Consider the following 103,093-nt stretch of genomic DNA (forward strand, 5'->3'; position numbering starts at 1 on the left):
CGACGGCGCGTTGCCCTTGCAAAGTCTTGACGTTCGCGAACCGCTCCATCAGCTCTGACAGCTCCGCTTCGATTGCTTGTTGAATCACTTGCCGCGCCCCGTGACGAACCAATTCGTCCAAACCAAGCCCGACTCCCGATAGACCGACGACTGCTTTTTCCGTATCCTTGCTCATGGTGGATGGTTTGATTTTTTGCTGGTTTCCGACTTCGACAATCAGATTCTCAGCTGAAACCTCCACCGCTTTCAACTTCCCGCATCAACTCCCCCGTACACCAGATTCGACTTTAGCTCCCGCGAGGAAGGCTGTTAGCGCTGCGGGTATAGGAGTGCGGAGAAAGCGAATGCCGTCCTGTAATCGGGCGGATAGGGATTGCGTCGCGAGGCAACATCATCCCACGCGAAAGCGTGCAGACTTCCGCGTGGTCTTTCGTCACGAGAGAGCTTGAGTAACCTTCAAAGGAGGAGAAGCAGATGACTGCGCAGACATTCGGCACGGGTGCGTCCTCCGACCGCACGATGCATTGGCACGGTATCAATTGGGCACAATGTTATCGCGAAGTCAGACGGCTGCAGGCACGTATCGTGAAGGCCACACAGGCTGGCAACCATGGGAAGGTGAAAGCCCTGCAGTGGTTGCTGACCCACTCGTTCAGCGGCAAAGCACTCGCCGTCAAGCGAGTGACTGAGAATCAGGGCAGGCGGACACCGGGCGTGGACGGCATCACCTGGTCCACTCCAAAGTCCAAACTCGCAGCAGTGTTGTCGCTCAAACGGCGTGGCTATCGGCCGCGCCCGCTGAGGCGGATATATATCCCGAAGGCCAACGGGACAAAAACTCGCCCTCTGGGAATTCCTTGCATGGTCGACAGGGCACAGCAGGCGCTGTATTTGCTGGCCCTCGAACCCGTTGCGGAAACAACGGCTGATCCGAATTCATATGGGTTCAGGTCTGCGCGTTCAACCGCCGATGCAATCGAGCAATGCTTTCGGGCATTGGCAAGAGACAGTTCTGCATCGTGGATTCTGGAGGCGGATATCCGAAGCTGCTTTGATGAAATTTCGCATGACTGGCTGATCGCCCACATCCCGATGGACAAAGCGATACTGCGAGGATGGTTGAAGGCTGGCTACCTTCATAACCAGATTCTTCACTCAACTGAAGCGGGTACACCACAGGGTGGAATCATCTCGCCCACGTTGATGAACATGACGCTAGACGGACTGGAGCGCATGCTGCGTGCGAAGTATTGCAGCGGCCGCACGCATCCGTTAAAGGTCAACATCGTTCGTTATGCAGATGACTTTGTCATCACTGGCGTAACGCGTGAAGCTCTGACGGATGTTGTGCGGCCAATGGTCGAGCGGTTCCTGGCGGAACGGGGATTGTCGTTATCGCCGGAAAAGACCCGGATCACACACATCGACGATGGGTTCGAGTTCCTTGGCATGAACGTGCGCAAATATGGCGGCAAGTTGTTGATCAAGCCTGCCCGAGCGAACGTCCAGCGCTTTCTGCGCAAGCTGAGGCAAACTGTGAAGGTGAGTGCGTCGGTGCGACAGGATCAATTGATACGCAAGCTCAATCCACTGCTGCGCGGATGGGCAAACTATTATCGGCATGTCGTCTCGAAGCACATCTTCCAGGCAGTCGGTCATGCGGTCTGGCAGTGTCTGTGGAACTGGGCGAGGCGCCGGCATCCGAACAAAGGTGCGGGGTGGGTCCGGCGGAAGTACTTCCGAACCGTCGGCGCCCAACACTGGGTCTTTGGTACGGAGACTGGTACAACGCTCAGTTCAGGAGAGCCTGAACTTCTGAAGCTCTACGACATTGCAGGCACGCCGATTCGACGACACCGGAAACTCAAGGCGACTGCAAACCCATTCGATCCACAGTGGGAACGGTACTTCGAGGATCGGTTAGGCCTCGCCATGCTCGACTCACTCAAAGGTCGAAAGCAGTTGATCCGGTTGTGGCTCGATCAGGCTCGTTCGTGTCCGGTCTGTCAGCAGATGATCACGAAATCCAGTGGCTGGAGTCTATGCCACGTGATTCGGAAAATCGATGGCGGCAAAGATACGCCGGGAAATCTGGTCATGCTGCACTCGGAATGTCGCCGGAACGTGCGTGCTCTCGGACTCTCAGTGGTGAAACCGGCTCGGTCAGACGGGCTTTGCAAGGCTCGAGCGGAGTGCGGGGAAACTCGCATGCTCCGTTCCAAGGGGGCGGCGGCGCCGTAATGCGTTGCTGCTACCCGACCCCGCGTTGACGGCTGGTCGATCGCGAGTCAACAGTAGCCGACGCCTTCCGCGTCTGACCAGGCTACCCGCACGATTAAAACCCTCACCATCCATTATCGCGAATCAAGATATCGCTTATTCGCGTCATCGCGTTGCCCGATAAAAGGTTGGCCGGCACACTTTGATCCAAATCAAACACGCATTCAGGAGACACACACATGCGTACTCAAGTCGGCATCGTCGGCGCTGGTCCTGCTGGACTGCTTCTCTCCCATCTTCTCCACTTACAGGGCATCGATTCGATCGTGCTCGAATCGCGCAGCCGCGAGCAGATCGAATCGACGATACGTGCAGGCGTGCTCGAACAGGGAACGATGGATCTGCTCACGGAAACAGGCGTCGGCGAGCGCATGAAAGCGGAGGGCGCGCTACATCATGGCTTCGAACTCGCTTTCGAAGGCAAGCGCCGCCGCGTGGATCTCACGGACCTGACAGGCAAGTCGATTACCGTCTACGCACAGCACGAAATCATCAAGGATCTGGTTGCGGCGCGGGTAGCCGCGCATGCCGCACTGCATTTCGAAGTGTCGGACGTGTCGCTGCACGATATTGAAAGCGGCACGCCGAGCATTCGTTATCGGCATCAAGGCGAAGCACGCGAACTGCAATGCGATTTCATCATCGGATGCGACGGCTCGCAGGGCATTTCGCGCAACGCCATTCCTGAAACGCTGCGCCGCGATTATCAGCGTGTGTACCCGTTCGGCTGGTTCGGCATTCTCGTCGAAGCGCCGCCTTCAGCAGATGAACTGATCTATGCGCGCCATGAACGCGGCTTTGCACTGGTCAGCACGCGGTCGCCGAACGTGCAGCGCATGTACTTTCAATGCGATCCGAAAGACACGGTCGACAACTGGTCCGACGACCGCATCTGGGCCGAAATGCACGCACGCGTCGATTCGGACGATGGGCACAAGGTGGTGGAAGGCAAGATCTTTCAGAAGAACATCGTCGGCATGCGCAGTTTCGTATCGACGACGATGCAGCACGGCCGCCTGTTCCTTGCCGGCGACGCCGCCCACATCGTGCCGCCGACGGGCGCAAAGGGCCTGAACCTGGCAGTCTCCGACGTGCGTGTTCTATCGGACGCGCTGCGCGCCTTCTATCAGGAAGATCGCTCGGATCTGCTCGACAACTATAGCGAAACGGCGCTCAAGCGTATCTGGCGTGCAGAGCATTTCTCGTACTGGATGACGCGCATGATGCACCGTCTCGACGATGCATCGCCATTCGAGCAGCAATTGCAAGTCGCGGAACTCGAACATGTGACGACGTCACGCAGCGCGGCGATTTCGATGGCGGAGAACTATGTGGGCGCCGTCGCGGTATAAAAGCGGTACGTGGTTCAGTTCAATGACAGATCGGCGTGCGCCGCAGCCTGGAATTCCTTGGGCGTCGCGCCCGTCTGCTTGCGAAAATAGCGGCTGAAATGCGCCGCATCTTCGAAGCCGAGCGCGTGCGCGATCTGTTTGTTCGCCAATCCTGAATAGGACCAGATCGCGCTGTGCGTCGCGTATCAGATGTTCGTTGACGAGCGACATCGGCGAATGGCCGAGTTCGTCTCGGCAAATGCGGCTCAATTGCGCGGCCGTGATGCCAAGTTTTTTCGGCATGGAACTCGACAGGCCGATGCTCGCGGAAATGCGCGGCGACCAGTTCGCGAAAACGCCTGACCTGGCCGCTGCGGCGATCGGCGACAGCGCTCGTTGCCGGCATCGCCGCCGCATCGCCCAACCTTGCTACTTGCACGAAAAGTGCAATCATCAGCGACATGCCGGCCGCAATATGACCGCGCGCATTGCCGCGGTATTCCTGTTCGAGCAGCGTGAAGAGCCGCAACAGCGTGTCGTTGCCCGCTGACGTCTTCACGGAGATTACGGCGGGGCGCTGAATCACGGGCAGCAGCCCATGCGATAGCACTTTCGAAATCGACTCCAGGGCGCGTTGCGCGGCCGTAATAAAGGGGTGAGGTCTTAATGCAACCCTGCTACGTAGCCGCGCTCGCTACGATCAGCCTTCTTCGACATCCCCCCGGCAAGGTTGGGTTCGCGCCGGCGGACCTGCTGAGCATACCCTCTGCGCTGCTCGTGACCGCCGCTGGCATGACGCTCTACAAGCGCCTATCGCACAAGCATTTCGCTCGCGACCGTGAACGCGCTGTCGATCGTCTCGGGGATCAGCTAGTTCGGGTAGTCGAGTCGAGAGCGGGCGTGTTGCATCGGCGATGCCGCCCGGGGCAGCGAGTTGCCGGGTTCAATTCACGTTTGCGTCTCGCCATCGATCAGCGCACCTTCTAAATGCATCACGCTGTGACGTAGCCCGGATCGGCCACCAGGCACCCGCTGCGAACAGGGCAGTGGCGACCAACCCGGATTTGATGTGGTCAACGTGTATTTTCTGGACGCGGAAGGCGGGCGAGGTCCAGATTACTCCGGTCATCCGGCATCCATCACGATGCACGTTTTGTCCGGGTTAACGTCGCCTCTGTCCATTGAGGGGAACGAGGTTCAGGCTCTAAATTGGCGTCATTAAACCCACCCGGCGCTTGCGAGTAACAAGGTTGTTACCTCGCACGCCACCTGTCCGAGCATACCGCCAGCGCAGCGGTATGTTCGGGCGGTTCTAGAGGAGACATCGCCATGGCCCATCAGATAACCCTCCGTTTTGAAGACGGAGTGACCCGCTTCATCGAGTGCGAGGAGAGCGAGCGCATCACCGATGCCGCCATTCGCGCCAAGCTCAACATTCCACTCGATTGCCGTGATGGTGTATGTGGCACCTGCAAGGCGGTCTGCGAGTCCGGCGAGTACGTTCTGGGCGATTGCGTGGAGGATGCGCTTAGCCCGGAGGAGGCCGGCGCCCGCAAGGTTCTCACCTGCCAGATGAGCCCGCGTTCCGACTGCGTGATCCATATCGCCACGAATTCCGATGTCGCGGGTACCGGCCCGTCCTCCCACAGCGGACGGATCGTCGCCTGCCAACGAGCGTCAGACACCACGATCGCCTTCTCGGTCGAACTCGAGGACCGCGCAGGTCTCAGCTTCCTTCCTGGGCAGTATGTCAACATCCGCGTGCCCGGCACCGATCAGACACGGTCATACTCGTTTAGCTCGGGTCCGTCCGAGCCGCACTTGTCCTTCCTTGTGCGCAATGTGCGTCAAGGGGTGATGTCGACCTGGCTCTGCGAAACTGCCAAAGCAGGGGACCCGATCGAGTTTCGCGGTCCGATGGGAAGCTTCTACCTGCGACCCATCGAGCGGCCGGTGCTGTTTCTGGCGGGCGGCACAGGCCTCGCGCCGTTCCTCTCGATGCTGGACAAGATCGTCGAGGACGGCGGTAGCCCATATCCGATCCACATGATCCTGGGTGTGAACGGCGATGAGGATCTGGTTGGCATCGACCGGCTCGAAACCTATGCGCAGCGCCTGCCGAACTTCACGTATGCCTGCACCGTCTCCAGCCCCAACAGTGCCTATCCCAACAAGGGCTATGTGACTCACCACATCATCGCCTCCCAGCTCAACGATGGCGATGCGGATGTCTACCTCTGCGGCCCTCCGCCGATGGTTGATGCGGTGCGCGATTTTCTCTCGTCCGAAGGGCTGACGCCGCGCAATTTCTATTACGAGAAGTTCGCCGACACCGGACTGGTGGTTCAGACCGGCGAGGAGCACATCGCTCCTGCTGATGTCGATGAAGCCTTCGACCTGCGCATGGCTCTCGAACTGGGGGCGGCTCAGCTGACCATGGGCCGGCTGTCGAGCGAGCAATTGATCCTCTTCCGCCAGCTCGCCGAGGCGACCGCGCAGTTCGTGTCCGGGAGGCGTTTTACCGATGTTGCACGCTATGTCGAGGCAAATCACGCCTTCCACATGTTTACGATCGAAGCTTCCGGGAACGCCCAGCTGATCGCGCTGTACCGGCAACTGGCCGTGCAGGACTACATCGCTCGCGCGCTGACCGGCCAGATCGAGATCGTCGGCGATCTCGTCCAGCAGCACCGGGATATTGTCAGCGCCTTTGAACTGGGCGACCTGAACCGGGCTCGAGATGTGATTGCGCTGCATGCGCTCCATTCCAAGGCCACGATGAGCCGGGCGCTGGAGCGTATGGCGATGGGCAAAACCGCACCCATTGCCGCAGTGCCCCCCTCTCTTCCGTCTGCTGTGCCGGAGAGCGCGCCGCAGATCTGCCCATTCACGGCCAGGACCCTTCCGCCTTATTCGCACGAACTGGACTGGCCCGAGGGGCTGGAGCCATTCAAGGTGGTCGATGACGGCTCGCAAGGCGACCCTTACGAGCACTACCGCTGGATGCGGGAGCATGCGCCGGTGCTGCGTTGCCAGTCGGCGACTTCGGACGTGTGGTTCCTCTCGCGCTATGACGATGTCTACCAGGCGATTCGCAATCCGAAGCTGTTTTCCTCCGAGGTCGTCAGCCCGCCACCGCTGACGTTCCTGACGCTCTTCGATGCGCCCGACCATTCGCGGTTACGCAAGGTCGTCCAGCCGTCCTTCCTGCCGCTCGCTCTCGATCCCTTTATCGGGCAGATCGCGCAAAGGGCGGAGGACCTGCTCGACGCGATGATTGCCAAAGGCGGCGGTGATGTCGTCAACGATTTCGCCATCCCGCTCAGCATCTCGACCATCTCGACGATGATCGACGTGCCGAACGAGGATGAGGAGAAGATGAAGTTCTGGTCGGACGAGACCTTTAGCTACTTCGGGCGCCTTGCCCGCAACGCGCCGGGGACGGGCACCGACGAGCAGAGCGCGCAGGCTTTCTTCGCTTACCTGAAGCAAGCGCTGGAGCGGCTCGCTCTCACGGACAGCCAGTCGATCGGCGGCCACATCGCGCGCATGTGGAAGGACGGGCTGCTGTCGGAAAAGGAAGCGAAGGAGTTGTGTGCATTCGTCTTCATCGCCGGGCACGACACGACGACTATCCTCGTCGCCAACGCGTTTCGCATGTTCGCCGAACAGCCGGATCTGCTGGGACGTATCCGCGAAAATCCCGCCGACGCTGACCGTTTCGTCGAGGAGGTGGCGCGCTATCGCGGTACCGTCCAGCGCGTGAGCCGCATCACCACCGAGGCGACCACTGTCGCGGGCGTTGATCTGCCCAAGGGCGCGGTGGTGCGATTGCTGCTGTCGGCTGCGAACCGCGACAGCCGTAAGTTTGCCGAAGGCGAGACGTTCGACATCGACCGCGATTCCAGCGGCCACCTGGGTTTCGGCAACGGCATGCACAAATGCCTTGGCGCGCCGCTTGCCAAGCTGGAGACGCTGATCGCGACGAAAGCGCTGGCCCGCAAGATCGGCGACATTGCGCTCGATCCGGCAAGGCCGATCAAGTATGTGCGTGGCAACAATCTGACCAACTCCGGGCCGGAGCACCTGTTCGTGAAACTGGGTGGGTTATCGGCCTGAACCGGATGAGGGGGCGAGGTCGAGTCAGTCCGCTGCTCCCTTTTCACTCGGCAGGGATCGATCGTAGGCTGCGGAGCGGTATTCGGTTGGCCGGAGTCCCGTCTGCTTGCGGAAGAAGCGACCAAAATAGGCCTCGTCCTGAAAGCCCAGTTCACTGGCGATCTGCTTCACGCTGAGCGTCGAATAGCCGAGCAGCCGCTTGGCCTCATGGATCGCGCGTGCATCGATCGCCTCGATTGCCGAGACGCCAAAAGTGGCACGGCAGATGCGGGAGAGCTGGCCGGTGGTGACGCCCATCTCGTCGGCATAGCTGGCGACCGGCCGCCGCTCACGGCAATGGCGGTCGAGCAGGGCACGGAACCGCTCGATCCGCGCGGCCATTGTCCGCTGCTCGGAACTGGCTGAAAGCCGGGCACTCTCGCTGAGGCGCCCGATCTTGACGAACAGGGTGATCGTCAGCGCTGCGCCTGCGGTGAACTGCCAGCGCTCGTGGCTCTGCGCCTCGTTCCCGATCGACTGAAACAGGGTCTCCAGAGGTGTACCGCGCTCGACGTCGGGGTCGATCGACAGCACCGTCGGCGTGCGCATGAATTCCAGCAGCTCGGGCGCGGCCGTCATCGCCAGCGATTCCAGTGCAGGCTGCGCGGCCGTGATGACGTGACCATCGATATCGCTGCGAAAGTGAAAGCCGTGGACCGCGCGCGCGGGCACGACGATCAGGCACGGCGCTTCGACTGCCCAGGTCTTGCCGTCGATGAAGGTCTCGCCGCCCCCGCTGGTGACGTAGAGCACCTGGATCAACGCATCGTGGACGTGCGGCTTGATGTCGAAGTCGAAACGGCCGGCACGCAGGGAAATGGGTTCGTAATGCACCATGTCGACCCAGGATTGGTCGGCTTCCGCGCCATAGAGCGCGAAATGAAGAACGGTCCGGCGGCGCTGTTGGTCATTGGCCATGATGCACGTTATGTCCTGCTATATGTGATCTCTGTCCATTGTTCCACAGGCGCTTGCGGCGTTCAATGGCATGCAGATTTCAGGAAGCGTAATCGCATGAACAGCTTTAGGAGAGTTAACTACATGGGACAGGAACTTGAAAATCGCGCAACTGCCTCGACACCATACCGGCTGAACCTGAGCGAAAAGGTCTGCGTGGTCACGGGTGCGGGCAGTGGCATTGGTGCCGGCATTGCGCGCGCCTTCGCCGATATCGGAGCACATGTGGCGCTCGTGGATCGGAATCTTGCCGGCGCTGAAGCTGTCGCTGCCGAACTTCGGAAGGCCGGTGCGGTGGCGCAGGCGATCGGCTGTGACGTATCGGACGAAGCCTCGGTTGCCGCCGCTGCGAGCGAGGTTCGCGCAGCGCTCGGGCCCGCCAGCGTGCTCGTCAACAATGCAGGACTTCTGCGCGCCGGACCTCTCGAGACGGTCTCAATCGAGGACTGGAACCAGGCCATCGCAGTGAACCTGACCGGCTATCTTCTGTGTGCTCGAGCTTTCGGACGCGACATGCTGGCGGCGGGCAAGGGCAGTATCGTCCACGTGGCCTCGATTGCGGCGCTCAGTCCGCAGACCAATAGCGGTTCCTATAGCCCGAGCAAGGCGGGCGTGCTGCTGCTCTCGCGGCAGTTGGCGGCGGAGTGGGGCCCACGCGGGGTGCGCAGCAACTGTGTGTTGCCCGGCATGATCCGCACCGCGCTGTCCGCGAAGTTCTATGAGGAGCCCGGCTTCGAGGCTCGCCGCGCCGCCGCCACCGCGAGCCGCCGCATCGGCGAGCCGGAGGACCTCGCCGGCCCTGCACTGTTCCTCGCCTCTGACCTGGCTGCCTACGTCAATGGCGCGGAGGTGCTTGTCGACGGCGGCCTCGATTGCATGCTGATGGACATGGTCCCGCGCCCCGGTTTCAACGCCACCCCGGCCGCGTGAACACCATCACACCATAACGACAAGGAGACTGGATATGGCCAATGAAATCACTTGTGATCTGGTCGTGGTCGGATCGGGTGCTGCGGGTCTCGCCACCGCGATCACTGCGCGCAAGCGCGGCCTCGATGTCATCGTGCTCGAAAAGGAGCCCGTGTTCGGCGGTACCACCGCGCTGTCGGGCGGAGTCTTGTGGATTCCGCTGAGCAAATATGGCCGACAGCAGAACCCGGCTGACACCGTCGAGCGCGTGCGCGAATACATGATGAGCGAGACGGGCAACAACTACGATGCCGCCGCGGTCCAATGCTTTATCGATAACGGGCCGAGAATGGTCGAGTTCTTCGAGCGAGAGACCGAGATGAAGTTCGTGCCCACGCTCTATCCGGACTATCACCCGGACGCGCCCGGCGGCGTCGATATCGGCCGCTCGATTCTCGCCGCGCCCTATGACATTCGCGGGCTGGGCAAGGACATGCGCCGCCTCAAGCCGCCGCTCGAAACGATCACCTTCATGGGGATGATGTTCAATTCCTCGAACGCGGACCTCAAGCACTTCTTCCGCGCGACCAAGTCCATTGTTTCGTTCTTCTACGTGGTCCGGCGTCTGGCTACGCACATCAAGGAACTGGCGCTTTACCGGCGGGGGATCAACGTAACGAGCGGCAACGCGCTCGCCGCGAGGCTCGCGAAGTCGGCGCTGGCGATCGACATTCCGATGGTCACTTCGACGCCCGTGAAGGAACTGCTGAGCGAAGACGACAAGGTGGTCGGTGTGCGTGCCGTCGCAGCGGACGGTGAGCTTCGGATCACCGCCCGGCACGGCGTCGTGCTGGCTTGCGGCGGCTTCCCACATGATCTCAAGCGCATCGCGCGGGTCTATCCGCATGTGAAGCGTGGGGGTGAGCATCTCTCGCCCACGCCCGTTGGCAATACGGGCGACGGGCTGACCATGGCGGAGAAGGTGGGTGGTGCCGTGAAGCTCGGCTTCCCCGATGCGTCGGCCTGGATGCCTGTCTCGAAGGTGCCCTTCGGCAAGGGCCGCACGGGCGTATTCCCGCACCTGCTCGACCGCTATAAGCCCGGCGTGATCGGCGTGCTGCGGAGCGGTCAGCGCTTCACCAATGAATCGAACTCCTACCACGATGTTGGTTCGGCGCTGATCCGCGCCTGCGAGGGTGAGCGGGAGACGGCGATGTGGCTCATCTGCGATAAGGTGGCGCTGGGCAAGTATGGCTTGGGCTATGCCAAGCCCGCGCCGATGCCGGTGGGGCCGTTGCTGCGCAAAGGCTATCTCATCAAGGGCGAGACGATCGGCGAGCTGGCGCGCAATTGCGGGATTGCTCCTGATGCGCTCGAGATGACGGTCCATGCCTACAACCTCGATGCGGGGCGCGGAGAAGACCCGGCGTTCCATCGCGGTCGCACATCGTTCAACCGTTATCTCGCCGATCCGGACAACAAGCCCAATCCTTGCGTTGCGCCGATCATGACCGGCCCCTTCTACGCGGTGAAGGTGGTGATGGGCGATCTGGGCACGTTCGACGGCCTCAGTACCAGCGTCACCGGCGAGGTGCTGCGCGCCGACGGCAGCCAGATTGAGGGCCTTTACGCGGTCGGCAATGACCGGCGCAGCGTGATGGGCGGCAACTATCCGGGCGCCGGCATCACCCATGGGCCCAACATGACGTTCGGCTATGTCACGGGTAATGCCATCGCCACCAAAGCCATGACCTGCAAGGAGAAGGTAGACGCATGAGCATCCACCCAATGTATCTGGCAAAGCCCCTCGTGGATTTCCGGGTCTACACCATCGCGCTGCGCAAGATGCCCGAGTTTCTCGAGGTGTTTGACAGGCTCGCCATGCCAATCCTGCTCGAGACACTTGGACATCCGCTCGGCTTTTGGACAAGTCTCGTCGGGCCGCAGAACCAGTTCACCCATCTGTGGGGGTATGACGATCTTGCAGACTACGAACGACGCTGCGTTGCACGCGATACGCATCCGGATTTCCCGGCCTATCTCAAGGCATCGGGCCATCTGATCACGGCACAGGAGACACGGCTCATTCGTGCAGCCGCGCTGGCTAGTGTCGCAGAGTTAGGTGGCTGTCTATAGCGAGGCGCCTCCGGTGAACTGTACGAATGACTCGCACTGAATTGGTTTTTCCTCTAACTGCTACCTTGTCATTGCACAGCTGGTCGCGCGTGCGAAAACAGACGACTGGCTTCGGACCGATCACCTTGTCGAGTCAAGGAGAATGTGGTCGCAGGCCAATGGCGTTTTCCCTGACTGGTTCGAAAGCGTTCGACTGGCTCACGCGTCCATGCAGTTTGCAGAATCCGTACGGGCTATTGAGCTACTGCAGGACGTTGAGGTGCTTTCAAAACTGCTTACCGACGCGAGGCGACTGGATTACCGGTCTCCAATAGTTCGCGGCATATTGGACGTTTGCGCAGCCCGGCTCAAGACGTGGCGGTACCAGATGTAGCAGCCAGTTTTGGTCGGCGCCTGGCTTTTCGCAAGTCAGGCCCCGCGCATGTTGTTCTGGTCGCCGCATGCGCGGAAATCAATGCAGCGGGGCATCTACCACCGAAATGGCCGGAACCAGCGCGCGGCAGGACGTTCAGCCAGTCGCACCAGCACCGAAGCAAGTCGTCGTCCTCTTCCGCGTCTGGATCGGCGCGAGACGAGCGTATGCAGTCGTCGATAAATTCCATGATGACCGCTTCGTATTCGATGGTTGGCGTCCTCGACGTTACTGTCCGCACATGGCCTTGTGATGGAAGTATGCAAGCTGCAGGTATTGAAGTCGGCGAAGACGAAGAGAAGCGAGAGAAGCGATCGCATGTCGCCGCACCGCGATGCTCGTCAGGCGTGTACAGTTTAGCCGTTCAGGAGGATCGATGGATCGCCGCCACTTCCTCAAGTCTTCGGCCTTTTTCACGATTGCGGCCGCCACCAGCGCGCTTGGCGCTCCACGGCCGGTCGCTCCGGCCGGTGCTTTGCGCAAAGGCCGCTATCAGTTTCCACAGGGCGTCGCCAGCGGTGATCCGCGCGATCACTCCATCGTCTTCTGGACGCGGTGCGTGCCAGTACACGGGGACGCAAGGCAACACGCAAAAAGCGTTGCGCGCGCAGTGCCGTTACGCCTCGAGGTATCGACGCGGCCTGATTTCCCGGCTCTCGTCGCCAGCGTACCGCTGAGGGCACTGGCCACCTATGACTTCACCGTGCGCACGAAGGTGACGGGTTTATCACCGAAGACCACGTACCACTATCGGTTCGTCGCCGGCGACGACATGAGCGTCACGGGTATCGCGCGCACGGCTTCCGATGCACACGAGGCCAATAATCAGATTCGCTTCGCGTGGCTCACCTGTCAGGACTGGAGCGTCAATCACTGGCAAGCAATGAGCCTGCTGGCAGCGGAAAGCGATCTCGATTTCGTCGTGCATGTGGGCGATTACATCTATGAAACGGTCGGGGCCGCGAGGCCCGGCGCGGTCGAGGCAGCGCATCCTTCGCTGCGGCTGCCTGACGGAAAGCCGCTCGCCGACGGCCGCGCATATGCCAATACGCTCGAAGACTATCGGATGCTCTATCGCACCTATCGTAGCGACCCGCGCTTGCAGACGCTACACCAGCGCCTGCCGATGATCGCGATATGGGACGACCACGAATTTTCCGACGACTGTTGGCAGGATCACCAGGTCTACACGAATGCGGAAACGCAGGAGACACAGCGCCGCCGCAATGCCAGCCGCGCGTGGGCGGAGTATATGCCGGTGGACTGGGGCGACGTGCGCTTCGAGCCGGGCAATCCGTCGTACACCAACATTCGAATCTACCGCGAATTTCGCTTTGGCATGCTGATGCATCTCGTGATGACGGACGAGCGGCTGTATCGCGACGACCATGTCGTGAGCGAGGCGGCTGTCGCACGCGCGCACGGGCACGACCCGGTACATGGCGACGACGCGGCCGGCTCGCGCTACTTCGTCAAGCAGGACGTGCTGCAGCGCTTCGAGGCGTGGGATACTGCGCAGCTCGGCCGCGCGCCGTCGATGCTCGGCCCGGAGCAGACGCAATGGTGGAAGAGCACGATGAAGAGCTCGCCTGCGACCTGGAAGGTGTGGGGCAACGAGGTTATGCTAAACCGTCTGTGGGCATTGATGCCGGGCGCGCCAGGGACACCGGCAGCACGCCTCGTGATCGATTGCGATGCATGGGACGGCTATCCGGCACACAAGCATGAACTTCTCTCATACCTGAAGGAGCAGGGAATCCGTAACGTTGTCGCCATCAGCGGGGACCTGCATGCATTTCAGTGCGGCGTGGTGCGGGACGACCCGGACCCCGCATCGGGTACGCCCGTGATCGTCGATTTCGTCTGCGCCGGCATCAGCAGCACGTCCTTCTATTCCTACATGAAAGCCGCATGGGGCGGCACACCGCTCGCGTCGCTGGTGGCTGCTCCGGCCAGATTCGACACCTTCCTGTTGACGAATAACCCCGATCTGCGCCACGCCGATCACGACGCGCAGGGCTATGCGTCAGCCACCGTCACGCCGGAGAGCTTTTCCGTGGTGTTCAACAAAGTGAGGCCGTTGAACCCGGACGGCACCACGCCCGCGGACGCCTTGCTCGAGCGCACACGGCTGATTGTGCCCAGGGACTCGGTCGAGGTACGCGTCGAGCGCTTCTAGCTTCCACCGAGGCAGGCATGATGTCGGCGATCGCATCGCCTCGTCGCGACAGTACCGCGGACAAAGATATCGGGCGGTCTGCGGATGCGATCATGGGTGCCTGCGCCGCACAGGGCGCGGCCTGAAGACGGGCAGGCGCGATGCCGCAGGCAAGCGCCTGGTGCGCCCATTTGACTGCGGTGTGGAGTCTCACTCTCGCATCAATGCGGCTGTGTAGCCTTGGCGCAGGAGCGCAGTGGCTTCAGCAGCGCCTACTGGCTTGCTGAAGTGGAACCCCTGCGCCTTGGTCGCCCGATTCGTATCCGCGAGAAACATGCGCTGCTGTTCGGTCTCCACGCCCTGGGCAATCACCCCGATCCCCGCCTCGTGCGCGAGGGCCACCATGGCGCGGATCGTCGCCGCGCCTTCGGGATCGCCAGTGAGCCGCTGGATGACCGGGCGGGCGATCTTCACATGACTCACAGGCAAACTCCGGATGTAGTCGAACGACGCGTATTCGTTGCCGAAATCATCGATGGCGATCTTCGTACCGAGTTTGCGCAACCCATGCAGCACATCGTTTTGCGCCCAGGCGAGGCGGGTCAGCGTCGCCTCCGTGACGTCGAACTCCAGATCGGATGGGGCCAGCCGCCACCGCTCGATCGTCTCGCCGACATCGCGAACAAATGTCTGTCCGCTCACGAGTTCGCACGAGGACAGATTGACTGCGATCATCAGCGGAGCGACTCCCTCGTCGCGCCATGCCCGCATCTGCCGGCATGCCTGATCCAGTACCCAGTGTCCAATGCCCGACATGGTTCCAGCCTGCTCGGCGATCGGCATGAAAACGTCCGGAATGAGCAGGCCGCGCGTCCGGTGATGCCAGCGAACCAATGCTTCCATCCCGACAATGTTCCCGGACGATAGCTCGACCTCGGGCTGGTACTGAAGCTCCAGCTCGCTGAGATCGATGGCGCGTGCCAGATCGTCTGCGAGTGTCATGCGTTCGCAGACAGCGCGATCGAACGCGTCGGCATGAAAGCGATACCGGTTGCCGCCCTCCTGCTGCGCGCGGCGCAGCGCGAGGTCGGCATGGGCGAGCAAGGCGTGCACGTCAGCATCGCCATGGAGGTAGGGGCGCACACCGATGCTGGCGGTGATATGGACATCGTTTCCGTCGAGGCGGCAGGCTGCCGCCAGCGCGTGCTGGAACTTCACCGCCAGGCAGGCTGCAGTGGTCGGCTCGCCCGCTTCCGTCTGCAGTACAGCAAATTCGCCGCCGCCAAGCCGGGCGACGAGATCGAACTCGCCCGTACAGGCCGTCAGACGCATCGCGGTCTCCCGAAGCAACATATCGCCGACCGCATGACCCAGCGTGTCCCCGACCGAGTCGAAATGGTCGATGTCGAGGAGGAGAACGGCAAACGGCATGGCGCCGCGCCGGGCAGCCGCCAACGTGTGGCGTAGCCGGTGCACGAATGTCGCGCGATTCGCGAGGCCGGTCGGCGCATCCGTGCCCGCGAGCCGCGCGAGGTGCTCCTCCGCGGCCTCCTTCCCCACCATGCCGAGCAGCATCCCCTCGACTTCGATGAGCCGTCCGTCCCTGTCGCGCACCGGAATGAGCCGGTTCTCGACCCAGCCGCAGGTGCCGTCGCCAGCCTGCATGCGGCATTCGACGGATGCGCCGTTGCAGTTGCGCGCCAGCACGCGAGCCATGGCCGCGTCGACCCTCGTCCGGTCGCGCGGATCGACCAGGTTCGTGATGCGCGCCTGCGACGCGAGCAACGCGTCACGGTCGTGCCCGAACCGTGCGATCTCGTGGGATAGGTATACGAGCGGAAGCGCCGGCTCGCCGCGCAGACGGTAAAGGACGACGGGCCTGTTCTCCACGCTGACGCTCGCCTCGTCGAGCGCCTCGATTCTTGCCTCGACTGCCTGCGCGAAGCTACCCATTGCCGGAGCGGAAGCGCACGGGCCTGTCGTTTTGGATCTCTGGTCCTCGGCGCGATGGCTGTGCCCCGGTAGAACCTTTGCGCTCCCCGGGGCGGCCGATGCCAGCTTCGCGCGATGCGCCCCGCCCCGTGATGGCCAATGCTGCGCCGCTTGTGCCGAAACCATGATTGCCTCCGAGGACGATGAGCCGGCATGACGGTGTGCGGACCCGCCGAAGCTCTGCGCCGCGCAGGATTGACGTTCCCGCGTGCCCGTCTGGTCAGACGATTAAAAGTATAGCTGCCCGTGTTCGTCTCACAAGCTCGGCTGCTTGTCCGCAACCGGGAAATCTGCGGTCATCCTGCATGGCCAGTCGAACGCCCCGTTAAGCGTCGGCAGCGCCTGCTGCGTACGGATTAGCTCTTCCTCCACACGCATGCGCGGCGAGGTCTCCTGGACCAGCCATCCCCCGAAAGGCTCACCGTCGCCATACGCAGCGCGAGACCGGCCGCATGCCCTGCGTATCGCGCCACCCTTCGGCGAGGATCTCTTTTCGGAAAGGCACCGCCGCTACAATGACCGGACAGTGCTTCAGGCGGCGAAAACTGCCGAGCCGGACTACTCGGTCCTGAGAAGAATGAAAGTTACCGCGCCCGGACTGACAGAAAGGAGGATGTCGGGACATGGAAGGGTTAGCGCGGGAACTGGAGCCGCATTCGGTCCGGTCTCGTGTCGCCTCGATGCGGGTAACTTCGAAACTGCCCGCTCGCTCGCGGCAAGGAGTGCATTCTGTATGAATCAACGGCATGCAATGCGTTGCCTTGAGCGCCAGCGACTTGCCGGACCTTATGCCGCCCAGGTAGTCGAGCTGCGGAGCTGGCGATTGCCTGCAGCTTGCGACTTTATTACCGTGATATCGATTCCATTTTTAATGCGTTTTGATGCGAGTGGGCAGAAATTACTAAATCCAGGTTTTCATCGCGAGCATACCGTTAGATTTCACGGCAATACGATTGCATTGAGTCTCTCAATTGTGTACGTTTTAAGCAAGAAGGCGCCAAGCGTCCCGTGGGAACAAGTATTAAGAGATTCCGAGGGCAAAGATGAATCCAATTGTCGAGCGTGACATCATGCATATCGGCCGGGTTATGCGTGCGACCGTTGTCCAGTGTGCTCCGGAGATTATGCTTGTTGACTATTGGCGCAATCGGCTGAGCACCCGCATTGAAACGTCTCGTCTGACGGAATATCAACTCAATACGTTGACAAGAACTGATGCACGAGCTCGATGAAATTGAGCGACGAATAAATAGGAAAAGCCCGCAGCCGATTAGACTTCACGTGTCGCATGATGCAGTCGAATCGTTATAGACCAACTCTGCAAGCGCATCTTAACAAATCACTTGAGTGGTCGCCTGAAGACAGGTTTTTGTTCGTGTTATTGCGGTGAGGTTTCCTTATATTTAAGGAGTGCAGATAAAACCATGGACCAACCTCTGAAATTGGACCTTCGGGCGAGAGCCGAATTGCTTGCCTTTCTGGTTGAGTCTCAACTTCTGGCAAGGTTCGTTAGTGGCGATTGGCTCACTATCGGGAACGTCGTCGAATTGGAACGAATCTGGCTCGCCGCAAATGGAGGCGACGCAGACTGGCTTCAGCGGGTGTCAATCTCAAGCTGGTCGCAGACGCTTGCTGAACGCGCCGAGGTGAATTTGCCGGTGGTGCTCGGCGACGAGTCGGCCGCGGCTTCTGAAAATCCCCGACTCGACTTCCGCGCTACGTTCGTGCGAGCGGTCTATGACATGTGTCTGGACCATCTCGTGGAGATGGGCTGGTTCATGAATGGCACACTGCGCTCACACGACGGCGAAGCACCGTGAGGAAGGTCATCTCATGCTTGCTTGCCGGGGCGCCGGAGGAGGAAGAGGGGTAGATGTCCTCTTCTGCGTCGGGCATCCACTATCCGGCGAGCTACGAGCGCCGCAGCGGTCTGCATCAAGGCATCCAGGTTTGCCAGTTTGCTGAAAATTGCGCTTTACGTGAGTGATTTTCGCGCAGTGGTTCGCGCCACATACCGATAGGTCTGCGTGGGGCAGCGGCGTTAGCCGGTACTCGCTCCGGCCGAGGTGGTTGTCGATGGAGCAAATCTTCGTTTCCCGGGCCAGCGCGATTCAACGACTTCTCGAGAGACGGCGGGATCTCATGTCCGAGATCGAATGCAACCCGTCCCGTGCGCACGCTATTGCGGATGTCGAGCAGCTTCTGCTTGACGTCAGAGCCGGCCGACTGAATGTGTTCCAGTTCACCGACGGCATGGGGCAGATATGCCGCCTTTTCATTCTGTAGATGCGGCGCGCGAGTAGAGGCTCCGATTCGCTCTCGCAAGAGAGCAGCCGAGGATACCGCTCGTAGGCGACGCATCGCATTGGTCATTGATGCCAGGCGGCCAAATGCTCTAAAGTCATCTCCGGGAACACCGGAGCGGGGGGAACACCCTCCTGCAGCCGTCGCCGTGGCGAAAGAAGAAGTGTGTGAATTGCTCACCGTCGTGCGTAGTCTCAACGCACACATAGCGCTTTCCGCCCGAGACCGTACGGCCAAACGCGTGGAGCGGCCCCCTGAATCGCCGGACAGAATCCCCGGAAGCTCGAACCGAAGGCGCTTGCAGTCAGGATGGCAGCGACAGCCACATGCGAGCAATGCAGTTCCGTTCAACTGCACCTGAAAAAATTTCACTATGCGCATCCCACCACTAAAGGCGATCATCGCCTTCGAATGCATCGCCAGAACCAGGAGCGTCAACCGGGCAGCAGAGGAGCTTGGCCTCACCGCGTCAGCAGTGAGCCATCAGTTGAGCAATCTCGAGTCGATCATCGGTCAACCGTTGTTTCAACGAACCGGGCGCGGCCTCGTCCTCACGCCCACAGGCGAGCGCTACCTGTCTGATGTAACGGGTTCGCTGGCAGATCTCAGCCGCGCGACGGAGCGGGCGTCGAGCCGCAAGGAGGTCGACATCCTGCGAGTGCATTCAAGCCCGAGCTTTGGCCTCATGTGGCTGATGCCGCGACTGGCTTCATTCCAGGAGGCGAATGGCGACATCCAGTTGAACCTCGCGTGCTCTTACGAGAACGTCTCGTTTTCGAACGGCTACTACGACATCGATATTCGTCACGGATACGGCGAGTGGAGCAATGTCGAAGTGAAAACTGTCAGGGGCGAGTTCATCGCGCCGTTGGCCTCGCCGAAGTACCTGGAACAACACCCGGTAAAGACACCCGAAGACCTTCTTGCGCACCGGCTCATTTATTCCGAGGCGCCGCTAGTCCAGTGGCGTCAATGGTTTGGACGCCTCGGCGTGACGGGCGCACAAAAGACCTTTGATTTCTCATTCGACCGTTCATATATGTCTATCGAGACGGCGGCGCTGGGACTCGGCATCGCACTGGAGAGCTTGATGCTGGCGTCGGTCAAGGTCCGGGAAGGCGCGCTGGTTCCAGTCTTCGACGATGCGCATTCAGTCGAGGTCGGTGCTCATCATCTTGTTTACCCGAGCCAGAACGCGGACTTGCCAAGGGTCGCCAGGTTCCTTGCATGGATTGAGCAAGAGATTGAACGCAGCACGCCCCGCGTGTCAGGGAAATCCCGGGCTAGCTGAAATTTTCTCAGCACGAGTTGAGGAAAACTGCGTTGATGGACAGGTCGCTGACGGAGAAACTTCCGCCTACACCTAGTTCATCAACGGAGACATCAGCATGTTGCTCGAGAATCAAGTGGTCATCATCACGGGCGCGGCATCGGCGCGCGGCATCGGCAAAGCGACGGCAAAAGCGATGGCCGCGCAGGGCGCCCGCGTCGCCATCCTGGACCTGAAACAAGCCGACGCGGAAAGCGCGGCGCGCGATCTGGGTGACGGACACCTTGGTCTGGCGTGCGATGTCACCGACAAGGAAGCATGCGTGAACGCCGCGAATGCCGTCGTGCAGAAATACGGCCGCATCGATGCGCTCGTGAACAATGCAGGCATCACCCAGCCCATCAAGACACTCGAAATTGGCCGCGATAACTTCGACGCGGTGATGGGTGTCAGTTTGCTCGGCACGCTGTACATGTCGCAAGCGGTGATTCCGCAAATGAAGAAGCAGCGAAACGGGAGTATTGTGTGCATGTCGTCTGTCTCCGCGCAACGCGGCGGCGGCATCTTCGGCGGCCCGCACTACAGCGCGGCTAAAGCGGGCGTACTCGGGCTTGCCAAGGCAATGGCGCGCGAGTTCGGCGCCGATCATATCCGCGTGAACTCAATCACGCCGGGTCTCATTCAGACGGACATCACGGGCGACAAGCTGACGCCGGAAATGCGCGCCGACATCATCAAGGGCATTCCGCTTGGACGCCTGGGTGAAGCCAACGATATCGCCAACGCGTGCCTGTTCCTGGCAAGCAGTCTGTCGACCTACCTCACGGGCATCACGCTCGATATCAACGGCGGCATGCTGATTCATTGACGTTGAAGTCGCGTGCGCTTCGCAACGACGCGCACGCTCCCGGCGCACCCGAAACACGCAGGGCGTCGCGCCGCTGAGAAGGTCCACAAGCTTGCGGTCAGGCGAACCAGCGATGACATGCGTCTGACCAACAGGAGACAACCCATGAAACCCAAAATGACCTCGCCCATGATCGGCGCAGACCTGTCCGTGACCGACGACGTCGTCAGCTTCGAAGCAAGAACCTATGCCAAAGTGGCGCGCCGTCTGATTCCTTTTCTGATGCTGTGCTACCTCGGGGCGTATCTCGACCGCGTCAACGTAGGTTTCGCGAAGCTTCAGATGCTCAATGATCTGCGCTTCTCGGAAACGGTGTACGGCATCGGCGCGGGCATCTTCTTTCTCGGCTATTTCCTCTTCGAAGTGCCGAGTAATGTCATCCTTCACAAGGTCGGCGCGCGCAACTGGCTCGCGCGCATCATGCTGACCTGGGCGCTGATTTCGGCGAGCTTCGTGTTCGTCAAATCACCAACCTTGTTCTATATCTTGCGTTTCCTCCTTGGCGTCGCGGAAGCGGGCTTCGCTCCCGGCGTGATTCTGTATCTCACGTACTGGTTTCCCGCGGCACGACGCGCCAAGGCGCTCTCGATGTTCTTCATGGCGATTCCGCTTGCGGGCATCGTAGGCGGGCCGCTTTCGGGCTGGATCATGCATTCGTTCTAGGGTTTGCACGGTCTCGCAGGATGGAAATGGCTCTTCATGCTCGAAGCGCTGCCGTCGCTTGTCCTTGGCTTTGCCATCATTCTCTATCTCGACAACGGCATTGCGGGCGCGAAGTGGCTTGCCGACGACGAGAAGTCCTTGCTCAAGCGCAACGTTGAGAGGGACCGCACGCAGACCACTGAGCACATGTCGATTCGTGCGTTCGTCGCCGACCGCCGCCTGTGGCTGATGGCTGCAATCTACTTCTGCGTCGTGCTGGGCCAATACGGACTCACATTCTGGTTGCCGACCATCATTCGGCGCACGGGTGTGGCAGACCCCCTTTGGGTGGGCATCTTGACCGCGATTCCGTACATCTGCGCCATCATCGCGCTGCCACTGCTTGGAAGCAGCGCCGACAAACGCCGCGAACGCCGACTGCACCTCGCCATTCCGTTGCTCGTCTCTGCCGCCGGCTTCGCTACCTTGCCGATGCTTGGCAGCGTGGGCGCGTCGATTGTCTGCGTGAGCGTTGCGGCTGCGGGCATTCTTGCATCGTCATCGCTCTTCTGGGCGCTGCCTACTGCAGTCCTTGGCGGCATGTCGGCCGCGGCGGGCATCGCCGCCGTCAACTGCTTCGCCAATCTTGCGGGGTTCTTCTCGCCTGCGATCGTGGGCTGGTTGAACGACTTCACAGGCAAGTCCACTGCGGGCCTCATCTTTATCTCAGCGTCTGTGGTGCTTGGCGCGGTGCTGGTGTTTTTCGTTCCCGCCAAGACCGTCAATCGCTGAACCAAGTTCTTTTCTGGAGACACGCAAATGAGTACTCCCGTCATCGAGGATGTGACGCTCGCCGAGCGCGCGTATCGCATCCGACGCAATGCCCTTCTGATGGGCGAAGTGCAAGGTCAAGGCTATATCGGGCAAGCGCTCGACATCGCGGACGTGCTGGCCGTCTCGTACTTCGGCGCAATGAACTACCGTCCCGCCGATCCCGATTGGGAAGGCCGCGACCGCTTCCTGCTGTCGAACGGCCACTACGCGATCGCGCTCTACGCAGCGTTGTTCGAAGCCGGCATTCTTCCTCAGGAAGAACTCGAGACCTATGGCAGCGACGACAGCCGCCTGCCAATGTCCGGCATGGCGAGCTACACGCCCGGCATGGAGATGTCCGGCGGCTCTCTTGGCCAGGGATTGACGATCGCGGTGGGCCGTTGCCTGGGCCTGAAGCGAAAGGGCTCGAAGTCATTCGTCTACACGCTGTTCTCCGATGGCGAACTCGACGAAGGGGCAATCTGGGAAGGCCTGATGTCGGCGGCCCACTGGAAGCTCGACAACCTCATTGCAATGATCGACGTGAACAATCAGCAAGCCGATGGCCCGTCGACGCAAATCATGGCCTTCGAGCCATTGGTGCCGAAGCTCGAAGCATTCGGCTGGTATGTGCAGCGGGTGAACGGCAATGATATCGACGCGGTGAAGCAGGCGTTCGACAACGCACGAAACCTGAAGGACGCGAAGCCGCGCATCATCGTCTTCGACACGAAGATGGGATGTGGCGTGCCGTTCCTCGAGGAGCGCGAGAGGAATCACTTTATTCGCGTCGACCCACACGAGTGGAAGCTGGCGCTCGAAGCACTTGATGAGACTTTCGCAGGGAGAAAAGCATGAGCTCGGTCATCGATAAAAAACCTCGCCTGAAGACATCGGCGATGATTGCGTCCATCGCCGGTGAAGGGCAGGTTACCCGGTCCGCACCATTCGGCCATGCACTGGTTGAGCTGGCTCGCACGAAAGCGAACGTCGTCGGCATGACGGCCGACCTCGGCAAGTACACCGACCTTCACATCTTCGCGAAAGAGTTTCCGGAGCGCTACTATCAGATGGGAATGGCCGAGCAGCTGCTGATGGGCGCGGCCGCTGGCTTCGCTCACGAAGGCGCGCAGCCGTTTGTCACCACCTATGCGGTGTTCGCGACGCGCCGTGCTTACGACTTCATTCACCAGACCATCGCTGAAGACGATCTGGATGTCAAAATCGTCTGTGCGCTGCCTGGGCTGACGACTGGTTACGGCCCAAGCCATCAGGCTGCCGAAGATCTGGCGCTGATGCGCGCGATGCCGAACATGACTGTCATCGACCCGTGCGATGCGCTGGACATCGAGCAGATGGTCCCCGCCATCGCTGCCCACAAGGGCCCGGTTTATGCGCGGTTGTTGCGCGGTAACGTACCTGCCGTGCTAGACGAGTACAACTATCGATTCGAACTCGGCAAGGCCAGGATGCTCCGCGACGGCACCGACGTCCTCATCATTTCGTCCGGAATTATGACGATGCGCGCGCTCGAAACCGCGAAGGTACTCGAAGCGGATATGGTCGACGTCGCCGTGCTGCACGTACCGACCATCAAGCCGCTGGACACGGAGACAATCATTCGCGAAGCGAAGCGAACGGGTCGGATGGTCGTTGTCGCAGAGAATCATACGGTCATTGGCGGGCTTGGCGAGGCTGTGGCGACGACCTTGTTGAGCGAAGGCGCCGCTTGCGCATACAGGCAAATAGCACTGCCCGACGCGTTCCTCGATGCGGGTGCGCTGCCGACGCTGCATGACCGCTATGGCATTTCCACAAACGTGATGGCTAGCAACATCAAGAAGTGGCTGGCATAGCAGGCGCAGGTTGCGCGCGAGAAGGCCCCCGGTTGCCACATAGCCGGGGTTCTTTCAGACTGCGACTCGATTTGCCCTGTTCCCGGCTGGGTCCATGATCCGTTTGCTGACGGCGGCAGCCGCCATGCCGTCTGCTCATTGACCCGCGATACGGGTCGACCCGCTTTTTTCGCCGTCTTTGGCTTACTGCCTCGCTGCGATCCGCACGCGCGCGCCTGATCCGCTGCGCGCCGACGCGATAGACATGCCCAAGCCGAGCAAGGTCAGGCAGACGACGGGCACCAGCATCGGGGCGCTCGCGTTGCCCGCGATCTTACCGACGTAAGGCATCAGGTTCTGCCCGAAGAAGCCGCCGAGATTGCCGATCGAATTGATCGCCGCGATACTCGCCGCAGCGCGGGCACCTGTGAAGTAACGCGGAGGCAGCGACCAGAAGCACGGATACAGCAGCGGAATGCATGCGCCGCCCAGTACAAGCGCGGCGAACCGCAGCGGCAGGCCCGGCAGCACGAGACTTAGCGCGAAGCCGATTACGCCGACGCCCGCCACCATCGCCATCGCCTTGAGCACCATGCCCTCGCGTTTCAGTTTCGCTGGCAGCCACAGCAGAAGCAGCGCGGAGAGCATCCACGGAATCATGTTGAGCAGGCCGTTGAGCGACGAATGCGAGACGCCGCCGCTTTTAAGCAGCGTCGGCAGCCAGTACGTCACGCCATAGAGCGACGTGGACATCAGCATATAGCCGCACGCGAACATCAGCACGCGCCTGTCGACCAGCGCCCGCCACGGATGCTCCGCGATGGCTTGCGTCGGCGCCTCGCGACGCAGCGCTGTGATTATCAGGTCTTTCTCCTCGTCGGACAGGAACGGCGCGCGTTCGACTGACTCAGGCAGGAAACGCAACGCCACCAGTGCAACGACGATCGCGGGCGCTCCCGTCGCCATGAATACCCACTGCCAGCCGGCGAGGCCAAGGCTGCCGTCGAGTGACAGCAGCAAGCCGCCGGCGAGCGATCCGAGCATGTTGGCGAGCGCACTGCCCAGTGTGAAGAAGCCGAGCATGCGGGTGCGATGACTCTGCGGAAACCATAGCGTCAGATAGAAAATCACGCCCGGATAGAAGCCGGCTTCCGCGACACCCAGCGCGAACCGGAAAACATAGAACAGTTCCATCGAACGTGTGAATGCCATCGCTACCGTGATGGCGCCCCACGTCACCATGATGCGCGCGAGCCACAGGCGCGCGCCGAAGCGATGCAGCGCGAGCGTGCTCGGCACTTCGAACAGCAGATAGCCGATGAAGAAAAGCGACGCGCCCAGGCCATACGACGCTTCCGACATTCCCAGTGCATGCACCATCTGCAACTTGGCGAATCCGACGTTCTGCCTGTCGATGAAGGCGATAAGGAACATCACGATCAACAGCGGCATGAGCCGCCAGGCGATTTTCTTCACGACATCCTGCTCAGCGGTCTGGATTTGGCTCACAACAGATCTCCGATATCAATTCATATATATGTTTAGTTGAATATGATCTGGCAACAATCGGTAGAAACCCGTCGCTGTAGCAAACACAAGCTTTCAAGGGTTATCCCCGATCTGACCAAAACGTGATTCATGAAATCATATAGATGAATGTGATGGAGAAAACGATGCATGCCGATGACCGGTTGCCGCGCTACCAGCGTTTGCGCGATGAAATGGTTGCCCTGATCGCGGCACGCCACTGGAAGCCCGGCGAAGCGATTCCCACCGAGCAGGCGCTCGCCAGAAGCTATGACGTGGCCGTCGGCACGGTCCGCAAAGCCGTGGACCTGCTCGTCGCGGAAGGCCTGCTCGAGCGTTTCCAGGGAAGAGGGACGTTCGTGCGTCGCGCGAGCTTCGACAGTTCGCTGTTTCGCTTCTTCCGCTTCCAGACGCGGCAGGGCGAACGGCGCATTCCGGAGAGCCGCATCTTGCGTCGCGAGGTTGTCGATGCGCCCTCCGCGGTCGCCGCAACATTGCAGATATCGAGTAGCGCGCGCGTGATCCAGATGTCGCGCCTGCGTCTGATCGACGATGTGCCGATGCTGGCCGAAGAAATCTGGCTGCCCTACGTCCGTTTTGCCGCGTTTGCGCAGATGGATCTCAACGATGTCGGTGACCTGCTGTATCCCGTGTACGAGGCACAGTGCAATCAGGTCGTGGCCTCCGCCACGGAAACACTGACCGTCGAAGCGATCGACCCGCTGCATGCACGGCTGTTGCGCATCGAACCGGGTACGCCCGCTGTCGTGATCGAGCGACTCGCGTATGGCTACGACAGGCAGCCGCTGGAATGGCGCCGCTCGCGCGGGCCCGCCAGCGAATTCATCTACCAGGCCGAGATCCGATAACTGTCGGCGGCCATCAGGAACACGTCGTTTCCCCTGCAGGAGCGGCGACCCAGGGAGACGGCAATGTTCAAGTGGTTCAGCGAGATTTCAGGCAACGAACGCCGGACGTTTTGGGCGTGTTTCGGCGGATGGGCGCTTGATTCGCTCGACGTGCAGATGTTCAGCCTCGTGATTCCGGCGATCGTCGCCGAATGGTCGATCAGTCGCACGCAAGCGGGACTCGTCAGCGGCGTCACGCTGGTCGCGTCAGCGCTGGGCGGCTGGATCGCGGGCATGCTGTCGGACCGGCTGGGTCGCGTAAAGACGCTGCAATGGACGGTCGCATTCTTTTCCGCGTTTACATTCCTGTGCGCGTTCGCGCAAAACTATCCGCAGTTCCTCGTGCTCAAGACGCTGCAGGGGTTCGGCTTCGGCGGGGAATGGGCGGCCGGCGCAGTGCTGATGGCGGAGACGATCCGCAACGAGCATCGCGGCAAGGCAATGGGCAGCGTGCAGAGCGCATGGGCCGTGGGCTGGGGCGCAGCGGTGCTGCTCTATGCGGTGATGTTCTCGCTGCTGCCCGGGGAAACCGCGTGGCGCGCGATGTTCGGAATCGGTATCGTTCCGGCGCTGCTGATCCTTTACGTTCGACGCGGCGTGCACGAACCCGCCGTGCCGGGTCGCACGGCGCGCGATGCGCGAGTGCGCCAGGACAAACCGGCGCCCGGTGCGATCGTCGGCATCTTTTCTCCGCAAGTGCTGCGTATGACGCTGATCGGCGCTCTGCTCGGCGTCGGCGCGCATGGCGGCTACTATGCGCTGATGACCTGGCTGCCCACGTTTCTGAAGAGCGAGCGCCACCTGTCGGTGCTGGGCACGGGAGGCTACCTCGCTGTCGTGATCGTCGCGTTCTTTTGCGGGTGCATCGCGAGCGCGCAACTGCTGGACCGCATCGGGCGCCGCAAAACCATTCTCACGTTTGCAATCTGCTGCGTGATAACGGTGATCGCCTATCTGTTTCTTCCGCTCGGCAATACCGCAATGCTGTTCTTCGGCTTTCCACTAGGCTTTTTTGCAGCGGGTATTCCCGCGAGCATGGGCGCGCTGTTCAACGAACTGTATCCGCGTGGGATGCGCGGCACGGGTGTCGGGTTCTGCTACAACTTCGGCCGTGTGGCATCGGCGGGCTTTCCGGTGCTTGTCGGACAGATGTCCGCGAATATGTCGCTCGGAACGGCGATCGGCATCGATGCAGGACTCGCCTACGCAATCGTGGTGCTGTCCGTGCTGATGCTGCCGGAGACGCGCGGCCACGCACTAGGCGATGCCGCTCTCGATACGCAACATCCGGGCGCGCTCTCTCACGCGCAAAGGCGTTGAGGCGCGGCGCATTCGCGCGTAGCCGTGCAAGACTGGTAATGAAGGAATGTTCACGATGGAGAAGTTGGAGACAGACGCGAGCCGTCGGCGGGATGCACATCGTCCCGCCCGCATTCGATCTGTCGATACGCATGCGCATGTATTCGAGCGCGGCCTGCCGCTCACCCGGCAGCGGCGCTATGCGCCCGACTACGATGCGCCGCTCGACGCGTACCTGGCACAGCTGGACGCACACGACATATCGCACGGCGTGCTCGTACAGCCCAGCTTTCTTGGCGCGGATTGCAGCTATCTGCTCGATGCGTTGCGCCGCGCGCCTGAAAGACTACGCGGCGTCGCGGTGATCGGGCGCGACTGCGCAAAAGACACACTGACGGAGATGGCGGCCACGGGCGTCGCTGGAATTCGCCTGAACCTGATCGGTCACGCCGACCAGCCACTCGACAACTGGGTGGGCGGGCAAACGCTCGCGCATGTTCGAGAACTGGGATGGCATGTCGAGGTGCATGCGGAAGCGGCGCGGCTGCAGGGCATCGTCGAGCCGCTTCTTGACGCGGGCCTGAACGTGGTCGTCGATCATTTCGGCAGGCCCGATCCTGATCTCGGTGTCCGTGACCCGGGTTTTCGCCGTCTTCTCGAACTGGCTCATACGCAGCGCGTGTGGGTGAAGATATCAGCGGCGTACCGGAACTGGCGCGGCTTTCGCATGGATGACGATGACATGCACGAAGCGGTCCGTCTTTTGAAGGCGGCGTTCGGCCTGGGTCGCCTGATGTGGGGCAGCGACTGGCCGCATACACAGTACGAAGCCCAAGAGCATTTCGCCCACACGCTCGAGTTACTTTGCGCGCTGCTTTCGGATGGTGAAGAGCGCAATGCGGTCCTCGCGGACACGGCCGCGAGACTTTACATGTTCGACGATGCGTGATCCTGTCTCTGTCACTTCGTTATCGCACAGTAGCCCTCCGCCTCGATGCACCAGCAAGGTCTAGTCTCGCAGCAGCATGCTAACGGCTGTGATGAACTGTACGGCACGCGTCGCCTGAAGGCGGAGCACAGCCGGTTAGTATCGCCAGCCGGTTACCGTTTTACGCAGCGACATCTCGAGGCGCGAGCACTGCGCCAATCGATCTTCGATGGGTGTGCCTGTGCTCTTCAAATGCGAGTTGCTTTCCTGTCGCGTGGGCTCTCAAGCAAGGTAGCGCCCGTGCGGACGCGGGCCGTTTCGTGGCAATGCCGTACGGCCGCCCTCCCGTCTTTGCCGTGCATGGTGGTGTCGGAGGAAGTTCTATCGACTTGCCTGTTCGCCCCGCGTGGCCTGTCCGCCTTCCCAAAACGTGGCGGGAAAGGCAACGCGAATCCTGGCAAGCAGGTCCGGCTTGACCCCGTATTTCACCGCTGTGCGGCAAACCCGACATCTGTATTTAACCGGACCCTCGACATTTCAATCTGGCTTTGACATTGCTTATAGCGGATCACAATGGCCTGGGACAAACCGCCGGGAACGTGAGGGCGGCAGGGGGGAAACTCGTTTTCGCCGTCGCAGTTGCTGTACCTGGTGTGCCGGCAGCACTTGCTGAACAACGCGATGGCGAATTCAACCGGCACAGTGAGGGCACGTGGAGTGTCGCGCCGCCCGAAGCGCGACACCCGGCGTTCATCAACTTCATCGATGCGCGGAGCTCGAAGCTGCGTGGGTTGAAGGGTAGTCCGTCGGGGCGCGTCATGGGTTATCGCTTCGCGGAGGTCGCGTGGCTGGAAAAGGCGTAATCATTGATCCCGTCGATGTTCACGCGCAAATCACCACAACGCCTGGCTCGTCAGCGCGAACTGCGTGAGTGTGTCGTCAGTGGATGGCGTGCCGTTCAACGCCATCTGCTCGATGGTATCGACGAGCGGCAGACCGAGCCCTTCGAGCCACGAAGAGAGACCATAGCGCAGCGGCGTATCCACGCGCACGAACATGCCCGCGTTCAATGCGAGCCAATAGCTGATCAACGCCTTGGCGCGGCTCTGGTCCGGCGATTCGGGCGCGATCACCGGACCGATCACATGTCCGTCGCCGAAGCGCCGGAAGAGCGCGAAGCCGGTCAGCTCGCCATCGCGATCGAGTGCAATGCCGCTCGCCACGTCGAGCAATTGCGGCAGCAGTTCGGTGCGATCCATGCCGGTCGCGCGCGAGGCGAGTTCCGCGAGACGCGGCGTGTCCTTCGCGCCGATGGGACGAAGCCGTTCACCCGGCGGCAGCGAAACGAGCGGTGGCTGAAACGCCGCGCCCTGATGCTGACGAATTGTGTCGATGCGCGTGAAGCCGCGTTCCTCGCACAACGGCTTGCCTTCGTTCGATGCATGAATCAGCAGCATGCGCGAGGGAAGCTCCGCCATCAACCGGTCGAGCAGTCCGCGCCCGATGCCGCGCCGCTGATGTTCCGGCGACACGATGAACATGCCGAGCGTCGCGGCACTTGCGCCGAACCGCCACGCGAGCGCAGTGCCGACGAGCGCGGCTTGCTCATCGACGGCGGCGAAGCCGCTGCCGAGACGTGCCGCGAAGCGCCAGTCGTCCGCGCGATGCCGCCATTTGACGGACATCGACAGCGCATGCGCGGCGGGAATGTCGTCGAGCGTGAAAGCCCGGTATTGGACCACATCGTTATTGCTTGAGTCGGGCACGCCGGCCTCCTCGCGTGAAGACATTTACCGTCACTGTGACACCGCGCAGCGCGCATGGCTAGGACGATCTTCCTGTCCTGCGCCGAACAAGGGGCGGCGCGCGTGGTGCAACGCAAAACCGCGAGTTATCGCGGCAAGAACGCGCGCGCCGTGCTGAATCGGCAATTTTGTCGGCGAAAAAATGCCGGGGCTCTGGTCCTACGATGAAGTCATGCCAACGCAGCAGCCCGAAAGAGGACCCACGCACATGGACGGTTTCGATCCCGCCAGCATCGGCATCAGGAGCGGGCACTTCATTGGCGGCGAACTGATCGATGCGGGCGCCTCGCGCATCGACGTGTCGCGGCCGTCGGACGGCGTCACGTATGCATCGGTGCCTCTCGCCGATGACGCGATGATCGACTATGCCGTGCAGAACGCATGGAGCGCATTCAAGAAGAGCGACTGGGCTCGCCGCGCGCCGCGCGAGCGTGCACGCGTGCTGCGCAAGTTCGCCGATCTCGTCGCCGCCGATGCGGTGAGCCTCGCGCCACTCGAAGCGCTCGGCTCGACGCGTCCCGTGCGCGATGCCTGCAACTGGGACGTGCCGTTCACCGCCGAGAGCATCCGCTTTTATGCGGAGCTTGCGGACAAGATCGGCGGTGATGTCGCGGCGACGGATCATCGTCATCTCGGCATGACCATCGCCGAGCCGTATGGCGTGATCGGCGCGATCGCACCGTGGAATTTTCCGCTCGTGATGGGCATATGGAAGACCGCGCCTGCGCTGGCGGCGGGCAATGCGGTCGTGCTGAAGCCTTCGGAGATGACGCCGTTTTCCGCATTGCGTCTCGCCGAACTCGCGCTCGAAGCGGGCGTGCCGCCTGGCATCTTCAACGTCGTCCAGGGCGACGGCCGCACGACGGGCGATGCGCTCGTGCGTCATCCGCGCATCGGCAAGGTCACCTTCACGGGATCGACGCGCACCGGCGCCGCGATCATGGCCGCGTGCGCGGAGACGGGCACGAAGCCCGTCACGCTCGAACTCGGCGGCAAGAGCCCGCAGATCGTGTTCGCGGATGCCCCGCGCATCGACGAAGTGGCGCGGCGAATTGCCGGCTCGATCGCGGCAAACGCGGGACAAGTGTGCGTCGCGGGATCGCGCCTGCTCGTGCAGCGCGCCATCGCCGATGAACTGATCGAGCGCATCGTGCAGGCATTCAGCGAACTCAAGGCCGGTCCGACATGGGCAGCGGGCACGACCTTGCCGCCGATCATCTCCGAGCCGCAGGCGCAGCGTATCGACGCGATCGTCCAGCGCAGCATCGCAAGCGGCGCGACCTTGCGTTGCGGCGGCAAGCGCGCGGACGCGGCGACGCCCGGCGCGTTCTATTCACCGACCTTGCTGTGCGATGTCACACAGGAAAGCGACGCAGTGCGCAACGAAATCTTTGGCCCGGTGCTCACCGTGCAGTCCTTCGACAGCGAGGAAGAAGCGCTTGAACTCGCCGCGCATCCCGAATACGGACTCGCGGCGGGCGTGCATACCGCGGATATCGGCCGCGCGTTGCGCATGGCGCGCGGCATCGAGGCGGGCACGGTCTGGGTCAATCGCTATGGGCGCACGAGCGACTTCGTGATCCCGACGGGCGGCTACAAGCGTTCGGGTATCGGCAAGGATCTCGGGCGGCAGGCGTATGAGGCGAATCTGCGCTTCAAGAGCGTGCTCATCGATATCGAAGGCTGATGCGTACGATCGTGCGAAACAGGCGCCGCATTTTCTGCTGTAGCGGAGCCTCAAAACGCATGACTTATGTCGTCGCGGGGCACACATTCAACGCCATCAGTCATTTTTGCCTTGTTTAAATTTTCTCAGCAGTTCGCTGTTCCTTGTTTTCACCACTGAACTCCGGACGGGTTCATCACACGACAGGACTGAAAACCATGATCGATTTCGAGCCGAAGTACATCACGTTCGACTGCTACGGCACGCTGACGAAATTCCGCATGGCCGATATGGCTCGCGAGATGTACACCGACCGCCTGCAAGGCGACGCACTGGAGCAGTTCGTGAAGTTCTTCGCGGGCTATCGTCGCGACGAAGTGCTCGGCGCATGGAAGCCGTATCGCGACGTGATCGTCAATTCGGTGCGCCGCGCGTGCGAGCGTATGAACGTCGAATTCAACGAAGCGGAAGCCGAAAAGTTCTACCTCGCCGTGCCGACCTGGGGCCCGCATCCGGACGTGCCGGAAGGGCTCTCGCGTCTCGCGAAGAAATACAGGCTCGTGATTCTGTCGAATGCATCGAACGATCAGATTCAAAGCAATGTCGACAAGCTCGGCGCGCCGTTCCATCGCGTGTTCACCGCGCAGCAGGCGCAGTCGTACAAGCCGCGCATGCAAGGCTTCGAGTACATGTTCGACCAGCTCAACTGCAACCCGGAAGACGTGCTGCACGTGTCGTCGAGCCTGCGCTATGACCTCATGACCGCGCACGACATGGGCATCAGGCACAAGGCGTTCGTCAAGCGCGGCCACGAGCCGGGCACGCCGTACTACGAGTATTACGAAGTGGACACGATCGGCGATCTGGCCACGCAACTCGGTCTTTGACACACGTTAGACACGCCACTTCACGCGAGCAATGCCGATGAAACTCGACTCCTACTGGCTCGATACCGCGCCCGCGCTGACCTCGACGCGCGAAGGCCCGGCCGATGGTCAGGTCGATGTCGCCGTGATCGGCGGCGGGTTCACGGGTTTGTCGGCGGCGCTCGCGTTGGGCAAGCGCGGGGCGTCCGTCGCGGTGCTCGATGCCGGGCGCGTGGGCGGCGGCGCGTCGGGCCGCAATGGCGGTCAGTGCAATACGGGTGTCGCGCAAGACTACGCGGCGCTGCGTTCACAACTCGGCGTCGAGCGCGCGCAGCGTTGTTATCGCGCATATGCGGATGCCGTGAACACTGTCGAGCGTTTGATTCGCGACGAGAACATCGATTGCGACTATCTCGCGTCCGGCAAGCTGAAGCTCGCCGCGAAGCCGCATCATCTGGAACATATCGCGAAGACCGCCGAACTGATCCGGCGGGAAGTCGATCCGGACATCGATCTGTTCGATCGCGAGCAGATCCGCACCGAAGTGCAATCTGATGCCTTTCACGGCGGCTTGCTGCAGCATCGCGGCGGGCAGATGCATATGGGCAAGTTCGCCGTGGGTCTTGCGCAAGCCGCGGTGAGGCAGGGCGCGCGCCTCTATGAACATGCCGAAGTCACGAACATCGTGAAGGACGGCGGCACATATCGCGTCGATTCGAAGCGCGGTTCGTTGCACGCGAAACAGGTTCTGATTGCAACGGGCCCTTCGAAGCACGGTCCGTTCTCGTGGTATCGGCGCAGGATGGCGCCTGTCGGTTCGTTCATCATCGTGACCGAGCCGTTGCCCACGGAGCAACTGCAGCAACTGTTGCCGAACCGGCGCTCGTACACGACGAGCCGCCTCATGCATAACTACTTTCGTCTGACGCACGACTCGCGCCTGCTGCTGGGCGGCCGTGCGCGTTTCACGGCATCGGAGCGACCTTCGGATTCGAAGAGCGGGCGCATCCTGCAAGCCAATCTCGCATCGATTTTCCCGAGCCTCGCCGACGTGCGCATCGACTATTGCTGGGGCGGTCTCGTCGATATCACCGCTGACCGCCTGCCGCGCGCGGGCCAGCACGACGGCATCTATTTCTCGATGGGCTACAGCGGCCACGGTACGCAGATGTCGACGCACATGGGCCAGGTCATGGCCGACGTGATGAACGGCAACCCGGAAGCGAACCCGTGGCGCGATTTCGACTGGCCCGCAATTCCGGGGCATACGGGCAAGCCCTGGTTTCTGCCGCTGGTCGGCGCGTATTACTCGATCAAAGACGTTTTCTACTGAAGCACCGAAGCATCGGAAGCAAGGACAGGCGGCCCACATACAACGATCAAGCCGTCGAACATTTATAGCCCCTATCGCGGAGAAGTTCATGAGCATCGACAAATCGCCTGAAGCACTCGCCCATGCTGATGCCGGCACACGGCTCGAAGAACTGACGCGCCGTGGCGCGTCGCGGCGCAACGTCCTGCGCGCGATGGCCGCGGGCGGATTGCTGTCGGTGACGGGCGCGGGGCTCCTCACCGCGAGCGGGGCCGCCTTCGCGCAGGACAAGCCGAAGCAGGGCGGTCGCATCCGCGTGGCGACGCAATCATCGTCCGCTGCCGATACGCTCGATCCAGCCAAAGGCGCCCTGGGCACCGACTACGCGCGCGCATTCATGTTCTACAGCGGGCTGACCGAGCTGGATAGTCATCTCGGCGCGAAGATGGCGCTGGCGGAATCGCTCGAAACGAAAGACGCGACCGTGTGGGTCGTCAAGCTCCGTAGCGGCGTGCAGTTCCACGATGGCAAGTCGCTCGCGCCGCAGGACGTGATCTATTCCCTGATGCGCCATAAGGACCCCGCTGTCGGCTCGAAGGCGAAGACGCTCGCCGACCAGTTCAAGGAAATCAAGGCGACCGGCCCGAACGAACTGACCATCACGTTGACGGGCGCGAACGCCGACCTGCCGGTGATTCTCGCGGATTCGCACTTCCTCATCATCAAGGACGGCACGACGGACTTCAAGACGGCTGTCGGCACGGGCCCGTTCAAGCTGAAGGAGTTCTCGCCGGGCGTGCGCACCGTGGGTGTGCGCAACGAGAGGTACTGGAAGCCGGGCATGCCGCATCTGGATGAAGTGGAGCTGATCGGCATCGCCGACGAGCCGGCGCGCGTGAACGCGCTCATATCGGGCGACGTGCAACTCATCAACGCAGTGAGCGCGCGCTCGACAGAACGCATCAGGGGTACGCCGGGCTTCGCGGTGCTGGAAACGAAGACGGGCCAGTACACCGATCTCATCATGCGCGACGATGGCGGCATCACCGGCAACGCGGATTTCCGCCGCGGCATGATGTACCTGATGGACCGCGATCAGATGCGCAAGACCATCTTCCGCGGCTATGGCGCGATCGGCAACGATCAGCCGATCGATCCGAGCAACAAGTATTTTATGTCGGGCCTGCCGCAGCGCGGCTTCGATCCGGACAAGGCGAAGTTCCACTTCCAGAAGGCGAAGGTCGGCAACACGCCGCTTCAGCTCTATGCATCGCCGGCGGCGGAAGGCTCCGTCGAAATGGCCGTGCTGATGCAGCAGGTCGCGCCGCAGGCAGGCATCAATCTCCAGGTCGTGCGCGTGCCGTCCGATGGCTATTGGTCGAATCACTGGATGAAGCATCCGCTCGGCTTCGGCAACATCAATGCGCGTCCGAGCGCGGACGTGATTTTCACGCAGTTCTTCAAGTCCGACGCGCCGTGGAACGAAGCGAACTGGAAGAGCCCGCAGTTCGACCAGATGCTCGTCTCGGCGCGCGGCGAACCGGATGAAGCGAAGCGCAAGAAGATTTACGGCGACATGCAGGAGCTCGTGCATAAGGACGGCGGCATCGGCATTCCGATGTTCCAGAGCTCGCTCGATGCGCATACGTCGAAGCTGAAGGGCCTGGGCGGCATTCCGCTCGCGGGCCTGATGGGCTGGATGTTCGCGGAGAACGTATGGCTTGAGGCATGAGCGTGCTTTGACAGCGTACGTGCGTCGTCGTTTGCAGGAGCGTCGGCGCGCGATCAACCCTTCAAGACGGGAGGCGATATCCGATGAAAGTTCACGTGCAACGACTCGTCGCCGCGCGCCTCGGTCTCGCGCTGTTCACGCTGTGGATCGTGTCGATGGTCGTGTTCGGCATCACCGGCCTTTTACCGGGCGATGCCGCGCAGCAGGCGCTCGGCCAGGCCGCCACGCCCGAGCAGGTGGCGGCGCTGCGGCATCAGTTCGGTCTCGATCAACCCGCGATCACGCGCTATGTGCAATGGCTCGCGCATGTGGGGACGGGCAACTTCGGCACGTCGCTGTCCAACAATCTGCCCGTCAGTGAATTGATCTCCACGCGTCTGCCGAACTCGCTCGTGCTCGCGGGATTGACGGCGCTCGTGTCCGTGCCGCTCGCGCTCGTGATCGGCATTCTTTCGGCGATGTATCGCGGCTCGCTCCTCGATCGCGTGCTCAACGTGCTCACGCTTTCGACTGTCGCCGTGCCGGAGTTTCTCGTCGCGACCATCGCCGTGCTGATCTTCGCGGTGAAGCTGCGCTGGCTGCCGGCGCTATCGTATCTGTCGGATGTGTCGTCGTTCGGCGCGCTCGTGCGCACGTACGCGATGCCGGTGATGACGCTTTGCTGCGTGATCGTCGCGCAGATGGCGCGCATGACGCGCGCGGCAGTGCTCGATCAGCTGAACGCGTCGTATGTCGAGATGGCCGTGCTGAAGGGCGCTTCGCCAATGCGCGTCGTGTTACGGCACGTGTTGCCGAACACCATCGGTCCGATCGCCAACGCGGTTGCACTTTCGCTGTCGTATCTGTTCGGCGGCGTGGTGATCGTCGAATCGATCTTCAACTATCCCGGTCTCGCGAGCCTGATGGTCGATGCCGTCACCAACCGCGACATGCCGCTCGTGCAGGGCTGCGTGATGGTGTTTTGCGCGGCGTATCTCGCGCTCGTGCTCATCGCGGACCTGTGTCAGATCGTATCCAACCCGAGGCTGCGTCAACGATGAACCGACACGCTCCTTCTCATGCCACGACTGTGCTCTACGAGCAACCTTCCGCCCAACCTTGTGCCGATATGCATCAAGAACCAGCGTCCGTCGTCAGGCGTGGCGTGTTGAGCCGCTTCGTCGGCCGCTTCTCGGTGCTCGGGCTGATCGGTCTGCTCATCGTCGTGTTCTGGCTCGCGGTGGCGTTCATCGGGCCGGTCGTCGCGCCGTACAAGGGCGGCGCGTTCACGTCGACGGAAATCTTCGGCTCGTTCAGCGCGGCGCATCTGTTGGGCACCGACTATCTCGGCCGCGACATGCTGAGCCGCATTCTGTACGGCACGCAATACACGGTCGGGCTCGCGCTCGCGTCGACGGTGGCGGCGAGCGTCATCGGCACGTTCTTCGGTCTCGTTGCCGCGGTGTCGGGCCGCTGGGTCGATGAAGTGCTGAGCCGACTCTTCGATGCGCTCATCTCGATCCCGAGCAAGATTCTCGCGCTCGTCGTGATCGCGGCATTCGGCTCGTCCATTCCGATGCTCATGATGGTCGCCGCGCTCGCGTATATCCCCGGCGCATTTCGCATCTCGCGCTCACTCGCGGTGAACATCATGACGCTCGAATACGTGCAGGTCGCGAAGGCGCGCGGCGAGAAGCTGTTCTATGTCGCGCGCGTTGAAGTGCTGCCCAACATGATTCATCCGATGCTCGCGGACTTTGGCCTGCGCTTCGTGTTCATAGTGCTGCTGCTTTCGGGTCTGAGCTTTCTGGGCCTCGGCGTGCAGCCGCCGAACGCGGACTGGGGCTCGCTCGTGCGCGAGAACATCGGCGGTCTCGCGGAAGGCGCGCCCGCTGTGCTGATGCCCGCCGTCGCGATTGCGACGCTCACAGTCGGGGTGAATCTGCTCATCGACAGCCTGCGCCGTCATGGCGCGCGTTCGCACGGAGGCGGAAAGTGAACATGACAACGAGCGCGAACATGATCGAAGTAAAGGGCTTGCGCGTTGTCGCGGGCGTAGCGCCCGATCCCGTCGTCGAGATCGTGAAGGGCGTCGATTTCACCGTGAAGAAAGGCGAAGTGCTCGCGTTGATCGGCGAGTCGGGCTCGGGCAAGACGACCATTGCGTTGTCGCTGCTCGGGCATGCGCGCGGCGGGTGTTCGATTGCGGGCGGGTCCGTGAAAATCGGCGATATCGATGTGCTCGCACTCGATGAAAAAGGCCGCCGCGCATTGCGCGCGCGCACGGTCGCGTATGTCGCGCAGAGCGCATCGGCGGGCTTCAATCCGGCGCGCACGATCATGGATCAGGTGACTGAGCCCGCGCTGCTGCACAAGTTGATGACGCCCGCTGTCGCCCGTCAGAAAGCGATCGGTCTGTTCCGTTCGCTTGCGTTGCCGAATCCGGACACCATTGGCGATCGCTATCCGCATCAGGTATCGGGCGGTCAGTTGCAGCGCCTGATGGCAGCGATGGCGTTGATCACCGATCCTGCAGTCGTCGTGTTCGATGAGCCGACTACCGCGCTCGACGTGACCACGCAGATCGAAGTGCTCGCGGCGTTCAAGGGTGTGGTGCGGGAGCTGGGCACGACGGCGGTGTACGTATCGCACGATCTGGCCGTGGTCGCGCAGATGGCGGACCGCATCGTCGTGTTGAACGGCGGACGTGTGCGCGAGAACGGCACGACCGCGCAGGTGCTCGATGCGCCCGCTGACGAATACACGCGTCAGCTGCTCGCGGCGACACGCCGTCCGGAAATCGAACTCAACGCGGCCGATGACGCAAAGGAAACGCCGCTGCTCGAGATTCGCAATTTGAGCGCGGGTTATGGCCGCATCGATGCGAACGGCGTGCCCGCCGTGCGCGTGCTCGATGACGTGAGCCTCAAGATTCCGCGCGGCACCACGCTCGGCGTGATCGGCGAATCGGGCTCGGGCAAGACGACGCTCGCGCGCGTGATTGCCGGTCTCGTCGATCGCGCGCGCGGCGAAGTGCTGCTTGACGGCAAACCCTTGCTGGCGAAGCTGTCGGAGCGCACGCTGGATCAGTATCGCCGCGTGCAGATCGTGTTCCAGAGCGCCGATACCGCGTTGAACCCGAGCCGCACCATCGCCGATATCCTCGCCAGGCCGATGAACTTCTATCACGGCTTGCGCGGCGCGCCCGCGCAAAAGCGCATGCTCGAACTGCTCGATCTCGTGAAGCTGCCCGCATCGATCGCGAAGCGCCAGCCGGGCGGCTTGTCAGGCGGACAGAAGCAGCGCGTGAATCTCGCGCGCGCGCTCGCGGCGAATCCCGAACTCATTCTCTGCGATGAAGTGACGTCCGCACTCGACACGGTCGTCGGTGCCGCGATCCTCGATCTGCTCGCGGAACTGCGCCGCGAGCTGAACGTGTCGTACATGTTCATCAGCCATGACATTTCGACGGTGCGCGCCATCTGCGATGAAGTCATCGTGCTGTATGCGGGCCAGTGCGTCGAAGCCGGCCAGCGCGATGCGCTTTCGCATCCGCCGTATCACCCTTACACGGGCTTGCTCGTCGATTCGGTGCCTGCGCTGCGTCCGGGCTGGCTCGACTCGCGGCGCGCGATGGCGCTCGCCGCACTGCCCGCGCTCGGCCCTGAAAGCGATGCGCCCGAGCTGTGCTGCTTCCGCTCGCGCTGCGCGGCGCGCATCGACGGCAAGTGCAACGTCACCCCGCCTGCGAAGAAAACCTTGCCTTCGGGTGCGCAGATTGTCTGTCATCACAGCGCCGATGATCTCGCGCGCATGCAGTCGATGGAAACGGTGACGGCATGAGCGGACGCTTTGTCAGAGTCGCGGAGAAGGGCCGCAGGACGTTCGAGATCGTCATCGACGGCAGGCGCGCGCGCGCTGCCGAAGGCGACACGTTGATGGTCGCGCTGCTGACTTCACAGGAAGACCTGCGCGACTCAGAGTTCGGCGATGGCCGGCGCGCGGGCTTCTGCGTGATGGGTGCGTGCCAGGACTGCTGGGTATGGACCGCGGACGGCGACCGTGTGCGCGCGTGCACGACGCAGGCGGTCGAAGGCATGTCGATTGTCACGCGGCTCGCGGTTTCCGGGGAGGGCGTATGGCCGCGACTGTGATCGTGATCGGCGCGGGACCGGCCGGTGTGCGCGCGGCGCAGGCACTCGTCGAGGCGGGCTTGCGTCCTGTGGTCATCGACGAGGGCCGGCGCGATGGCGGGCAGATTTATCGTCGTCAGCCGGAAGGCTTCACGCGCACGTATGAGACGTTGTACGGCACCGAGGCGCAACGTGCGCATGCATTGCATCGCGATTTCGATGCGTTGCGCGCAAAGATCGACTATGTGCCCGAGACGCTCGTGTGGAACGTCGAGCCTGGCGCGGTCCATGTGGTGAGCGGCACGCGTCATCGCAAGATCGCATTCGATGCCCTCATCATCTGCAGCGGCGCGACGGATCGCCTGATGCCCGTTCCCGGCTGGCATCTCGCGGGCACGTATAGCCTCGGCGGCGCACAGGTCGCACTGAAATCGCAGGGCTGCGCGATCGGCGCGCGCGTCGCGATGATGGGCACAGGACCGCTGCTGTATCTGGTTGCCGCGCAATATGTGAAGGCGGGCGCGACAGTGAGCGTGGTGCTGGATACCTCGACATTCTCACAGCGCTTGCGCGCATTGCCCCAATTGCTCGCGATTCCATCGGCGCTCAAGAAGGGCATCGCGTTGATGGGCGTGCTCAAGGATGCGCGCGTTCCGATTCATCGCGGCATTACGCCGGTTGCGATCGAAGGCACGCCGCAGGGTGGTGTGCAAGGCGTGCGCGTGAAGCAGGCCAACGGCGCGATGCTGCAAGTTGAATGCGATGCCGTCGCGCTCGGCTATCACTTGCGCTCCGAAACGCAACTGGCCGATCTCGCGGGCTGCGAATTCCGTTTCGACCGGGCATTGCAGCAATGGCTTCCCGTCGCGGATGAGGACGGCCGCAGCAATGTGAAAGGCGTCTATCTCGCAGGCGATGGCGTGCGCGTGCGCGGCGCGGATGCGGCTGAGCGCGCCGGACGGCTCGCGGCATTGGCTGCATTGAAGGACTTCGGCCTGAGGCACGACGACACCGAGGCCGACACGTTACGCATGCAGCTAGCACGCTTCACGCGCTTTGCCGCGGGCTTGCGCACGGTGTTTCCGTGGCCCGCGCGATTCGCCGCGGCGTTGCCGGATGAAACCATCGTTTGCCGATGCGAAGCGATCACGGCAGGCGAGCTGCGACGCGTCGTGAATGAGATGGGCGCCAATGAAGCGAATCGCGCGAAGGCATTCTCACGCGTCGGCATGGGCCGATGCCAGGGCCGCTTCTGCGCGCATGCGGGCGCGGAAGTCATCGCTGCGCAAGCGCGCGTGCCGCTCGAAGCGGTCGGCCGCCTGCGTGGTCAGGCACCCGTCAAACCTTTGCCAATGGCGCTCGCGCCGCACCAGGACATGGAGACGAGCAAATGAACGAGCGCGCCGATGTGATCGTGATCGGCGGCGGCATCGTCGGCACGACGACTGCGTTTTTTCTGCGCCGCCGCCGGCGCTCGGTGATTCTGCTCGAACGCGGTTTGACGGGGCAGCAGGCGAGCGGCGTGAATTTCGGCGGCGTGCGCCGGCAAGGACGCGCGCTCGAACAACTCGCCATGTCGAACCGCGCATTGGAAACATGGCGGCGTTCACGCGAATTGCTCGGCGAGGATATCGAGTTCCTGCCATCGGGTCATACGCGCGTGTGCTATCACGCGCGTGACGCCGAATACTTTCATCGCTATGCCGCCGATGCGCGCGCCTATGGCCTCGATCTCGAAGTGCTCGATGGCGCGGCAATGTTCAGGCGCTTTCCGTTTCTCGGCCGCGATGTACTCGCCGCATCCGTCTCGCCGCTCGATGGTCACGCGAACCCACGGCTTGCCGCGCCCGCATTCGGACGCGCGGCGGCGCGGCTCGGCGCGCGCATCGTCGAGAACACAGAGGTGGTGCGCGTAGAAAAGGACGCGGGCGGCTTTCGTGTGGAAAGCGCAACGGGCGATGTATATAGCGCGGAGCAAGTACTCATCTGCGCGGGCGCATGGGCCAACGCGCTGTCGACGCAATTCGGCGAACCCGTGCCGCTCGTCGCGCGTGGCCCGCAAATGGCGGTGACGGAACCCGTGCCTTACGTGTTCAGATTCTCGATGGGCGTGTACACGTCGATCAAGGAAGAGAGCGTGTATTTCCGGCAGGTAGCACGCGGAAATATCGTACTGGGCGGCGGCCCGTCCGTCCCGGTGGATGCAATGACCCGCCGCGCGGGCGTGGTTCCTGACAACACCGTTGCGCAGATGGCGCAGTTCCTCCGCATGGTCCCCGCGATGCGTCCGCTGCATGTGATTCGCGTGTGGAGTGGCGTGGAAAGTTATCTGCCGGATTCGGAGCCTGTGATCGGTCCGAGCTCGAAAGCAGATGGTTTGTTCTATGCATTCGGCTTTTCCGGTGCCGGTTTTCAGATTGGCCCCGGTGTCGGCGAAACGCTCGCCGAGTTGCTCGATACGGGTAGTACCCCCATCGACCTCGCTTCGTTTTCCATCAGACGATTTCAGCGCGCTTCGTCGACGCACGCCGAATCGGTTACTTCTCAGACTTCACTATGAGCCAAGCCAATCTGATCGACGCGCTCGCCTATATCGAAGCCAATTTCGACAAGACCGTGAGCCTCGCGCAACTCGCGGATCTCTCGGCGCTGAGCGTATCGCGCTTCGCGACGGTGTTTCGCAAGCAATTCGGGCTGTCGCCGTACAAGTATCTGTGCGAGTTGCGCGTGCGCCGCGCACAGACCTTATTGCTTGCGGGCGTGCCCGGATCGGTCGTCGCGACGGAAGTGGGCTTTTTCGATCAAAGCCATCTCGCGCGGCATTTCAAGCGCTTGTGTGGCATGACGCCGAGTGCCTTTGTGGAGCGCACGCGCCAGAAGTCGCGGTCAGCCGAGTTCGATGCCTGTTTGAAGAAGCGCGTTGCGCGAGCCGAGACACGGGTATTTGCTCTCGACGACGCGCATGTCGTCTAGCGCTTCCCGCATGGTCCATTCGCGCACGCATGAGCGCACTTCAGAAGATGACATAGACCTTGCGAAGGGTTTCATCGACTTCCCATGTGCCTTCGGTGTTCGCCGCGAAGAAGGGCGTATCGCCGCCTATGAAGTGGATCGTGTCTTCGCCATCGGGTGTGAAGCGGCCGCTGCCCGCCAGAAAATGCATCACTTCCGCCTGCTTGACCGCGCGGCGATAGGTGCCGGGCGTGCATTCGAATACGCCCGTATCGATCGCCTCGCAGCCCGGAATGACCTTCTGCACGCCGGATACCCTGATTTCCTGCGTACCCGGCAATCCGGCCGTGCCCCAGTCTTCGAGTCCTTTTAGCGCGATGCTCTGCCTGATCTGCTGAACTTTCACGGCCTCGCCCTTAGATGGATTGAATGCGCCGTTCGATCTTGCCGAGCCGCACAACCGTTACGCCCGGCCGCAACTGACGCAGCGAGGGCATGACGAGCATGCAGTCGTCGTAGGGTGTCTTCACGGGATCGCCATTGGTCCAGCCGATCACGCTGCCGGCTTCGGGAAATACTTCGAGGCCGGTGTAGTCGCCCGCGAAGCGGAAGTCCATTCTCTTCGCGACGACGGGCTCCGTCACGCGCACGACGAGCATTTCCTGCGGCGATGCCTGAATCCAGCCAGCAAGCACGTCCTCCCTGGCGACCACACCGGACAGAACGAGAAAGCGCGCCGTCACGTCGCGCGCGACCGTAACGGCGCTCGCTTCCCAATGCTGTCCGCATTCGATGAGCAACGCGTTCTTCCTGCTCGATGGATCACCGAAGCCTTCGTAGTCGCGCATGCGCCGGCCTTCGGGATGTCCTTCATCGCAAATGACGGTCTCGGGCGTGCCGAGCTTCGCCGATAACTCGATGCCTTTGTCGAGCGGCCCCGCGACGATCAACGGCTTGCTCTTCTCATGCATTGAATGCAAGTCGAGCAGCAGATCGACGGTGTCGATGACAGGCCGCATCGCGCGGGCACGGCGCAACTCGCTCGAATCGGCCGAGGCGTCGTCGAGCGTGTGCGCGGTCCATACGCGGTTGAAGTCCTGATCGACAAAGCGCGATGTATCGGGCTTCTCCGCATCGAAGCGCGCGTAGGCATCGACGTTGGCGAACGCGAGCGTGAGCTTGCCGCGACGCGGCCGCAGCTTCGCGCGCAGCAGTTCGTCGACGACGATCGCGCCGCACACTTCGTTGCCGTGCGTGAGCGCGTTGATCATCACATGAGGGCCGTCGATGCCCGAATCGAACGTATGCACATATGGCACGCCCGCGTTGCCCGACGCATGCACACTGATATCGGGAAACGTGATCTCGATCGGATAAGCGTTCATTCGAGGCCACCCTGGCAGAGATACTTGATCGAGAGGTAATCGTCGAGACCGTACTTCGAGCCTTCGCGTCCATAGCCCGATTCCTTGACGCCCCCGAACGGCGCGGCCTCGCTCGAAATCGCGCCTTCGTTGATGCCTACGAGACCTGCTTCGAGCAGACGCGACACGCGGTCGATGCGTCGCAGATCCTGGCTGTAGAAATACGATGCGAGGCCGAAGGGCGTATTGTTCGCGGCGCGGATGGCTTCGGCTTCATCGTCGAAACGAAACAACGGCACGACCGGGCCGAAGGTTTCCTCGCAGCTGAGCTGCATTTCGGGGGTGGCGTCGGCGAGGACGGTGGGCGCGTAATAGTTCGCACCGAGTTCGGAGCGGCGCTTGCCGCCGGTGAGCACGCGCGCACCGCGTTTCACCGCGTCGTTCACATGACGCTCGATCTTTTCAACCGCGCGCGCGTTGATCATCGGGCCGATTTGCGCGTCCGGGTCCGTCGCGGGCGCGACCTTCAATGCGCAGACGCGCTTCGCCAGCAAGTCCGCGAACTTGTCATAGACCGACGACTGCACGTACACGCGATTCGGGCACACGCACGTCTGTCCGCCGTTGCGGAACTTCGATGCCATGAGGCCGGCGACGGCGGCATCGAGATCGGCGTCGTCGAACACGATGAAGGGCGCGTTGCCGCCGAGTTCCAGCGACAGCTTCTTCAACGTGCCCGCGGATTCGCGCGCGAGATACTTGCCGACGGGTGTCGAGCCCGTGAAGGTGATCTTGCGTACGCGGCCGTCTTCGAGCCAGTCGGCGACGGCTTCCTGCGCGTTGTCGCGCGATGCGCTGATGAGATTCAACGCGCCCGCCGGAACGCCTGCATCATGCGCGAGCATCACCAGCGCGAGCGCGGTGAGCGGCGTATCTTCCGCCGGCTTGCCGATGACGGTGCAGCCCGCTGCGAGCGCGGGGGCGATCTTGCGCGCGATCATCGCGAGAGGGAAATTCCACGGCGTGATCGCCGCGACGATGCCCACCGGCTCCTTCACGGCGCTCATGCGCTTGCCGCGTTGCTGCAGCGGAATGATGTCGCCGTAGATGCGCGTGGCTTCATCCGCGAACCATGCGATATACGATGCCCCGTACATCACTTCGCCACGGCCTTCGGCGAACGGCTTGCCTTGTTCGAGCGAGATGAGACGCCCGAGCGCGTCCGCGTTTTCGACGATCGACGCATGCCAGCGATGCAGCACGGCTGCGCGATCCTTCGGCAGCGTATCGCGCCAGGCGGGGAAGGCGCGGGCGGCGGCGTCGGTAGCGGCGCGTGCATCGGCGGGGCCGCTGTCGGCGACTCGCGCGATGACTTCGCCCGTCGCGGGATCGGTGACGGCGAAGCGCTTGCCACTCGCGGCGGGCACCCATTTGCCGTCGATGAAGTTGTCGGCGCGAATCAGGTCGCTCAACTCATATCGTTGCGTCATGATGGTCTCCAGAGAGATCAGGCGAGCAGTTGCGCAATCGCTGCCCCGACTTCCGTTGTCTTTGCCGTGCCGCCCAGATCGCCCGTGCGCGGGCCTTCCTTCAATACCGCCGAGATCGCGGTAAGCATCGCATCGTGGGCGTCACGCTCGCCGAGGAAATCGAGCATCATCGCAGCGCACCAGATCATCGCGATCGGATTGGCAATGCCCTTTCCCGCGATATCCGGCGCGGACCCATGTACTGGCTCGAACAGCGACGGGAAAGTGCGCTCCGGATTCATGTTCGCCGATGGCGCGATGCCGATCGTGCCCGTGCATGCCGGGCCGAGGTCCGAGAGAATGTCGCCGAAGAGGTTCGTAGCGACGACCACATCGAAGCGATCCGGATTCAGGACGAAGCGCGCGCACAGGATGTCGATGTGCTGCTTGTCCCATGCGACGTCCGGATATTGGGCGGCGATTTCAGCGGCGCGTGAATCCCACCACGGCATGCTGATCGAAATGCCGTTGCTCTTCGTCGCCACGGTGATTTTCTTCTCGCGCTTCTGCGCCAGATCGAACGCGAACTTCAATACACGCTCCGCGCCTTTGCGCGTGAAGATGGAAGTCTGCGACACGAATTCGCGTTCGGTGCCTTCGAACGATACGCCGCCGACCGACGAGTACTCGCCTTCGGTGTTCTCGCGCACGATCATGAAATCGATATCGCCCCCCTTGCGGTTCGCGAGCGGCGAGGGCACGCCATCGAACAAACGCGCGGGCCGCAGATTGATGTACTGGTCGAACTCGCGGCGGAACTTGAGCAGCGAGCCCCACAGCGAAATATGGTCCGGCACCGTCTGCGGCCAGCCCACCGCGCCGAACAGAATCGCATCGGCGTCTTGCAGCTGGGCTTTCCAGTCGTCGGGCATCATCTGGCCGTGCTGCGCGTAGTAGTCGCAGCTCGCCCACTCGATGTGCCGGTATTCGAGCGCGATGTTGAACCGCTTGCTCACGGTATCGAGCGCGCGCAAAGCTTCGGGCATCACTTCCTTGCCGATGCCGTCGCCCGGAATCACGGCAATGCGATAGATGCTGGACATGAATTACTCCGCGTGAAGTTGATAGACGAGGAAAAGCACGCGCGTGCATAAAGCGCGTGCGTGCTTTCGAAAAGGAAAGTAAGAGGCGCGCGCCTCAGTGATGGTGCGGCGAAAAGAGCGTTTCGAGCGGGTAATGCGACTTCACGAACGACGTCTTGATGATGACGTAGCTGAAGTACTTTTCGATGCCGATGCCGCGCTCCAGCAGCCCCTCGATGATGCTTTGATAGTGGCTCACGCTGCGCGTGACGAACTTGAGCAGGTAGTCGTAACCGCCGCTCGCGAGATGACATTCGACGATCTCGTCGACATCCCTCACCGCATTGACGAAGTTGATGAAGTCCTCGCGGCGATGATCGGCGAGCGTGACTTCGGTGAAGACCACCTGCACGTCGCCGAGCTTCTCCAGTTGAATCTGCGCACCATAGCCGACGATATAACCCGCCTTCTCCAGCCGCTTCACGCGAATCAGGCAAGGGCTGGGCGACAGACCGACCGCGTCGGCGAGCTCCACGTTCGTGATGCGCCCGCGTTTCTGCAATTGCGAAAGGATACGCAGATCGATTCGGTCCAGCTTGCTGTCGTTGCTCATCGTGACGGGTTCGGTCTTGCATGTCGGCGGTCGGTCGATGTTATCACGCGGCCGCGCGAGAACCACATCCGGAATCGCCCTTCAATGCGGCGCGCACGTCGCTTTGTGCGAGCACGTCGTCGAGCGTTTTGCAGACGCGCTCGAACATCATGTCGAAGTTCGCTTCGGTATAGCACAGCGCCGGCGCGAAGCCGAGAATGTTGTCGCCGAACGCGCGGAACACGAGGCCATTGCGATATGCCGCCGCGGCGACGCGATCCGGAAGCTTCAGTGATGCATCGAAGCCACGCTTGCTATCCTTGTCGGCGACCAGTTCGAGCGCGCCGAGCAGGCCGCGATGACGCGCATCGCCCACGAGCGGATGGTCGAGCAGCGCATCGAGTCCCTGCGCGAAACGCGGTGCCCGCGCCTGGGCGTTCGCGAGCAGGCCGCCTTCGTGATAGAGCCGCATGACTTCAAGACCGATGGCCGCGCTCACCGGATGCGCGGAGTACGTGTGGCCGTGACCGATCGCGGCCGATACATCGCCGCCATCGGCAATGCCCTGATAGACCGCATCGGACATGAGCACCGCGCCCATGGGCGCGTAGCCCGCAGTGAGGCCCTTCGCGACCGTCATCAGATCGGGCTCGACGCCTTCGCCTTCGCATGCGAAGAGCGGGCCGGTGCGACCGAAGCCGGTGATGACTTCATCGGCGACAAAGAGGATCTCGAGCTTGCGGCACGCTTCGCGCATCGCCCTCAGCCAGCCGGCGGGCGGCACGATCACGCCGCCAGAGCCTTGAATCGGCTCGCAGAAGAATGCGGCGACGTTGTCCTCGCCGAGCTCCGCGACCTTCGCTTCGAGCGCTTTCACCGATGCATCGATGAGTGCGGCGTCATCGGCGTAATCATTGCGATACGCATACGCCGACGGAATGTGATGCTGCGTCGCAAGCGGCAGATCAAAGTTGCGATGAAACGCAGGCAACGCGGTCAGGCCCGCACCGATAGACGACGACCCGTGATAACCGCGTTGCAGCGCGATGCAGTGCTTCTTCGACGGACGGCCCGTCGCGTTGTAGTAGTGCGTGATGAAGCGCAGGGCGGAATCGACCGCATCCGAGCCGCCGAGCGTGAAGTACACGTGTTGCAGCGATGGGGGCGCGAGTTCCACGAGCTTCGCGGCCAGTTCGATCGCGGGCTCGGAGCCGAAGTGGAAGTAGCCGGTCGCGTAAGGCAGCTTCGTCATCTGCTTCGCGGCGGCCTCGACGATGCTCGCGTGCCCATAGCCCGTGTTCACGCACCACAGGCCGGAGAACGCGTCCAGTAGCTGATTGCCTTCCATATCGCGCAGGAACACGCCATCGGCGGAATCGAGCACGGTGACGCCGCGCGCTTCATGCGCACGGTAGCTGACGACGGGATGAATCAGATGCTTACGGTCGGACTCGACAAGCGACTTGATCGACATGATGCGGCTCTCTCTTTGTGCGGACAGTGTTCGAAATGGCTCGTGACTGTTTCATACTATCGGCAGAGCCGCATCGCGCGTGTCGCCAAAAAAATCACCAAAAAGCGAGAATGCGGCGTTTTTCGGGGGGCTTGCAGCATTTTGTGCTGCGCGCTTCGCACAGCGGTTTCAGTAGCCGCGCGTGCGGTCGATCTCGCCGATCATGCGCTCTCCCGCGCGATGGCGGCGCAGATTTTCCAGCACCACGTCAACGGCAGTCTCGGGACGCGTCGCGCTCGCGATATGCGGCGTCAGGCGCACGCGCGGATGCGTCCAGAACGGATGCGTCGGCGGCAACGGTTCGGGCTCGGTTACGTCGAGAATTGCGGCGTGAAGATGGCCGCTGTCGAGCGCATCGAGCAAGTCCTGCTGAATCACGTGCGGGCCGCGCCCCGCGTTGATGAAAGACGCGCCTTCGGGCAGCGCCCCGAACACGCGCTTGCCGATGAGACCGCGCGTGGCATCCGTGAGCGGCAGCAGGCACACGAGGATATCGGTGCGCGCGAGGAAGGCATCGAGCGATTCGATGCCCGCATAACATTCGATGCCTTCTATTTCATGCGGCGAACGGCTCCAGCCCGCGCAAGGAAAGCCGAAAAGACGCAGCGTGCTCAGCACCGCCGTGCCGAGCATGCCGAGTCCCAACACGCCGATGCGCCGCGTCGACGCCGCGCGCACGGGCCTTTCACGCCATACGCGCTCGCGCTGCTGCATGGCGTAATCGAAGAGGTCGCGATGAATCGTGAGTACCGCCTGCGTCACATATTCCACCATGCCTTCGGCGATGCCCGGCTCGGTCATGCGCACAACCGCGACGTGCGGCGGCACGCTCGACAGATCGAACTGATCGATGCCCGCGCCCACCGAGAAGATCACTTTGAGATTGGGCAAGGTCTGCATGATATCGGCGGGCGGCTGCCACGCGGCGAGATAGCGCACGGCAGCGGGATCGCCAATATCCGGCCACAAACGGAACGGCAGGTCCGGCGCTTTTTGCGCGAAGCGTTGCGCCCATTGCCTGCCGCGTTCGGGATCGGCCTTATAGAGAATGGTCATGAATCAGCCCAGCGCCTGGTTGATGATCGCGAATTGCGCGACGGATGCATCGTGCTGCAGCGTGCCGTTGCGCGCCATCTTGATGACCGTATCGACGCGCTTGAGACCGGCGCCTTCGAGCCAGTCCGACAGACCGCTTTCGTCCGGCGTGTCGATGCGGGTGAACTTGCCTTCGTAATGCGCGAGCCAGTGCGCGATGAGCGCCTGCGCGCGGCGCACGTGTTGCTGGTCGGCGGTGAGGGAAACGACTGGGCCGATCGCGTGGCCGCGCCCGAACTCGCGAATGAGTGCAAAGCCCACTGTTTCGCCATCCCGTTCGAGCAGAACGCCTTGGGCGACGTTCAAGAGCGAAGGCAGCAGCGCGCTTCGGTCAAGCCCGCTCGCGCGCGATGCGAACGCGACGAGCGCTGCCGTATCGCGCGGCTCGAACGCGCGCACGCTTTCGCCTGTCTGCAACTCGACGCGAGGCGCAGTGAAATCGGCGGATTGATGCTGATGAATCGCGCCGATGCGCCTGAACCCGAGCTTTGCATAAAGCGGCTCGCCTGCGGGCGTCGCGTGCAAAACGGTGATGCGATTGCCGAGCGCTTCGAGCAGCAGGTCCATCAGCTTGCGGCCTATGCCTTTGCCCTGTTGATCGGGCGCGACGATCACCATGCCGAGCGAGCCGCCGTCACCGCCATACTTCCAGCACAGCGCGGTGCCGACCACACGCTCGCCATCCTGCGCGACGAAACCCGCGCCGGCATCCAGCACGAAGCGCCAGTCATCGGCGCGATGCGGCCATTTGACGTCGAGTGACAGCGCATGTGCGGCGGCGATGTCATCGACGGTGAAGGGGCGGTAGAGAAGGGTGGATGCTTCGGTGGCGGACATGGGATGCTCCACGATAGGGATTCCTCGCTACTCTGACATGCCACGGAGGCGGCAGCATAGGATGATCCTGTTGTCTTCGATTGCGTGGATGCGCCGCCGGACTTGGCGCTGGCACGTTGAGTTGTTCGCGACGCAATGACCGAGAGGGAGCCCGTGCTCTCAGAAAGCGGACGAACCTTGGGTGAGCTCAGTGAAGTGACGCCATGCGACAAAGTGCGCGGCGAGCGGGTTGCGATAAAGGGAGGCGCGTAGCAAATGTCTCTTGAGCGCGAAGTGCTGCCGAATCGGGCCGAAGCTCGACAGGAACGCCTGGGTGCGTTGAGGGACTCGGAAACCACGCATCCGACGCTCGCGTTCGATCACCACCATGGCCACACACGCCGCGCCTGTTGCGTCACGAGCCTGCGGGGCGCAAGATGGGATCGCCAGCCGCTTACGAAGCTGCTCTCCGCCCGCGGACTACAGCGTCGGAATTACACCCGGAAGCTCAAGGTGGTATTCCACGCGCTTGACGCCGGGCACACCCTCGGCCGCAATGCGGATCGCGCGCTTTTCCTCCTCGGACTCGATCACGCCCCATAGATGTGCGACACCGTCCCTGACAAGCACCCCCTGTTTCGGCAGCCCCCAAGGTTTCCCATGCATTTCGAGAACGATCGCGTCGCGCAGGCTCGCATCGTCGTGTGAAGCTGAATTAACGGCTGGCGCGGCGCTCGCCAGTGCGCGGATCAGGTTCGAACGGCTCACGATTCCGACCAGCTTGCCGTCTTTGAGCACCGGCACGCGTTTGAGATGCCGGCGCTCCATGAGGTCGGCAATCTTGTCGAGCGGGAAGTCCTCTGAAATGGAAATCACCTGGTCGCACATCACGTCGCCGACGACATGACCGTGCTCCTTCACGTACCTCGCGGCCTGCTCGCGCGGCGACGATGACCTTTCCGTCCGCGTCGACGACGGGCATCCCGCTGATGCCGTTGTCGACGAACAGTCTCGCGGCGTCGTGGATCGTCATGTCTGGTGTGGCGGTAACGACGGACGTAGTCATGATGTCGAGTGCGCGCATGATCGTTCCTTCAGCGTGTCGCGACGGGTCCCCATCTGCTGCACCCGTCGCACAGTTTCGGCAGACGCACCGACGTCGGATCGCCGGTGCTGAGGCGCCTTGGTTCAATAGGCAAATGTGATATCGGGTTGAGGGCGCTATCTTTTGTGAAAGGCTCACTGTGGCCGGGATCTTCGTACTGTTCTTCCAATGATGCGTGGCCACAAATGGTCGGGGCTACTCACGCCCCCAGCCGGCCCAGCATGGCGATGAGCGCAGGAAGCACAAACGGCAACACGACTGCCGATACGATCCCATTCATGGCCATGCCGAGACCCGCGAATGCACCAGCCTCCTCACTGATCTGGAACGCCCGTGCCGTGCCTATGCCGTGCGAGGCCACGCCGATCGCGAAGCCTCGCGCGTCGTCGCGCCGTACGCCTACCAGTCCGAGCATGAGTGTGGATATCACGGCGCCCGTAATGCCAGTGACGATCACAATCGCCGCAGTCAACGAGGGAATACCGCCGACCTTGGCCGATATCAGCATTGCGATGGCTGCCGTGACCGATTTGGGTGCAAGCGAGACGACCGTCGTTGCCTGGCAGTGAAACAGCAATGCGATTGCGACCGCCGACAACACGGCCACGGATGATCCCGCCAGCAGCCCGCACAGCAGCGGGAAACACGCACTTCGCAGTTTGTGAATCTGACGGTATAGCGGAACCGCCAGCGCGACAATCGCCGGACCCAGCAGGAAATGAATGAACTGCGCCTGTACGAAATAGACGCGATAGTCGGTGTGCGTCAGCTTCAGGACGGCGATCAACATCATCACCGCAATAGCGACGGGATTCGCGAACGGATGATTCCGGCACCGGGCATGAAGCCAGCGCGCGAACAGATACGCTCCGATCGTCAGGGCGAGCGCCGGTACGGGGGAATCGCTCAGGTACGCGCGGGCGAGCGTGGTGATCTCCGGCGTGGACATGGTTGCCCCCTTTGCGGATGAGATGCCGTGCCCTGTCTGCTAACGCTGCGCCTCGACGGAGGGGACCGTGGAGCGTTCGCCACTGTTGCGTCTTTGCAAAAGCGCACACGTCACGATTCCGGTAACCGCGACCGAGAGGGCCGTGCTAACGACGATCGCCAGCAGGATGGCGATCAGTTGACCGTTCAACGCCCCTGACAGCCCGACGACACCCGCACCGGCTGGAATGAACAGAAGCGACAGGTGATTCAGAAGTCCGAGCGCCGGCTTTTCGAGCCGGTGTCCGACGGACGGCGCGGTCGCCAGTAGGGCAGTGAGCAGGACCATGCCGATGACAGGTCCCGGAATCGGCACGCGCATGATGCGCGCGAGCAGTTCGCCGATGCCCTGGAATGCAATCAATGTCGCGAAGGTGCACACGACGGCGACGTCGCCGCTTACAACTGCGTTGGGTCGTGTGCTGCGCAATGAAAGGTGCATGTCAGCGCTTCGCATGGTGCGCCTGCCGGACGCACCGCAGAGCGCTTTCATTGAAGAACGATCAACGCAGAGATCAATTTCAGTGTGGCTGCATGTGGTTGTGAATTTAGCGGGCGCCGGACATGCCGGGGCACGCCGGGAAGCGCCGGCTCAAGGCGCGCGCCGTGCAGTTCTTGCAATCAGGCGTCGATAACAGCTTTCTCGCTTTCTGACCAGAGTTCGAGAACATCGAATCGACTCATGTCTGTATCGACGCTGGCCTGAACATCAAGGAACCAGCGTTGTGAGGGCGCGCGCACTTCTGGCACAGATTGACAGGACGTCTTTCCGATCAGGCGTCAGTTTCCACCGCCATAAAATTCGTTCATCCGATTCAGTGTCCCATCCTTCTCGGCGCGGATCAGTTCCTGATAGACCTGGGCGCGCGTCTTGCCGACTCCCGCTCCGCTGGTGCTGCCTGCCGTCGTTCCGCCGACGGAGTCGGTCGTCATCGCGGCATTGCTGTCGGAACCCGTATTCGACGGAGTAGCGTCATCGGCATGGACCTGCATCGCATACAGTGACAAGGCTGCGACGGGAATCAAAATCATGGCTTTCATCGCATTCTCCAGCATGGTGCATTGACATTGCCGACGCGGCGCGCCGGCAGTGACGACTGTATTCGCTGGTCAGATGCGCATGAATAAGGCGCCCGTCCTAAAAGAGACTCGGGGGTTGCCCTATTCAGTTTGCTGGCTCCATTCTATTAGCTTTCGATTCACTTGATGTTTTGGAATCCAGAATATAGTCAATTATGCACTTCATGTACATGATGATGCGTTCATATTAGCTACACGTTCCTCAGCATCGGAAAAAGTGGCGAAGTGATCACTTCAGTGACAATCGCCCACTCCCAGTGGCTTGGGTCGAATTTCGAATACGGAGTGGGCTGGGCAGGAAATGCGTGTCCGGCTTTGCCGGGTTGCGGCCCGACGTGCGGCTGAAGGTGATTCGACGCTCCTATCAGCTTCGTCAATTCTTGGCTACACCATCAAAAAGAGGTAACTGTGAAATTCATCAGCCGCATCGCCGCGTCTACAACGCTCGTGGTAGTCGCTTTCGGTCTCGGAACGTTCGCCCAGATCAAGTTCTTTCCGAAGACCACCGACGACAACCCGGTCGCGCGTATCGTCCTCAACATCGAGTCCTGGACCAGCTAGTGAAAATGAATAACCCGGAAGAATCAATGGAAGGTCTTGCACCGCGCTCATGAAGCGAATCGGCGGCGGTCGTCCGGACAAGGACGGCCTATACATCGCACGTTCGGAGGCCCGCAGTTTGATTCGGGGAGCGGCCGCGGAATGACCGGGTGATGCCGATGGTGAACGGCTACAGATGGCCGCAAGCACCAGTTCGGCGAACGCGACCGCTTCACCGATCGCACGCCCGCCACCGTCGACGAGCTGTACGAACGCATCCGCGGAACGGCCGCGCAGGGGTATGCGGTTAGCGAGTGGTTCAACTTCAAACGATCGTTCATTAGAACGAGTGGTGAATGCCCGTCAGCACGATCGCCTGATTGCGTCCGCTCGAAACGCCCGCCGTGAAGAACGCAGCATTCGCGCTGTCGTTCGCGTGCTCGTACAGCACGTCCACGTAAACCTGCGTGCGCTTCGACAACGCATAGATATCGCCGATTTCGAACTGCGTCCAACGACGGCCCGAGAGCGTCGTCGTCGCGGCGCCGCCCGCGAGCGTATTGGCGGGCGTGAACTGGTAGTTCGTGCCCGCGTCCCAGCTCTGATAGGTGTCCGAGAAGCCGTTCGACTGCAGCTTCACGCGCGTGTACAGCCCGTGCACGAGCAGCTTGCCGAACTGATACGAGAGGCCCGTACCCATGTTCTCGACCTTGTCGGCGGAATAGGTCGCAGCAGGCATCCCCTGGAATGTGTTGATGCCCATCGTGACGATCGACGGCGTGCGGTTGTGCTCGTTCGAGTACACGGCGGCCGCCTTGAACGGGCCCGTTCGCGTAGCTCAAGCCGAAGCTTAGGGTCTTCCCCGTCGAGAAGTTCGTCGTGTTGCCGAGGCCCATCATCGCGCCGATCGTAAAGCCCGCGTAATGTGCATCGTAATGTGCCGCGCTTGATTCGACGCAAGTGATTCGATGCAATGGCCTCGCCGGTGGCGAGGCCATTCGTTTTGGCTGCATCAAACGATCACGAAGTCGTCGCGAGCGACACAAGTGATTTGATGCAATGGCCTCGCCGGTGGCGAGGCCATTCGTTTTGGCGGCATCAAACGATCACGAAGTCGTCGCGAGCCGCATCGCCATCTCGCGGCGTGCGATTCAGCTTTTCACGCGCGCCGAAGCGGGATCGTATGGTGCTTTCAGATGCAGCGTGGCAGGCAGCAGATCGCCGGCGACATCGATCTGATAGCGGCCACTCGTGAGCCACGCTTGGTCGAGCGCGCCATCGTCGTCGCGCTTCACGTAACCCATCGCGACCGGGCAGCCGAGCGTATGCCCGAACGCCGCCGACGTGACGAAGCCCGCCACCTTGCCATCGCGCAGGATCGCCTCGCCGCCCCATAGCATGCGATCGCTTGCGCCGTCCGCGGTGAGCACGATGAGACGCTTGCGCAGCGGCTCGCCGCGCAGCTTGACGAGCGCATCGCGCCCGACGAACGGAATGTCCTTGTCGAGCTTGCACGCGAACGCGAGCCCCGCTTCGAACGGGTTCGTATCCGGCGACAGCTCGCGTCCCCATGCGCGATAGCCTTTCTCGATGCGCAGCGACTCCAATGCGTAATAGCCCGCGTTTTTCACGCCGAAACGCGCGCCCGCCTGATGCAGCGTTTCATAGACGCCCACCGCGAATTCGACGGGCACATACAGCTCCCAGCCGAGTTCGCCGACGTAGGTGATACGCGTCGCGCGCACCGTCGCATAGCCGATATCGACTTCGCGGCTCTGCCCGAACGCGAATGCCTCGTTGCTCCAGTCGGCCTTTGAGACGCTCGCGAGCAGATCGCGAGCGCACGGTCCCATCACCGCGAGCACCGCGTATTGACCGGTCACGTCGACCAGCATGCAGTGGCTGTCGTGCGGAATGCGTTTGGCGATCGTGTCGAAGTCGCGCGTGGTTTGCGCGGAGCCCGTGACGAGCAGATATTCGTCGGCGGCGAGACGCGTGAGCGTGAAATCCGATTCGTAGCCGCCGCGCGCGTTGAGCATGCCCGTATAGACGGCCGTGCCGGGCGGCACCGAGACATCGTTCGCGACGATCTGTTGCAATACGGCTTCGGCATCGCGTCCCTTGACGAGAAATTTGGAGAACGACGTCATGTCGAAAAGGGCAACGCGTTCGCGGCATGCGCGATGTTCGTCGCCGCTCCAGGGCAGCCAGTTCTGCTGGCCGAACGCGTAGTCGATGCGCGCCTGCTCGCGCGTCGGCGCGAAGAAGTTCGCGCGTTCCCAGCCCATCTTGCTGCCGAAGCATGCGCCTTCGTCCCGCAGCAACGCATGAAGGGGCGAGCACCGGAAGGGCCGTGCGCTATCGAGTTCGCGATTCGGCCACGGCATCGCGTAGTGCAGGCCGAGCGTTTCCTTCACGCGGTCGTGCAGCCATGTGTCGTTGCCGTTGAAGCGCGCGAAGCGTCGAATGTCGACGGGCCATAGGTCCATCGTCGGCTCGCCCGCGACGATCCACTCGGCGAGCGCCATGCCCGCGCCACCCGCCGACGCAATCCCCATCGAGTTGAATCCCGCGCCGACATAGAAGTTGCGCAGCTCGGGCGCTTCTCCAAGGATGAAGCTGTTGTCGGGCGTGAACGACTCCGGGCCGTTGTAGAACTGGCGCACCTGGGCCGTCTCCAGCGCGGGCACGCGCTGCAGCGCGTTCTCCATCAGGATCTGGAATTGATCCCAGTCGTCGGGCAGCAACTGGAACTCGAAGTTCTCGGGAATGCCGTTCATGGCCCACGGCTTCGCATCCGGTTCGAAGCCGCCCATCACGAGGCCGCCCACTTCTTCCTTGAAGTAGATGTAGCCATCGGGGTCGCGCATTACTGGCAGATCGGGATGCACGCCCGCAATCCTCTCAGTGACGATGTAGTAGTGCTCGGCCGAATGCAGCGGCACGGTGACGCCGCACAGGCGTCCCACGGCCTTCGCCCACTGGCCCGCGCAATTGACGACGATCTCCGCCGCGATCGCGCCTTCATTGCCCGCCTTGTCGCGCCACGCGACGCCGCTCGCCTCGCGGCCCTTGCGTGTCTGCCGCGTGTGGATCGCGGTGACGCGCGTGTTCTCGGCGATACGCGCGCCGCGCCGTCGTGCGCCGCGCGCGAGCGCCTGCGTCAGATCGGTCGGGTTCGCCTTGCCGTCGCCGGGCAGCCAGACGGCACCGAGCAGGTCGTCGGTGCGCATCGGCGGCCACAGTTCGCCTGCTTCCTTCGGGCCGATCACGTCGCACGTCACGCCATACGCGCGCGCGACGGCGGCCGTGCGCTTCAGCTGCGTCATCCGCTCGGCCGTGCGCGCCACCGACAGCGAGCCGCATTGCTTCCAGCCCGTCGCGAGACCCGTGTCCGCTTCGAGCTCGGCGTAGAGCGCCGTCGAATAGCGGATCAGCTTCGTCATGCTTTCCTGCGCGCGCAACTGGCCGACGAGCCCCGCCGCATGCCACGTCGTGCCGCACGACAACTGGCCCTGTTCGAGCAGCACGACATCCGTCCAGCCGAGCTTCGTGAGATGCCAGGCGAGCGAGCATCCGATGATGCCGCCGCCCACGATGACGACGCGCGCCTGCGTCGGAAGATTGGTTGACATGTGTTGGATCTCGCCGGGATGTGTGGAAATGAGTTGAAATATGTGGAAATGATTTACTGGGTACTGTGCCGCAAAAATACGCACAATGCAACGTTTACGGGCACATTCAAGCAAGCGCGCAGAGCGAGCTTTGTGTGGAATTGCTTGGATTTATGTTGGCCTCGGGCAGGCGCGTCTGATAGACTCGCGCCAAATTCCAACCGCCGCCGCCGATGTTCGCCACCCACCGACAGAACGAGATCCTGCGACTCGTCCGCGCGCAACAGACCTGCACGATCACCGATCTGGCGAACACGTTCGCCGTGTCCGATGAAACGATTCGTCGCGACCTGAAGCCGCTCGTCGCCGAAGGGCTGCTCGTCAAGGTGCATGGCGGCATCATGTTGCCCGCGCAACTTGACGAGCCGCCGTTCCGCCGCCGCATGGTCGAGCAGCGCGACGCCAAGCGCGCGATCGCGGCGCGCATCGCGCAAATGATCGGCGACGGCGATTCGCTGCTGCTCGACGGCGGCACGACCTGCGTGCATATCGCTCACGCGCTCGAATCGCATTCGCGCCTGACGGTCGTCACCAATTCCGCTGAGATCGCGCGCCTGCTCGCGCCGCGCAACGGCAACCGCGTGCTGATGGCGGGCGGCGAACTGCGCGCCGACGATGCCTCTGCTGTTGGCGAGAGCGCGCTCGCTTTCGTCCGGCAATTCCATGTGCGTTATGCGATCGTGTCGGTGACGGCCATCGACGCGAAGGGGCGCTTCATGGATGCGCAGCCCGCCGATGCCGCGCTTGCGCTCGCGGCGTTCTCGCAAGCGGAGCGGCGCGTCGTCGCCGCCGATCACACGAAGTTCGGCCACAGCGCGCTCGCTCATGTATTCGGCCCGGACGGTCTCGACATCCTCGTCACCGATGTCGCGCCGGCTGCGGCGCTGTCGAAGGTTCTGGCGGCGGCTGGCGTCGAAACGATCTGCGCGGCGTCCGCGCCGGGTGAGGCAGGCGGGGCCGGCATCTGATCGAGTGCGGCAGGCCGCATCAGCCGCGGACCTAAAGTGCAGCGCCGCAAGAGCCGCTAACCGGATCGATGGGACCGTCCTGGGCTCGCGCATTGGCCTGTGAGGCCGATAAGCCGCTTATCGCCGGGATCGGCCGATTTAACGAAATGGTTCACCGGCTGCCCAAAAATGAGAGGTTAATTGACTGATTGAATTCGTTCTAATAATCTTCACCCCGATTTAAATCGAAAGCGTCAACGGCGACGCTCGAATTGTTAAATCTTTCCGGTTACTGGCACGGACTCTTTTATTGCGTGAATGTTAAATCCGCAAAAGGACGTTTGTGATGCAGTGCCACATGTGCCGGCGGGTTTGTCCGGCGGCCGGTTGTCAGTTGCCTGCCAGTCATTTCCAGCTGCGAAAGGCTGTGACACTCTCGCGTAAAGCGGGCAGCGGCGCTCGTTTCAGGGCGGCGGCACGATTAGCCTGTGAAGTACCGCAGAAAGCAAAATGCAAGAAAAATCCGCTCGCACCAGGCGGTCAAAAGAAGTCGATTTCGCGCCTCTTATAAACCGGCATTTCGATGAGCCGTAATAGGGTGCGAAGGCATTAAAGCAATATCGGGCTATCAAGGCATTGTCGGGCAATGTGAAGGAATTGGCCCGCAATCGATGCAGGGCTTGAAGAACCGGGTCAATGTGGAATTCCAGTTTCATATTGCCGTTTGTGGTCCTTCATCAACGATTTCCCGGTCGGACGGAAACAACGATTGAGCGTTGCGGGGTTTTATGAGAATTGCAGTTCTGGAGGAGACACAGGCGCAAGCCGATTTCGTGTGCGGGACGCTGTCGGCCGCGGGGCACAGCTGCCATGCATTCGACAATGGACATGCGCTGATCGGGCAACTGCGTAGCCAGCCGTTCGATCTGCTCGTGCTCGATCGCGATGCGCCGGGCCTGCCGGCTGACGACGTGCTGCACTGGGTCCGCGAGAATCTCACCGAGCGTCTGCCCGTCCTCCTGATAACGGGCACAGACGATACGTCCGACCAGATAGCGGACGTCGACGATTGTCTCGTCAAGCCCATCAGTGCGGCGACGCTGCTCGCGCGCGTCGGCATGCTGCTGCGCGGCACCGGCCAGGAGCTGATAGCGGGGAAGGAAGTGTTCGGCGAATACGAATTCGAGCCGGGCTCGAAGCGCGTCCATGTGCGCGGCCATTCCGTCACGCTCACGCACAAGGAATTCGAACTCGCGCTGCTGCTGTTCAAGCACTTGAGCCGGCCGCTGTCGCGCTCGCATATTCTCGATGCGATCTGGAAACAGGCGGCGTCCATTCCGTCGCGGACGATGGACACGCATGTGTCGATGCTGCGCACGAAACTCGGCTTGCGTCCCGAGAACGGCTATCGGCTGATGCCGATCTACGGCTACGGCTACCGGCTCGAACGCATCGAAAAGGGCGAAACGTAAGCAGCGCGCGAAAAGCCGTTTGAGCGGCCCTTACCGCGCATTATCGTGCCGATGCTGCTGCATCGACCGCGCTTCTTCGCAAGCGGATGTCTGATCGCGCCACGTGTTCTCGAAGAGGCACGCATCGATCGGCATGCGCTTCGCCCAGCCTTCCGATTCGAGCATCGGCTCGGGATAGAAACGCTCCACATGCCCGAGACACAGAATGGCGACAGGCCGTGCGCCCTCCGGCATGCCGAGCATCGCGCGCACTTCGTCGGCATCGAACAGCGAAACCCAGCCCATTCCAAGCCCTTCCGCGCGCGCCGCGAGCCACATGTTCTGGACCGCGCACGCCACCGAAGCCAGATCCATTTCCGGCAGCGTGCGCCTTCCGAAGATGTGCTTCTCGCGGCCGTCCATCAGCGCCATCACCAGCAGTTCGCCGCACTCGAGCATGCCTTCGACCTTGAGCTTCATGAACTCGTCGCGCCGCTTGCCGAGCGCATCCGCCGTCAGCACACGCTCGCGTTCGACGGCGGCATGCAGCTTTTGCCGAAGCGCGGGATCGGTGATGCGGCCGATCCGCCACGGCTGCATGTAGCCGACGCTCGGCGCATGATGCGCGGCGTCGACAAGGCGCGCGAGCACGGCGGGATCGACGGGCGTGGGCACGAAGTGGCGCATGTCGCGCCGCTCGTAGATCGCGCGGTAGACCGCCGCGCGTTCGGCGTCGTCAAAAGGCTCGGCCATCGAAGAGGGCAGCCGCGAAGGCTGGGTTGGACGGCCAGTAGCCGTGCATGTAAGTGGCGACGATCGAACCCTGACGATAGACGGCTTCGCCGGGTGCGTCGGACTGTGCGCGCGTCGCGTGACGCACGGGCGCGAGCGGCGTGCTCACGCGCGAGTAGTGAAACGTGTGGCCCGTCAGCGTGCCGTGCACGCTGTCGTCGATCTGCTGCATGCCGAGCGCGGTGAAACGCGTCTGCATCGCGGCATGGCCGGGCAGCAGGCCGAGCATTGGCGTCGTGACCCCTTGCGTGTCGGTGACGCTGTCGAGCAGATACAGCATCCCGCCGCATTCGGCGACGATGGTTTTGTTGGCAGCCACATGCGCGCGGACGGATGCCGCGCTGCGCGCGTTGGCCGCGAGCGCAGGCGCATGCAGTTCCGGATAGCCGCCCGGCAGATAGAGTGCGTTCGCATCGACGGGAACGGGCTCGTCGGCGAGCGGCGAGAACCAGGTGATGCGCGCGCCCAGCGCTTCGAGCAACTGCACGTTCGCCGGGTAGATAAACGCGAACGCGGCATCGCGCGCGACGGCGATATGCATGCCGTCGAGCAGTCGCGGCAACGGTGCTTCGTGCGCGGGTTCGTCGAACGTCACGACAGGCGGAAGTTGCGCGAGCGCGGTCGATGCGAGCGCATCGGCCGCGCGGTCGAGCCGTGCGTCGAGGTCATCGATCTCCGCGGCTTGAAGCAAGCCCAGATGTCGATCGGGCAACTCGATTGCCTCGGTGCTCGACAGATAGCCGAGCATCTGCAGATCGGCGGGCAGCGACTCTTCGAGCATCTGCGCATGACGCGCGGAGCCGACCCGGTTCGCGAACACGCCATGAAACGGCACGTCCGGCCGAAAACGCGCGAGGCCGAACGCGACCGCGCCGAAGGTCTGCGCCATCGCTTTCGCCGAAATCACGGCGACGACGGGTACGTTGAATTTCGCGGCGAGATCGGCGCTGCTCGGCGTGCCGTCGAAAAGGCCCATTACGCCTTCGATCAGGATCAGATCGGCGTCGCGCGCCGCTTCGGCGAGCAGCGAACGACATGCGCGTTCGCCGACCATCCACAAATCCAGCGACAGCACGCTCGCGCCGCTCGCGCGCGCGAGGATCATCGGGTCAAGGAAATCCGGGCCCGTCTTGAACACGCGCACGTCGCGCCCCATCCGCCGATGATGCCGCGCGAGCGCAGCCGTGATCGTCGTCTTGCCCTGGCCCGACGCCGGCGCGCTGATGAAGAGAGCGGGGCACGCGGGCATCGTTCAGAACTCCACGCCGCGCTGCGCCTTCACGTGCTGCTCGCGATACGGATGCTTGACGAGGCGCATTTCGGTGACGAGATCGGCGGCGTCGATCAGCGCGTCGGGCGCGTGGCGTCCCGTGATGACGACGTGCAGCATCTCGGGCCGCGCGTTGACGACGCTCAACACTTCATCGAGCGGGAGATATTCGTACTTCAGCACGGTGTTCAGCTCGTCGAGGATCACCATCTGATACTCGCCGCTTTCGATCATGCGGCGCGCTTCGTTCCAGCCTTTGCGCGCGGTCGCGATGTCGGCTTCGCGGTCCTGCGTGTTCCACGTGTAGCCGTCGCCCATCGTGACGAAATCGCAGTTAGCCTGCGCGCCGAGAAAGTCGCGCTCCGACGTATGCAGCGCGCCCTTGATGAACTGCACGACACCAAGCTTCAGGCCGTGGCCGAGCACGCGCACGGCCATGCCGAACGCCGCGGTGGACTTGCCCTTGCCCGTGCCCGTGTAGACGATCAGCAGGCCTTTTTCGATGGTCGCCTGCGCCTGCTTCTTCTCGTGGCCTTCGCGGCGGCGCTGCGTCATGCGTGCGTGCGATTCGGGATCGGTCTTCATCGATTGTCCTTCGTTCGGTGTGTGTCGTTTGAGTGTTGATGTATGGCGCTGATGTCATCGGCGGAGCACGCGATCGCGACCGTGACGCCATCGCGCGCGCGTTTGTGCACGAGCAGCCGTCCATTTTGCGCCGCGAGCAGCGCGCACGGTTCGCAGACGCCATCGACGCCCATATGCTCGCGCACGGCTTGCGATGCATTCGTATGCGCGTCGAGCGCGGCGATCTGTTCGCGCGTGAAGGTGCGCAACGGCAATGCGTGGCGTGCGCAGAACGCGACGAGGCCGGCTTCGCCGGCTTTCACATCGATGGTTGCGACGGCGCTGAGCGCTTCGAACGGCAACATATCGCCGAGTGCATCGCGCACGGCCGCTTCGATCTGTTCGGCCGACACGTCGCGCCGGCAACCGATGCCCACGATGCCCCCCGTCATGACGATGCGTGCTGAAGGAATGCATCGACGGGCGCAGCCAGCGACGCGACGCCGCCGATCACGACGATCGAAGGCGAGCCCAGCCCCGCATCCGCGACCCGCATGGTGAGATCGCGCAACGCCGCGCATACGTGACGCTGCTCGGGCCGCGTCGCCGATTCGATTGCGGCGCACGGCGTATCCGGCGACATGTCGGCGCGCAACAGCGCGTCGACGATCTCGTTCAGGCGGCGCATCCCCATGTAGATCACGAGCGTCATCCGAGTGGCGGCAAGCGCGGACCAGTCGGCTTCGCGCTCGCCCGCGCCGTGGCCCGTGACGAAGATCACGCCCTGCGCGTAATCGCGATGCGTGACGGGAATGCCGATTGCCGCGGGCGCGGCGATGCCTGCCGTGATTCCGCTGACGATCTCGACGTGCACGCCCGCCGCCTGCAACGCCTGCTGCTCTTCGCCGCCGCGTCCGAACACGAACGGATCGCCGCCCTTCAGACGCGCGACGCTGCGGCCCGCGCGCAAATGATCGAGCATCGTCGCGACGATTGCGGATTGTGGCGTCGATGCGTGGCCGCCGCGTTTGCCGACGTGGACGATCAGCGCATCGTCGCGCGCGAATTGCAGGACTTCGGGATTCACGAGATCGTCGACGAGCACGACGTCGGCCTGCGCGAGCGCGCGGACGGCCTTGAGCGTCAGCAGTTCGACGTCGCCGGGGCCGGCGCCGATCAGCCAGGCGCGGTTCATTGCGAATGGAGCGCCGCTGCGTGGGCGGGCCTTGAAGAAATGTGGGTCATGCGATGCTGCATTTGATGCGCGGCGCCATTGCCCGAAACCCGCTTGTAAACGGTCGTGCAAGCAGCGTGTCGCGCGTGGGCGCTGGCGTCCGTTTCCCGCGGCTCCAGCGAATGGCGAACGGTTTCGTCCGTCTCGTCGCCCCCTTGCATCTGGCCGGTATCCGGGCTGACGGCTCATCGCGTTCGCCTTCCCACTTGCATGATGCAGGCAGTGGCCTTGAACGCACTGCGCGGAAATTGTTCTTTCCGCTCGCCGCGTGACCGTTGCGGGGACAGCACAGGCTGAGCACTTCATTCGCCGCACGACATGTGCCGTACAAAAGAGGCGCTTCCCTGTTTCCCGTTTAACCGTGCAAGCGAACGCAGGCACGGCACCAGACGCGCGCATACGATAGCACAGCCGACCTTGCGCGTCGCTGCGGAATTTCCTCGATGGGCACGCTGCAACGGGGACGAAGAAAGCATGCCGGCTCTATTCTTGACGCTCTTCGCGTGCGAGCCTAAACTCGCACGCACTCTGGTGCTCGCGCGCGCTTTCTGCTCGCGCAGTTAAACGGGAAATAGCAGGCCCTTCGTGTCGCTCATATCGACACAGGGCCAAACTATGCTGCTCCCCGCAACGGTAGGTGAAGGCATCGCGAAGTCGATGCGGAGCCGTCTCGCTGCATGTGCGTCCAACAGTGGCCCATGCAGATCATCCACTGCGCGAAAACGCTCGCGCGGGAAGGAGAGGCGGCGCTTTCATCAGCCCGGATACCGGCCCGAGAAAACGACGCAATGCTGCGGGGATGCGGTGCTGCGTTCACGATTCCGCACGCGCCGCGTGCCCGATTCGCGTTTGCCTATTTCGGCCGCGAAGCGTTTGCGGCGCCGTTTTCCGTCCCCGTGCATCACGCTGACTCGCATCGCTCGCGGCGTTGCGATTTCAAAGTCCAGAGTCGCCCGAAAACAGATCGGGCAACGGAGCCATCATGCAGACACAGATGCGCAAGATTCCCGTGACGATCGTCACAGGCTTTCTCGGCAGCGGCAAGACGACGTTGATGCGTCACATTCTTCAGCACGCGGGCGGCCTGCGCATCGCGGTCATCGTCAACGAGTTCGGCGAGCTCGGCATCGACGGGGAAATCCTCAAGGGTTGCGGCATCGGTTGCGACGAGAACGGCGACGAGACAGAAGGCCAACTGTACGAGCTTGCCAATGGATGCCTGTGCTGCACCGTGCAGGAAGAGTTCTTTCCCGTGATGGAGCAGCTCGTCGAGCGGCGCGGCCGGATCGATCACGTGCTGATCGAAACGTCGGGCCTTGCGTTGCCGAAGCCGCTCGTGCAGGCATTCAACTGGCCGTCGATCAAGAACAGCTTCACCGTCGATGCCGTCGTCACCGTGGTCGACGGTCCCGCCGTCGCGAGCGGTCAGTTTGCGGACGATCCCGCCGCCGTCGACCGGTTGCGCAAGGCCGATCCCAATCTCGATCACGAATCGCCGCTGCACGAATTGTTCGAAGACCAGCTGTCGGCGGCCGATCTCGTGATCCTCAACAAGACCGATCTGCTCGACGAAGCGCAGCAGGCCGCCGTCGAATCGACGCTGCGCGAAGAGATACCGCCTCAGGTGAAAGTGGTGCGCGCACACATGGGACAGCTCGATCTTCACGCGCTGCTCGGGCTCGAATCCGCATCGGAAGAAACGATTCATCTGCGGCACGATCATCACGGTTCCGCCGACGATCCCGATCACGATCACCATCACGACGAGTTCGATTCCGTCGTCGTGACGGCGCAGGCGCCGTCGCGCGACACGATGATCGCGGCGCTCAGGCAGGTGGTCGAAGGACACACGATCTATCGCGTGAAGGGTTTTGCGGCCTTGCCGGGCGCGGCGATGCGTCTCGTCATTCAAGGCGTGGGGCGGCGCTTCGACAGCTATTTCGACCGGCGCTGGCAGGCGGGCGAAATCGACGCTTCTCGTGGCTCTGCGCTCAGCCGCTTCGTGCTGATCGGCGCAGATCTCGATCAACGGGCGCTGCAGCGCGCGCTCGACGAAGCGTTGAACGACGTCGCGAACGCACAAGCGCAACAGGCCTGAAGGCGGCGCGATGCATCTGCTGCGCACCGTTCCCGGCGGTTTCGTCGACGATACGAAGGGCGTCATCCGTATCGACCAGAAGCCCGCGGATATCGTGATCCTCAGTTCCGCGGACACGACGCTGTCGCTGCTCGCGAGCGTCGTGCCGCGGCTTGGCGAAGGCTTTCCGAGCGTGCGGCTCGCGAATGTCACGTATCTGCGGCAGCCCGCTTCCGTCGATTTCTATATCGACGATGTGTTGCAGCACGCGCGCGTCGTCGTCGTCGATCATCTGGGCGGCGAGTCGTACTGGCCGTATGGGATCGAGCAGGTCGTCGCGCTCGCGCAGCGCAACAGGCAGACGCTCGCGATGTTTTCCGGCGACTTGCAGGAAGACCCGAATCTGCTCGCGCGCAGCACGGCGGATGCGGATCTGTGTCATCAGTTGTGGCGCTATCTGCGCGAAGGCGGCGCGCGCAATGCCGAGTCGTTCATGCGCTGCATCGCGTGGCGCGCGCTCGGCTGGGGCGACGAGCCTGCACCGCCGGGCCCGTTGCCCGCGGCCGCGCTCTATCACCCCGCGCGCGACGCCGCGACCATCGAAGACTGGCAGGCGCGCTGGACCCAGGGCGCGCCTGTCGTCGCGGTCCTGTTCTACAAGGCGCATTTGCAGGCGGCGAACACGGCCGTGTTCGATGCGCTGATCGATGCGCTCGAAGCGCGTGGCATGAATCCGTTGCCCGTGGCGATCACGTCGCTGAAGGATGCAATCAGCCGCGACGTCGTGCAACGACTCGCCGCGCAGCAGGACATCACGCTCGTGCTGAATACGACGGCGTTTGCCGCTTCCGCGATCGACGATACCGAGCCGCTCGCGCTGGCGGGCGACGCGCCCGTGATGCAGGTGATCCTGAGCGGCGGCAACCGCGAAGACTGGGTGAACGACAATCACGGCCTCAACTCGCGCGATATCGCGATGCACGTCGCGCTGCCCGAAGTGGATGGCCGCATCATCACGCGCGCGATCAGCTTCAAGGGCCTTGCGTATCGCTGTCCGCATACGCAAGTGGACGTGGTTCGCTATCAGCCGGATCACGAGCGCGTTGCGTTCGTCGCCGAATTGAGCGAGCGCTGGTGCAAGCTGCGCCGCACGCCCAACGCCGACAAAAGGCTCGCGCTGATACTCGCGAACTATCCGATGAGCGAGGGGCGCATCGGCAATGGCGTGGGACTCGATACGCCTGCGTCAGTCGTCAACATCCTGAAGATGCTGCGCGACGAGGGCTATCGCATCGACGATTTGCCTATGAACGGCGACGCGTTGATGGACACGCTGACGCAAGGCGTAACGAACGATCCCGTCGTGCGCGATCTGCGGCCCGCGCTGCAAAGCCTCGCGCTCAGCGATTACATCACGTACTTCACGCGCCTGCCTCAATCGCTGCGCAATGCGCTGAACGCGAAGTGGGGCCCGCCCGAACACGATCCGACCTTGCGGCGTGGACGCTTCACGATTGCGGGTTGGCGCTGCGGGCATGTGTTCATCGGCATCCAGCCGCCGCGCTCGCGCGAGCAGAACGACTACGCGAGCTATCACGATGCCGAGCTCGTGCCGCCGCATGCCTATCTCGCGTTCTATTTCTGGCTGCGTCATCAGTTCGGTATCGATGCTGTCGTGCATGTCGGCAAGCATGGCAATCTCGAATGGCTGCCGGGCAAGAGCGTCGCGCTGAGCGATGCGTGCTGGCCCGATGCGATTCTCGGGCCGTTGCCGCATCTGTATCCGTTCATCGTCAACGATCCCGGCGAAGGCAGCCAGGCGAAGCGCCGCGCGCAGGCCGTGATCGTCGATCATCTGATGCCGCCTCTCACGCGCGCCGAAAACTACGGGCCGCTGCAAGACCTCGAGCGCCAGGTCGACGAATACTATGACGCGCTGATGGTCGATCCGCGTCGCGCGAAGCTGTTGCGCAAGACCATTCTCGACACGATCGTCACGCATCGGCTGCATGAAGAGCTGAGCCTCGACGCGCCGAACGATGCGAACGCGGAAGACGCATTGCTCACGCGTGTCGATGCATGGCTGTGCGAGCTGAAGGAAGCGCAGATACGCGACGGCTTGCATACGTTCGGCGAGTCGCCTCAGGACGTGCAGCGGCGCGATACGTTGCTTGCGCTCGGACGCTTTCCCGTCGGCGACGGACAGGGCGCGAAGGCGGGGCTCATCGATGCGCTCGCTCGCGATCTGCACGTCGATCGCATGTTCGATCCGCTGTCGGCGGACTGGTCGGCCGCGTGGGAGGGGCCGCGTCCTGCGCTGCTGGAACAGGTCAGCGATGCGCCATGGCGCCACAACGGCGACACGCGCGAACGACTCGAACTGCTCGCGTCGTGTTTGCTCGACGATATGTGCGGACTGCCTTGCGATTCGCGCACTCAACTCGATGCCGATGCATTGCCGCACGCGGCTCGCGTGCTGGGACGCTTGCGCGACGACATCCTGCCGCGTCTCGACGCATGCGGCGCGCACGAACTGATGCATCTGAAGCGCGGGCTCGAAGGGCGTTTCGTGCCGCCCGGCCCGAGCGGCTCGCCGTCGCGCGGACGGCCGGATGTGCTGCCGACGGGCCGCAACTTTTATTCCGTCGACACGCGCGCGATTCCGACGCAAGCCGCGTGGTCGCTGGGACTGAAGTCGGCGCAGACGCTGATCGAGCGTCACTTGCAGGAGCACGGCGACTATCCGGGCGCAATCGGCCTGTCCGTGTGGGGCACGGCGACGATGCGCACGGGCGGCGACGATATCGCGCAAGCGCTCGCGCTGCTCGGCGTGCGGCCGAAGTGGGCGCCGGGCAGTCATCGTGTGACCGACTTCGAGATCATGCCGATCGCCGCGTTCGATCGTCCACGCATCGATGTGACGTTGCGCGTGTCGGGTTTCTTTCGCGATGCGTTCGCGAACGTGATGCATCTGTTCGATGCAGCCGTGCAGGCTGTCGCCGAGCTCGACGAGCCCGAGGACATCAATCCCATTCGCGCGCGCGTGATGCGCGAGCGCGATGCTTGGATCGCGCGCGGCGTCGCGCCCGACGAAGCACGCAGGCGCGCGGGCTTTCGCGTGTTCAGCGCGCGGCCCGGCGCGTATGGCGCGGGCCTGCAGGAGATCATCGACACGCAACGATGGCAGACGGACGCCGATCTCGCGAATGCATATCTGTCGTGGGGCGGCTACGCGTACACGCAGAAGAGCGCGGGCGAAGAAGCGCGGCACGCATTCGGCACGCGGCTCGCCGCAATGGATGTCGTGTTGCAGAATCAGGACAACCGCGAGCACGACGTGCTCGATTCGAACGACTACTACCAGTTCCAGGGCGGCATGACGGCGGCCGTGCGGCATTTTGCGGGCAATCAGCCGCACGTCTATCACGCGGATCACAGCAACCCTGATGCGCCTCGCGTTCGCACGCTGCATGAAGAGATCGCGCGTGTGATCCGTTCGCGTGTGGTGAATCCGAAGTGGCTCGACGGCGTGAAGCGTCACGGCTACAAGGGCGCGGCCGAAATCGCCGCGACGGTGGATTATCTCTACGGCTACGATGCGACGGCGCGCGTGGTCGCCGATCATCAATATGCGCTCGTCGCCGATGCGTATCTGAACGACGCCGATACCCGCGAGTTCATGCGCCGGCACAATCCGCATGCGCTGCATGCCGTCTGCGAGCGGCTCGTCGAAGCGATGCAGCGTGGACTCTGGCAGCAACCCGGCGGCTATCGCGCGCAAATCGAACAACATCTGCTGGATAGCGAACAGCATATCGAAGGATCACGATCATGAGCGAGACCCGTGCGACGCCTGCCGTGTTTCCGTTTTCCGCGTTGATCGGCCAGGCGCCGTTGCGACAGGCCTTGTTGCTCGCCGCCGTCGATCCGGGCATCGGCGGCGTGCTGGTCAGCGGGCCGCGCGGCACGGCCAAATCGACGGCGGCGCGCGCGCTCGCCGAACTGCTGCCCGAAGGCCGCTTCGTGACGCTGCCGCTCGGCGCAAGCGAGGACAGGCTGATCGGCACGCTCGATATCGAAGCGGCGCTGCGCGATGCTTCTGTCCGCTTTTCGCCGGGGCTGCTCGCCAGTGCGCATCGCGGCGTGCTGTATGTCGATGAAGTGAATCTGCTGCCGGATGCGCTCGTCGATGCGCTGCTCGATGCGGCGTCGAGCGGCGTAAACACGGTCGAACGCGATGGCGTTTCGCACACGCATGATGCGAGCTTCGTGCTGATCGGCACGATGAATCCGGAAGAAGGCGAGCTGCGTCCGCAATTGACGGATCGCTTCGGCTTGATGGTCGAACTGGAGAACTGTTACGAGCCGCAGACGCGCCAGGACATCGTCAAGGCGCGGCTTGCGTTCGATCTCGATCCTTTCCATTTTCGTGCGGCTTATGTCGAGCAGCAGCAAGCGCTCGTCGCGCGCATAAGCGATGCGCGCGCGGCTTTGTCGCGCCTGTCGTTTGACGATACCGTGCATGCGCATGTCAGCGCGTTGTGCATCGCTGCGGGCGTCGATGGATTGCGCGCGGATCTCGTGATGCTGCGCGCAGCGCGTGCGCTGGCTGCATTCGAAGGCGCGGGTGACGTGACGCTCGAACATGTCGATCGCGTCGCGGAATCGGTGTTGCTGCATCGACGGCGCCTGCATGACGATGAGACCGGGCAGCATCAGGAGGCCGCGCCTTCCGATCGACAGCCTTCTTCAACCGATAGCGCGACTACATCCGCCGAAAGCGACTACGGCTATCTTCCACCCGAACGCACGGGCATCACGCACGTCAAGCAGGTCATTCCACTCCCGGTAAAAAAACGCTGAGCCATCGGAAGGGCGCGGCCGCGCGCGCAATGCGCAGCGGTTTTCGATGGCGGCAAGGCGCGGGCGATGCGTCGCGCGGCGGCTCGGCCGGCGCGCGCATCGCGTGGCCGCGCACGCTTGCCGCGAAGCGCAATCAACGTTTGCATGTGGATCATCTGCGCTTTGTTCATGAAGCGGCACGTGGCGGCACGTTGCATTGCTTCTTGCTCGATTGCTCCGGCTCGATGCTCTCGGGGCAAAGACTTGCGCTTGCCAAGGGGCTGCTCGTCGCGCTGTTCGATCAGGCGCGCGCCGAGCGGTTCGAGGCGGCGCTCGTGTGTTTCGGTGGGCAACGTGCCGACGTGCGCTTTCGTCCCGCCGTGCCGCGCTGGTGGAACGAGCGGTGGCTGTCGCCGATCGGCGGCGGTGGCGGCACGCCTTTGACGCTCGGCACCGAAACGGCGGCGCAGGTGCTCGAACGCACGGCGCGCCGCAAGCCCGGCCAGCAGCGCTGGCTGTGGATTCTCACGGACGGCCGCAGCAGCGGTGCGCCCGCGCGGCCCGTTGCCGCGGATCATGTCGTCTTCGTCGACTTCGAGCGCGACGAGACGGTGCGGCTCGGTCGCTGCGCGCAACTCGCGCAAGCATGGGGCGGTGAATACGTGCGCCCTGACGCGTTGATTGCGCCAACGTAATCGCGTTCGCAGCACTGCCGCGATCGCAAGGTTCTGCGAGGCATTCTGGCTCGCGGCCCACATCGGTTCGAGATATCCCCATCGCCTTTTCGAGTCTTTTTCGAAGACATATGTAGGGATGCTTCGAACTATAAGCGGCAAAAATCTAAATAAGACTGCTCCTATTCAGCACTTCTGGCGTTTCGCCTAACTTGCCGACGCTGCTAACCCGTCGATTGGATGTGGATTGTCTGCGACGTGCGAAAGAAGTTGGCGTGCAGACGGCGCCTTTTTCCGCACTCGAAGCGCCACCACAAAGCGGAAGCCTTTCCGATAGCTGAGCCGATCGCTGGACTGAAGCTGATCATTTACTTAAAAAAGTTAGGATGACAAATGAATAGAGATTACCGGACTGTGTGGAACGAAACGACGGGCACGTGGGCCGCCGCACAGGAGAATGCCGCCGCGCGTGGCAAGGGGTCGTCGAAGAAGAGTCTCGCGGCCGTCATTGGCGTCGTCGGTGCAGGCCTGGGGCTTGCGGCGAGCGGCGCACATGCAGCCGTCACGCCTGGATACGGCTCGCTCGAGCTGTGTCCAGGACTCGCGTCGGGGGGCACGGGTTCTTCGTTCGGGTACGCGACGAACGTGAACAACCTGGACTGCACTATTGCGGGGAGCAATCCTCTTTCGTTCTCGCTGAACAATACGGGGGACACCAATGGGTCGTACGGATTTTCGGCATCGACGGCCCGTGTTACCGGTTATCAGACTGGTTTGCTGGAGCTGAAGGGCGCGGCGGGCATCAGCATGCTGAACACCGTGAGCATGAATTCGAACAAGATCACGGACCTCGCCGATGGTGCAGTCGACGCGTCGAGCCACGATGCAGTCAACGGTTCGCAGCTTTACAAGCTTGCGAACTCGACTGCGAACGCAATCGGTGGCGGCTCGACCTTCGACCCGACGACGGGCACGATCTCCACGCCGACCTTCGTGCTCAACGACGGCAACACGACCGTGACCAACGTGGGCAGCGCGATCACCAACCTCGATGGTCGCGTGACGCAGGACACGACGGACATCAGTAACCTCACGACCCAGATCAACAACGGCATGATCGGTCTGGTCCAGCAGGATCAATCGACACGCACCATCACGGTCGCGAAGGGCACGGACGGTACGGTCGTGGACTTCACGGGCACGGCAGGCTCGCGCAAGTTGACGGGCGTAGCTAACGGCAACGTGAATGCATCGAGCGTGGATGCGGTCAATGGCGCGCAGCTCTACAACCTCGCGAACTCGACGGCAAACGCGATCGGCGGCGGCTCGACGGTGACTAGCGATGGCTCGATCTCGAACCCGACGTACGTCGTGGGCGGCTCGACCGTGACCAACGTGGCGGGCGCGATCACGAACATCGACGCTCGCGTAAACAACATCATGAATGGCGGCGGGATCAAGTACTTCCATGCAAGCTCGACGCTGGCGGATGCGACGGCATCGGGTGTCGATTCGGTGGCGATCGGCGGTGCGGCAACCGCGACAGCCCAGAACTCGGTGGCGCTGGGTTCGGGCTCGACGACGACGGCGGATCTGTCGGCGGCGGGCTATAACCCGGGCAACACCGCGTTGTCGGGCACGGCATCGGCTGCTAACGGCGAGGTGTCGGTGGGCTCGTCAGGCAACGAACGCCGCGTGACGAACGTGGCGGCCGGGTCTGCCGCGACGGATGCGGTAAACGTGAGCCAGCTGCAGTCGGAAGACGCGAAGGTGAATACGGAGGGCGCCGCGACGGCAACAGCGCTGGGCGGCGGCTCGACCTTCGATACAACGACGGGCACGATCTCCGCGCCGACCTATGTGCTCAACGACGGCAACACGACCGTGACCAACGTGGGCGGCGCGATCACCAACCTCGATGGCCGCGTGACGCAGAACACGACGGACATCAGCAACATCCAGACGCAGATCGACAACGGTTCGATCGGTCTGGTGCAGCAGGATCAATCGACGCGCACCATCACGGTCGCGAAGGGCACGGATGGTACGGTCGTGGACTTCACGGGCACGGCTGGCGCGCGCAAGTTGACAGGGCTTCTCAACGGCGACATGAATGCATCGAGCACCGATGCAGTGAACGGCGCGCAGCTGTACAACGTATCGAGCTCGACGGCAACAGCGCTGGGCGGCGGCTCGACCTTCGATACAACGACGGGCACGATCTCCGCGCCGACTTACGTGCTCAACGACGGCAACACGACCGTGACCAACGTGGGCAGCGCGATCACCAACCTCGATGGTCGCGTGACGCAGAACACGACGGACATCAGCAACATCCAGACGCAGATCGACAACGGTTCGATCGGTCTGGTGCAGCAGGATCAATCGACGCGCACCATCACGGTCGCGAAGGGCACGGATGGTACGGTCGTGGACTTCACGGGCACGGCAGGCGCGCGAAAGTTGACAGGGCTGCTCAACGGCGACATGAATGCATCAAGCACCGATGCGGTGAACGGCGCGCAGCTGTACAACGTATCGCAGTCGACGGCGAACGCGCTGGGCGGCGGCTCGACCTTCGACCCGGCGACGGGCACGATCTCCGCGCCGACTTACGTGCTCAACGGCGGCAACACGACCGTGACCAACGTGGGCGGCGCGATCACCAACCTCGATGGTCGCGTGACGCAGAACACGACGGACATCAGCAACATCCAGACGCAGATCAACAACGGCTCGATCGGTCTGGTGCAGCAGGATCAATCGACGCGCACCATCACGGTCGCGAAGGGCACGGACGGTACAGTCGTGGACTTCACGGGCACGGCAGGCGCGCGCAAGTTGACAGGGCTGCTCAACGGCGACATGAATGCATCGAGCACCGATGCGGTGAACGGCGCGCAGCTGTACAACGTATCGCAGTCGGCGGCAAACGCGCTGGGCGGCGGCTCGACCTTCGACCCGGCGACGGGCACGATCTCCGCGCCGACCTATGTGCTCAACGGCGGCAACACGACCGTGACCAACGTGGGCGCCGCGATCACCAACCTCGACGGCCGCGTGACCAACATCGACAACGCGGTGACGAACATCGTCAATGGTGGCGGCATCAAGTACTTCCACACGAAGTCGACTCTGGCCGACTCGTCGGCGACAGGCACGGACGCAGTGGCCATCGGCGGCGCGGCGACTGCGGCGGCGGCGAGCGCGGTGGCAGTCGGCAGCCAGTCGACGGCGGCTGGATCGAATGCGGTTGCGGTCGGCAACGCGTCGACGGCCACGGCGACGAATTCGGTTGCGCTGGGTTCGGGTTCGATCGCGGATCGCGACAACACGGTGTCGGTCGGGTCGGCGGGCAATGAACGCCAGATCACCAACGTGGCGGCCGGCACGGCGGGCACGGATGTCGTCAACGTCAACCAGTTGAATGCGGCCATTCAGAACGTGACGAACCTCGCGAACAACGCAGTCGATCCGATGTTCACAGCGGACGGCGACCGCGATACCGAGGCAGCGGCGGCAAGCGGCACGCACGCGACGGCAATGGGACCGACCGCGAACGCGAGCGGCAACCAGTCGATTGCGACGGGCTTCAACGCGAAGGCAAGCGGCGACGGCTCCGTCGCGACGGGCGCGAACTCGGCCGCGAGTGGTCCGACGGCAACGGCGATCGGCACGAACGCCACGGCGAGCGGCAGCAACGCGGTCGCGCTCGGCGCGGGCTCCGTCGCCGATCAGGACAACACCGTGTCCGTCGGCTCGGCTTCGCAGCAACGCCGCATCACCAACGTTGCAGCAGGTACGGGGCCGGGCGACGCAGTGAACTTCGGCCAGGTCAACGACATGCTCTCGCAGATGGGCAACCAGGCGGTGCAGGCGGCGAACGCATACACGGACCAGCAGTTCAGCAAGATGAACAACAAGATGAACTCGCTGGGCGCGGCGGCCATGGCGGCGACGTCGCTGATTCCGAATGCGCGCGCGGAAGGCAACTTCCAGATGTCGGCTGCGGCGGGCACCTATGGCGGGGCTGCCGCCATTGCCGTCGGCGCGAACTACTGGGTCAGCGACCGCGTGCTCCTGAACGCGCATGTCACGCGGGCGACGGGCAACGGCGCAAGCACGGGCGCATCCATCGGCGCGACGATCGGGTTCTGAGTGCCGGGCACGCCCGCCGCGCGAATAACGCGGCGGGCGCGGAGAAATCTATGAAAAAACCAATACTACGCAGCGCGGCGCTCGCGGCGCTGGCCGCAACCTGCGCAGCGACCCTTGCTGCGCCGGCGTTCGCGGGCAGCATCAAGAGCGAGGCCGAGGCATTGATGCCTGCCGCACAGCGCCTCGCCGATCCGTACCGGCGCGGCGTCGCAGAAGGCTACCTGGAAATCGCCGAGCGTCAGGACAGCCATGTGCTCGTGTCGAACGTCTACAACGACGCGGCGAAACGGGCGCTCGGCAACGCACGCTATGTGATCGACGGCAGCGTGCCGTGGCAGCCGTTGTTCAGTGCGAAGAACTGGCCGACGCGCGACAACTGGGTCCAGGCGATCCGCGCGATCGAAGCGACCAACGTGCGCGCTTCGGCGTCGTCCTGCAAGGGCGAGTCGGCGGGGCGGCTGCTTGCGCTCACCGACGAAATCTGGAAAGAGCAGGACGAAACGCACGGCACACGCTGGGTGCACGGCTGGGAATCGATCGAGCGCGCGAAGAAGCTGAGCGAGCAGGTCAACGATGAGCTGAACCACTGCGCGCCGCCGCCGCCCGTCGACGTTCCGACGGCAGTCGAGAAGCCCGTCGCGCTGTCCACCGACGCGCTGTTCGATTTCGACAGCGCGACGCTGACCCGCAATGGCAAGGCCGCGCTCGACACGCTCGCGTCGAAGCTGAAGCAGGTGCGCTCGATCGATGCCGTCACGGTGACGGGCTACACGGACCGTTTCGGCAGCGTCGAGTACAACCGCGATCTGTCGTTGCGTCGCGCGCAATCTGTCGCCGACGGGCTGGAGCGACGTGGTGTGAACGCCGCGCGCTTCGACGTGCGTGGCGCGGGCTCGGTGGCGCCCGTCGCGACCTGTCCGGGGCCGAAGACGCCCTCGGTGATCGCGTGTCTCGCGCCGAACAGGCGCGTCGAGGTCCGCGTCAGCGCGCTGGTCGCGCAGCCGGCCGCCGCGCAGCGCCAGGAGCCGCAGGTACAGCCGCAGCAACCGCAACAGCAGTAACGCCCCGCAATAGCGAAGCGGCCCGGTCATGCGAATGACCGGGCCGCTTTATTTGTGGCGCGGGAAAACGCAGGCGCGCTTACTTCGGTCCGCTCGTCCAGAAGATCACATCGTCGATCCGGTCGAACACGTAGACCTTCAGCGCCATCTGCTCGACCTGATCGAGATGTTCGAACTCGATGCCGTGCGTCGTCGGATCGCCGGGCCTCGACCCTTGCTGTACGTTGCGGATGACCGCCGCCGATTCGATCGATGTGTCCATGTCCTTCGAGCACAGCCGGAACGCCACGCGAATGCGCTTGCCGACTTCGCCGATTTTCCACGGCGCGGTGAACGACATGCCCATTGCGCTCACGCTCTGCACGAGGCCGAGGCTTTCGTAGCCGGTGCCTTCCGCGTCGATGCCGAAGCGCAGCGGCAGGCTCGCGCGCACGCGGATCGACTTGCGTTCGCGCAGCCGGCGGACCACGCCGGGCTTCGACAGCACGAGATAGTGAAAGGGCACGACGCACACGGAATCGACGGTGCATACGAAGCGGAACACCGCCTGGCTCGCGATCGCGACAATCTCGACGTTCTCGCCGACGGACAGCGTCATCGGCTTGCCGTCGACGAGCGGCGGCGTGACGAACAGCGACTCGTTCGGCGCAAAGCCGATGATGCGCGACGGATGCATCGGCGAGCCCATGCCGACCTGCGAGCGCACGCCGATCAACGCGCCGATCGTCAGGTGCATGTCCCTTAACGATTCGGCGTCGCCCGATTTGCCGGCGGATTCCGCCGCCGAGTGCGGCGAACCCGCTTCGACGTCGCCTCGCTGCGGCTTGAAATGCTGAAAGAGAAAGCGGTGCTCGTCGGCGCCGATCACGATCGCGCCGCGCTCGAACAGCAGCGTGTCGTCGCTATCGACAATCGGGAACTCGAGCGGCACGCCCACGGGCACGGCCTCGGGCGCAAGCGAACGAGACATCACAGGCAGGCTCGCACTTGCATCGACAGCGTCTTCACTGGTGTGCATGATAGCGAATGAAAGCGTTGGACGAAATAACCAGTTTAACGTCGTCTTTTAGAAAAACTTTAATTTCTTTTTTAGCGCTGGATCGATCCGGCTTTCAATCGCGCATTCAATGGTTTCATTTTGATCGGGAAGCTCCCCGATTTAAAGCGATTTAAACGTTAAAATCGGCGCATTTATACCAGCGCGGCGTATAAATCCATTCGCGGGACGTGTTGGCGGGCCGAAAGGCGCGTGTCATCGACGAACCGATTATCACCATCGTCCGCATGTCGACGTCCGCGGATTTCAGTTCGGCGAGCGTCGTGGTTTTGAGCGCCGCGCCCGGACGGCCAATATCGCGGCCGAGCACGACGACCGTCGACGGTCCGCGAAAATCGCGCACGATTTCAAGCGCCTTGTCGAGTTGCCACGGACGCGCGCGCGAAATCGGGTTATAGAACGCCATCACGAGATCGGCTTCGGCGGCATGCCGCAGACGCGTTTCGATGACGGACCACGGTTTCAGATTGTCGGACAGCGACAGCATGCAGAAGTCGTGGCCGAGCGGCGCGCCCGCCTGCGCGGCCGTGGCGAGCGCAGCGGACACGCCGGGCACGATTTCCAGCTCGACGGCGGCCCATGCCGCGTCGTGCGCGTGATCGAGCGCTTCGAGCACGGCGGCCGCCATCGCGAACACGCCCGGATCGCCCGACGACACCATCGCGACATGCCGCCCGGCGCTCGCCAGTTCGAACGCGTGACGGGCGCGCTGCATTTCCTCGCGATTGTCAGTGCCGTGCACGTGCTGGTCCGCGCGAAACGGGCCGGCCATCTTTACATAGGTTTCGTAGCCGAGGATGTCGGTGGCGTGCGAGAGCGCCGCGCGCGCGGCGGGCACCATCAGCGACGCATCGCCGGGTCCGAGCCCGATCACGCTGAGCTTGCCGCGCGCGCGGCCGACCGTCGCGGGATCGACGGGCGCATGGGCGATCGCGAATGCGATTTGCGCGGGATTGCCGTCGTCGAGTGTTTTATGCGGCATACGCAAGGCCTTGCCGAGCAGCCGAACCGGATCGGACGAAGCATCGTCATCGGCAAAGCGCAACGGGATCTGCAACGCGTCGGCGGCCTGTTGAAGCGCTGGATCGCCGATGCGTGCCGCCGGCGCGAGCAGCACGGCGAGCGCCTGCGCGGCGAGTCCGCGCTCGCGAGCCGCTTCGAGTATGTGTTCGTGCAGCCCTTCGTCGCGTGCATCGCGTACTTCGAGTGCCTCGCCAATCGCGACGACGACGCTGCGCGGATGAATGACCAGTTCGTCCGTCGCGCCGCTCCATGCAAGAGGCGTGACGCGGATCGCGCGCCGCGCATCTTCGGCGCGCGGCAACTGCACGTCGTCGAGCCACGGCGCGTCGCCCTCGACGCGCGTCGCTTCGCCCGCCAGCAGATCGGACACGAAGCGCTTGCCCTGATCGATGCTCGCGAGCGTGTAGCCATCGGGCGGGTTCAGCACGCAGGCGCCGAAGCGCAATTCGCCGCTCGTCGTGATCGCGGGCTTTACATCGAGCGCCGCCGCGATCTCGCGCGCCATCGCGTTGACGCCCGACAGACCGCCGAGCAGCGGCACGACGGCGCTGCCGTCCTCGGCGACGGCAAGCACGGGCGGCTCGCCGCCCTTGTTCGCGAGCAGCGGCGCGACGCAGCGGATCACGATGCCCGCCGCGCACAACGCGACGATTGGGGTGCCGCTCGCGTACAGCTCGCGCAGATGCTCGGCGAGTTCGGCGAAGGCGACGTCCACATCGGCATCGGCGACGCGTCCTTGCAGCCCATGCACGCTCGCGCCGGGGCAAGCGGACTGCACAGCGGACTGCACGCGCCGCGCTGTCGCGAGCGCGCCGACGCCGAGTATCACGATCGCGGGCGGTGTCGTCATCCTTGCCATTTTTCCCCCGGCACGACGAGCAGCGAGAAATAGGGCGACGCCATCGGATCGACTTCTGCGAGCGGCACGATGCGCTGGTTCGCCATCGTTGCGCGCTCGACGTAGAGCGCGCGGTCTGCGAGGCCGAGTTCGTCAAGCACGCGGCGCACCTTGTCGAAATTGCGGCCGAGCTTCATCACGACGGCAGCGTCCACATCGGCGAGACGGCGCTTCAGTTCGTCCTCGGGCAGCACGCCCGACAGCACGGAGAGCGTCTGGTTGCGATACACGAGCGGCTGGCCGAGCACGGCGACGCCGCCGAGCATCGAGCACACGCCGGGCACCACTTCGGCCTCGAAGCGCGGCGACAGCCGGTTCGCGAGCCGGTCGTGCAGGTACATGTACGAGCCGTAGAAGAACGGATCGCCTTCGCAGATCACGGCGACGTCGCGGCCCGCATCGAGGTGAGCGGCGACCACTTCCGCCGCCGTGTCGTAGAAGTCCGCGATGATCGCCTCGTACGAGAGCGGCGGTTCGAGCGCTTCCGTCGTCACCGGGTAGACGAGCGGCAACTGCTGCTGCTCGCTCGACAGATGCGACTCGATGATCGAGAACGCGTTGCCTTTCTTGCCCTTCGCGACGAAGTACGCGACCACGTGCGCCGACTTCAGCAGACGCAGCGCCTTCACCGTGATCAGCTCGGGGTCGCCGGGACCGACGCCGAGCCCGAAGAGACGTCCGCGCGTGCCGTTCGCTTGCTCCGCCATTTACTCGTCCTCCGAGGCGAGCGCATTCACGGCGGCCGCCGCCATCGCGCTGCCGCCGCGCCGGCCTTGCACGACGACGAACGGCACGCCGCGGCTGTCGGCGGCGAGCATCGCCTTCGATTCCGCCGCGCCGACGAAGCCGACCGGGAAGCCGAGAATCAGCGCGGGGCGGGGTGCGCCCGCGTCGAGCATGTCGAGCAGATAGAAGAGCGACGTCGGCGCATTGCCGATCGCGACGACGCTGCCTTCCAGATGCGGCCGCCACAATTCGAGCGCCGCCGCCGAGCGCGTGTTGTTCAACTCGCGCACGAGCGCGGGAACGCGCGGATCGGCGAGCGTGCAGATCACTTCGTTGCGCGCGGGCAGGCGCGCTCGCGTGATGCCTTCGGCGACCATGCGCGCGTCGCAGAGGATCGGCGCGCCGTTTGCGAGCGCATTGCGGCCGGCACGGCCCGCGCCTTCCGAAAAGCGCAGGTCGCCGACGATATCGACCATGCCGCACGCGTGGATCACGCGCACGGCGAGTTTTTCGAGGTCGGTGGGAATGCGCGAGAGGTCGGCTTCCGCGCGTATCGTCGCGAACGACTGGCGATAGATGGCTTGTCCGTCGCGGAGGTAGTCAGGCATCGGATGGCTCGTCAAAAGGTGGAAGCGCCGCATGGTTCAGCATGCCGGCGGCTTCGTCGATCGTCAGACCACGCGCAAGACAGCGGCCGAAGCCCGTCGGATCGCGCGGGTCGTGGGTGTGGTACAGGTCGTAGCGGCCGGGCGCTACGGCGAGCAGCGTATAAGGCGCGCGATGCGCGGCCGCGCATGAACGCGGGCAGCCGCTCAGATGAACTTGTGCATGCGCAGGCAAGCACGCGGCGAGCTTCATTGCATCAGCCTTCGTGTCGGCGAGGCTCTTCGCGCAGCCTGCCGAGCCTGCGCATGCGATCACGCGGGTCAGCGGATTCTGCGCGTTGCACGCGAGGCCGAGCACGTCGAGCGCCTGCAACGTAGCCGCGACCTGCGTCGTGTCGATATCGGTCAGCAGCACGCCTTGCCATGGCGTCATGCGCAGCGTCGCGTCGTCGTTGTCCGCCGCGAGCTGCGCGAGGCCGCGCAGCGTCGCGCTGTTCATGCGTCCGAGCACAGGCTGCCCACCGACATGCGATCGCCGTTCGTCGCGCTGCCGGTGCGCGCCGAGCCGCAACGACGGATCGGCGGGCGCGCGGCGCCATCGTTCGATCGACGCATCGCGCAGCAGCGCGATCTCCGTCTTGCTTTTGACATGCGCCAGAATGTGTTCGACGGAATGAACGGCAAGCAGATCACGCATGCGTGTGTGCTCGGGCATGGCGAGATCGAGAAACGTGTGCACGAGCGCGTGCGCCAACGCGGCCACATCCGAAGGCGCGACAGCCGCGAGCGCGCCGGCGTGCTTTGCGGCGACAGGCGGGCAGCCCGCGAGGCCGAAGGCGAACAGCACGTCGTCACGCTCCGGATGAGCGCGCATCGCTGACAACCAGATGTCGTGTGGATGATCGAGCATCGCGAGACGCTCGCCGCCGTCCAGAAGCAGCGCAAATTTCGGCGACAGCGCCGCGAAGCGCTTATCGCTTTGCAGGTGGGTCAGGATGTCGTCGGCAATCGTGGATGTGTCGATCAATGCGTTCGCATCGCGTCCTGCTGTCGGACTGACCATCACGTTGCGCACATCGTCGGCAAAGGCGTGCATGGTGTCTTGCGGACCCGACGGCCCGAGTCCCGCCTGGAGCAGCGCCGCGACAAGTGCCTCTTCATGACCGCGCTTCACGCCGCGCAATTGCAGATTCGCGCGATTCGTGATGTCCGCGATGCCGCAAGCGCGTTCGTCGATCGCATCGGCGATCGCCAACGCCTGCGCTGCGCTCAACTCGCCACGCGCGAGCTTCACGCGGCAGATGCCGCCGTCGAGCGCGGGCACGATGCGCAGCAGCCCCGGACAGGCCGAAGGGCGCAAGCGACTGGCATCGGACGAAAGGTAAGCGTGGCTCAAGGCGTCACCGGGTTAGCGTCGCGCGACGGCCCCGGGCATCTCGAACGGAGAGCGGCTCGGCATCGGTACACCCCGCCCGATGTTGGCTGGCACGAACAGTTGGCCGGCAGGTCTTCTGACTAGCAGGTCGCTGTCCCACGCCGGCCTTCCCGGTGATACCAGTGGCGCAAATTGGCGTGGACTCGCTGCATACAGTTGCGGGGGCAGTCACGACGACGTGTTCCCTCTTAGGCCCCGAAAGGCACCGGCGAGCGGGTATTATGCCTTTTTTCGAACAGCACAACGATGCCGCGGCCCTTGAATAAGGCTCGCCGCAGCGTTTTCTGCAAACCGATGAGGAAAGATGCATGCCGGCCTGGCTGACCGTAGTGGGAATGGGCGATGACGGTTTTGCCGGTCTGGGAAAGGCGGCGCGGCGCGCGCTGATCGACGCGTCGGTGATCTACGGCGGCGAGCGCCATCTGGCGATGCTGCCCGTTTGCCTGTCCGCGCGGCGCGAGCCGTGGCCGCGTCCGTTCGATATCGAAGCCGTGCTCGCGCAGCGTAACGCGTACGATGCGCGCGTCTGCGTGCTCGCGAGCGGCGATCCGATGTTCTACGGTGTCGGCGCGACGCTCGCGCGCCATCTTCCCGCCGATGAATTGCGCGTGCTGCCCGCGCCGTCGTCCGTGTCGCTGGCTGCCGCGCGGCTGGGCTGGGCGCTGCAGGATGTCGCGACGGTATCGCTCGTCGGGCGGCCGCTCGCCGCGCTGTACGTGCATCTGCACGACGGCGCGCGCGTGTTCGTGCTGAGCGCCGATGGCGCGACGCCCGCCGCCGTCGCCGCGAGGCTCACCGAGCGCGGCTTCGGCGCGACGCGCATGGTCGTGCTCGAGCATCTGGGGAGCGCGTCCGAACGTCTGATCGACGCGCGCGCCGCGTCGTGGCAAACGAATGAAACGGCAGCACTGAATATCATCGCGCTCGAATGCCGGCGCGACGCGTCGGCGCCACAGCTTGCGCTCACGCCCGGATTGCCCGACGACGCCTATCGCCACGACGGCCAGTTGACCAAGCGCGACGTTCGCGCGCTGACGCTCGGCCGGCTCGCGCCCGCGCCCGGCGAACTGCTATGGGATGTCGGCGCGGGCTGCGGCTCCATCGGCATCGAATGGATGCGCGCGCACCCGACGTGCCGCACGATCGCGATCGAATCGAACAGCGAGCGTCAGCGTTTCATCGAGCACAATCGCGACGCGCTCGGCGTCCCGGCACTGCAATTGATCGCGGGTAGCGCACCCGATGCGTTGCACGGTCTGCCCGAACCGGACGCGATCTTCATCGGCGGCGGCGTGACGGCCGATGGCGTGCTCGACGCCTGCTGGCGCGCGCTGAAAAGCGGCGGGCGGCTGATCGCGAACGCCGTCACGCTCGAAGGCGAAGCAGCGCTTACCGCATGGCGCGCGCAGCACGGCGGCACGCTCACGCGTATCGCGCTGGCCGAGGCGCAACCGCTCGGCGGCTTCGAGACGTGGCGTCCCGCGCTTCCCATCACGCTACTCGACACCCGCAAACCGTGATGCACGACGAGACACCCGAACAACCCGCGCCGCTGCGCAGCGGCTATACGACGGGAAGCTGCGCGACGGCAACCTCGCTGGCGGCGGCACGTCTGCTGCTCACGGGCATCGCCGGCGACGTCGCGGAGATCGTGTTGCCGAAAGGCCAGCACGTGCCGATGAAGCTCATATTCTGCCGCTTGACGGAAGACGGCGCGGAGGCGGGCACCGTGAAGGACGCGGGCGACGATCCCGACGTCACGCACGGCGCCGTCGTCTTCGCGCGCGTGCGTTTGAGCGACGCGCCGGGCGTGCGCTTTCATGCGGCGCCGGGCGTCGGCACGGTGACGCGCGCGGGTCTCACGCTGCCCGTCGGCGAGCCGGCGATCAACCCCGTGCCGCGCCAGATGATGACCGCTCATCTCACCGATCTCGCCGTCGAGCATGGCTACGCGGGCGGCTTTGAAGTGGCGATCGGCGTCGAGAACGGCGAGGCGCTCGCGCAGAAGACGATGAACCCGCGCCTTGGCATCGTCGGCGGGCTGTCGATACTCGGCACCACGGGCATCGTGCGGCCGTTCTCGTGCTCGGCGTATATCGCATCGATTCATCAGGGCATCGATGTGGCGCGCGCGAACGGCTATCAGCACATTGCCGCATGCACGGGCAACGCGAGCGAAGACGCGATGCGCGCGTACTACCAGCTACCCGATATCGCGCTGATCGAAATGGGCGACTTCGCGGGCGCTGTGCTCAAGCATCTGAAGCGCGCGCCTGTCGACACGCTCAGCATGTGCGGCGGCTTCGGCAAGCTGAGCAAGCTGGCCGCGGGGCACCTCGATCTGCACAGCCGCAACTCGAGCATCGACCTGCCGCAACTCGCCGCGTGGTCCGCGGAGCACGACGCCAGCGACGCCGCGTTGCAGGCGGCGATCGTCGGCGCGAATACGAGCCAGGAGGCGCTTGCGATGGCGCTCAAAAAGGGCGTGCCGCTCGGCGACATCGTGTGCGCGCGTGCGCGCGAGGTCGCGCGCGAGATCGTGCCCGCGACGGTCGCCGTCGAGATGTTTGCGATCGACCGCAAGGGCAACATCGTCGGGGCGGCGCGATGAAGCGCGTGCTCTTGCTCGGCGGCACGGGCGACGCGTTGCAGATTGCGCGTCAGCTCGGGCCTCGACATGTCTATAGCCTCGCGGGACTCGGACGCGTGCCCGAAGGCCTGGAATGCGTGGTGCGCGTCGGCGGGTATGGCGGCAGCGAAGGTCTTGCGCGCTTTATCGTCGATGAAGGCATCGGCCTCGTGATCGACGCGACGCATCCGTACGCTGCGCGGATCAGCGCGAATGCGGCTGCTGCATGCTGCAAGACGCGTGTGCCGCGCTGGGCGTTGCATCGTGCGGGATGGACGCCGCAAGCGGGCGACGACTGGCGCATGGTCGACGACTGGAACGGGATCGTCGACGTGATCCGCCCGTTCAAACGCGTGCTGTTCACATCGGGCCGCGAGCCGCTTGCGCATCTCGACGAGATTCCTCCGCATCAGTTCTGGCTCGTGCGTTGCCTCGACGCGCATCAAGGCAACGAACGCGCGCGCATCATCGACGCGCGCGGCCCGTTCGATATCGACGGTGAGCGAGCGCTGTTCGCGCTGAATGCGATCGACGTGCTCGTGACCAAGAACAGCGGCGGCGACGCGACGCGCGCAAAGCTCGATGTCGCGCGCGAACGGAAAGTGCCTGTCGTCATGACGCGGCGTCCGTTGCTGCCCGAGGTTGGTGGTGAATGCGATCGCGAATTCGACAGCCCGCAGCAGGTGCTGCGCGCATTGAACGAAGAAGAGGGAGTGCAGTGAAATGACGGTGTTTTTTATCGGCGCGGGACCCGGCGATCCGGATCTGATCACGGTGAAAGGGCAGCGCCTCGTGCGCACGTGTCCCGTGATCCTGTATGCGGGCTCGCTCGTGCCGCAAGCCGTGTTGAGCGGCAACGTCGCCGAAAAAGTGGTGAATACGGCCGACCTCGATCTCGATGCGATCGTTGCGCTGCTCGCCGAGGCGCACGCGAAAGGCCAGGACGTCGCGCGCGTGCATTCCGGCGATCCTTCGTTGTATGGCGCGATCGGCGAGCAGATCCGGCGCTTGCGCGCGCTCGGCATTCCGTACGAGATCGTGCCGGGCGTCACGGCGACGGCCGCGTGCGCGGCGGCGCTCGGTGTCGAGCTGACATTGCCCGACGTATCGCAGACGCTGATCCTCACGCGCTATGCGCGCAAGACATCGATGCCAGAGGGTGAACAGCTGGCCGATCTCGCTCGGCATCGCGCGTCGATGGCGATTCATCTCGGCGTGCGTCATCTCGCGCGCATCGTCGACGAACTGACGCCGCATTACGGCAGCGATTGCCCCGTCGCGGTGATCTATCGCGCGAGCTGGCCGGATGAAGAGAAGGTGACGGGCACGCTCGCCGATATCGTCGCGAAGGTACAGGCGAAAGATATCGAACGAACGGCACTGATACTCGTCGGCCGCGTGCTCGATGCCGGGCATTTCGCGGAATCGACGCTGTATTCGAAGGAAACTTGAATCGTGCTTCGGGCCTGGCGCGCGCCTGCAACGGCACGCGCCAGGCCCGGCAACTTCAGTGCGCGTGCGACCGCTCCGCTTGCGGCTGCGGCTGAGTCAACGCGCTGACGATGGCGAGCACGACCACGTTCAGCGTCAATGCGACGAAGCCGATGTTGACGTCCTTCAGCGCATCGGGCAGGGACGGCATCATCTGACCGACGCTCATGTGGAAGAGCGTCGTCACGGCGACCACGGCCACGCCGACCACGATCCCGCAGAACGCGCCTTGCTTCGTCGCGCGATTGCGCGGCGCGATGCTGCAGATGACAGCCGGGAACAACTGCGTGACGAAGTTGTAGCCCATCAGCAGCAACGCGACGATCGTCTCGCCTCCGTGCAGCGTGAAGAGCACAGCAACGAGCGCGACGACGGGCACGAAGATCCGCGCGAGCTTCGTGACCGTTTCATCGGTGGCGTTGCGCTGCACGAGACCGCGATAGACGTCGTTGGCGATCAGCGTCGAAGCCGTCGTCAGGATCATCGAGCCGGGCACGAGCGCCGTCAGCACGCCCGCCGCGCCGATCACGCCGACGAACCACGGGTCGAACGTCTGCAGCGACAGCTTGAAGAGCGACAGGTCGATGTCGCCGCCCTTGAGACCCGGCACCTTCAGCGCGGCCGCGAAGCCGACGAAGAACACGAACAGCAGGATCAGCTGATAGAGCGGCAGCACCATCGCGTTGCGGCGGAAGATGCGCTCGTCCTTCGCGGTGAACACCGAGCCGAACGTATGCGGCCACATGAAGAAGCCCAGCGCCGTGAGCAGCACCGTCGACTGGAACCACGTGACGCTCGAGCCTTTCTCGGGGAACGTGAGGAAGCCGGGACGCGCGGCGTCGATCGCATGGAACATCTGGCCGAGTCCGCCGTAGTAGTGCATCGGCAGATAGATGCCGAGGAACAGCACGATCGCGAGAATCAGCAGGTCCTTCGCGACCGAGTTCCACGCGGAGCCGCGCACGCCCGACACGGTCACGTAGATTGTGACGACGGCCGCGCCGAGCCAGATCGCCATCGACGAAGAGATCGCGCCATACGAAGCCGTCGACACGATGATGCCGAGCCCCTTGAGTTGCAACACGAGATACGGGATCAGCGCGGCGACGTCGACGATCGCGACCAGCACGCCGAGCGCATGGCTGTCGTACTTGCGCGTGAAGAAGTGCGGCTGCGACACGAGCCGGTGCGCCTTCGCGAAGCGCCATACGGGCGGCAGCATCCAGTACGACAGCACATACGCGAGCGTGCCGTACGCGAGGATGTAGTAGACGGGCGCGCCCTTGCCATAAGCGAAGCCGCTTCCGCCGAGGAACGTGAACGTCGTGTAGATCTCGCCCGCCATCAGCAGGAACACGAACGCCGTGCCGAAGCTGCGGCCGCCGACCGTCCATTGTTCGAGGCTCATGTCGTGTCCGTGCCGCGCACGGACACCGAGATAGAGCGCGAAGAGCGTGATCGCGGCGATGATGACGAGTGCGCTGCTCATGAACGCACCTCCTCGCCGGCGGACGTGTGCCGGTTGGCGGGATCGAGCCGGTAGATGATGGCCATGATGAGCGAGCTCAGCACGACCCACGCGACGATCCATGCAAGCACGAGCGGCATGCCGAGCACCAGCGGCTCGACGCGGTTGACGAACGGAACGCCGAGCAGGATGCCGATGAACGGCAGCACGGCGAGCAGACGAAATGACATGGGACAACTCCTCGGATGGGATGGAGGTGGTCGCTGCGAACGTCTTTTCATGAAGCAATGATTGAGGTGCCGCGCACCGACTGTATGCCCTTCATGGTATTCCGGTAAAGGGTGTCAAAAATGTGCAGGTATATTGAAAGGGAGATGCGCAAACGCAATGCCCGCATGGCTTGCGTATCGCGCGGCATGCATCCGCGCGGTGCTGCATTGCATGAAAATCGCGCATGGACCGTATGCAATTTTCATTGCATTAAAACAGTCCGCGCTGCAAGCTGCACGGTGGCGCGGCGCAAAAAACACAACCACAATCGAGCGGGTCATCGATGATTTCAAGCCTGGTTTCGGAGATTCTGTTTGGCTTCACGGGGTTGATCAGCATCATCAATCCCATCGCGATTGCATTCGTGTTTGTCGACCGTACCGATTCGCTGACCGAAGGCGAACGCGCCGCGCTCGCGAGGCGCGTCGCGATCAATGCATTCATCGTGCTGCTCGTCGTGTTCTTCGTCGGCACGCCGATCCTGCATTTCTTCGGCATCTCGATGGAGGCGCTGCGTATCGGCGGCGGACTTGCCGTCGCCGTCAGCGCGTGGAATATGCTCAATGCACCGGAGAAGCAGCCGAACGAGGCAGCCGTGAAACCCGTCGATCCCGACAACGCGATGTCGAAGGCTTTCTTTCCGTTGACGGTGCCGCTGACCACGGGCCCCGGCACGATGGCGACGGCGATCGCACTGAACGCGAACCGCAGCCACAAGGTGTCGGAGTTCCTGGTGTCGTCGATCGCGTCCGTGACGATTTCGTTTCTGATCATGCTCGCGATCTGGTTCACGTATAACCACGCGACGACCTTCGCCCGTTACCTCGGCAAGGAAGGGACGAAGGTCGCATTGCGCGTGTCGGCGTTTCTGCTGCTGTGCATTGGGGTGCAGATCATCCTGACGGGGCTGTCCGAGTTTCTCGCGCCGCTTGCGCGCATGAACAACTGAGCGCAACTGATTGCAACTGATTGCCGGTAACGGAGCGCGCACGACGGTCGGCCCATTGTGAGCGTCGCTTCAAACAGGCGCGCGCGAAGGCGTTTTTCATCGAGGAGACCGATCATGTGCCGCTGGCTGGCTTATAGAGGAAACCCGATACAGCTCGAAGCCGTGCTGTTCAGGGCGAAGCATTCGTTGATCGATCAGAGTCTGCATTCGCGCTTCGGGCAGACGACGACCAACGGCGATGGCTTCGGCGTCGGCTGGTACGGCTCGCCCGCCGAGCTGCCGTTTCGCTACCGCTGCGCGCAGCCCGCATGGAGCGATCGCAATCTGCGCGACGCCGCGCGCGCCGTGCACGCGCCCATGTTCGTCGCGCATATCCGCGCGGCCACGGATACCCCATCGCAGGAAACCAACTGCCATCCGTTCCGCTACGGGCGATGGCTCTTCGTGCACAACGGCCTCGTGCGCGACTATCCGAAAGTGCGGCGCGACCTGATGCTCGGCATCGATCCCGAGCTGTTCGCGTCGATTGAAGGCTCGACCGATTCCGAAGTCATGTTCTTTCTCGCGCTGACCTTCGGCCTCGAAATCGATCCCGTGCGGGCGCTGGAGCGCATGGCGCGTTTCGTCGAAGAGACGGGGCAGCGGCACGGCGTCGAGGCGCCGCTGAACATGACTGTCTGCGTGACCGACGGCGAGCAGATCGTCGCCGCGCGCTATTCGAGCGAGCGGCAGTCGCGCTCGCTCTATCACAGCACGTCGATCCGTCATCTGATGGATCTCTATCCTGACGATCCGCGCCTTGCCGCCGTCGGCAGCGACGCGTTCCTCGTTCTGTCGGAACCGCTCGTGGATCTCGAAGGCTTGTGGGAGGAAGTGCCCGAATCGGTCGCGATCGTCGCGAAGCTCGGCGGGATCGAAGGGCGTATCTTCAATCCGCATCGAGCGTAACGCTCGGGCTGTGATTGAGATGTGATTGGGGGTAAACCCAGATGCGCGGCGGGCATCTGCGTGCCGTTGTCGCGTGAGGGAGTGCAACCATGAGTCGTCAAGTAACTGCAGACAGAGCGACTGACAAGCCATCCGGATGCACTCGCTACGAGCCGGATCTGGCGGCCGGTGTGCTCGCGTCTGAGCAGACCGTGTTGCGTCTTCTGACGCGCAGCACGCCGCTGCCCGAACTGCTGGCTGAAGTCTGCCGGCGCGCCGAGACCCTGCTCGGCGAAGGCGCCTCCTGTTCGATTCTCGTGCTCGACAGCGACGGCGTGACAGTGCGCGTCGGCGCCGCGCCGTCGCTGCCGGCGCAATTCAGCGCGTCCATCGACGGCGCGGTGATCGGCCCGGCCATGGGCTCGTGCGGCACGGCGATGTTCGAGCGCCGTCTCGTCGTCGTCGATGACATCGAGCACGATCCGCTTTGGGCCAACTTCCGCCATCTCGCATTGCCGTTCGGACTGCGCGCGTGCTGGTCGGTCCCGTTCGAAGACGATGCGGGCCATGTGCTCGGCGCATTCGGCGTCTACTACCGCGAAGTGCGGCGTCCCGACGAAAGCGAACAGGAACTGCTGCGCGAGATCGGCAACAGCGTCGGTCTCGCCGTGCATCAGGACGCGATACGCAAGCGGCTCGCGCAGAGCGAAGAACATCACCGGCTCGTCGTCGATCACCTGAACGAAGGCATCGTCGTGCAGTCTCGTGACGGGATCGTGCTCGCGTGCAACCCGAGCGCGCGGCGCATGCTGCGCGCGACGGACGACGTGATCGGGCAGGGCATCTATACAGTGATGCGCGCCGCGTACTGGGAGGACGGCTCGCACGTCGAGCCCGGCGACCGTCCGACGGAGCGCGTGCTGCGCTCCGGCAAGCCGCTTGTCGGCGTCACGCTGCGGCTCGAGCTGACATGCGGCGAATCGATCTGGGTCACGGAGAACCTCGTGCCCATCGTGAAGCCGGGCGAGACCGAGCCGGGCGCCGTGCTCATCTCGTTCAACGACATCAGCGCCGTGCGGGCCGCGCGCGCGCAATTGCAGCAGCTCGCCACGCGCGATTCGCTGACGGGGCTCTATAACCGCGCGTATCTCGCGGACAGGATGAGCGAGCGTCTGACGCCGCGCGAGATTGGCGCAGGTGAGCCGACTGCGTCGGACGCTTCCGTGCCCGAAATGGCCGTGCCTAAGCCGCCCGCGCCTGAGCCGGCCGCGCATGGGCCGGCCGCGCCTAAGCCGCCCGCGCCTGAGCCGGCCGCGCATGGGCCGGCCGTGCCTAAGCCGCCCGCGCCTGAGCCGGCCGCGCATGGGCCGGCCGTGCCTAAGCCGCCCGCGCCTGGACCGGCCGCATCGAAACTAGCCGTGCTGTTCGTCGATCTCGACGGCTTCAAGAAGGTCAACGACATCGCCGGCCACGAAGCGGGCGACGCGCTGCTGCGCAGCGTCGCCGAGCGGCTGTCGGCCTGCGTGCGCAGCGAGGACACGCTCGCGCGCGTCGGCGGCGACGAGTTCGTGATCGTGACGGGCGACTATGCCGACGCGTCGTTCCTGACGGCGCTCGCGCAGCGCGTGCTCGATACGATCGCGCGGCCGTTCGCGGTCGGCGGCAACGAGTACTACCTGGGCGCGTCGATCGGCATCAGCCTCTTTCCCGACGACGGACGCGATGCGCCGACGCTGATGCGCAACGCCGATTCCGCGATGTACGACGCAAAGCAGCGCGGCCGCAACAACTTCCAGTTCTTCACGGCCGAGCTGAGCCAGCGGCTGCAGCGGCGCTTCGCGATCGAGCAGTCGTTGCGGCGCGCGCTGCTCGCGGACGAGCTGAGCATCGCGTATCAGCCGATCGTCGAAGGGGCGACGGGGCGCATCGTCGGCGCCGAGGCGCTGCTGCGCTGGCACAACGGCGAGCTGGGCAACGTGTCGCCCGCCGAGTTCATCCCCGTCGCCGAGGACACGGGGCTCATCGTCGACATCGGCCGCTGGGTGCTGGAGAACGCGTGCAGGCAGGCTGTCGAGTGGCGCGGGACGCTGATACCGCATCTGATGATCGCGGTGAACCTGTCGCCGAGACAGATCAGCGGCGAGCTGATCGACCACGTCGGCTCGAGCCTCGAGCGCGCGGGGCTCGACCCGTCGGCGCTCGAACTGGAGATCACGGAAGGCGTGCTGATGAGCGACACCGACACCGTCATGCCGCTTCTGTCGGCGCTCGCGCGGATGGGCGTGCGCATCTCCGTCGACGATTTCGGCACCGGCTATTCGTCGCTGTCGTATCTGAAGCGGTTTCCGCTGCATTGCCTGAAGGTCGACCGGTCGTTCGTCGCGGGCCTGCCCGCGCATCGCGATGCGGTGGCGATCACGCATGCCGTCGTCGCGATGGCGCACTCGCTCGGCATGAACGTGACGGCGGAAGGTGTCGAGACTCACGAGCAGGCGGCGTTCTTGCGCTCGATCGGATGCGAGCGGCAGCAGGGGTATCTGTTCGGGCGGCCCGCCGCGGCGGACGAGTTCGCACGCGAGGCGCAGCGTTTGGGAGGGGGGATCTGACGGTCGCGGCTTTTGTGCCGCTGATGGAGCAGCCGGCGCGGGCGTCCTGTCGCGCGGCATCGCGCGCTCAGGTGCTCAGGTGCTCAGGTGCTCAGGTACGCGACGTCAACAGCTTGAGGCCGGCGAGCCCGAACACGACGGCGAGTCCCCCGTCGAGCCAGCGGCGGATCGACAGATAGATGCGCCGCGCCGGCGGCGTCGAGAACAGCGCCGCGTAGCTGCCGAACACGAGCATGCCGATCGCGAGGCATCCGGCGACCGTCGTCAGCATGTGCGGCGCGCCGCCGTGCGTGGGCGATGCGAGCGCGACGACGGAGATCCACACGAGGATTGCCTTCGGGTTCGTCAGGTGCAGCAGCACGCCGCGCGTATAGAGCCGGCGCAGCGACAGTTGCGCGTTCGACGTCTGTGTTCTGGCCGGTGTCGATTGCAGCGCCGAGCGTCCCGACTTGAACGCGAGCCACAGCAGATAGCATCCGCCGAAAATTTTCAGTCCGACCATCAGCCCCGAAAACGCGAGCAGCGCCGCCGACAGGCCGAGCGCCGCCAGCATCGCCCAGAAGCACGACCCGCAAACGACGCCCGCCGCGAAGGCAAACGCCGCCTTGCGTCCGTCCGTCGTCGCGATCGACATGATGGCCAGATTGCTCGGCCCGGGGCTCGCCGTGCCGACGAAGTACGCGGAATACGCAAGCAGCAGGTTCGCGGAGACGTTCACGGAAAGAAGCGGAATGCTGGTCATGGTCGCGCCCTGGGTGAAGGATCGGGTGATTGTCCGGGGTCCACATCGCGTGAGGAATAGACAGTTCGACGGACGCAAGGCAGGCCAGCAGAACGGTTGCGCCGGACGGTTCTGCACACTCGGCGCGCCTTTTCACGCACTCGATCCGCCTGGGCCGCTGCATGACGGCTTCACAAGCTCCGGCCAGCAGCGCTGCGCTATCCGTTCGTGATATGCCATCAGCGCCGGATGCTTCGCGACGAAATCGCGTACCGGGCTTTCGAACGCATGCATGACCGTCGTGTGAATCCACGCGAAGCACGTCGCGTCGATTGTCGTGGGTTCGTCGCCGAGCAGATACGGCTGATCGCCGAGCAGGTCCGCGATGGCCTGCCATGCGTCGATGCCCATTCGCACGATTTCGGCATAGCTATGCCGTGCTATGCCCTGTTCCCACACCTGGCGCAGCACCTTGCGGCGAATGACGGGTATCACCGCGGGCGCCACCGTGCCGATCAGCGCACGCGCGGGGGGCGGCGCAGTCAGCCGTGCGTATTCGATCAGGTGCGGCCGGTAGATGGCCATGTTGCTGTCGACGGCCCAGCGCAGATACACGATCACGAAGTACAGATGCGTCTCCAGCAGCGCCTTGAGCGCCGCCGATTGCGCGCGCTGCACGCGATCGAGCCGAGCGTCGCTCAGCGCCTTCGGATGACGTCGTTGCAGATAGTCGATGATCGCCGACGAGTCGCTGACCGTCACACCGTCGATCACCGCGACGGGCAGCTTTTTCTTCGGCATCGCGTTGAGATTGCCGATCCGTCCTTCGTACGCAATGCCTGAGAATCTCAGCCACGTTTCGAGCTTCACGACGAACGGGCTGAGATCGGGTGGCATCGCGCCTGAACCGTCTCCGAATTTGTACACGATCATCAGTTTCCCCTCGTGCCTTCGTGGTTGCGAATGACGATGCTTCGCCGTTGCGGCTTCAGTGCCGCGCGTCGCGGCAACGGCAATCGTACAGGGCCGCGGACACGCGGTGGGACGCTCGAAGCCGGGCATGGGGCATGTGGCGCATGCACGCGGCTTGCGCGCCGACGCGTGCCAACGGGCGCCGCGCATTGTTGCCTTCAGCCGAACAGAGATTCCCTGTGCATGCGATTGATGTCTTGCACCCGCTTCATAAAATCGATATCAAGGACGCCGGTTTCGACGGCGCCAGGCGATTGAGGATGCACGCGAATACGGAGGCTCACATGGACATCATCGATGTAGCGCGACAAGCGGGAATGACGGTCGTGCTCGAAGCGCGGATCGGGCGGCAGGAATACCACAGCGTGCATGGATCGCTCGCTGCGCTGCTGGATTTCGCCGAGCGGGTGAGGGCGATGAAGGAAGAAGGCGTGGCGGTCGAGCAGCGCTGAAAATGGAAGAGCCGTCGGCGCGCGACGGCTCTCTTTGCTTATTGCGTGGTCTCCAGCGCCGATCGGACGATCAGCCGTTGAACAGCTCGACGACGCAGACGATCATCGTGTACAGCCCGATGCAGCCGCCCAACGCGACCGCACCTTGCATGAAACCGCCCAGATTCCGCATGTAGCGCTCCTTGGTTCTGACAGGTGGCGCTAGTCTAAATCGAAAGAAACAAGAAAGGTGAAAGAAAGTTTTGTTTGGGACGGACGCTCACATGTGCCCTTACTTGTACGATGACGTATCTCGAAAGGGCGCGTGCGTGTCATCCTTTCGCTTTCTGGCCGATCTCATGGTTCGCCATGATTTCGAGCGCGCGCACCATGCCCGAGTGATCCCACGCCTTGCCGCCATGCGCGGTGCAAGCATTGAACAGCATCTGACACGTCGACGTAGCCGGTAGGGGCACGCCGAGCGCCTGGCCCGTCGACAGCGCGAGATTGAGATCCTTCTGATGCAACTCGATCCGGAACCCCGGGTTGAACGTGCGTTTCGTCATCCTCTCGCCGTGTACTTCGAGAATGCGTGACGATGCGAAGCCGCCCATCAGCGCCGTCCGAACCTTTTCCGCATCGACGCCCGCCTTCGACGCGAGCAGCAGCGCTTCGCCGACCGCTTCGATCGTCGCCGCGACGATGACCTGGTTCGCGACCTTGCACACCTGGCCTGCCCCCACTTCGCCGATCAGCGAGACATTCTTGCCCATCATGTCGAGCAGCGGCTTGACCTTGTCGAAGGTGGCTTTCGAGCCGCCCACCATGATCGTCAGCGACGCGGCCTTCGCGCCGACTTCGCCGCCCGACACGGGGGCGTCGAGATAATCCGCGCCTTTGTCGCGCACGCGGGCCGCGAAACCGCGCGTGGCCATCGGCGAAATCGAGCTCATGTCGACGACGATCTGCCCCGCGCGCAGGCTCTGCGCGACGCCGTTCTCGCCGAACAGCGCGCGTTCGACGTCGGGCGTGTCGGGCACCATGATGAAGATCACGTCGGCTTGCGCGGCGACGCCGGCGGCGCTGTCGCAAGCGACGACGCCCGCCCGCTTCAGTTCGTCGGGCACGCCGCTGCGCGTGTAGGCGGCTAGTGTGACGTTGTGCTTGCGCAGGTTTTCCGCCATCGGGCGGCCCATGATGCCGAGTCCGATAAAGCCGGCCTTGAGTGTCTGAGACATGACGTCCTCCGGATTCGTTGTTCGGGCAATGTGCGCATTCAGCTTAGCGAGCGCGGCGCGAAATGCCTACGGAACCGCGTCGCCGCCACGTCTTGCCGACGACTTTCCTGAGCGCAGTCTCGCGCCTTCGATGTTCGCGTGAAAGGGTAAAAGAACAATCTGATGTTCGAATGAACATCGCGAGGCAGCTTGGGTGCGCTTGTCCTTTCGCAACAAAGTCGCACATGAAATGTGCGAAACGGCCATCTGACGGGGATTTTCCTGCGATCTATTCAGCGTACTACATCGTTTTCCCTGGTATCCTGCGGCCTGTCGACTGATACGATGACCGACGATAAATGCAGATCCAATGTTCGAATTCGCGCATCGGGTCGGCGACCAAGCCGGGCGGCCCAGATCCCGGTTCGACCAGGAGACAGACTTGAAAACAATCATTGGCCTGCGCTGGTGGATCATCGCGCTCGTGTGCGCGGGGACCATCGTGAACTACCTGTCGCGCAACGCGCTCGGCGTCATGGCGCCCGAGCTGAAGACGTTGCTGCACATGAATACCCAGCAGTACTCGTATGTCGTCGGCGCGTTTCAGATCGGCTACACGATCATGCAGCCCGTCTGCGGGCTCGTGATCGATCTGATCGGGCTTCGTCTGGGCTTCGCGCTGTTCGCGTGCCTGTGGTCGGCGACGGGCATGCTGCATGGCCTCGCGAGCGGCTGGCTGTCGCTTGCCGCGCTGCGCGGGCTGATGGGCTTGTCGGAAGCAGTCGCGATTCCGGCTGGCATGAAAGTGGTTGCGGAATGGTTTCCGAACCGCGAGAAGTCGGTGGCCGTCGGCTACTTCAACGCGGGCACGTCGCTCGGTTCACTGCTCGCGCCGCCGCTCGTGGTGTTCCTGTCGCTGCGCTACGGCTGGCAGAGCGCGTTCGCGGTGACGGGCGCCCTCGGTTTCGTGTGGGCGGCCGTCTGGTATCTGTTCTATCGCGCGCCCTCCGACCACGCGCGGATCGGCGACAACGAGCGCGCGGCGATCATCGAAGGGCAGACGCCCGTTGCCGCCCATGCGCAAGACAGGCGACGCATCCGCGAAGTGCTCGGCACGCGCCGTTTCTGGGCGATCGCGCAGGCGCGCTTCTTCGCCGAGCCCGCATGGCAAACCTTCAGCTTCTGGATTCCGCTGTATCTCGCCACCGAGCGTCACATGGACCTCAAGCAGATCGCGCTGTTCGCGTGGCTGCCGTTTCTCGCCGCGGACGTGGGCGGGCTGTTCGGCGGCTACCTGTCGCCGTTTCTGATGAAGCGCCTGCGCGTGCCGCTGATCTGGTCGCGTGTCGCGGGTGTCGTGCTCGGCGCGTTCATGATGATCGGCCCGGCATGCATCGGGCTCGTCGCGTCGCCGTACCAGGCCATCGCGCTCTTCTGCGTGGGCGGCTTCGCGCACCAGATGATTTCGGCGCTCGTCAACACGCTGGCCGCCGACGTGTTCGAGCCCGGCGAAGTCGGCACGGCTGCAGGTTTTGCGGGCATGGCTGCATGGATCGGCGGGCTCGGCTTCTCGCTGATGGTGGGCGCGCTCGCCGACAAGATCGGCTACACGCCGCTCTTCGGCGCGCTCGGCGCCTTCGACCTGATCGGCGCGACGCTGCTCGTCATCCTGATGCGCGGCGTGTCGCGCGACGCTCGCCTGCATCGCGTCGAGAACGGCGCGAGTAGCGCGGCGTGAACTGACTGACCTGGGAACACATCATGGCTACGTTGAAAAATCGATCACGCTTTCCGGTCTCCGCGCCGGTGGCTGCCTCGGGGTCAGCATTGGCGTCCCCTTCGACGTCCGCCCCGGTGAAGCAACACGCCGTCAACCCGATCGTCCTCGACGCCGCCGATGGCGCGCGAATCGAACTGTTCGTGCTGGCCGACGACATCATCCGCGTGCTGGTGCTGCCAAAGGGCGCGCTGCAAGGGCCGCGCACGTGGTCGATTGCGCCGGGCATCGAAGACGTGCCGCTCGAAGGGCGTGACCGGCGCGACATGAGCGGCTTCGCGCCCGTCGCGTTCCGTTTCGATAGCGATGCGGAGCGTGCTGTCGTCGAAACGGCACGCGTGCGCCTGACGGTCGCGCTGGACGGCGGCTTCTGCTCGTGGGAAATCGCGCGCGACGGCAGTTGGCATCACGTAATGAACGACCGCAAGACCCAGGCGTACAACTTCGGCTGGTGGGACGAGCGCGTGTATCACTACGTCGAGAGACAGCGCGGCGAGATGTACGTCGGTCTCGGCGAGCGGGCAGGCGCGCTCGATCGTGCGAACCAGAGCTACGAGATGCGCAACATCGACGCGATGGGCTACAGCGCGCGCACCACCGATCCGCTCTACAAGCACATCCCGTTCTACGTGACGTGGCAGCCGCAGACGTCGATGGGCTTCGGCCTCTTTTACGACACGCTCGCCGACTGCCGCTTCGACATGGGGCGCGAGCTCGACAACTATCACGGGCACTACCGGCATTTCGTCGCGGAGCACGGCGATCTCGACTATTACTTCATCGCGTCGGCGGATACGCCGTTGCACGCGGTGCGCCGGTTCACGTGGCTGACGGGCCGGCCCGCGTGGATGCCGAAGTGGGGGCTCGGCTATTCCGGCTCGACGATGAGCTACACCGATGCGCCCGACGCGCAGCGCCGCATGGGCGAATTCATCGCGCGCTGCCGCGAGCACGATGTGCTGTGCGATTCGTTCCATCTGTCGTCGGGCTATACGTCGATTGGCGCGAAGCGTTACGTATTCAACTGGAATCGCGAGAAGTTCCCGGATATCGAAGGCTTCGTGCAGGGCTATCTGCGCGAGGGCGTGCGGCTGTGCGCGAACATCAAGCCGTGTCTGCTGCAAGACCATCCGGCGTTCGACGAAGCCGCGCAAGCGGACCTGCTGATCGGGGCGCGCGACGGCGAGCCCGCATGGGTGCAGTTCTGGGACGAGGTCGGCGCGTATCTCGACTTCACGAATCCCGCGACGATAGCCTGGTGGAAAGCGCGCGTGAAAGACAGCCTGCTGCGCTATGGCATTGCATCGACGTGGAACGACAACAACGAGTTCGAGATCTGGACGCCGGATGCGATGGCGCACGGCTTCGGCCAGCCGTTCGCGGCGCGCGAAGCCAAGGTGTTGCAAACGCAATTGATGATGCGCGCGTCGCGTGACGCGCAACGCGAACATGCGCCGCACAAGCGGCCGTTTCTTGTGTCGCGCTCGGGCGGCGTTGGCATGCATCGTTATGTGCAGACCTGGTCCGGCGACAACTACACGTCGTGGGAAACGCTGCGCTACAACCTGAAGATGGGCTTGGGCCTCGCGATGTCAGGCGTGTCGAACAGCGGACACGACATCGGCGGATTCTCCGGTCCCGCGCCCACGCCGGAACTGCTGGTGCGCTGGGTCGCGTTCGGCATCTTCCTGCCGCGTTTCAGCATCCATTCGTGGAACGACGACGGCACGGTCAACGAACCGTGGATGTATCCCGAAGTGACGAGCCAGATCGCCGGTCTCATCAAGCTGCGTTATCGGCTCATCCCGTACCTGTACGAACTGCTGTGGCAATCGCACCGTTCTTACGAACCCGTGCTGCGTCCGATGTTCGCGGAGTTTCCGAACGATCCGCGCTGCCTCATCGATGGCGACGACATGATGCTCGGCGCGTCGCTGCTCGTTGCGCCTGGCGTCGAGCAAGGGCAGCGCGAGCGTGAAGTCTTGTTGCCGTCGGGCGCGTGTTGGGCGTCGTACTGGAGCGGCGAGGTATTCGATGGCGGACAGAGCGTCCGATTGCCCGCGCCGTTCGAACAGCCGGTGATGCTGCTGCGTGAAGGCTGTGTGATTCCGCTGAACATCGCGGAACAACATTTCGCGCAATCCGCCGACGAGCGTGCGTTCATCGCGCTGCCGGTTGCGGGCGTCGGCACGGCGCAAGGCGGCTGCATCGAAGACGACGGCGAAACGCAAGCGTGGCGCGAGGGCGCGCAAGGACGCTGGAACGTGGCGATAGCCAGCGACGCGAGCACGTTGCGCATTTCCGTCGAGCGCGAAGGGCAGATGCCGTTCGCGCAGCATGAGGTTCGACTCAGCGTGCCCGCGTCCGATACGCGCGAGGCCCAGTGTGCGAACGGCGAAGTCATCGGCGATTCGGTCGCGGACGGCTGGCGGCATTTGACGCTGCGGCTTGCCTAATGAATTGCACAACGCCACGCCTAATGAATCGCACAACGCCACGCCTGATGAATCGTACAACGCCACGCCCAATGAACCGCGCAACGCATCGCCCAATGAATAAACGACTGGCCTGACCCACAGGTCCTATTTCCAATCAGGGAGACTGACAAGCAATGAATACTTCGAAGCGCACGCGCACGCGTGCATTGGCCCTCTCATGCCTGCTGATCGCAGGCGCCGTGCTCTCGACCGGGGCGTTCGCGCAGAGCAGCGTCACGCTGTACGGCGTCGTCGACAACGCGTTCAGCTACGTCAGCAACCAGCGCGGCCACGCGAACTTCTACATGAGCCAGGGCAACCTGCAGGCAAGCAAGTTCGGTCTTCTAGGGGCCGAAGATATCGGCGGCGGCACGAAAGTTATCTTCCGGCTCGAAAGCGGCTTCAACTCGCTGACGGGCGCGCAAAGCAGCGCGGGCCTCATTTTCAACCGGCAAGCGTACGTCGGCTTGAGCAACGACAAGTACGGCACGGTGACGCTCGGCCGCCAGTACACGCCGTACTTCAACATGGTCGGCGCGCTCGGTCCGACGGGCGTGCTGACGGGCGCAACGGGCGCGCATCCGGGCGATCTCGACGCGCTCGACACCACGCTGCGTTTCAACAACTCGATCACTTATATGTCGCCGAACATTGCCGGCCTGACTTTCGGCGCGCAGTACGGGCTGGGCGGCGTGCCGGGCAGCGTCACGAGCGGCAGCAATTTCAGCGCGGCACTGCGCTACGACTATCAGGCGTTCTCGGTCGCGGCGGGTTACGTGAAGTTGAAGGACATCGCGACGAGCCAGTCGCTCGGCAGCTTCGCGATCAATTCACCCGTCAACAACGGCTATGCGACAGCCAGCAGCACGCAGATGATCGCCGCAGCCGCCCGCTATAACTTCAACGATCTGATGATCGGCGTGAACTACTCGAACGTGCAGTACGCGCCGGGCTCGCACTCGTTGTTCGCGAGCGAGGCGGTGTTCAACACGTATGGCGCGATTGCGACCTACCGCTTTACGCCGGCCGTGATCGCCGGCATCGGCTATAGCTACACGCGCGCGAGCAAGGCGAACGGAATCGACGATCCGGCGCAGTATCACCAGATTTCGCTGGAGCAGACTTACAACCTGTCGAAGCGCACGACGCTGTATGCGCTAGAGGCCTATCAGCTGGCGCGCGGCAAATCGCGGATCGCGTCGGGCTCGGGCACGACGATCGCCGATGCCGTGGCCGTGGTCGGCGATTCGCAGAACACGACGCCGTCGTCGGGGCCGTCGCAGTTCGTCGGGATGGTGGGCATCCGACACGCGTTCTGACCGCGTTGTTTTTGGCGCGGCAATCGTTTGCGCCATTTGTCCAGCCGGGCGTCGCGAGATTGCGACGACCCGGCTTTTGTTTGTCCGCGTGCCGGGTGAGCGCGGTAGACTGCTGCGCGCAGCGGCGGGCGTGGGGCTTGAGATTCACGCACTGATGCGCAATGACGTGTCCGGCCAATTGCATAAAAACCTGTATGGATATAAGGGCTATCCACTTAGCGCCAAAATTCCACGCTGTGAAATTCAGCCCTCACGGGGAGATTTTCGCGCGATCTGCCGGTAGGTGATGGGGTCTGTCTGAACGGCCTGTTCAAGCAGGCGGTAGAAAAGCAGGCCGCGGGAATGAGACGTGCGTCGGTTAAAGCGAAAGACGAACTCGTCGAGGTAATGGTCTAGGTGGGCCGGCTTGACCGCCCCTTGGTGCGTGCCGAGAAGCCAGCGCTTAAGCAGTGAAGCGACGCGATGGACGCCGGGTAACGGCACGTGCGCCGGAATGG

General features: G+C 63.3%; 84 protein-coding genes, 6 pseudogenes and 3 riboswitches. Of the genes and pseudogenes, 52 read left to right on the forward strand and 38 right to left on the reverse strand.

Going from position 1 to position 103,093, the window contains the following annotated elements; translation table 11 throughout:
• A pseudogene (locus GCT13_RS28250) lies at positions 1-175 on the reverse strand (IS256 family transposase); the annotation flags it as partial.
• 299 nt (positions 176-474) lie between these two features.
• Here GCT13_RS28250 and ltrA point away from each other — a divergent pair.
• Both ltrA and GCT13_RS28260 read left to right on the forward strand, forming a co-directional pair.
• A complete protein-coding gene (ltrA, locus tag GCT13_RS28255; protein ID WP_152763678.1) occupies positions 475-2,241 on the forward strand; it encodes a group II intron reverse transcriptase/maturase in 1,767 nt (588 codons plus the stop codon).
• A gap of 218 nt (positions 2,242-2,459) precedes the next feature.
• On the forward strand, positions 2,460-3,632 hold the full coding sequence (locus GCT13_RS28260; protein ID WP_152763680.1) for a 4-hydroxybenzoate 3-monooxygenase: 1,173 nt from the start codon (positions 2,460-2,462) through the stop codon (positions 3,630-3,632).
• Between the two features lie 14 nt (positions 3,633-3,646).
• Here the strand turns inward: GCT13_RS28260 and GCT13_RS49555 are convergent, their stop codons facing one another.
• On the reverse strand, positions 3,647-3,781 hold the full coding sequence (locus GCT13_RS49555; RefSeq protein WP_227747050.1) for a helix-turn-helix domain-containing protein: 135 nt from the start codon (positions 3,779-3,781) through the stop codon (positions 3,647-3,649).
• Between the two features lie 149 nt (positions 3,782-3,930).
• Here GCT13_RS49555 and GCT13_RS49560 point away from each other — a divergent pair, with 149 nt between their 5' ends.
• Complete coding sequence (locus tag GCT13_RS49560) at positions 3,931-4,161, forward strand: hypothetical protein (RefSeq protein WP_227747051.1); 231 nt, start codon at positions 3,931-3,933, stop codon at positions 4,159-4,161.
• Positions 4,162-4,940: 779 nt separating this feature from the next.
• Entirely contained in the window at positions 4,941-7,730 is a 2,790-nt protein-coding gene (gene benC, locus GCT13_RS28270; RefSeq protein WP_152763682.1) for a benzoate 1,2-dioxygenase electron transfer component BenC, read from the forward strand.
• 24 nt (positions 7,731-7,754) lie between these two features.
• Here benC and GCT13_RS28275 read toward each other — a convergent pair whose 3' ends face one another.
• A complete protein-coding gene (locus tag GCT13_RS28275) occupies positions 7,755-8,687 on the reverse strand; it encodes a helix-turn-helix domain-containing protein (RefSeq protein ID WP_152763684.1) in 933 nt (310 codons plus the stop codon).
• Between the two features lie 123 nt (positions 8,688-8,810).
• Here GCT13_RS28275 and GCT13_RS28280 point away from each other — a divergent pair, with 123 nt between their 5' ends.
• The 3 genes from GCT13_RS28280 to GCT13_RS28290 are packed head-to-tail and all read left to right on the forward strand — an operon-like array spanning position 8,811 to position 11,771.
• A complete protein-coding gene (locus tag GCT13_RS28280) occupies positions 8,811-9,656 on the forward strand; it encodes an SDR family NAD(P)-dependent oxidoreductase (RefSeq protein ID WP_152763821.1) in 846 nt (281 codons plus the stop codon).
• A gap of 34 nt (positions 9,657-9,690) precedes the next feature.
• Positions 9,691-11,412 carry an FAD-dependent oxidoreductase gene (locus GCT13_RS28285; RefSeq protein ID WP_152763686.1) on the forward strand — a complete coding sequence of 574 codons (1,722 nt, stop codon included), beginning with the start codon at positions 9,691-9,693 and terminating at the stop codon, positions 11,410-11,412.
• Entirely contained in the window at positions 11,409-11,771 is a 363-nt protein-coding gene (locus GCT13_RS28290; protein WP_152763688.1) for an NIPSNAP family protein, read from the forward strand. Before GCT13_RS28285 ends, GCT13_RS28290 begins: the two co-directional genes overlap by 4 nt.
• Before the next feature lie 776 nt (positions 11,772-12,547).
• Here the strand turns inward: GCT13_RS28290 and GCT13_RS50950 are convergent.
• The gene (locus GCT13_RS50950; protein WP_321574677.1) at positions 12,548-12,718 is read right to left on the reverse strand and encodes a hypothetical protein; all 171 of its coding nucleotides are present in this window, start codon (positions 12,716-12,718) and stop codon (positions 12,548-12,550) included.
• 24 nt (positions 12,719-12,742) lie between these two features.
• On the opposite strand from GCT13_RS50950, the gene GCT13_RS28295 reads away from it, so the two are divergent.
• The gene (locus tag GCT13_RS28295; RefSeq protein ID WP_321574676.1) at positions 12,743-14,362 is read left to right on the forward strand and encodes an alkaline phosphatase D family protein; all 1,620 of its coding nucleotides are present in this window, start codon (positions 12,743-12,745) and stop codon (positions 14,360-14,362) included.
• Positions 14,363-14,551: 189 nt separating this feature from the next.
• On the opposite strand, the gene GCT13_RS28300 is transcribed toward GCT13_RS28295, so the two are convergent.
• Entirely contained in the window at positions 14,552-16,294 is a 1,743-nt protein-coding gene (locus GCT13_RS28300) for a putative bifunctional diguanylate cyclase/phosphodiesterase (protein ID WP_227747052.1), read from the reverse strand.
• Positions 16,295-17,066: 772 nt separating this feature from the next.
• On the opposite strand from GCT13_RS28300, the gene GCT13_RS28305 reads away from it, so the two are divergent.
• The 8 genes and pseudogenes from GCT13_RS28305 (at position 17,067) to GCT13_RS28340 (ending at position 24,125) form a co-directional block, all read left to right on the forward strand.
• Positions 17,067-17,399 (forward strand): hypothetical protein, encoded by a 333-nt coding sequence (locus tag GCT13_RS28305; protein ID WP_152763695.1) that lies wholly within the window; start codon positions 17,067-17,069, stop codon positions 17,397-17,399.
• Positions 17,400-17,757: 358 nt separating this feature from the next.
• Positions 17,758-18,153, forward strand: a complete 396-nt coding sequence (locus GCT13_RS28310) for a hypothetical protein (protein ID WP_152763697.1) — start codon at positions 17,758-17,760, stop codon at positions 18,151-18,153.
• A 322-nt stretch (positions 18,154-18,475) separates the two neighbouring features.
• Positions 18,476-18,619 (forward strand): hypothetical protein, encoded by a 144-nt coding sequence (locus tag GCT13_RS28315; protein ID WP_227747053.1) that lies wholly within the window; start codon positions 18,476-18,478, stop codon positions 18,617-18,619.
• A gap of 391 nt (positions 18,620-19,010) precedes the next feature.
• Complete coding sequence (locus GCT13_RS28320) at positions 19,011-19,928, forward strand: LysR substrate-binding domain-containing protein (protein WP_152763701.1); 918 nt, start codon at positions 19,011-19,013, stop codon at positions 19,926-19,928.
• Between the two features lie 97 nt (positions 19,929-20,025).
• Positions 20,026-20,775, forward strand: a complete 750-nt coding sequence (locus GCT13_RS28325; RefSeq protein ID WP_152763703.1) for an SDR family NAD(P)-dependent oxidoreductase — start codon at positions 20,026-20,028, stop codon at positions 20,773-20,775.
• Between the two features lie 144 nt (positions 20,776-20,919).
• A pseudogene (locus tag GCT13_RS28330) lies at positions 20,920-22,248 on the forward strand (MFS transporter).
• A gap of 27 nt (positions 22,249-22,275) precedes the next feature.
• On the forward strand, positions 22,276-23,127 hold the full coding sequence (locus tag GCT13_RS28335) for a transketolase (protein WP_152763705.1): 852 nt from the start codon (positions 22,276-22,278) through the stop codon (positions 23,125-23,127).
• Complete coding sequence (locus GCT13_RS28340) at positions 23,124-24,125, forward strand: transketolase family protein (protein WP_152763706.1); 1,002 nt, start codon at positions 23,124-23,126, stop codon at positions 24,123-24,125. The genes GCT13_RS28335 and GCT13_RS28340 overlap by 4 nt, the downstream gene beginning before the upstream one ends.
• A 183-nt stretch (positions 24,126-24,308) precedes the next feature.
• Here the strand turns inward: GCT13_RS28340 and GCT13_RS28345 are convergent, their stop codons facing one another.
• On the reverse strand, positions 24,309-25,556 hold the full coding sequence (locus GCT13_RS28345) for an MFS transporter (RefSeq protein WP_152763823.1): 1,248 nt from the start codon (positions 25,554-25,556) through the stop codon (positions 24,309-24,311).
• A gap of 221 nt (positions 25,557-25,777) precedes the next feature.
• Between GCT13_RS28345 and GCT13_RS28350 the strand changes: the two genes are divergently transcribed.
• From GCT13_RS28350 to GCT13_RS28365, 4 genes are all read left to right on the forward strand, one after another.
• Positions 25,778-26,500 (forward strand): GntR family transcriptional regulator, encoded by a 723-nt coding sequence (locus tag GCT13_RS28350; RefSeq protein WP_152763708.1) that lies wholly within the window; start codon positions 25,778-25,780, stop codon positions 26,498-26,500.
• A 63-nt stretch (positions 26,501-26,563) separates the two neighbouring features.
• Positions 26,564-27,859, forward strand: coding sequence for an MFS transporter (locus GCT13_RS28355; RefSeq protein WP_152763710.1), 1,296 nt, complete (start codon positions 26,564-26,566; stop codon positions 27,857-27,859).
• Positions 27,860-27,914: 55 nt separating this feature from the next.
• On the forward strand, positions 27,915-28,787 hold the full coding sequence (locus GCT13_RS28360; RefSeq protein WP_152763712.1) for an amidohydrolase family protein: 873 nt from the start codon (positions 27,915-27,917) through the stop codon (positions 28,785-28,787).
• Positions 28,788-29,419: 632 nt separating this feature from the next.
• Positions 29,420-29,629, forward strand: coding sequence for a hypothetical protein (locus GCT13_RS28365; RefSeq protein ID WP_152763714.1), 210 nt, complete (start codon positions 29,420-29,422; stop codon positions 29,627-29,629).
• Positions 29,630-29,659: 30 nt separating this feature from the next.
• Here GCT13_RS28365 and GCT13_RS28370 read toward each other — a convergent pair whose 3' ends face one another.
• Positions 29,660-30,532: a GNAT family N-acetyltransferase gene (locus GCT13_RS28370; RefSeq protein ID WP_407670871.1), complete on the reverse strand. Its 873-nt coding sequence runs from the start codon at positions 30,530-30,532 to the stop codon at positions 29,660-29,662.
• A gap of 247 nt (positions 30,533-30,779) precedes the next feature.
• Between GCT13_RS28370 and GCT13_RS28375 the strand changes: the two genes are divergently transcribed.
• From GCT13_RS28375 to GCT13_RS28425, 11 genes are all read left to right on the forward strand, one after another.
• The gene (locus tag GCT13_RS28375) at positions 30,780-32,258 is read left to right on the forward strand and encodes an aldehyde dehydrogenase family protein (RefSeq protein WP_152763718.1); all 1,479 of its coding nucleotides are present in this window, start codon (positions 30,780-30,782) and stop codon (positions 32,256-32,258) included.
• Between the two features lie 197 nt (positions 32,259-32,455).
• The gene (locus tag GCT13_RS28380) at positions 32,456-33,124 is read left to right on the forward strand and encodes a haloacid dehalogenase type II (protein WP_152763720.1); all 669 of its coding nucleotides are present in this window, start codon (positions 32,456-32,458) and stop codon (positions 33,122-33,124) included.
• 37 nt (positions 33,125-33,161) lie between these two features.
• A complete protein-coding gene (locus GCT13_RS28385) occupies positions 33,162-34,436 on the forward strand; it encodes an NAD(P)/FAD-dependent oxidoreductase (protein WP_152763722.1) in 1,275 nt (424 codons plus the stop codon).
• A gap of 88 nt (positions 34,437-34,524) precedes the next feature.
• Positions 34,525-36,147 (forward strand): ABC transporter substrate-binding protein, encoded by a 1,623-nt coding sequence (locus GCT13_RS28390; protein ID WP_152763724.1) that lies wholly within the window; start codon positions 34,525-34,527, stop codon positions 36,145-36,147.
• 83 nt (positions 36,148-36,230) lie between these two features.
• Positions 36,231-37,187 carry an ABC transporter permease gene (locus GCT13_RS28395; protein WP_152763726.1) on the forward strand — a complete coding sequence of 319 codons (957 nt, stop codon included), beginning with the start codon at positions 36,231-36,233 and terminating at the stop codon, positions 37,185-37,187.
• Positions 37,184-38,125 carry an ABC transporter permease gene (locus GCT13_RS28400; RefSeq protein WP_152763728.1) on the forward strand — a complete coding sequence of 314 codons (942 nt, stop codon included), beginning with the start codon at positions 37,184-37,186 and terminating at the stop codon, positions 38,123-38,125. The genes GCT13_RS28395 and GCT13_RS28400 overlap by 4 nt, the downstream gene beginning before the upstream one ends.
• A gap of 2 nt (positions 38,126-38,127) precedes the next feature.
• Positions 38,128-39,969, forward strand: coding sequence for an ABC transporter ATP-binding protein (locus GCT13_RS28405; RefSeq protein WP_152763730.1), 1,842 nt, complete (start codon positions 38,128-38,130; stop codon positions 39,967-39,969).
• Complete coding sequence (locus GCT13_RS28410; protein WP_152763731.1) at positions 39,966-40,280, forward strand: (2Fe-2S)-binding protein; 315 nt, start codon at positions 39,966-39,968, stop codon at positions 40,278-40,280. Before GCT13_RS28405 ends, GCT13_RS28410 begins: the two co-directional genes overlap by 4 nt.
• Positions 40,265-41,653, forward strand: a complete 1,389-nt coding sequence (locus GCT13_RS28415) for an FAD/NAD(P)-dependent oxidoreductase (RefSeq protein ID WP_152763733.1) — start codon at positions 40,265-40,267, stop codon at positions 41,651-41,653. The genes GCT13_RS28410 and GCT13_RS28415 overlap by 16 nt, the downstream gene beginning before the upstream one ends.
• Positions 41,650-42,819 (forward strand): NAD(P)/FAD-dependent oxidoreductase, encoded by a 1,170-nt coding sequence (locus GCT13_RS28420; protein WP_152763735.1) that lies wholly within the window; start codon positions 41,650-41,652, stop codon positions 42,817-42,819. Before GCT13_RS28415 ends, GCT13_RS28420 begins: the two co-directional genes overlap by 4 nt.
• Entirely contained in the window at positions 42,816-43,232 is a 417-nt protein-coding gene (locus tag GCT13_RS28425; RefSeq protein WP_152763737.1) for a helix-turn-helix domain-containing protein, read from the forward strand. The genes GCT13_RS28420 and GCT13_RS28425 overlap by 4 nt, the downstream gene beginning before the upstream one ends.
• 40 nt (positions 43,233-43,272) lie before the next feature.
• Here the strand turns inward: GCT13_RS28425 and GCT13_RS28430 are convergent, their stop codons facing one another.
• The 13 genes and pseudogenes from GCT13_RS28430 to GCT13_RS28490 all read right to left on the reverse strand — a co-directional run bounded on the left by GCT13_RS28430 (position 43,273) and on the right by GCT13_RS28490 (position 54,275).
• A complete protein-coding gene (locus GCT13_RS28430) occupies positions 43,273-43,617 on the reverse strand; it encodes a cupin domain-containing protein (RefSeq protein ID WP_321574673.1) in 345 nt (114 codons plus the stop codon).
• A 10-nt stretch (positions 43,618-43,627) separates the two neighbouring features.
• A complete protein-coding gene (locus GCT13_RS28435) occupies positions 43,628-44,596 on the reverse strand; it encodes a M14 family metallopeptidase (RefSeq protein WP_152763741.1) in 969 nt (322 codons plus the stop codon).
• A complete protein-coding gene (locus GCT13_RS28440) occupies positions 44,593-46,065 on the reverse strand; it encodes an NAD-dependent succinate-semialdehyde dehydrogenase (RefSeq protein WP_152763743.1) in 1,473 nt (490 codons plus the stop codon). The genes GCT13_RS28435 and GCT13_RS28440 overlap by 4 nt, the downstream gene beginning before the upstream one ends.
• 17 nt (positions 46,066-46,082) lie before the next feature.
• The gene (locus tag GCT13_RS28445) at positions 46,083-47,147 is read right to left on the reverse strand and encodes a tartrate dehydrogenase (protein ID WP_152763745.1); all 1,065 of its coding nucleotides are present in this window, start codon (positions 47,145-47,147) and stop codon (positions 46,083-46,085) included.
• A gap of 94 nt (positions 47,148-47,241) precedes the next feature.
• Positions 47,242-47,739 (reverse strand): Lrp/AsnC family transcriptional regulator, encoded by a 498-nt coding sequence (locus tag GCT13_RS28450; RefSeq protein WP_152763747.1) that lies wholly within the window; start codon positions 47,737-47,739, stop codon positions 47,242-47,244.
• 43 nt (positions 47,740-47,782) lie between these two features.
• Positions 47,783-49,192 carry an aspartate aminotransferase family protein gene (locus GCT13_RS28455; protein ID WP_152763749.1) on the reverse strand — a complete coding sequence of 470 codons (1,410 nt, stop codon included), beginning with the start codon at positions 49,190-49,192 and terminating at the stop codon, positions 47,783-47,785.
• 168 nt (positions 49,193-49,360) lie between these two features.
• The gene (locus GCT13_RS28460) at positions 49,361-50,287 is read right to left on the reverse strand and encodes a 2-hydroxyacid dehydrogenase (protein WP_152763751.1); all 927 of its coding nucleotides are present in this window, start codon (positions 50,285-50,287) and stop codon (positions 49,361-49,363) included.
• 3 nt (positions 50,288-50,290) lie between these two features.
• Positions 50,291-51,163 (reverse strand): GNAT family N-acetyltransferase, encoded by an 873-nt coding sequence (locus GCT13_RS28465; RefSeq protein WP_152763753.1) that lies wholly within the window; start codon positions 51,161-51,163, stop codon positions 50,291-50,293.
• Positions 51,164-51,322: 159 nt separating this feature from the next.
• Positions 51,323-51,520: pseudogene (locus tag GCT13_RS28470) on the reverse strand (IS6 family transposase); the annotation flags it as partial.
• Positions 51,521-51,622: 102 nt separating this feature from the next.
• Positions 51,623-52,226: pseudogene (locus GCT13_RS28475) on the reverse strand (CBS domain-containing protein).
• A 220-nt stretch (positions 52,227-52,446) separates the two neighbouring features.
• A complete protein-coding gene (locus tag GCT13_RS28480) occupies positions 52,447-53,196 on the reverse strand; it encodes an LrgB family protein (protein WP_152763755.1) in 750 nt (249 codons plus the stop codon).
• A gap of 39 nt (positions 53,197-53,235) precedes the next feature.
• Positions 53,236-53,676 carry a CidA/LrgA family protein gene (locus tag GCT13_RS28485; RefSeq protein ID WP_193727777.1) on the reverse strand — a complete coding sequence of 147 codons (441 nt, stop codon included), beginning with the start codon at positions 53,674-53,676 and terminating at the stop codon, positions 53,236-53,238.
• Positions 53,677-54,014: 338 nt separating this feature from the next.
• Positions 54,015-54,275: a DUF4148 domain-containing protein gene (locus GCT13_RS28490; RefSeq protein ID WP_193727778.1), complete on the reverse strand. Its 261-nt coding sequence runs from the start codon at positions 54,273-54,275 to the stop codon at positions 54,015-54,017.
• A gap of 447 nt (positions 54,276-54,722) precedes the next feature.
• Between GCT13_RS28490 and GCT13_RS48565 the strand changes: the two genes are divergently transcribed.
• Both GCT13_RS48565 and GCT13_RS51330 read left to right on the forward strand, forming a co-directional pair.
• Positions 54,723-54,875, forward strand: coding sequence for a hypothetical protein (locus GCT13_RS48565; RefSeq protein WP_193727779.1), 153 nt, complete (start codon positions 54,723-54,725; stop codon positions 54,873-54,875).
• A gap of 204 nt (positions 54,876-55,079) precedes the next feature.
• Positions 55,080-55,169, forward strand: a pseudogene (locus GCT13_RS51330) (IclR family transcriptional regulator); the annotation flags it as partial.
• 25 nt (positions 55,170-55,194) lie between these two features.
• Here the strand turns inward: GCT13_RS51330 and GCT13_RS28495 are convergent.
• A pseudogene (locus tag GCT13_RS28495) lies at positions 55,195-55,777 on the reverse strand (porin); the annotation flags it as partial.
• A gap of 228 nt (positions 55,778-56,005) precedes the next feature.
• Complete coding sequence (locus tag GCT13_RS28500) at positions 56,006-58,489, reverse strand: GcvT family protein (RefSeq protein ID WP_152763761.1); 2,484 nt, start codon at positions 58,487-58,489, stop codon at positions 56,006-56,008.
• A gap of 212 nt (positions 58,490-58,701) precedes the next feature.
• Here GCT13_RS28500 and GCT13_RS28505 point away from each other — a divergent pair, with 212 nt between their 5' ends.
• Both GCT13_RS28505 and GCT13_RS28510 read left to right on the forward strand, forming a co-directional pair.
• Complete coding sequence (locus tag GCT13_RS28505; protein WP_152763763.1) at positions 58,702-59,496, forward strand: DeoR/GlpR family DNA-binding transcription regulator; 795 nt, start codon at positions 58,702-58,704, stop codon at positions 59,494-59,496.
• Positions 59,497-60,263: 767 nt separating this feature from the next.
• Positions 60,264-60,947 (forward strand): response regulator transcription factor, encoded by a 684-nt coding sequence (locus GCT13_RS28510; RefSeq protein WP_152763764.1) that lies wholly within the window; start codon positions 60,264-60,266, stop codon positions 60,945-60,947.
• A gap of 30 nt (positions 60,948-60,977) precedes the next feature.
• Here GCT13_RS28510 and bluB read toward each other — a convergent pair whose 3' ends face one another.
• From bluB to cobA, 5 genes are read right to left on the reverse strand one after another with little or no spacing between them, the layout of a single operon-like run.
• Positions 60,978-61,679: a 5,6-dimethylbenzimidazole synthase gene (gene bluB, locus GCT13_RS28515; protein ID WP_152763766.1), complete on the reverse strand. Its 702-nt coding sequence runs from the start codon at positions 61,677-61,679 to the stop codon at positions 60,978-60,980.
• Positions 61,663-62,967, reverse strand: coding sequence for a cobyrinate a,c-diamide synthase (locus tag GCT13_RS28520; protein ID WP_152763769.1), 1,305 nt, complete (start codon positions 62,965-62,967; stop codon positions 61,663-61,665). Before GCT13_RS28520 ends, bluB begins: the two co-directional genes overlap by 17 nt.
• A gap of 3 nt (positions 62,968-62,970) precedes the next feature.
• Positions 62,971-63,573, reverse strand: a complete 603-nt coding sequence (gene cobO / locus GCT13_RS28525) for a cob(I)yrinic acid a,c-diamide adenosyltransferase (protein ID WP_152763771.1) — start codon at positions 63,571-63,573, stop codon at positions 62,971-62,973.
• Positions 63,570-64,004, reverse strand: coding sequence for a cobalamin biosynthesis protein (locus tag GCT13_RS28530; protein WP_152763773.1), 435 nt, complete (start codon positions 64,002-64,004; stop codon positions 63,570-63,572). The genes cobO and GCT13_RS28530 overlap by 4 nt, the downstream gene beginning before the upstream one ends.
• Positions 64,001-64,747, reverse strand: a complete 747-nt coding sequence (gene cobA, locus GCT13_RS28535; RefSeq protein ID WP_152763775.1) for a uroporphyrinogen-III C-methyltransferase — start codon at positions 64,745-64,747, stop codon at positions 64,001-64,003. The genes GCT13_RS28530 and cobA overlap by 4 nt, the downstream gene beginning before the upstream one ends.
• Positions 64,748-64,932: 185 nt before the next feature.
• Positions 64,933-65,191, reverse strand: a riboswitch (cobalamin riboswitch).
• Positions 65,192-65,298: 107 nt separating this feature from the next.
• Positions 65,299-65,576, forward strand: a riboswitch (cobalamin riboswitch).
• A 192-nt stretch (positions 65,577-65,768) separates the two neighbouring features.
• On the opposite strand from cobA, the gene cobW reads away from it, so the two are divergent.
• From cobW to GCT13_RS28565, 6 genes are all read left to right on the forward strand, one after another.
• Positions 65,769-66,884, forward strand: coding sequence for a cobalamin biosynthesis protein CobW (gene cobW, locus GCT13_RS28540; RefSeq protein ID WP_152763777.1), 1,116 nt, complete (start codon positions 65,769-65,771; stop codon positions 66,882-66,884).
• A 10-nt stretch (positions 66,885-66,894) separates the two neighbouring features.
• The gene (gene cobN / locus GCT13_RS28545) at positions 66,895-70,698 is read left to right on the forward strand and encodes a cobaltochelatase subunit CobN (protein ID WP_152763779.1); all 3,804 of its coding nucleotides are present in this window, start codon (positions 66,895-66,897) and stop codon (positions 70,696-70,698) included.
• Positions 70,695-71,726, forward strand: a complete 1,032-nt coding sequence (locus tag GCT13_RS28550; RefSeq protein WP_152763781.1) for an ATP-binding protein — start codon at positions 70,695-70,697, stop codon at positions 71,724-71,726. Before cobN ends, GCT13_RS28550 begins: the two co-directional genes overlap by 4 nt.
• Positions 71,727-71,755: 29 nt before the next feature.
• Positions 71,756-72,400 (forward strand): vWA domain-containing protein, encoded by a 645-nt coding sequence (locus GCT13_RS28555; RefSeq protein ID WP_152763783.1) that lies wholly within the window; start codon positions 71,756-71,758, stop codon positions 72,398-72,400.
• A gap of 372 nt (positions 72,401-72,772) precedes the next feature.
• On the forward strand, positions 72,773-76,537 hold the full coding sequence (locus GCT13_RS28560) for a YadA-like family protein (protein ID WP_152763825.1): 3,765 nt from the start codon (positions 72,773-72,775) through the stop codon (positions 76,535-76,537).
• 50 nt (positions 76,538-76,587) lie between these two features.
• Entirely contained in the window at positions 76,588-77,598 is a 1,011-nt protein-coding gene (locus GCT13_RS28565) for an OmpA family protein (protein WP_152763785.1), read from the forward strand.
• A gap of 79 nt (positions 77,599-77,677) precedes the next feature.
• Here the strand turns inward: GCT13_RS28565 and GCT13_RS28570 are convergent, their stop codons facing one another.
• The 5 genes from GCT13_RS28570 to cobG form a co-directional block, all read right to left on the reverse strand.
• Complete coding sequence (locus GCT13_RS28570; RefSeq protein ID WP_152763787.1) at positions 77,678-78,616, reverse strand: flagellar brake protein; 939 nt, start codon at positions 78,614-78,616, stop codon at positions 77,678-77,680.
• Between the two features lie 151 nt (positions 78,617-78,767).
• Positions 78,768-80,537, reverse strand: coding sequence for a precorrin-3B C(17)-methyltransferase (gene cobJ, locus GCT13_RS28575; protein WP_152763789.1), 1,770 nt, complete (start codon positions 80,535-80,537; stop codon positions 78,768-78,770).
• Positions 80,525-81,283: a precorrin-2 C(20)-methyltransferase gene (locus GCT13_RS28580; RefSeq protein ID WP_152763792.1), complete on the reverse strand. Its 759-nt coding sequence runs from the start codon at positions 81,281-81,283 to the stop codon at positions 80,525-80,527. Before GCT13_RS28580 ends, cobJ begins: the two co-directional genes overlap by 13 nt.
• Positions 81,284-81,910: a precorrin-8X methylmutase gene (locus tag GCT13_RS28585; protein ID WP_152763794.1), complete on the reverse strand. Its 627-nt coding sequence runs from the start codon at positions 81,908-81,910 to the stop codon at positions 81,284-81,286. It abuts the gene before it with no gap.
• Positions 81,903-83,303, reverse strand: a complete 1,401-nt coding sequence (gene cobG, locus GCT13_RS28590) for a precorrin-3B synthase (RefSeq protein ID WP_227747054.1) — start codon at positions 83,301-83,303, stop codon at positions 81,903-81,905. Before cobG ends, GCT13_RS28585 begins: the two co-directional genes overlap by 8 nt.
• Positions 83,304-83,391: 88 nt before the next feature.
• Positions 83,392-83,567, reverse strand: a riboswitch (cobalamin riboswitch).
• Positions 83,568-83,650: 83 nt separating this feature from the next.
• Between cobG and cbiE the strand changes: the two genes are divergently transcribed.
• From cbiE to cobM, 4 genes are read left to right on the forward strand one after another with little or no spacing between them, the layout of a single operon-like run.
• Entirely contained in the window at positions 83,651-84,862 is a 1,212-nt protein-coding gene (gene cbiE / locus GCT13_RS28595; protein WP_152763796.1) for a precorrin-6y C5,15-methyltransferase (decarboxylating) subunit CbiE, read from the forward strand.
• The gene (locus tag GCT13_RS28600) at positions 84,862-85,953 is read left to right on the forward strand and encodes a cobalt-precorrin-5B (C(1))-methyltransferase (RefSeq protein WP_152763797.1); all 1,092 of its coding nucleotides are present in this window, start codon (positions 84,862-84,864) and stop codon (positions 85,951-85,953) included. The genes cbiE and GCT13_RS28600 overlap by 1 nt, the downstream gene beginning before the upstream one ends.
• The gene (locus tag GCT13_RS28605) at positions 85,950-86,693 is read left to right on the forward strand and encodes a cobalt-precorrin-6A reductase (RefSeq protein WP_152763799.1); all 744 of its coding nucleotides are present in this window, start codon (positions 85,950-85,952) and stop codon (positions 86,691-86,693) included. Before GCT13_RS28600 ends, GCT13_RS28605 begins: the two co-directional genes overlap by 4 nt.
• A 1-nt stretch (position 86,694) precedes the next feature.
• Positions 86,695-87,423 carry a precorrin-4 C(11)-methyltransferase gene (gene cobM / locus GCT13_RS28610; protein WP_152763801.1) on the forward strand — a complete coding sequence of 243 codons (729 nt, stop codon included), beginning with the start codon at positions 86,695-86,697 and terminating at the stop codon, positions 87,421-87,423.
• A gap of 55 nt (positions 87,424-87,478) precedes the next feature.
• Here the strand turns inward: cobM and GCT13_RS28615 are convergent, their stop codons facing one another.
• Together GCT13_RS28615 and GCT13_RS28620 are read right to left on the reverse strand one after the other, a co-directional pair.
• Positions 87,479-88,951, reverse strand: a complete 1,473-nt coding sequence (locus GCT13_RS28615) for a sodium:solute symporter family protein (RefSeq protein WP_152763803.1) — start codon at positions 88,949-88,951, stop codon at positions 87,479-87,481.
• Positions 88,948-89,160, reverse strand: a complete 213-nt coding sequence (locus GCT13_RS28620) for a DUF3311 domain-containing protein (protein WP_087737410.1) — start codon at positions 89,158-89,160, stop codon at positions 88,948-88,950. The genes GCT13_RS28615 and GCT13_RS28620 overlap by 4 nt, the downstream gene beginning before the upstream one ends.
• A gap of 323 nt (positions 89,161-89,483) precedes the next feature.
• Here GCT13_RS28620 and GCT13_RS28625 point away from each other — a divergent pair, with 323 nt between their 5' ends.
• From GCT13_RS28625 to GCT13_RS49570, 3 genes are all read left to right on the forward strand, one after another.
• A complete protein-coding gene (locus tag GCT13_RS28625) occupies positions 89,484-90,149 on the forward strand; it encodes a MarC family protein (RefSeq protein WP_152763805.1) in 666 nt (221 codons plus the stop codon).
• A 114-nt stretch (positions 90,150-90,263) separates the two neighbouring features.
• Positions 90,264-91,097 (forward strand): class II glutamine amidotransferase, encoded by an 834-nt coding sequence (locus tag GCT13_RS28630; RefSeq protein WP_152763807.1) that lies wholly within the window; start codon positions 90,264-90,266, stop codon positions 91,095-91,097.
• Positions 91,098-91,186: 89 nt separating this feature from the next.
• Complete coding sequence (locus tag GCT13_RS49570; RefSeq protein WP_227747055.1) at positions 91,187-93,682, forward strand: putative bifunctional diguanylate cyclase/phosphodiesterase; 2,496 nt, start codon at positions 91,187-91,189, stop codon at positions 93,680-93,682.
• 91 nt (positions 93,683-93,773) lie between these two features.
• On the opposite strand, the gene GCT13_RS28645 is transcribed toward GCT13_RS49570, so the two are convergent.
• Positions 93,774-94,424, reverse strand: a complete 651-nt coding sequence (locus GCT13_RS28645) for a LysE family translocator (protein ID WP_152763809.1) — start codon at positions 94,422-94,424, stop codon at positions 93,774-93,776.
• A gap of 132 nt (positions 94,425-94,556) precedes the next feature.
• A complete protein-coding gene (locus GCT13_RS28650; protein ID WP_152763811.1) occupies positions 94,557-95,336 on the reverse strand; it encodes a glutathione S-transferase family protein in 780 nt (259 codons plus the stop codon).
• Positions 95,337-95,659: 323 nt separating this feature from the next.
• Here GCT13_RS28650 and GCT13_RS48570 point away from each other — a divergent pair, with 323 nt between their 5' ends.
• Complete coding sequence (locus GCT13_RS48570) at positions 95,660-95,827, forward strand: hypothetical protein (RefSeq protein ID WP_193727780.1); 168 nt, start codon at positions 95,660-95,662, stop codon at positions 95,825-95,827.
• A 311-nt stretch (positions 95,828-96,138) separates the two neighbouring features.
• On the opposite strand, the gene GCT13_RS28655 is transcribed toward GCT13_RS48570, so the two are convergent.
• Positions 96,139-97,044, reverse strand: a complete 906-nt coding sequence (locus tag GCT13_RS28655) for a 2-hydroxy-3-oxopropionate reductase (RefSeq protein ID WP_152763813.1) — start codon at positions 97,042-97,044, stop codon at positions 96,139-96,141.
• Positions 97,045-97,465: 421 nt separating this feature from the next.
• Between GCT13_RS28655 and GCT13_RS28660 the strand changes: the two genes are divergently transcribed.
• The 3 genes from GCT13_RS28660 to GCT13_RS28670 all read left to right on the forward strand — a co-directional run bounded on the left by GCT13_RS28660 (position 97,466) and on the right by GCT13_RS28670 (position 102,596).
• A complete protein-coding gene (locus GCT13_RS28660) occupies positions 97,466-98,761 on the forward strand; it encodes an MFS transporter (RefSeq protein WP_152763815.1) in 1,296 nt (431 codons plus the stop codon).
• 23 nt (positions 98,762-98,784) lie between these two features.
• A complete protein-coding gene (locus GCT13_RS28665) occupies positions 98,785-101,256 on the forward strand; it encodes a glycoside hydrolase family 31 protein (RefSeq protein ID WP_152763817.1) in 2,472 nt (823 codons plus the stop codon).
• A gap of 155 nt (positions 101,257-101,411) precedes the next feature.
• Positions 101,412-102,596 carry a porin gene (locus GCT13_RS28670; RefSeq protein ID WP_152763819.1) on the forward strand — a complete coding sequence of 395 codons (1,185 nt, stop codon included), beginning with the start codon at positions 101,412-101,414 and terminating at the stop codon, positions 102,594-102,596.
• Positions 102,597-102,839: 243 nt separating this feature from the next.
• Here the strand turns inward: GCT13_RS28670 and GCT13_RS28675 are convergent.
• A partial coding sequence (locus GCT13_RS28675; protein WP_193727781.1) for a transposase occupies positions 102,840-103,093 on the reverse strand: 254 nt, incomplete at its 5' end.

Source organism: Paraburkholderia franconis, assembly GCF_009362735.1.
Lineage (GTDB): Bacteria > Pseudomonadota > Gammaproteobacteria > Burkholderiales > Burkholderiaceae > Paraburkholderia > Paraburkholderia franconis.

Bases quoted from the DNA above. Each gene is read 5' to 3' on its own strand.
- ltrA (WP_152763678.1), top strand. From the start codon at position 475: ATGACTGCGCAGACATTCGGCACGGGTGCGTCCTCCGACCGCACGATG.
- GCT13_RS28260 (WP_152763680.1), top strand. From the start codon at position 2,460: ATGCGTACTCAAGTCGGCATCGTCGGCGCTGGTCCTGCTGGACTGCTT.
- GCT13_RS49560 (WP_227747051.1), top strand. From the start codon at position 3,931: ATGCTCGCGGAAATGCGCGGCGACCAGTTCGCGAAAACGCCTGACCTG.
- benC (WP_152763682.1), top strand. From the start codon at position 4,941: ATGGCCCATCAGATAACCCTCCGTTTTGAAGACGGAGTGACCCGCTTC.
- GCT13_RS28275 (WP_152763684.1), bottom strand. From the start codon at position 8,687: ATGGCCAATGACCAACAGCGCCGCCGGACCGTTCTTCATTTCGCGCTC.
- GCT13_RS28280 (WP_152763821.1), top strand. From the start codon at position 8,811: ATGGGACAGGAACTTGAAAATCGCGCAACTGCCTCGACACCATACCGG.
- GCT13_RS28285 (WP_152763686.1), top strand. From the start codon at position 9,691: ATGGCCAATGAAATCACTTGTGATCTGGTCGTGGTCGGATCGGGTGCT.
- GCT13_RS28290 (WP_152763688.1), top strand. From the start codon at position 11,409: ATGAGCATCCACCCAATGTATCTGGCAAAGCCCCTCGTGGATTTCCGG.
- GCT13_RS28300 (WP_227747052.1), bottom strand. From the start codon at position 16,294: ATGGGTAGCTTCGCGCAGGCAGTCGAGGCAAGAATCGAGGCGCTCGAC.
- GCT13_RS28305 (WP_152763695.1), top strand. From the start codon at position 17,067: ATGAATCAACGGCATGCAATGCGTTGCCTTGAGCGCCAGCGACTTGCC.
- GCT13_RS28310 (WP_152763697.1), top strand. From the start codon at position 17,758: ATGGACCAACCTCTGAAATTGGACCTTCGGGCGAGAGCCGAATTGCTT.
- GCT13_RS28315 (WP_227747053.1), top strand. From the start codon at position 18,476: ATGTCCGAGATCGAATGCAACCCGTCCCGTGCGCACGCTATTGCGGAT.
- GCT13_RS28320 (WP_152763701.1), top strand. From the start codon at position 19,011: ATGCGCATCCCACCACTAAAGGCGATCATCGCCTTCGAATGCATCGCC.
- GCT13_RS28325 (WP_152763703.1), top strand. From the start codon at position 20,026: ATGTTGCTCGAGAATCAAGTGGTCATCATCACGGGCGCGGCATCGGCG.
- GCT13_RS28335 (WP_152763705.1), top strand. From the start codon at position 22,276: ATGAGTACTCCCGTCATCGAGGATGTGACGCTCGCCGAGCGCGCGTAT.
- GCT13_RS28340 (WP_152763706.1), top strand. From the start codon at position 23,124: ATGAGCTCGGTCATCGATAAAAAACCTCGCCTGAAGACATCGGCGATG.
- GCT13_RS28345 (WP_152763823.1), bottom strand. From the start codon at position 25,556: ATGCCGCTGTTGATCGTGATGTTCCTTATCGCCTTCATCGACAGGCAG.
- GCT13_RS28350 (WP_152763708.1), top strand. From the start codon at position 25,778: ATGCATGCCGATGACCGGTTGCCGCGCTACCAGCGTTTGCGCGATGAA.
- GCT13_RS28355 (WP_152763710.1), top strand. From the start codon at position 26,564: ATGTTCAAGTGGTTCAGCGAGATTTCAGGCAACGAACGCCGGACGTTT.
- GCT13_RS28360 (WP_152763712.1), top strand. From the start codon at position 27,915: ATGGAGAAGTTGGAGACAGACGCGAGCCGTCGGCGGGATGCACATCGT.
- GCT13_RS28375 (WP_152763718.1), top strand. From the start codon at position 30,780: ATGGACGGTTTCGATCCCGCCAGCATCGGCATCAGGAGCGGGCACTTC.
- GCT13_RS28380 (WP_152763720.1), top strand. From the start codon at position 32,456: ATGATCGATTTCGAGCCGAAGTACATCACGTTCGACTGCTACGGCACG.
- GCT13_RS28385 (WP_152763722.1), top strand. From the start codon at position 33,162: ATGAAACTCGACTCCTACTGGCTCGATACCGCGCCCGCGCTGACCTCG.
- GCT13_RS28390 (WP_152763724.1), top strand. From the start codon at position 34,525: ATGAGCATCGACAAATCGCCTGAAGCACTCGCCCATGCTGATGCCGGC.
- GCT13_RS28395 (WP_152763726.1), top strand. From the start codon at position 36,231: ATGAAAGTTCACGTGCAACGACTCGTCGCCGCGCGCCTCGGTCTCGCG.
- GCT13_RS28400 (WP_152763728.1), top strand. From the start codon at position 37,184: ATGAACCGACACGCTCCTTCTCATGCCACGACTGTGCTCTACGAGCAA.
- GCT13_RS28405 (WP_152763730.1), top strand. From the start codon at position 38,128: ATGACAACGAGCGCGAACATGATCGAAGTAAAGGGCTTGCGCGTTGTC.
- GCT13_RS28410 (WP_152763731.1), top strand. From the start codon at position 39,966: ATGAGCGGACGCTTTGTCAGAGTCGCGGAGAAGGGCCGCAGGACGTTC.
- GCT13_RS28415 (WP_152763733.1), top strand. From the start codon at position 40,265: ATGGCCGCGACTGTGATCGTGATCGGCGCGGGACCGGCCGGTGTGCGC.
- GCT13_RS28420 (WP_152763735.1), top strand. From the start codon at position 41,650: ATGAACGAGCGCGCCGATGTGATCGTGATCGGCGGCGGCATCGTCGGC.
- GCT13_RS28425 (WP_152763737.1), top strand. From the start codon at position 42,816: ATGAGCCAAGCCAATCTGATCGACGCGCTCGCCTATATCGAAGCCAAT.
- GCT13_RS28435 (WP_152763741.1), bottom strand. From the start codon at position 44,596: ATGAACGCTTATCCGATCGAGATCACGTTTCCCGATATCAGTGTGCAT.
- GCT13_RS28440 (WP_152763743.1), bottom strand. From the start codon at position 46,065: ATGACGCAACGATATGAGTTGAGCGACCTGATTCGCGCCGACAACTTC.
- GCT13_RS28445 (WP_152763745.1), bottom strand. From the start codon at position 47,147: ATGTCCAGCATCTATCGCATTGCCGTGATTCCGGGCGACGGCATCGGC.
- GCT13_RS28450 (WP_152763747.1), bottom strand. From the start codon at position 47,739: ATGAGCAACGACAGCAAGCTGGACCGAATCGATCTGCGTATCCTTTCG.
- GCT13_RS28455 (WP_152763749.1), bottom strand. From the start codon at position 49,192: ATGTCGATCAAGTCGCTTGTCGAGTCCGACCGTAAGCATCTGATTCAT.
- GCT13_RS28460 (WP_152763751.1), bottom strand. From the start codon at position 50,287: ATGACCATTCTCTATAAGGCCGATCCCGAACGCGGCAGGCAATGGGCG.
- GCT13_RS28465 (WP_152763753.1), bottom strand. From the start codon at position 51,163: ATGTCCGCCACCGAAGCATCCACCCTTCTCTACCGCCCCTTCACCGTC.
- GCT13_RS28480 (WP_152763755.1), bottom strand. From the start codon at position 53,196: ATGTCCACGCCGGAGATCACCACGCTCGCCCGCGCGTACCTGAGCGAT.
- GCT13_RS28485 (WP_193727777.1), bottom strand. From the start codon at position 53,676: ATGCACCTTTCATTGCGCAGCACACGACCCAACGCAGTTGTAAGCGGC.
- GCT13_RS28490 (WP_193727778.1), bottom strand. From the start codon at position 54,275: ATGAAAGCCATGATTTTGATTCCCGTCGCAGCCTTGTCACTGTATGCG.
- GCT13_RS28500 (WP_152763761.1), bottom strand. From the start codon at position 58,489: ATGTCAACCAATCTTCCGACGCAGGCGCGCGTCGTCATCGTGGGCGGC.
- GCT13_RS28505 (WP_152763763.1), top strand. From the start codon at position 58,702: ATGTTCGCCACCCACCGACAGAACGAGATCCTGCGACTCGTCCGCGCG.
- GCT13_RS28510 (WP_152763764.1), top strand. From the start codon at position 60,264: ATGAGAATTGCAGTTCTGGAGGAGACACAGGCGCAAGCCGATTTCGTG.
- bluB (WP_152763766.1), bottom strand. From the start codon at position 61,679: ATGGCCGAGCCTTTTGACGACGCCGAACGCGCGGCGGTCTACCGCGCG.
- GCT13_RS28520 (WP_152763769.1), bottom strand. From the start codon at position 62,967: ATGCCCGCGTGCCCCGCTCTCTTCATCAGCGCGCCGGCGTCGGGCCAG.
- cobO (WP_152763771.1), bottom strand. From the start codon at position 63,573: ATGAAGACCGATCCCGAATCGCACGCACGCATGACGCAGCGCCGCCGC.
- GCT13_RS28530 (WP_152763773.1), bottom strand. From the start codon at position 64,004: ATGACGGGGGGCATCGTGGGCATCGGTTGCCGGCGCGACGTGTCGGCC.
- cobA (WP_152763775.1), bottom strand. From the start codon at position 64,747: ATGAACCGCGCCTGGCTGATCGGCGCCGGCCCCGGCGACGTCGAACTG.
- cobW (WP_152763777.1), top strand. From the start codon at position 65,769: ATGCAGACACAGATGCGCAAGATTCCCGTGACGATCGTCACAGGCTTT.
- cobN (WP_152763779.1), top strand. From the start codon at position 66,895: ATGCATCTGCTGCGCACCGTTCCCGGCGGTTTCGTCGACGATACGAAG.
- GCT13_RS28550 (WP_152763781.1), top strand. From the start codon at position 70,695: ATGAGCGAGACCCGTGCGACGCCTGCCGTGTTTCCGTTTTCCGCGTTG.
- GCT13_RS28555 (WP_152763783.1), top strand. From the start codon at position 71,756: ATGCGCAGCGGTTTTCGATGGCGGCAAGGCGCGGGCGATGCGTCGCGC.
- GCT13_RS28560 (WP_152763825.1), top strand. From the start codon at position 72,773: ATGAATAGAGATTACCGGACTGTGTGGAACGAAACGACGGGCACGTGG.
- GCT13_RS28565 (WP_152763785.1), top strand. From the start codon at position 76,588: ATGAAAAAACCAATACTACGCAGCGCGGCGCTCGCGGCGCTGGCCGCA.
- GCT13_RS28570 (WP_152763787.1), bottom strand. From the start codon at position 78,616: ATGCACACCAGTGAAGACGCTGTCGATGCAAGTGCGAGCCTGCCTGTG.
- cobJ (WP_152763789.1), bottom strand. From the start codon at position 80,537: ATGGCAAGGATGACGACACCGCCCGCGATCGTGATACTCGGCGTCGGC.
- GCT13_RS28580 (WP_152763792.1), bottom strand. From the start codon at position 81,283: ATGGCGGAGCAAGCGAACGGCACGCGCGGACGTCTCTTCGGGCTCGGC.
- GCT13_RS28585 (WP_152763794.1), bottom strand. From the start codon at position 81,910: ATGCCTGACTACCTCCGCGACGGACAAGCCATCTATCGCCAGTCGTTC.
- cbiE (WP_152763796.1), top strand. From the start codon at position 83,651: ATGCCGGCCTGGCTGACCGTAGTGGGAATGGGCGATGACGGTTTTGCC.
- GCT13_RS28600 (WP_152763797.1), top strand. From the start codon at position 84,862: ATGCACGACGAGACACCCGAACAACCCGCGCCGCTGCGCAGCGGCTAT.
- GCT13_RS28605 (WP_152763799.1), top strand. From the start codon at position 85,950: ATGAAGCGCGTGCTCTTGCTCGGCGGCACGGGCGACGCGTTGCAGATT.
- cobM (WP_152763801.1), top strand. From the start codon at position 86,695: ATGACGGTGTTTTTTATCGGCGCGGGACCCGGCGATCCGGATCTGATC.
- GCT13_RS28615 (WP_152763803.1), bottom strand. From the start codon at position 88,951: ATGAGCAGCGCACTCGTCATCATCGCCGCGATCACGCTCTTCGCGCTC.
- GCT13_RS28620 (WP_087737410.1), bottom strand. From the start codon at position 89,160: ATGTCATTTCGTCTGCTCGCCGTGCTGCCGTTCATCGGCATCCTGCTC.
- GCT13_RS28625 (WP_152763805.1), top strand. From the start codon at position 89,484: ATGATTTCAAGCCTGGTTTCGGAGATTCTGTTTGGCTTCACGGGGTTG.
- GCT13_RS28630 (WP_152763807.1), top strand. From the start codon at position 90,264: ATGTGCCGCTGGCTGGCTTATAGAGGAAACCCGATACAGCTCGAAGCC.
- GCT13_RS49570 (WP_227747055.1), top strand. From the start codon at position 91,187: ATGAGTCGTCAAGTAACTGCAGACAGAGCGACTGACAAGCCATCCGGA.
- GCT13_RS28645 (WP_152763809.1), bottom strand. From the start codon at position 94,424: ATGACCAGCATTCCGCTTCTTTCCGTGAACGTCTCCGCGAACCTGCTG.
- GCT13_RS28650 (WP_152763811.1), bottom strand. From the start codon at position 95,336: ATGATCGTGTACAAATTCGGAGACGGTTCAGGCGCGATGCCACCCGAT.
- GCT13_RS48570 (WP_193727780.1), top strand. From the start codon at position 95,660: ATGGACATCATCGATGTAGCGCGACAAGCGGGAATGACGGTCGTGCTC.
- GCT13_RS28655 (WP_152763813.1), bottom strand. From the start codon at position 97,044: ATGTCTCAGACACTCAAGGCCGGCTTTATCGGACTCGGCATCATGGGC.
- GCT13_RS28665 (WP_152763817.1), top strand. From the start codon at position 98,785: ATGGCTACGTTGAAAAATCGATCACGCTTTCCGGTCTCCGCGCCGGTG.
- GCT13_RS28670 (WP_152763819.1), top strand. From the start codon at position 101,412: ATGAATACTTCGAAGCGCACGCGCACGCGTGCATTGGCCCTCTCATGC.